This is a genomic window from Streptomyces sp. NPDC107498 (assembly GCF_055582805.1).
On record NZ_JBVJPE010000001.1, the window covers coordinates 395,451 to 502,721 of the forward strand.

Annotated in this window: 114 protein-coding genes and 1 tRNA gene (2 of these 115 running past the window's edge); 48 read left to right on the plus strand and 67 right to left on the minus strand. The window is 74.1% G+C overall.

Features of this window, described 5'->3' with window-relative positions; genetic code table 11:
• The 14 genes from ACZ66Z_RS01820 to ACZ66Z_RS01885 form a co-directional block, all read right to left on the minus strand.
• Positions 1–303, minus strand: the 5' end (the start) of a protein-coding gene (locus tag ACZ66Z_RS01820) for a phosphorylase family protein (protein ID WP_469931976.1). The gene continues 369 nt to the left of window position 1, outside the view; only the first 303 of its 672 coding nucleotides appear in the window; it begins with the start codon at positions 301–303; the stop codon falls past the left edge of the window.
• A complete protein-coding gene (shc, locus tag ACZ66Z_RS01825) occupies positions 303–2,288 on the minus strand; it encodes a squalene--hopene cyclase (RefSeq protein ID WP_469931977.1) in 1,986 nt (661 codons plus the stop codon). The genes ACZ66Z_RS01820 and shc overlap by 1 nt, the downstream gene beginning before the upstream one ends.
• A gap of 107 nt (positions 2,289–2,395) precedes the next feature.
• Positions 2,396–3,496: a polyprenyl synthetase family protein gene (locus ACZ66Z_RS01830; RefSeq protein ID WP_469931978.1), complete on the minus strand. Its 1,101-nt coding sequence runs from the start codon at positions 3,494–3,496 to the stop codon at positions 2,396–2,398.
• A complete protein-coding gene (gene hpnE / locus ACZ66Z_RS01835) occupies positions 3,493–4,938 on the minus strand; it encodes a hydroxysqualene dehydroxylase HpnE (protein ID WP_469932252.1) in 1,446 nt (481 codons plus the stop codon). The genes ACZ66Z_RS01830 and hpnE overlap by 4 nt, the downstream gene beginning before the upstream one ends.
• A 208-nt stretch (positions 4,939–5,146) precedes the next feature.
• Positions 5,147–6,097, minus strand: a complete 951-nt coding sequence (hpnD, locus tag ACZ66Z_RS01840) for a presqualene diphosphate synthase HpnD (protein ID WP_469931979.1) — start codon at positions 6,095–6,097, stop codon at positions 5,147–5,149.
• The gene (gene hpnC, locus ACZ66Z_RS01845) at positions 6,094–7,005 is read right to left on the minus strand and encodes a squalene synthase HpnC (RefSeq protein WP_469931980.1); all 912 of its coding nucleotides are present in this window, start codon (positions 7,003–7,005) and stop codon (positions 6,094–6,096) included. Before hpnC ends, hpnD begins: the two co-directional genes overlap by 4 nt.
• Positions 7,006–7,318: 313 nt before the next feature.
• A complete protein-coding gene (locus tag ACZ66Z_RS01850) occupies positions 7,319–7,966 on the minus strand; it encodes a TetR/AcrR family transcriptional regulator (protein WP_469931981.1) in 648 nt (215 codons plus the stop codon).
• Between the two features lie 112 nt (positions 7,967–8,078).
• Complete coding sequence (locus tag ACZ66Z_RS01855; RefSeq protein ID WP_086826592.1) at positions 8,079–8,864, minus strand: ABC transporter ATP-binding protein; 786 nt, start codon at positions 8,862–8,864, stop codon at positions 8,079–8,081.
• On the minus strand, positions 8,857–9,789 hold the full coding sequence (locus ACZ66Z_RS01860) for an ABC transporter permease (protein WP_469931982.1): 933 nt from the start codon (positions 9,787–9,789) through the stop codon (positions 8,857–8,859). Before ACZ66Z_RS01860 ends, ACZ66Z_RS01855 begins: the two co-directional genes overlap by 8 nt.
• Positions 9,790–9,838: 49 nt before the next feature.
• Positions 9,839–10,684: a glycosyltransferase family 2 protein gene (locus ACZ66Z_RS01865; RefSeq protein ID WP_469932253.1), complete on the minus strand. Its 846-nt coding sequence runs from the start codon at positions 10,682–10,684 to the stop codon at positions 9,839–9,841.
• Positions 10,685–10,731: 47 nt separating this feature from the next.
• Positions 10,732–11,544, minus strand: coding sequence for a CDP-alcohol phosphatidyltransferase family protein (locus ACZ66Z_RS01870; RefSeq protein ID WP_469931983.1), 813 nt, complete (start codon positions 11,542–11,544; stop codon positions 10,732–10,734).
• Complete coding sequence (locus tag ACZ66Z_RS01875; RefSeq protein ID WP_469931984.1) at positions 11,522–12,583, minus strand: iron-containing alcohol dehydrogenase family protein; 1,062 nt, start codon at positions 12,581–12,583, stop codon at positions 11,522–11,524. The genes ACZ66Z_RS01870 and ACZ66Z_RS01875 overlap by 23 nt, the downstream gene beginning before the upstream one ends.
• A complete protein-coding gene (locus tag ACZ66Z_RS01880) occupies positions 12,571–13,323 on the minus strand; it encodes a phosphocholine cytidylyltransferase family protein (protein ID WP_469931985.1) in 753 nt (250 codons plus the stop codon). Before ACZ66Z_RS01880 ends, ACZ66Z_RS01875 begins: the two co-directional genes overlap by 13 nt.
• Positions 13,320–15,119 (minus strand): DUF5941 domain-containing protein, encoded by a 1,800-nt coding sequence (locus ACZ66Z_RS01885; protein WP_469932254.1) that lies wholly within the window; start codon positions 15,117–15,119, stop codon positions 13,320–13,322. Before ACZ66Z_RS01885 ends, ACZ66Z_RS01880 begins: the two co-directional genes overlap by 4 nt.
• Before the next feature lie 445 nt (positions 15,120–15,564).
• Here ACZ66Z_RS01885 and ACZ66Z_RS01890 point away from each other — a divergent pair, with 445 nt between their 5' ends.
• From ACZ66Z_RS01890 to idi, 3 genes are all read left to right on the plus strand, one after another.
• Complete coding sequence (locus ACZ66Z_RS01890; RefSeq protein ID WP_469931986.1) at positions 15,565–16,506, plus strand: cation diffusion facilitator family transporter; 942 nt, start codon at positions 15,565–15,567, stop codon at positions 16,504–16,506.
• 198 nt (positions 16,507–16,704) lie between these two features.
• Entirely contained in the window at positions 16,705–17,952 is a 1,248-nt protein-coding gene (locus ACZ66Z_RS01895; protein ID WP_469931987.1) for a GNAT family N-acetyltransferase, read from the plus strand.
• A 152-nt stretch (positions 17,953–18,104) separates the two neighbouring features.
• Positions 18,105–18,725, plus strand: coding sequence for an isopentenyl-diphosphate Delta-isomerase (idi, locus tag ACZ66Z_RS01900; RefSeq protein ID WP_469931988.1), 621 nt, complete (start codon positions 18,105–18,107; stop codon positions 18,723–18,725).
• A gap of 81 nt (positions 18,726–18,806) precedes the next feature.
• On the opposite strand, the gene ACZ66Z_RS01905 is transcribed toward idi, so the two are convergent.
• Both ACZ66Z_RS01905 and ACZ66Z_RS01910 read right to left on the minus strand, forming a co-directional pair.
• Positions 18,807–19,259: an ATP-binding protein gene (locus ACZ66Z_RS01905; RefSeq protein ID WP_469932255.1), complete on the minus strand. Its 453-nt coding sequence runs from the start codon at positions 19,257–19,259 to the stop codon at positions 18,807–18,809.
• Positions 19,260–19,389: 130 nt separating this feature from the next.
• Positions 19,390–20,055: an HdeD family acid-resistance protein gene (locus ACZ66Z_RS01910; RefSeq protein WP_469931989.1), complete on the minus strand. Its 666-nt coding sequence runs from the start codon at positions 20,053–20,055 to the stop codon at positions 19,390–19,392.
• 66 nt (positions 20,056–20,121) lie between these two features.
• On the opposite strand from ACZ66Z_RS01910, the gene ACZ66Z_RS01915 reads away from it, so the two are divergent.
• The 6 genes from ACZ66Z_RS01915 (at position 20,122) to ACZ66Z_RS01940 (ending at position 26,147) form a co-directional block, all read left to right on the plus strand.
• Positions 20,122–20,865, plus strand: coding sequence for an enoyl-CoA hydratase/isomerase family protein (locus tag ACZ66Z_RS01915; RefSeq protein ID WP_469931990.1), 744 nt, complete (start codon positions 20,122–20,124; stop codon positions 20,863–20,865).
• A gap of 82 nt (positions 20,866–20,947) precedes the next feature.
• Complete coding sequence (locus ACZ66Z_RS01920) at positions 20,948–21,832, plus strand: SCO6745 family protein (RefSeq protein WP_469931991.1); 885 nt, start codon at positions 20,948–20,950, stop codon at positions 21,830–21,832.
• Between the two features lie 106 nt (positions 21,833–21,938).
• The gene (locus ACZ66Z_RS01925) at positions 21,939–24,350 is read left to right on the plus strand and encodes a Tex family protein (protein WP_469931992.1); all 2,412 of its coding nucleotides are present in this window, start codon (positions 21,939–21,941) and stop codon (positions 24,348–24,350) included.
• Positions 24,351–24,561: 211 nt separating this feature from the next.
• Positions 24,562–25,017, plus strand: coding sequence for a DUF2690 domain-containing protein (locus ACZ66Z_RS01930; RefSeq protein ID WP_469931993.1), 456 nt, complete (start codon positions 24,562–24,564; stop codon positions 25,015–25,017).
• Positions 25,018–25,152: 135 nt separating this feature from the next.
• Positions 25,153–25,602 (plus strand): DUF2690 domain-containing protein, encoded by a 450-nt coding sequence (locus tag ACZ66Z_RS01935; RefSeq protein ID WP_469931994.1) that lies wholly within the window; start codon positions 25,153–25,155, stop codon positions 25,600–25,602.
• Positions 25,603–25,694: 92 nt separating this feature from the next.
• The gene (locus ACZ66Z_RS01940; protein ID WP_469931995.1) at positions 25,695–26,147 is read left to right on the plus strand and encodes a DUF2690 domain-containing protein; all 453 of its coding nucleotides are present in this window, start codon (positions 25,695–25,697) and stop codon (positions 26,145–26,147) included.
• A 72-nt stretch (positions 26,148–26,219) separates the two neighbouring features.
• Here ACZ66Z_RS01940 and ACZ66Z_RS01945 read toward each other — a convergent pair whose 3' ends face one another.
• Genes ACZ66Z_RS01945 through ACZ66Z_RS01960 form a run of 4 tightly spaced genes read right to left on the minus strand, consistent with a single transcriptional unit; the run spans position 26,220 to position 29,475 of the window.
• Entirely contained in the window at positions 26,220–26,621 is a 402-nt protein-coding gene (locus tag ACZ66Z_RS01945; protein ID WP_469931996.1) for a hypothetical protein, read from the minus strand.
• Positions 26,618–27,349 (minus strand): 2-phosphosulfolactate phosphatase, encoded by a 732-nt coding sequence (locus ACZ66Z_RS01950; protein WP_469931997.1) that lies wholly within the window; start codon positions 27,347–27,349, stop codon positions 26,618–26,620. Before ACZ66Z_RS01950 ends, ACZ66Z_RS01945 begins: the two co-directional genes overlap by 4 nt.
• Positions 27,350–27,377: 28 nt before the next feature.
• Positions 27,378–29,015: an ABC-F family ATP-binding cassette domain-containing protein gene (locus ACZ66Z_RS01955; protein ID WP_469931998.1), complete on the minus strand. Its 1,638-nt coding sequence runs from the start codon at positions 29,013–29,015 to the stop codon at positions 27,378–27,380.
• A gap of 13 nt (positions 29,016–29,028) precedes the next feature.
• The gene (locus tag ACZ66Z_RS01960) at positions 29,029–29,475 is read right to left on the minus strand and encodes a hypothetical protein (protein ID WP_469931999.1); all 447 of its coding nucleotides are present in this window, start codon (positions 29,473–29,475) and stop codon (positions 29,029–29,031) included.
• A 70-nt stretch (positions 29,476–29,545) separates the two neighbouring features.
• On the opposite strand from ACZ66Z_RS01960, the gene ACZ66Z_RS01965 reads away from it, so the two are divergent.
• Positions 29,546–30,502 (plus strand): NAD(P)/FAD-dependent oxidoreductase, encoded by a 957-nt coding sequence (locus ACZ66Z_RS01965; RefSeq protein WP_469932000.1) that lies wholly within the window; start codon positions 29,546–29,548, stop codon positions 30,500–30,502.
• A gap of 88 nt (positions 30,503–30,590) precedes the next feature.
• Here the strand turns inward: ACZ66Z_RS01965 and ACZ66Z_RS01970 are convergent, their stop codons facing one another.
• The 3 genes from ACZ66Z_RS01970 to ACZ66Z_RS01980 all read right to left on the minus strand — a co-directional run bounded on the left by ACZ66Z_RS01970 (position 30,591) and on the right by ACZ66Z_RS01980 (position 34,349).
• Positions 30,591–30,893, minus strand: coding sequence for a hypothetical protein (locus ACZ66Z_RS01970; RefSeq protein WP_469932001.1), 303 nt, complete (start codon positions 30,891–30,893; stop codon positions 30,591–30,593).
• A 118-nt stretch (positions 30,894–31,011) separates the two neighbouring features.
• Entirely contained in the window at positions 31,012–32,325 is a 1,314-nt protein-coding gene (locus ACZ66Z_RS01975) for a M14 family metallopeptidase (protein ID WP_469932002.1), read from the minus strand.
• Positions 32,322–34,349, minus strand: a complete 2,028-nt coding sequence (locus ACZ66Z_RS01980) for a Xaa-Pro dipeptidyl-peptidase (protein WP_469932003.1) — start codon at positions 34,347–34,349, stop codon at positions 32,322–32,324. The genes ACZ66Z_RS01975 and ACZ66Z_RS01980 overlap by 4 nt, the downstream gene beginning before the upstream one ends.
• A gap of 225 nt (positions 34,350–34,574) precedes the next feature.
• On the opposite strand from ACZ66Z_RS01980, the gene ACZ66Z_RS01985 reads away from it, so the two are divergent.
• Positions 34,575–36,125: a M1 family metallopeptidase gene (locus tag ACZ66Z_RS01985; protein WP_469932004.1), complete on the plus strand. Its 1,551-nt coding sequence runs from the start codon at positions 34,575–34,577 to the stop codon at positions 36,123–36,125.
• Positions 36,126–36,161: 36 nt separating this feature from the next.
• Here the strand turns inward: ACZ66Z_RS01985 and ACZ66Z_RS01990 are convergent, their stop codons facing one another.
• Positions 36,162–37,046, minus strand: a complete 885-nt coding sequence (locus tag ACZ66Z_RS01990; protein ID WP_469932005.1) for an oxygenase MpaB family protein — start codon at positions 37,044–37,046, stop codon at positions 36,162–36,164.
• Between the two features lie 96 nt (positions 37,047–37,142).
• On the minus strand, positions 37,143–37,628 hold the full coding sequence (locus ACZ66Z_RS01995; RefSeq protein ID WP_469932006.1) for a F0F1 ATP synthase subunit B family protein: 486 nt from the start codon (positions 37,626–37,628) through the stop codon (positions 37,143–37,145).
• A 125-nt stretch (positions 37,629–37,753) separates the two neighbouring features.
• Between ACZ66Z_RS01995 and sph the strand changes: the two genes are divergently transcribed.
• Positions 37,754–38,788, plus strand: a complete 1,035-nt coding sequence (sph, locus tag ACZ66Z_RS02000; RefSeq protein WP_469932007.1) for a sphingomyelin phosphodiesterase — start codon at positions 37,754–37,756, stop codon at positions 38,786–38,788.
• 13 nt (positions 38,789–38,801) lie between these two features.
• Here sph and ACZ66Z_RS02005 read toward each other — a convergent pair whose 3' ends face one another.
• A complete protein-coding gene (locus ACZ66Z_RS02005; protein ID WP_469932008.1) occupies positions 38,802–39,284 on the minus strand; it encodes a hypothetical protein in 483 nt (160 codons plus the stop codon).
• Positions 39,285–39,462: 178 nt separating this feature from the next.
• On the opposite strand from ACZ66Z_RS02005, the gene ACZ66Z_RS02010 reads away from it, so the two are divergent.
• The 3 genes from ACZ66Z_RS02010 to ACZ66Z_RS02020 all read left to right on the plus strand — a co-directional run bounded on the left by ACZ66Z_RS02010 (position 39,463) and on the right by ACZ66Z_RS02020 (position 41,055).
• A complete protein-coding gene (locus ACZ66Z_RS02010) occupies positions 39,463–39,672 on the plus strand; it encodes an RNA polymerase sigma factor sigma-70 region 4 domain-containing protein (protein WP_093878538.1) in 210 nt (69 codons plus the stop codon).
• On the plus strand, positions 39,672–40,226 hold the full coding sequence (locus tag ACZ66Z_RS02015) for a Clp protease N-terminal domain-containing protein (RefSeq protein ID WP_469932009.1): 555 nt from the start codon (positions 39,672–39,674) through the stop codon (positions 40,224–40,226). The genes ACZ66Z_RS02010 and ACZ66Z_RS02015 overlap by 1 nt, the downstream gene beginning before the upstream one ends.
• 94 nt (positions 40,227–40,320) lie before the next feature.
• On the plus strand, positions 40,321–41,055 hold the full coding sequence (locus ACZ66Z_RS02020) for a MerR family transcriptional regulator (protein WP_469932010.1): 735 nt from the start codon (positions 40,321–40,323) through the stop codon (positions 41,053–41,055).
• Here the strand turns inward: ACZ66Z_RS02020 and ACZ66Z_RS02025 are convergent.
• The 4 genes from ACZ66Z_RS02025 to ACZ66Z_RS02040 are packed head-to-tail and all read right to left on the minus strand — an operon-like array spanning position 41,042 to position 46,803.
• Positions 41,042–43,216, minus strand: a complete 2,175-nt coding sequence (locus tag ACZ66Z_RS02025) for a 3-hydroxyacyl-CoA dehydrogenase NAD-binding domain-containing protein (RefSeq protein WP_469932011.1) — start codon at positions 43,214–43,216, stop codon at positions 41,042–41,044. The two genes, ACZ66Z_RS02020 and ACZ66Z_RS02025, sit on opposite strands and share 14 nt — an antisense overlap.
• Positions 43,217–43,257: 41 nt before the next feature.
• On the minus strand, positions 43,258–44,472 hold the full coding sequence (locus tag ACZ66Z_RS02030; protein ID WP_469932012.1) for an acetyl-CoA C-acetyltransferase: 1,215 nt from the start codon (positions 44,470–44,472) through the stop codon (positions 43,258–43,260).
• Positions 44,473–44,518: 46 nt separating this feature from the next.
• Entirely contained in the window at positions 44,519–45,661 is a 1,143-nt protein-coding gene (locus tag ACZ66Z_RS02035; RefSeq protein ID WP_469932013.1) for an acyl-CoA dehydrogenase family protein, read from the minus strand.
• Positions 45,658–46,803 (minus strand): CaiB/BaiF CoA transferase family protein, encoded by a 1,146-nt coding sequence (locus ACZ66Z_RS02040; RefSeq protein ID WP_469932014.1) that lies wholly within the window; start codon positions 46,801–46,803, stop codon positions 45,658–45,660. Before ACZ66Z_RS02040 ends, ACZ66Z_RS02035 begins: the two co-directional genes overlap by 4 nt.
• Before the next feature lie 235 nt (positions 46,804–47,038).
• Between ACZ66Z_RS02040 and ACZ66Z_RS02045 the strand changes: the two genes are divergently transcribed.
• Positions 47,039–48,244, plus strand: a complete 1,206-nt coding sequence (locus ACZ66Z_RS02045) for a saccharopine dehydrogenase family protein (protein WP_469932015.1) — start codon at positions 47,039–47,041, stop codon at positions 48,242–48,244.
• A gap of 64 nt (positions 48,245–48,308) precedes the next feature.
• Here ACZ66Z_RS02045 and ACZ66Z_RS02050 read toward each other — a convergent pair whose 3' ends face one another.
• From ACZ66Z_RS02050 to ACZ66Z_RS02060, 3 genes are all read right to left on the minus strand, one after another.
• Positions 48,309–48,680 (minus strand): VOC family protein, encoded by a 372-nt coding sequence (locus ACZ66Z_RS02050; RefSeq protein WP_469932016.1) that lies wholly within the window; start codon positions 48,678–48,680, stop codon positions 48,309–48,311.
• Positions 48,677–48,796 carry a morphogenic membrane protein MmpA gene (mmpA, locus tag ACZ66Z_RS02055; RefSeq protein WP_469932017.1) on the minus strand — a complete coding sequence of 40 codons (120 nt, stop codon included), beginning with the start codon at positions 48,794–48,796 and terminating at the stop codon, positions 48,677–48,679. Before mmpA ends, ACZ66Z_RS02050 begins: the two co-directional genes overlap by 4 nt.
• Before the next feature lie 62 nt (positions 48,797–48,858).
• Complete coding sequence (locus ACZ66Z_RS02060) at positions 48,859–49,563, minus strand: endonuclease V (RefSeq protein WP_469932018.1); 705 nt, start codon at positions 49,561–49,563, stop codon at positions 48,859–48,861.
• A 124-nt stretch (positions 49,564–49,687) separates the two neighbouring features.
• Between ACZ66Z_RS02060 and ACZ66Z_RS02065 the strand changes: the two genes are divergently transcribed.
• Positions 49,688–49,987, plus strand: coding sequence for a YciI family protein (locus ACZ66Z_RS02065; protein ID WP_469932019.1), 300 nt, complete (start codon positions 49,688–49,690; stop codon positions 49,985–49,987).
• Here the strand turns inward: ACZ66Z_RS02065 and ACZ66Z_RS02070 are convergent.
• A complete protein-coding gene (locus ACZ66Z_RS02070) occupies positions 49,984–51,069 on the minus strand; it encodes a WD40/YVTN/BNR-like repeat-containing protein (RefSeq protein WP_469932020.1) in 1,086 nt (361 codons plus the stop codon). The two genes, ACZ66Z_RS02065 and ACZ66Z_RS02070, sit on opposite strands and share 4 nt — an antisense overlap.
• Before the next feature lie 303 nt (positions 51,070–51,372).
• Between ACZ66Z_RS02070 and ssgD the strand changes: the two genes are divergently transcribed.
• The 3 genes from ssgD (at position 51,373) to ACZ66Z_RS02085 (ending at position 55,044) form a co-directional block, all read left to right on the plus strand.
• A complete protein-coding gene (ssgD, locus tag ACZ66Z_RS02075; RefSeq protein WP_469932021.1) occupies positions 51,373–51,789 on the plus strand; it encodes a spore wall synthesis regulator SsgD in 417 nt (138 codons plus the stop codon).
• Positions 51,790–52,031: 242 nt separating this feature from the next.
• Positions 52,032–53,693 (plus strand): ABC-F family ATP-binding cassette domain-containing protein, encoded by a 1,662-nt coding sequence (locus tag ACZ66Z_RS02080; protein ID WP_469932022.1) that lies wholly within the window; start codon positions 52,032–52,034, stop codon positions 53,691–53,693.
• A 376-nt stretch (positions 53,694–54,069) separates the two neighbouring features.
• Positions 54,070–55,044 (plus strand): acyl-ACP desaturase, encoded by a 975-nt coding sequence (locus ACZ66Z_RS02085; RefSeq protein ID WP_469932023.1) that lies wholly within the window; start codon positions 54,070–54,072, stop codon positions 55,042–55,044.
• A 77-nt stretch (positions 55,045–55,121) separates the two neighbouring features.
• On the opposite strand, the gene ACZ66Z_RS02090 is transcribed toward ACZ66Z_RS02085, so the two are convergent.
• Positions 55,122–55,373, minus strand: a complete 252-nt coding sequence (locus ACZ66Z_RS02090; RefSeq protein ID WP_030686652.1) for a WhiB family transcriptional regulator — start codon at positions 55,371–55,373, stop codon at positions 55,122–55,124.
• A gap of 49 nt (positions 55,374–55,422) precedes the next feature.
• Between ACZ66Z_RS02090 and ACZ66Z_RS02095 the strand changes: the two genes are divergently transcribed.
• Positions 55,423–55,578, plus strand: coding sequence for a hypothetical protein (locus ACZ66Z_RS02095; RefSeq protein ID WP_469932024.1), 156 nt, complete (start codon positions 55,423–55,425; stop codon positions 55,576–55,578).
• Between the two features lie 89 nt (positions 55,579–55,667).
• Entirely contained in the window at positions 55,668–56,462 is a 795-nt protein-coding gene (locus ACZ66Z_RS02100; protein ID WP_469932025.1) for an IclR family transcriptional regulator, read from the plus strand.
• 96 nt (positions 56,463–56,558) lie between these two features.
• On the opposite strand, the gene ligD is transcribed toward ACZ66Z_RS02100, so the two are convergent.
• A complete protein-coding gene (gene ligD, locus ACZ66Z_RS02105; RefSeq protein WP_469932026.1) occupies positions 56,559–57,587 on the minus strand; it encodes a non-homologous end-joining DNA ligase in 1,029 nt (342 codons plus the stop codon).
• 52 nt (positions 57,588–57,639) lie between these two features.
• Here ligD and ACZ66Z_RS02110 point away from each other — a divergent pair, with 52 nt between their 5' ends.
• The 3 genes from ACZ66Z_RS02110 (at position 57,640) to ACZ66Z_RS02120 (ending at position 61,501) form a co-directional block, all read left to right on the plus strand.
• Positions 57,640–58,698 (plus strand): ATP-dependent DNA ligase, encoded by a 1,059-nt coding sequence (locus ACZ66Z_RS02110; protein WP_469932027.1) that lies wholly within the window; start codon positions 57,640–57,642, stop codon positions 58,696–58,698.
• Between the two features lie 449 nt (positions 58,699–59,147).
• On the plus strand, positions 59,148–59,342 hold the full coding sequence (locus ACZ66Z_RS02115; protein WP_468873828.1) for a hypothetical protein: 195 nt from the start codon (positions 59,148–59,150) through the stop codon (positions 59,340–59,342).
• Positions 59,343–59,407: 65 nt separating this feature from the next.
• On the plus strand, positions 59,408–61,501 hold the full coding sequence (locus tag ACZ66Z_RS02120; protein WP_469932028.1) for an MDR family MFS transporter: 2,094 nt from the start codon (positions 59,408–59,410) through the stop codon (positions 61,499–61,501).
• Positions 61,502–61,535: 34 nt separating this feature from the next.
• Here the strand turns inward: ACZ66Z_RS02120 and ACZ66Z_RS02125 are convergent, their stop codons facing one another.
• Positions 61,536–61,979: a YchJ family protein gene (locus ACZ66Z_RS02125; RefSeq protein WP_469932029.1), complete on the minus strand. Its 444-nt coding sequence runs from the start codon at positions 61,977–61,979 to the stop codon at positions 61,536–61,538.
• Positions 61,980–62,093: 114 nt separating this feature from the next.
• Here ACZ66Z_RS02125 and ACZ66Z_RS02130 point away from each other — a divergent pair, with 114 nt between their 5' ends.
• Positions 62,094–63,446, plus strand: coding sequence for a 6-phospho-beta-glucosidase (locus tag ACZ66Z_RS02130; protein WP_469932030.1), 1,353 nt, complete (start codon positions 62,094–62,096; stop codon positions 63,444–63,446).
• Positions 63,447–63,519: 73 nt separating this feature from the next.
• The gene (locus ACZ66Z_RS02135; protein WP_469932031.1) at positions 63,520–65,409 is read left to right on the plus strand and encodes a M64 family metallopeptidase; all 1,890 of its coding nucleotides are present in this window, start codon (positions 63,520–63,522) and stop codon (positions 65,407–65,409) included.
• A gap of 64 nt (positions 65,410–65,473) precedes the next feature.
• Here the strand turns inward: ACZ66Z_RS02135 and ACZ66Z_RS02140 are convergent, their stop codons facing one another.
• From ACZ66Z_RS02140 to ACZ66Z_RS02150, 3 genes are all read right to left on the minus strand, one after another.
• The gene (locus tag ACZ66Z_RS02140; RefSeq protein ID WP_469932032.1) at positions 65,474–66,280 is read right to left on the minus strand and encodes an SAM-dependent methyltransferase; all 807 of its coding nucleotides are present in this window, start codon (positions 66,278–66,280) and stop codon (positions 65,474–65,476) included.
• Positions 66,281–66,353: 73 nt separating this feature from the next.
• Positions 66,354–66,590, minus strand: a complete 237-nt coding sequence (locus ACZ66Z_RS02145) for a DUF397 domain-containing protein (protein WP_015037566.1) — start codon at positions 66,588–66,590, stop codon at positions 66,354–66,356.
• Positions 66,591–67,466 (minus strand): helix-turn-helix domain-containing protein, encoded by an 876-nt coding sequence (locus ACZ66Z_RS02150; RefSeq protein WP_469932033.1) that lies wholly within the window; start codon positions 67,464–67,466, stop codon positions 66,591–66,593.
• A 270-nt stretch (positions 67,467–67,736) separates the two neighbouring features.
• Between ACZ66Z_RS02150 and ACZ66Z_RS02155 the strand changes: the two genes are divergently transcribed.
• The 3 genes from ACZ66Z_RS02155 to ACZ66Z_RS02165 are packed head-to-tail and all read left to right on the plus strand — an operon-like array spanning position 67,737 to position 69,401.
• The gene (locus ACZ66Z_RS02155; RefSeq protein WP_469932256.1) at positions 67,737–68,168 is read left to right on the plus strand and encodes an ATP-binding protein; all 432 of its coding nucleotides are present in this window, start codon (positions 67,737–67,739) and stop codon (positions 68,166–68,168) included.
• Positions 68,169–68,173: 5 nt separating this feature from the next.
• A complete protein-coding gene (locus tag ACZ66Z_RS02160; RefSeq protein ID WP_469932034.1) occupies positions 68,174–68,656 on the plus strand; it encodes a hypothetical protein in 483 nt (160 codons plus the stop codon).
• 34 nt (positions 68,657–68,690) lie between these two features.
• Positions 68,691–69,401 carry a class I SAM-dependent methyltransferase gene (locus ACZ66Z_RS02165; RefSeq protein ID WP_469932035.1) on the plus strand — a complete coding sequence of 237 codons (711 nt, stop codon included), beginning with the start codon at positions 68,691–68,693 and terminating at the stop codon, positions 69,399–69,401.
• Positions 69,402–69,455: 54 nt separating this feature from the next.
• Here the strand turns inward: ACZ66Z_RS02165 and ACZ66Z_RS02170 are convergent.
• The 4 genes from ACZ66Z_RS02170 to ACZ66Z_RS02185 all read right to left on the minus strand — a co-directional run bounded on the left by ACZ66Z_RS02170 (position 69,456) and on the right by ACZ66Z_RS02185 (position 72,172).
• A tRNA-Leu gene (locus ACZ66Z_RS02170) sits at positions 69,456–69,543 on the minus strand.
• A gap of 210 nt (positions 69,544–69,753) precedes the next feature.
• Positions 69,754–70,410, minus strand: coding sequence for a class F sortase (locus ACZ66Z_RS02175; RefSeq protein ID WP_469932036.1), 657 nt, complete (start codon positions 70,408–70,410; stop codon positions 69,754–69,756).
• Between the two features lie 101 nt (positions 70,411–70,511).
• Positions 70,512–71,072, minus strand: coding sequence for a hypothetical protein (locus ACZ66Z_RS02180; protein ID WP_469932037.1), 561 nt, complete (start codon positions 71,070–71,072; stop codon positions 70,512–70,514).
• 155 nt (positions 71,073–71,227) lie between these two features.
• A complete protein-coding gene (locus ACZ66Z_RS02185; RefSeq protein ID WP_469932038.1) occupies positions 71,228–72,172 on the minus strand; it encodes a beta-ketoacyl-ACP synthase III in 945 nt (314 codons plus the stop codon).
• A gap of 244 nt (positions 72,173–72,416) precedes the next feature.
• On the opposite strand from ACZ66Z_RS02185, the gene fdhD reads away from it, so the two are divergent.
• Complete coding sequence (fdhD, locus tag ACZ66Z_RS02190) at positions 72,417–73,244, plus strand: formate dehydrogenase accessory sulfurtransferase FdhD (RefSeq protein WP_469932039.1); 828 nt, start codon at positions 72,417–72,419, stop codon at positions 73,242–73,244.
• Between the two features lie 8 nt (positions 73,245–73,252).
• On the opposite strand, the gene ACZ66Z_RS02195 is transcribed toward fdhD, so the two are convergent.
• From ACZ66Z_RS02195 to ACZ66Z_RS02205, 3 genes are read right to left on the minus strand one after another with little or no spacing between them, the layout of a single operon-like run.
• Positions 73,253–73,636: a (2Fe-2S) ferredoxin domain-containing protein gene (locus tag ACZ66Z_RS02195; protein WP_469932040.1), complete on the minus strand. Its 384-nt coding sequence runs from the start codon at positions 73,634–73,636 to the stop codon at positions 73,253–73,255.
• Positions 73,633–74,154 (minus strand): isochorismatase family protein, encoded by a 522-nt coding sequence (locus tag ACZ66Z_RS02200; RefSeq protein ID WP_469932041.1) that lies wholly within the window; start codon positions 74,152–74,154, stop codon positions 73,633–73,635. The genes ACZ66Z_RS02195 and ACZ66Z_RS02200 overlap by 4 nt, the downstream gene beginning before the upstream one ends.
• 28 nt (positions 74,155–74,182) lie before the next feature.
• A complete protein-coding gene (locus ACZ66Z_RS02205) occupies positions 74,183–75,262 on the minus strand; it encodes a bile acid:sodium symporter family protein (RefSeq protein WP_469932042.1) in 1,080 nt (359 codons plus the stop codon).
• Positions 75,263–75,385: 123 nt separating this feature from the next.
• On the opposite strand from ACZ66Z_RS02205, the gene ACZ66Z_RS02210 reads away from it, so the two are divergent.
• The 3 genes from ACZ66Z_RS02210 (at position 75,386) to ACZ66Z_RS02220 (ending at position 79,598) form a co-directional block, all read left to right on the plus strand.
• Complete coding sequence (locus ACZ66Z_RS02210; RefSeq protein WP_469932043.1) at positions 75,386–76,252, plus strand: LysR substrate-binding domain-containing protein; 867 nt, start codon at positions 75,386–75,388, stop codon at positions 76,250–76,252.
• Between the two features lie 495 nt (positions 76,253–76,747).
• On the plus strand, positions 76,748–78,571 hold the full coding sequence (locus tag ACZ66Z_RS02215) for an AMP-dependent synthetase/ligase (RefSeq protein WP_469932044.1): 1,824 nt from the start codon (positions 76,748–76,750) through the stop codon (positions 78,569–78,571).
• Positions 78,572–78,803: 232 nt separating this feature from the next.
• Positions 78,804–79,598, plus strand: a complete 795-nt coding sequence (locus ACZ66Z_RS02220) for an aldo/keto reductase (protein ID WP_469932257.1) — start codon at positions 78,804–78,806, stop codon at positions 79,596–79,598.
• A gap of 172 nt (positions 79,599–79,770) precedes the next feature.
• Here ACZ66Z_RS02220 and ACZ66Z_RS02225 read toward each other — a convergent pair whose 3' ends face one another.
• From ACZ66Z_RS02225 to ACZ66Z_RS02235, 3 genes are all read right to left on the minus strand, one after another.
• Positions 79,771–79,995 (minus strand): hypothetical protein, encoded by a 225-nt coding sequence (locus ACZ66Z_RS02225; protein WP_469932045.1) that lies wholly within the window; start codon positions 79,993–79,995, stop codon positions 79,771–79,773.
• A 74-nt stretch (positions 79,996–80,069) separates the two neighbouring features.
• Positions 80,070–80,990, minus strand: coding sequence for a class I SAM-dependent methyltransferase (locus ACZ66Z_RS02230; protein ID WP_469932046.1), 921 nt, complete (start codon positions 80,988–80,990; stop codon positions 80,070–80,072).
• Between the two features lie 71 nt (positions 80,991–81,061).
• Complete coding sequence (locus ACZ66Z_RS02235) at positions 81,062–81,994, minus strand: AraC family transcriptional regulator (protein WP_469932047.1); 933 nt, start codon at positions 81,992–81,994, stop codon at positions 81,062–81,064.
• Between the two features lie 104 nt (positions 81,995–82,098).
• Here ACZ66Z_RS02235 and ACZ66Z_RS02240 point away from each other — a divergent pair, with 104 nt between their 5' ends.
• On the plus strand, positions 82,099–82,971 hold the full coding sequence (locus ACZ66Z_RS02240; RefSeq protein WP_469932048.1) for a Rossmann-fold NAD(P)-binding domain-containing protein: 873 nt from the start codon (positions 82,099–82,101) through the stop codon (positions 82,969–82,971).
• Between the two features lie 16 nt (positions 82,972–82,987).
• Here the strand turns inward: ACZ66Z_RS02240 and ACZ66Z_RS02245 are convergent, their stop codons facing one another.
• Entirely contained in the window at positions 82,988–83,938 is a 951-nt protein-coding gene (locus tag ACZ66Z_RS02245; RefSeq protein ID WP_469932049.1) for a helix-turn-helix transcriptional regulator, read from the minus strand.
• A gap of 39 nt (positions 83,939–83,977) precedes the next feature.
• Between ACZ66Z_RS02245 and ACZ66Z_RS02250 the strand changes: the two genes are divergently transcribed.
• Positions 83,978–84,463: a hypothetical protein gene (locus ACZ66Z_RS02250; protein ID WP_469932050.1), complete on the plus strand. Its 486-nt coding sequence runs from the start codon at positions 83,978–83,980 to the stop codon at positions 84,461–84,463.
• Positions 84,460–84,918, plus strand: a complete 459-nt coding sequence (locus tag ACZ66Z_RS02255; protein WP_469932051.1) for a hypothetical protein — start codon at positions 84,460–84,462, stop codon at positions 84,916–84,918. The genes ACZ66Z_RS02250 and ACZ66Z_RS02255 overlap by 4 nt, the downstream gene beginning before the upstream one ends.
• On the opposite strand, the gene ACZ66Z_RS02260 is transcribed toward ACZ66Z_RS02255, so the two are convergent.
• Together ACZ66Z_RS02260 and ACZ66Z_RS02265 are read right to left on the minus strand one after the other, a co-directional pair.
• Positions 84,905–85,651: a class I SAM-dependent methyltransferase gene (locus ACZ66Z_RS02260; RefSeq protein WP_469932052.1), complete on the minus strand. Its 747-nt coding sequence runs from the start codon at positions 85,649–85,651 to the stop codon at positions 84,905–84,907. The genes ACZ66Z_RS02255 and ACZ66Z_RS02260 overlap by 14 nt on opposite strands.
• A 21-nt stretch (positions 85,652–85,672) precedes the next feature.
• On the minus strand, positions 85,673–85,978 hold the full coding sequence (locus ACZ66Z_RS02265) for a 4a-hydroxytetrahydrobiopterin dehydratase (RefSeq protein WP_469932053.1): 306 nt from the start codon (positions 85,976–85,978) through the stop codon (positions 85,673–85,675).
• Positions 85,979–86,069: 91 nt separating this feature from the next.
• Here ACZ66Z_RS02265 and ACZ66Z_RS02270 point away from each other — a divergent pair, with 91 nt between their 5' ends.
• Positions 86,070–86,885, plus strand: a complete 816-nt coding sequence (locus ACZ66Z_RS02270) for a helix-turn-helix domain-containing protein (protein ID WP_469932054.1) — start codon at positions 86,070–86,072, stop codon at positions 86,883–86,885.
• Here the strand turns inward: ACZ66Z_RS02270 and ACZ66Z_RS02275 are convergent.
• Positions 86,866–87,288 (minus strand): hypothetical protein, encoded by a 423-nt coding sequence (locus ACZ66Z_RS02275; RefSeq protein ID WP_469932055.1) that lies wholly within the window; start codon positions 87,286–87,288, stop codon positions 86,866–86,868. The genes ACZ66Z_RS02270 and ACZ66Z_RS02275 overlap by 20 nt on opposite strands.
• Before the next feature lie 229 nt (positions 87,289–87,517).
• On the opposite strand from ACZ66Z_RS02275, the gene ACZ66Z_RS02280 reads away from it, so the two are divergent.
• A complete protein-coding gene (locus ACZ66Z_RS02280; protein ID WP_469932056.1) occupies positions 87,518–88,723 on the plus strand; it encodes a low temperature requirement protein A in 1,206 nt (401 codons plus the stop codon).
• Between the two features lie 52 nt (positions 88,724–88,775).
• On the opposite strand, the gene ACZ66Z_RS02285 is transcribed toward ACZ66Z_RS02280, so the two are convergent.
• The 5 genes from ACZ66Z_RS02285 to ACZ66Z_RS02305 form a co-directional block, all read right to left on the minus strand.
• Positions 88,776–88,970, minus strand: a complete 195-nt coding sequence (locus ACZ66Z_RS02285; RefSeq protein WP_469932057.1) for a hypothetical protein — start codon at positions 88,968–88,970, stop codon at positions 88,776–88,778.
• A gap of 55 nt (positions 88,971–89,025) precedes the next feature.
• Positions 89,026–89,409 carry a hypothetical protein gene (locus ACZ66Z_RS02290; protein WP_469932058.1) on the minus strand — a complete coding sequence of 128 codons (384 nt, stop codon included), beginning with the start codon at positions 89,407–89,409 and terminating at the stop codon, positions 89,026–89,028.
• Between the two features lie 162 nt (positions 89,410–89,571).
• Entirely contained in the window at positions 89,572–90,942 is a 1,371-nt protein-coding gene (locus ACZ66Z_RS02295; RefSeq protein WP_469932059.1) for an amino acid permease, read from the minus strand.
• 66 nt (positions 90,943–91,008) lie between these two features.
• Positions 91,009–93,177 carry a phage holin family protein gene (locus tag ACZ66Z_RS02300; protein ID WP_469932060.1) on the minus strand — a complete coding sequence of 723 codons (2,169 nt, stop codon included), beginning with the start codon at positions 93,175–93,177 and terminating at the stop codon, positions 91,009–91,011.
• 171 nt (positions 93,178–93,348) lie between these two features.
• Positions 93,349–93,753, minus strand: a complete 405-nt coding sequence (locus ACZ66Z_RS02305; RefSeq protein WP_469932061.1) for a hypothetical protein — start codon at positions 93,751–93,753, stop codon at positions 93,349–93,351.
• Between the two features lie 110 nt (positions 93,754–93,863).
• Here ACZ66Z_RS02305 and ACZ66Z_RS02310 point away from each other — a divergent pair, with 110 nt between their 5' ends.
• Together ACZ66Z_RS02310 and ACZ66Z_RS02315 are read left to right on the plus strand one after the other, a co-directional pair.
• Positions 93,864–94,643: an MBL fold metallo-hydrolase gene (locus tag ACZ66Z_RS02310; RefSeq protein ID WP_469932062.1), complete on the plus strand. Its 780-nt coding sequence runs from the start codon at positions 93,864–93,866 to the stop codon at positions 94,641–94,643.
• Between the two features lie 17 nt (positions 94,644–94,660).
• Entirely contained in the window at positions 94,661–95,374 is a 714-nt protein-coding gene (locus ACZ66Z_RS02315; RefSeq protein WP_469932258.1) for a DedA family protein, read from the plus strand.
• Here ACZ66Z_RS02315 and ACZ66Z_RS02320 read toward each other — a convergent pair.
• Both ACZ66Z_RS02320 and ACZ66Z_RS02325 read right to left on the minus strand, forming a co-directional pair.
• Positions 95,354–96,400 (minus strand): MBL fold metallo-hydrolase, encoded by a 1,047-nt coding sequence (locus tag ACZ66Z_RS02320; protein WP_469932063.1) that lies wholly within the window; start codon positions 96,398–96,400, stop codon positions 95,354–95,356. The two genes, ACZ66Z_RS02315 and ACZ66Z_RS02320, sit on opposite strands and share 21 nt — an antisense overlap.
• Before the next feature lie 64 nt (positions 96,401–96,464).
• Positions 96,465–97,697, minus strand: a complete 1,233-nt coding sequence (locus ACZ66Z_RS02325; protein WP_469932064.1) for an aminotransferase class I/II-fold pyridoxal phosphate-dependent enzyme — start codon at positions 97,695–97,697, stop codon at positions 96,465–96,467.
• A 316-nt stretch (positions 97,698–98,013) separates the two neighbouring features.
• Between ACZ66Z_RS02325 and ACZ66Z_RS02330 the strand changes: the two genes are divergently transcribed.
• Both ACZ66Z_RS02330 and ACZ66Z_RS02335 read left to right on the plus strand, forming a co-directional pair.
• Positions 98,014–98,532: a GNAT family N-acetyltransferase gene (locus ACZ66Z_RS02330; RefSeq protein ID WP_469932065.1), complete on the plus strand. Its 519-nt coding sequence runs from the start codon at positions 98,014–98,016 to the stop codon at positions 98,530–98,532.
• Positions 98,533–98,625: 93 nt separating this feature from the next.
• On the plus strand, positions 98,626–99,462 hold the full coding sequence (locus ACZ66Z_RS02335) for a methyltransferase domain-containing protein (protein WP_469932066.1): 837 nt from the start codon (positions 98,626–98,628) through the stop codon (positions 99,460–99,462).
• A 31-nt stretch (positions 99,463–99,493) separates the two neighbouring features.
• Here the strand turns inward: ACZ66Z_RS02335 and ACZ66Z_RS02340 are convergent, their stop codons facing one another.
• Positions 99,494–99,724, minus strand: coding sequence for a hypothetical protein (locus tag ACZ66Z_RS02340; protein WP_469932067.1), 231 nt, complete (start codon positions 99,722–99,724; stop codon positions 99,494–99,496).
• 136 nt (positions 99,725–99,860) lie between these two features.
• Positions 99,861–100,073 (minus strand): hypothetical protein, encoded by a 213-nt coding sequence (locus tag ACZ66Z_RS02345; protein WP_469932270.1) that lies wholly within the window; start codon positions 100,071–100,073, stop codon positions 99,861–99,863.
• Positions 100,074–100,252: 179 nt separating this feature from the next.
• On the opposite strand from ACZ66Z_RS02345, the gene ACZ66Z_RS02350 reads away from it, so the two are divergent.
• Together ACZ66Z_RS02350 and ACZ66Z_RS02355 are read left to right on the plus strand one after the other, a co-directional pair.
• Positions 100,253–100,585 (plus strand): DUF6204 family protein, encoded by a 333-nt coding sequence (locus tag ACZ66Z_RS02350; RefSeq protein WP_469932068.1) that lies wholly within the window; start codon positions 100,253–100,255, stop codon positions 100,583–100,585.
• A gap of 161 nt (positions 100,586–100,746) precedes the next feature.
• Positions 100,747–101,133: a hypothetical protein gene (locus tag ACZ66Z_RS02355; protein ID WP_469932069.1), complete on the plus strand. Its 387-nt coding sequence runs from the start codon at positions 100,747–100,749 to the stop codon at positions 101,131–101,133.
• Here the strand turns inward: ACZ66Z_RS02355 and ACZ66Z_RS02360 are convergent.
• The 3 genes from ACZ66Z_RS02360 to ACZ66Z_RS02370 form a co-directional block, all read right to left on the minus strand.
• Positions 101,111–101,731: a GNAT family N-acetyltransferase gene (locus ACZ66Z_RS02360; protein ID WP_469932070.1), complete on the minus strand. Its 621-nt coding sequence runs from the start codon at positions 101,729–101,731 to the stop codon at positions 101,111–101,113. The two genes, ACZ66Z_RS02355 and ACZ66Z_RS02360, sit on opposite strands and share 23 nt — an antisense overlap.
• A 150-nt stretch (positions 101,732–101,881) precedes the next feature.
• On the minus strand, positions 101,882–102,250 hold the full coding sequence (locus ACZ66Z_RS02365; protein ID WP_469932071.1) for a hypothetical protein: 369 nt from the start codon (positions 102,248–102,250) through the stop codon (positions 101,882–101,884).
• Positions 102,247–102,498: a DUF1049 domain-containing protein gene (locus tag ACZ66Z_RS02370; protein ID WP_469932072.1), complete on the minus strand. Its 252-nt coding sequence runs from the start codon at positions 102,496–102,498 to the stop codon at positions 102,247–102,249. The genes ACZ66Z_RS02365 and ACZ66Z_RS02370 overlap by 4 nt, the downstream gene beginning before the upstream one ends.
• 187 nt (positions 102,499–102,685) lie before the next feature.
• Here ACZ66Z_RS02370 and ACZ66Z_RS02375 point away from each other — a divergent pair, with 187 nt between their 5' ends.
• Together ACZ66Z_RS02375 and ACZ66Z_RS02380 are read left to right on the plus strand one after the other, a co-directional pair.
• Positions 102,686–103,447 carry a GntR family transcriptional regulator gene (locus tag ACZ66Z_RS02375; RefSeq protein ID WP_469932073.1) on the plus strand — a complete coding sequence of 254 codons (762 nt, stop codon included), beginning with the start codon at positions 102,686–102,688 and terminating at the stop codon, positions 103,445–103,447.
• A 156-nt stretch (positions 103,448–103,603) separates the two neighbouring features.
• Positions 103,604–104,692 (plus strand): adenosine deaminase, encoded by a 1,089-nt coding sequence (locus ACZ66Z_RS02380; protein ID WP_469932074.1) that lies wholly within the window; start codon positions 103,604–103,606, stop codon positions 104,690–104,692.
• 29 nt (positions 104,693–104,721) lie between these two features.
• Here ACZ66Z_RS02380 and ACZ66Z_RS02385 read toward each other — a convergent pair whose 3' ends face one another.
• Positions 104,722–106,533, minus strand: a complete 1,812-nt coding sequence (locus ACZ66Z_RS02385; protein ID WP_469932075.1) for a CocE/NonD family hydrolase — start codon at positions 106,531–106,533, stop codon at positions 104,722–104,724.
• A 197-nt stretch (positions 106,534–106,730) separates the two neighbouring features.
• On the opposite strand from ACZ66Z_RS02385, the gene ACZ66Z_RS02390 reads away from it, so the two are divergent.
• Positions 106,731–107,271: the 5' portion of a GntR family transcriptional regulator gene (locus ACZ66Z_RS02390; RefSeq protein WP_469932076.1), read on the plus strand. The gene runs 113 nt beyond the window's last position; 541 of the gene's 654 nt are visible here — the first part of the coding sequence; it begins with the start codon at positions 106,731–106,733; the stop codon falls past the right edge of the window.

The window sequence follows — 107,271 nt, forward strand, 5'->3', positions numbered from 1 at the left end:
GCAGAGGGTCGTGCCGTCGGGGGCGCGGGTCTCGTCGGCGACGATCAGGTCCCCCGGGCGCATGCCCGGGGCGAGGCCCGCGCAGAAGCCGGAGGCGATCACCGCGGCGTCCCGCCAGGGCTCCTCGCCGAGCGCCCGGGACACGGCCCGGCGGGCCCGGTCCGGCCCCATGCCGGTGCGCAGCACGGTCACCGGGCCGGGCGCGCCGCCCCGCTCCCCGCTGCGCAGGGCGAACTGCTCGATGCCGAGCGCGCAGGCGATCAGCAGCGGCGGGCCGGCGCCCGGCCCGGGCTCGCGGCCCATCAGTCCGCCTTGCGCGGCGCGGGGTCCCCGTACACGTAGCGCCCGAGCGCCGTGAGCGGGAACACCTGCCGGTAGAGGTGGTAGTTGATGGAGAAGTCCCAGGGGAAGCCGGTGCCGGTGAAGTACGGCTCGTCCCAGGATCCGTCCTCCCGCTGGGTACCGGCCAGCCAGGCGACGCCCCGGCGGACGGGCTCGGAGTCGCGCTCGCCGGCGGCGAGGAGGGCGATCAGCGCCCAGGCCGTCTGGGAGGCGGTGGAGGGGCCGCGCCCGACCCATTCCTCCTCCTTGTACGAGCGGAGGTCCTCGCCCCAGCCGCCGTCGTCGTTCTGCGCGGTCGCGAGCCATCCGACGGCCCGGCGGATCGCCGGGTGGGATCCCGGCAGTCCGGCGGCGACGAGCGCGGGGAGCACCGAGCCCGTGCCGTACACGTGGTTGACGCCCCAGCGGCCGAACCAGGCGCCGTTGGGCTCCTGTTCGGCGAGCAGCCACTCGATGCCCCGGCGGGCGCGCGGGTGCCCGGCCATTCCCTCGTACGCGAGCATCTCCACCACGTGGGCGGTGACGTCGGCGGAGGGCGGGTCGATGACCTCGCCGAAGTCGCAGAACGGCAGTTTGTTGGGGAAGGCGCTGGTGTTGTCGGCGTCGAAGGCCGCCCAGGCGCCGTTGCGCGACTGCATGCCGAGCGTCCAGCGGGCGCCGCGGGCGACGGCCGCCTCCACCCGGGCGGGGTCGGGGTGCTCGACCCGGCGCAGGGCGAGCAGGACCTCGGCGGTGTCGTCGATGTCGGGGTAGTTGTCGTTGTGGAACTCGAACGCCCAGCCGCCCGGCGGGAGTCCGGGCCGGCGCACCGCCCAGTCGCCGGTCCGGGTGATCTCCTCGTCGAGCATCCAGTCCACCGCCTTCACCAGCGCCGGGTGGTCGGGGCGGAGTCCCGCGTCGACGAGGGCGATGGTGGCGAGGCAGGTGTCCCAGACGGGCGACTGGCAGGCCTCGATCATCCGCGAGCCGTCCTCGCGCCGGACGGCGAACCGGTCGAGGGATTCCAGGCCGGCCCGCATGACCGGGTGCCGGAGGTCGTAGCCGAGGAGGTGGAGGGCGATGATCGAGTAGACGGCGGGCGGCTGGATGCCGCCCCAGCAGCCGTCGTTCTCCTGGCGCTCGACGATCCACCGGGCGGCGACGTTCATGGCCGTCCCGCGCAGCGCGCGCGGGGCGAAGCGGTGGTAGAGGTGCAGCGCCTTGTCGAGCCGCTGGAAGATCCCGTCCCAGCCGGTGGCCGGGGCGAGCGGCCGGGGCGGGTTCGGCCGCGCGGGGTCGGTGTGCAGCTCGTCCAGCGGGAAGGGGGCGGGCCGGACCGGGCGCTTCGCGGAGACCACGGTGAGCGGCACGATCGTCTGGCGGGCCCAGCAGCCGAAGTCGTAGATGTTGAGCGGGAACCACTTGGGCAGGAAGAGCAGCTCCGGGGGCAGCTCGGGCAGGTCCTCCCAGCGCCACCAGCCGAAGAGGGCCAGCCAGATCCGGGTGAAGACCCGGGCGGCGGCGATCCCGCCCCGGGCGCGGACCCAGGCGGAGGCACGGGCCATGTGGGGGGCCTCGGGCGGGTCCCCGGCGAGCCGCAGGGCCACATAGGCCTCGACGGTGGCGGAGAGCTCGCCGGGCCCGCCGTAGAAGGTGGCCCAGGCGCCGTCCTCGCCCTGCCCGCGGCGGATGTGGAGGGCGGCGGCGCGGGTGGTGTCGGCGTCGAGGATGCCCAGGAACTGGCGGAGGAGCAGGTCCTCGGCGTCCATGGTGACGTTGGTCTCCAGGTCGCCCTTCCACCAGCCGGCCGGGTCCTGCCGGGCGAGCAGGTGCTCGACGGCCCGTTCGACGGCCCGCGCGGCGGTGCCGTCGAGACCGGACGCGAAGGCGTCGGTGTCGTTCGTCTTGCTGGCCGCGGCCGCCCGGGGGCCCACGGCCCCGGCGCTTCCGTCGGTCGTCGCTGTCATGGCTTCCCCTTTGTGCAGTCGGATCCTTCTGCTCCTGCGGGTCTGCCGTCGGCCGGCGCCGGGTGGCACCGGCCGGCGACCGCGAACTCATATCAGGGTGATGGTGATCATCTCTTCCGTACGACCACGAAATCGGCCAGTGCGGTGAGCTGCGCCCGCACGCGGGCGGGCATGTCCACCTCGTTCAGGGCCTCGATCGCGACGGCGTGCTGACGGCGGGCCTCCTGGGAGGTCCACTCGCGTCCTCCGGCCTCCTCGATGAGGGCCGCGCGGGCGGCGAACTCCTCCTCGGAGAAGGTGTCGAAGTCGATGGACTTGGCGTCCGCGGCGAGCAGCTCGCCGAGCTGCTCGGAGGCCGGGCCGCCCGCGGCGAGGGCGGCGACGACCGGGAGGGACTTCTTGCGCTGGCGCAGGTCGCTCCAGGTCTGCTTGCCGGTGGCCTCCGGGTCGCCCCAGATGCCGAGCAGGTCGTCCACGGCCTGGAAGGCGAGGCCGAGGTGGTAGCCGTACTCCTCCAGCTTGTCGGCGGTGCGGTCGTCGGCCCCGCCGAGGACCGCACCGATGGAGACGGCGCAGGCGAGCAGGGCGCCCGTCTTGTTGCCCTCCATCTCCAGGCACTCCTCGACGGTGACCCGCTCGCGGTGCTCGTAGGAGATGTCCTGGGCCTGCCCGTCGATGAGCTTGCGGCTGGCCGTGGTCAGCCGGCGGGTGGCGCGGCCGGCCTCGACGGTGCCGATCTCGAGCAGGATCTCGTTGGCGAGGGCGAAGAGGGCGTCGCCGACGAGGATCGCCTGCGCGGGGCCGTGCACCTTCCACACCGTGTCGCGGTGGCGGCGCTGCTCGTCACCGTCCATCAGGTCGTCGTGGAGCAGCGAGAAGTTGTGCACGAGCTCCACGGCGACGGCGCCGGGGATCCCGACCTCGGGCGCGGCGCCCGCGGCCTCGGCCGACAACAGGGCGAGCGCCGGGCGGACCGCCTTGCCGCCGTCGCCGTCGGCGGGGTTGCCCTGCGCGTCGATCCAGCCGAAGTGGTAGGCGGCCACGGTGTCCATGGGCGGCGCGAGGCGGTCGACGGCCGCCCGCAGTACGGGGGTGGACAGGGTCCGCCCCCGCTCCAGCAGTGCGGACACGTCCGCGGTGTCGACGGCCGGATGTCCCGGCGGCACTGTCGGCACGGTCTCTCCTCTTGTTCCGGTACTCACACTCATGCCGCCTCCTGCAGCGGATGGTCATGGCGGCGGCCGAGGGCGGAGAGCGCGGCGCCCGCGGCGCTGAATCCGCTGCGGACGGCACCCTCCATGGTCGCGGGCCAGCCGGTGGCGGTCCAGGCCCCGGCCAGGTACAGCCCCGGGGCCCTGGTGCGGGCGCCGGGCCGGAGCCGGCCGACGCCCGGGGTGGGGGCGAACGTGGCCGTCCGCTCCCTGGTGACGAAGAAGTCGCGGATCCCGGCGCCGCGGGCGGCGGGCAGGAGCCGCTCCAGCTCGGGGAGGTACTTCGCGCGCAGGGCGGCGACGGGCGTGTCGATCTCGTCCTGGGCGGCGGACTGGGAGACGGCGAGGTACTGGCCCACCCGTCGCCCCTCACCACCCTCGTCCGAGGGCCCTTCGGGCCCGCCCCTCAGCAGCCCGGAGGAGTCGGTGCGGTCGAAGACCCACTGCACCGGGGAGCCGAGCGTGGTGAAGAAGGGCCGCTTCAGCACCTTGCGGTCGTAGACGACGTGCAGGTTGAGGATGGGGGCGGTGTCGATGTCGAGGAGCCGGTCGGGGGCGTCGAGGGCGCCCTCGGGGAGCAGGCCGTGGGCCTCGTGCTGCGGGACGGCGAGGACGACGGCGTCGGCCTCGATCCGCTCTCCCGGTACGTCGACGGTCCAACGTCCGTCGTCGGTACGGGAGATCCGCTCGGCCTTGGTGCGGAGCAGGGTGCGGACGCCGAGGGCGTCGAGCTCCTTCGCGGCCCGGGTGTCGTGGAGTTCGCCGAGCGGGACGTGGGCCCAGCCGATGTCGGCGGCGCCGGGCTCGGAGAGGAGCCCGGTCTTGAAGACCATCGCGGCGAGGGCCATGGAGGCCTGCGGCGCGGGGGCGTTGAGGGTGGGGATGCCGACGAGGTCCCAGAGGGCCTCGACGGCCCGCGGGGACTGTCCGTGCCGGCCGAGCCAGGTGGCGAAGTCGATGTCGTCGAGCGCCGGGTCGGCGGGGTCGAGCTTCTTCAGGGCGAGCGCGGCCCGGCCGACGGAGGCGCGCTCGGCGAGGGAGAGGTGCGGGTACGCGGCGAGGCTGCGCGCGAGGTGCAGCGGTACCGGGAGGTCGTCGCGGCGGATCCGGCCGAGCCGGGGGCCGCGGGGGTGCGCGACGTCGAGCACGGGGACGTCGAGGCGGTCCTGGAGGGGGGCGAGCCGGGCGCCGTCGACCCGGTCGAGGAACCAGCGGTAGGCGGTGCAGCAGCGCAGGTAGACGTGCTGGCCGTTGTCGACGGTCAGGTGGCCCCGGCGGAAGGAGAAGGCGAGGCCGCCGAGCCGGGGCCGCCCTTCGAGCAGGGTGACCTGGACGCCGGCCTCGGCGAGCCGGAGCCCGGTGGTGATGCCGGCGAGCCCGCCGCCGACGACGACGGCACGGGGCCGCGACCCCCCGCCGGTGCCGGGGCCGCCGGTCACGGCGCCCGTGCCGACGCTCCCGTTCCGGTCGGTGCGGAGGATCGGCCCGGGGGCGGCGGAGACGCCCGGCGGAGTGTTCCGCTCGGTTCCTTCGTGGTTCACACCGCCTCCGTTCGGGTCGTCGTCGTGGTCGGTTTCGGAAGTGCCTCGGGCAGGGACGCCGGGGCGGCGCCCGGGGTTGCCCGGAGGGCGGGGCCGCAGGGGCGCATCAGGCACGCCTCCTGACGGTGCGCCGGGCGATGGTGCGGGTGTCGAGGCCGGAGAGGCCCCGCACCGCGACGTACGCCTTCTCGCGGCCCGGCAGCGAGACGCGGCCGCGCAGGACCGCCTCGGGGTCGCGCTCGATCCGGTCGAGGAGGCGCCGGTAGATGCCGGCCATGGCCGCGACGCAGGCACCGCTGCGCCGGTCGAGCATCGGGAGGAGCCGGTACCCCTCGGCGAACAGGGCGCGGGCGCGCCGCACTTCGAAGTGGACGAGGCCGGCGAAGTCGGACCCGGGGGCCGGGGTCCCGCTGCCGAAGCCGTCTCCGCAGCCGAACTTGGCGAGGTCGTCGGCGGGCAGGTAGGTGCGACCGTTCCCGGCGTCCTCGCGCACGTCCCTGAGGATGTTGGTGAGTTGGAGCGCGAGGCCCAGGGTGTCGGCGTACTCGGGCGCCCGGTCGGCGCCCTGGGCGCCGGGCTGGGTGCCGAAGACGCCGAGGGAGAGCCGGCCGATCGCGCCGGCGACGCAGCGGCAGTAGACCTTGAGGTCGTCCCAGGTCTCGTAGGTCGCGCCGCGCACGTCCATGAGGACGCCGTCGATGAGCTCGTCGAGGCCGTCGAGCGGGATCGGGAAGCGGCGGGCGGAGTCGGCGAGGGCGACGGCGACGGGATCGGTGTCGTCCTCCTCGATCAGACCCTTGCGGACGCGGTCGAGGACGTCGCGGGTGGCTTCGAGACGTTCCCGCTTGTCCTCGGGCGCGAGCGTGCCGTCGCCGATGTCGTCGACGCGCCGCGAGAAGGCGTACAGCGCGGACATCGCCTGTCGCTTCTCGGCCGGGAGCAGCCGGATCCCGTAGGCGAAGTTGCGGGCCTGCTGTCCGGTGACCGCCTCGCAGTAGCTGTAGGCGGCCTGGACCGGTGCGGACGGCTGGTGCTGGGCCTCCACGGTCGCGCTCACCCCTCTCTCCGCGCCCGGAGCAGAACCGCTCCCGCCTGGCGCATCAGGCTCGGCTTGGTGGCCTTCGGTGGGCCGGTCAGCACGTCGTACCCGACGTCGGTGATCGCGTCGAGGGCCGCGAGTCCCCCGCCGGTGAAGCCGGCGAGGAGCAGGCGGAGCCGTCCGTGGACGCTGCCGACGAGCGGGGCGCCCGCGTGGAGGAGCGCGCGGGCCCGCTCGGCCTCGAAGGCGATCAGCGCCCGCACGGAGGCGCCGGCGGTGGGCGCGGCGAGGTCGCGCTCGGTGACGCGGAAGCGCTCCAGGTCCTCGGCGGGCAGGTAGATCCGGTCGCGGGCGAGGTCCTCGGCGACGTCCTGGAGGTGCTCGACGATCTGCAGGGCGGTGCAGATCTCGTCGGAGCGCCGGATCCGCTCGGGGGTGTCGGTGCCGCTGAGGGCGAGGACGAGGCGGCCGACGGGGTTGGCGGAGAGCTCGCAGTACGCGAGGAGGTCGTCGTACGTCTCGTAGCGGCGGACCAGCTGGTCCTGCCGGTTGGCGGCGATCAGGCCGAGGAAGGGCGCGGGGGTGAGCCCGCGGCGCCGGACGGTCGGCTGGAGGGCGCGCAGCAGGGGGTGGTGCGGGGCGGAGTCGAAGACCCGGTGGAGGTCGGTCTCCAGGGCGTCGAGGAGGGCGACCCGGTCGTCCGCGGCCTCGGGGCCGACGCCGAGGTGGCGGGCGTCGGCGCCGCCGGGGGCGAGGTCGCCGTCGCCGATGTCGTCGACGAGCCGGGCGAATCCGTAGACGGCCATGAGGTCGTCGCGCCAGGCGCGGGGCAGGAAGAAGGGGGCCACGGGGAAGTTCTCGTCCGCGGCCTTGCCGAGTGTGGTGCGTGAGGAGGCGTCGGTGGGCGCCTGCCGGGTCTCCGTCACTGGGCGCTTCCTGACGGAGGGACGGCGACACCCTCGTGGAGCTGGAGATTCTGCGTCATGGCCGTCACGTCTCCCGTTCTACACTGCCGATCCAATCCATCCTATTTCGGACACGCCGCCGACCCCTGCCCGTAGGTCCGCCACGCGCGGGCCCGATGGCCGCGGGTATCGCCCTACTTGCCGCGAAACAGACCGGTCCAGCTTACGTTGTACGACGACCTTCGCCATTCCGGGGTGGCGGGCGTCGCCCGCCTCACCCGTACGGGGCCCGCGTCGCTCGTCAACCCGCCTGCCGGGCAGGGGAGTTCGGAAATCAGCCGACGGCCGCGCCGGAGACCACCATCGCGAGGGTCGCCTCGACGACGCCGCCGCGGCCCTGCGCGGAGAGGCGACGGAGGGGCCCGTCGACCAGGAGGAGTGACAGTCCGTGCACGGCCGACCACGCCGCGGCCGCGGTGGCGGGGCGGGCGCCGGGGCGGACGGCGCCCTGCCGGGCGAGCGCCTCGAGCGCCTCCCTGAGCAGGGTGAACGCGTGGATCTCGGGCTCGGCGGCGGGCCGGGCGGCCGGGGGCTCGCCCGCGTCGGCGGGGCGGGGCACGCAGAACGCGGCCCGGTAGAGGCCGGGCTGCTCCACGGCGAAGCCGACGTATCCCCGGCAGAGGGCGACGACCCTGCGCTCGGCGGCGAGGACGGGGTCGTCGGCGCCGGGCTCGCGGGCGGCGGCCCGCTCCATGGAGGCGGCGAGCTCCCGCCGGGCATGGGCCCGGACGGTGCGGAGGAGTTCGCCGCGCCCGTCGAAGTGCCGGTAGGCGGCGGTGGGCGAGACGCCGACCCGGCGGGCCGCCTCGCGCAGGACGACCCGCTCGGGGCCGCCTTCGGTGGCGAGGTCGACGGCCGCGCAGACCAACGCGTTGCGCAGATCGCCGTGGTGGTAGGTCTTTCCCGCCGAGGTCGCTGCCATGAGCCCATCCTGCCCGAAGTTAACCGCATGAACATTCCAGGTGGTGGCGCGACGCGCGGAAACCGGAGGAGCCCCCGCCGGATGAATCCGGCGGGGGCTCCTCCCGGGGACCTCAGCGCGCGGTCTCGCGCTCGTACGCCTTGAGGACCTCGTCCGTGGGGCCGTCCATCAGGAGCTGCCCCTTCTCCAGCCAGAGCACCCGGTCGCAGGTGTCCCGGATGGACTTGTTGCTGTGGCTCACCAGGAAGACCGTGCCGGCCTCCTTGCGGAGCTCGCGGATGCGCTCCTCCGAGCGGATCTGGAACTTGCGGTCACCGGTCGCGAGCGCCTCGTCGATGAGGAGGACGTCGTGGTTCTTGGCCGCCGCGATGGCGAAGCGGAGCCGGGCGCCCATGCCGGAGGAGTACGTCCGCATGGGGAGGCTGATGAAGTCGCCCTTCTCGTTGATGCCGGAGAAGTCGACGATGTCCTCGTAGCGGGAGCGCACCTCCTCGCGGCTCATGCCCATGGCGAGGCCGCCCAGGATCACGTTGCGCTCGCCGGTGAGATCGTTCATGAGGGCCGCGTTGACGCCCAGGAGCGAGGGCTGCCCGTCGGTGTAGACCTTGCCGCTCTCGGTGGGGAGCAGGCCGGCGATGGCGCGCAGGAGCGTGGACTTGCCGGAGCCGTTGGTGCCGATGAGGCCGATGGCCTCGCCCCGGTAGGCGGTGAAGGTGACGCCGCGGACGGCGTGGACCTTGCGGACGCCCCGGGAGACCTCGGCCTTGCCCCGGCCGACGATCCGGCTGAGCGCAGCCGTGGCGCTGCCCTTGCCGCCGCCCCCGGTGTTGACCCGGTAGACGATGTGGACGTCGTCGCAGATGACGGTGGGGACGCGGTCCCGGTTCGTGTCAGCCACGGCCGTACCTCTCCTCGGCCTTCCAGAAGTAGACGAAACCGCCGACGCCGAAGACGAGGGCCCAGATCAGGGCCGTCATCCAGACGTGGTCCGGCAGGTTGTGGGCGCTGTAGCCCTCGATCATGGCGTAGCGCATCAGGTCCATGTACACGGCCGCCGGGTTGTACATGAGGATGTCGGAGATCCAGGCCGGCTTGTCGGCGAGCATGGTCTGGATCGAGAACATCACGCCGGAGGCGTACATCCACGTGCGCATGATGAAGGGCATCAGCTGGGCGAGGTCGGGCGTCTTGGCGCCCATCCTGGCCACGATCAGCGCGAGGCCCGTGTTGAACACGAACTGCAGCAGCAGCGCCGGGATCACCAGCAGCCACCGGAGGGAGGGGTAGCTGCCGAAGAAGAGCGCGATCGCCACCAGCACGATCATCGAGTACAGCAGCTGCTGGAGCTGCTGGAGCGAGAAGGAGATCGGGAGGGTGGCGCGCGGGAAGTGCAGCGCCCGCACGAGGCCCAGGTTGCCCGAGATCGCCCGCACGCCCGCCATGACCGAGCTCTGGGTGAAGGTGAACACGAAGATGCCGGTGACGAGGAACGGGATGTAGACGTCCTTGCTCATCCCCTGTCCCGCGCCCAGGATCAGCCCGAAGATCAGGTAGTAGACCAGGGCGTTGAGCAGCGGGGTCGCCACCTGCCAGACCTGGCCCAGTTTGGCCTGGCTGTACTGGGCGGCCAGCTTCGCGGAGGAGAAGGCCAGGATGAAGTGGCGACGGCTCCACAGATCGCGGACGTACTCGAACAGGCCGGGCCGGGCTCCGCTGACGGCGAGGCCGTACTTCGCGGCGAGGGCGGCCGGCTCCAGGCCCCCGTCGACGGAGGACGGAGGCGCGCTCGTCGCGACCGCCCCGCCCAGGTGTGTGTCACTCACAGTCGAAACTTTCGTGTTCAAGATGCGCGGCACGTGGAGTACCACGATGTCAGACGACCGGGGGGCGACCCAGCCGGGTCAGGCGCCACACCGTACGCCACCTCATGGGGCGGCGCGGTCCGCAGGGGGTCGTCCAGCCCGCGCGGAATCCGCCGAGCCACGCCTTCAGCGCGGAGGGCGAGGGCCGCCGGGCCAGGGTGAGCAGCAGCCAGACGCCGAGGTAGACCGGCACCAGGGGCGCGGGCAGGTTGCGACGTGCCAGCCACACTCGGTTGCGGGCCACGTTGAAGTGGTACGAGGCGTGCCGGGACGGAGCTGTGGTGGGGTGCAACAGCACCATGTCGGAACGGTAGTCGATCATCCAGTCGGCGTCGAGCGCGCGCCAGGCGAGGTCGGTCTCCTCGTGCGCGTAGAAGAACTCGCCCGGCAGACCGCCGACTTCGGCGAAGACCTTGGTGCGGACGGCGTTGGCGCCGCCGAGGAAGGTGGTCACCCGCGAGGAGCGCATCGGGTCGGCCGAGCGGAGCCGGGGCACGTGCCGGCGCTGGGTGGCCCCGGTCTCCGGATCGGCGATCCGGAAGCTGATGATGCCGAGGCGCGGGTCGGCGGTGAAGGCCTGCCGGACCAGCTCCGCGGTGTCCGTGTGGGCGAGCAGCCCGTCGTCGTCGAGGAAGAGCAGGACGTCGACGTCGGTGCCGCCGGGGCCGAAGGCCTCGATGCCGACGTTCCGGCCGCCGGGGATGCCGAGGTTCTCGGGCAGGTCGACGGTCCTCACCCCGTCGGGCACCCCGGTGACCGGGGTGCCCTGGCCCACGACGACGACCTCGACCGGGTCGCCCTCCTGCGCGGCGATCGAGTCGACGAGCGCGCGCAGCTCGTCGGGGCGGTCGCCCATCGTGATGACGACGGCTCCCACCCTGAGCGGCGTGCTCACGGCCGGCCTCACTTCAGCCTGCTGGAGACCATGATCGACACGAGGTGCAGCACGGTCTGGAGCAGCGCGATGCCGGCGAGGACGGCGACGCCGAGCCGGGTGAAGAAGAGGTCTCCCCTGACCTGGTCCGCGATCGCCAGGACCACGATGAGCAGCGAGGCCTCGATGCCGAGGACGAGCCGGTGGAACTTGAGCGCGGCGGCGGCCCGGCGGGCCAGCGCCATCCCGGAGGAGCGCGGCTCGGAGGCCGCCTCCTTGACCGGCGGCAGGCCGCCCTGGTGGCGGGCGACGCCGACGAGGTCGGTCTCGGCCTTGATCAGGATGGCGCCGAGCGCGGCGAGCGTGCCCAGGAAGGCCCACAGCCAGTCGATCCGGCCCGAGCCCCACAGGTCGGCGGCGCGCAGGCCGAAGCCGACGAGGACGGCCGCGTCGCACAGGTAGGCGCCGACCCGGTCCAGGTACACCCCGCCGAGCGAGAACTGCTTCTTCCAGCGGGCCACCTCGCCGTCGACGCAGTCGAGCAGCAGGTAGAGCTGGACCATGAGCGCGCCGAGCAGCGCCCCGGGGATCCCGGGCACCAGCAGGGCCGGTGCGGCGAGGACGCCCGCGAGCGTCATGACGTACGTGAGCTGGTTCGGCGTGATCCTGGTGCCGACGAGCTGCCGGGTGATCCTGAGCGAGATCTCCCGCATGTAGAGGCGGCCGCCCCAGTGCTCGCCGCTCCGCCGGTCCTTCACGCCCGGCGGGTGGACCACCGGGCGGAGCTCAGCTACCGACGGCTTCCGCGCGGGACGGACCTCAGCTACCGATGGATTTGGCATAGTCGGCGTACGCGTCCCTGATCTCGTCGTCGGACAGGTCGAGGTGTTCGAGGATGGTGAAGCGGCCCGGCCGGGTCTGCGGGGCGAAGGACACCGCCCGGACGAACTCGTCCACGGTGAAGCCCATCTCCTCCGGCAGGACGGGCAGCCCGTGCCGGCGCAGGGTCTCGACCATCGCGCCGGAGGCGTCCCGCGCACCGCGCAGGTGCATCGCGAAGGCCGCGCCGAGGCCGCACTGCTCGCCGTGGCTGGCCGCGCGCGTCGGGAACAGCAGGTCGAAGGCGTGGCTGATCTCGTGGCAGGCGCCCGAGGAAGGGCGGCTGTCGCCGCTGATGGACATGGCGATGCCGGACATCACCAGGCCCTCGGAGAGCGTGACGAGGAAGTCGTCGTCGCCCACGCCGCCGGGGTGGCGGAGCACCGCCTCGCCGGCGCTGCGGGCCATGGCGGCGGCCAGGCCGTCGACGGGCTCGCCGGTCTCGCGGTGCGAGAGCTCCCAGTCCTCGATGGCGGAGAGGTTGGAGATCGCGTCGCCGATGCCGGAGCGGACGTACCGCACGGGGGCGTCCCGGATCACGTCGAGGTCGACGACCAGCGCGATCGGGGTGGGCACGCCGTAGGAACCGCGCCCGTTGTCGTTGTCCAGGGTGGAGATCGGGGAGCAGATCCCGTCGTGCGACAGGTTGGTGGCGATGGCCACCAGCGGCAGCCCGACCCGGGCCGCCGCGTACTTCGTCACGTCGATGATCTTGCCGCCGCCGAGGGCGATCACGGCGTCGTACCGCTTGCCGCGCATGGCGTCCGCGAGCTTCACGGCCTCGTCGATCGTGCCGCCCGAGACCGGGTACCAGTCGGCGCCGGGCAGCTCGGGGGCGAAGTGGTCGCGCAGCTTGAGGCCCGAGCCGCCGCTGATGGCGACGGCGATCTTGCCGTTGCTGGAGATCCGTCGGTCCGCGAGGAGCGCGGACAGGTCGTCCAGCGCTCCCCGGCGGATGTCGACGACGACCGGCGAGGGGATCAGCCGAGTCAGTACTGGCACGCGATCTCACGGCCCTTCGCGAGGTCGTCGTGGTTGTCGATCTCGACCCACTTGACGTCGCCGATGGGGGCCACGTCGACGGTGAAGCCGCGGTTGACGAGCTCCTGGTAGCCGTCCTCGTAGTAGAGGTCGGGGTCGCGCTCGAAGGTGGCCTTGAGGGCGTCGGCGAGCTCCTCGGCGGCCTCGGCCTCGATGAGGGTGACGCCGATGTACTCGCCGGTGGCGGTGGCCGGGTCCATGAGCTTGGTGATGCGCTGGACGCCCTTGCCCTCGGCGGTGATGACCTTCATCTCCTCGTCGGCGAGGTTCTTCACCGTGTCGAGGGCGAGGATGATCTTCTGGCCGTTCCCGCGGGCGGCGAGCAGGGTCTTCTCGACGGAGACCGGGTGGACCGTGTCGCCGTTGGCGAGGATCACGCCGCGCTTGAGGACCTCACGGGCGCACCACAGGGAGTAGGCGTTGTTCCACTCCTCGGCCTTGTCGTTGTCGACGAGGGTGATCTCGAGGCCGTACTTGGCCTCCAGGGCCTCCTTGCGGTCGTAGACGGCCTCCTTGCGGTAGCCGACGACGATCGCGACCTCGGTGAGGCCGATCTCGGCGAAGTTCTTGAGCGTGCCGTCGAGGATGGTCAGCTCGTTCTCGGTGCCCTCGCCGGACACGGGCACGAGGGCCTTCGGAAGCGTCTCGGTGTAGGGGCGCAGACGCCGTCCGGCACCGGCTGCCAGTACGAGGCCGATCATGCTGTTTCTCCTTCGTCGTGAACGGCGGGTGCTCCGGAGGAGACCCAGAAGCGGATGGACTCCACGAGCACCACCAGCGCGACGGCGACCGCGAGCGCGGTCAGTGCCAGGGTGAAGTCGTCGCCGCGGTCCGCCAGCAGGGCGGCGAGGACGGTCACCAGGAGCGTGCGCCCCTCGTGTCCGCCGGTGACGCGCGCCAGCCAGGCGGGCGGCGCGCCGGTGCCTCCGCGGATGCGGTACACCGTGTCGTAGTGATGGTAGGCGACGGCCGCGACCAGCCCGAATGCGGCGGGCAGGGCCTGCGGGGAGTCGGAACGGGCCGCGAGCACGAGGACGGCGGTGTACTCGGCGGCGCGGAAGAGCGGGGGGACGAGCCAGTCGAGGGCGCCCTTGAGGGGGCGGGCGACGGCGGCGCCGGCGAACACCACGTACACGGCCGCGGCGACGACGGTTCCGCGGTCCCCGAACGGGCGGCCGATGACCGCGGCGAGCAGCACGCCCGTGGCGATCAGCGCGGGGACGAAGCCGGGGAGCAGCCGGAGTCCGGCACGGCCGAACGTCCGGCCCGCGATCCCGGCCAGCGGGCCCGAGTCCGCCAGGTCCGCCAGCGCCCGGGCCGCCCGGTCGGTCCGCTTCGCCTTGCGGGTCAGGGAGCGCAGGACGCGGCCCGCCGTGGTGTAGCAGGCGCCGAAGGCGCAGCCGACGATCAGCGCCCAGAAGACGATCCGGGGGCTGGTGGCGGCGGTGAGGACGGCGATCATCGCCCAGCGCTCGCCGATCGGCAGGATGATCATGCGGCGCGCCCAGACCGTCCAGCCGACGCTGTCGAGCCGGTTGGAGAGGGCCGCGGTGGGGCTGGTGTTGGCCGTGGCGTCGTGGTTGGCCTCGTTGAAGGAGAAGTCCACGACGTGCCGGCAGGTCATGAGGACCATGGCGCCGAGCGCGAGCGCCCAGACGTCGTCGCCGTCACGGGCGGCGCCGAGGGCGAGGCCCGCGTAGAAGGCGTACTCCTTGGCCCGGTCGAAGGTGGCGTCGAGCCAGGCGCCCATCGTCGAGTACTTGAGCGCGTAGCGGGCGAGCTGCCCGTCCGTGCAGTCGAGGACGAAGGAGACGAGGAGGAGGACGCCGGCGGCGATGTAGCCGCCGCGGGCGCCGGTGGCCGCGCAGCCGGCCGCGATCAGCGCGGTGAGCAGCGAGGCGGTGGTGACCTGGTTCGGGGTGAGGCCGCGGCGCGCGCACCAGCGGGCGATGTAGCGCGAGTACGGGCTGATGAAGAAGGTGGTGAAGAAGCCGTCGTGCGCCTTGACCGCCGAGCGCAGGCGCACGGCCTCGTCGTCGACGGCGTCGACGGCGGCGCGGGCCTCGTGGCGGGCCTCGGCGTCGGTGGGCACGGTGGCGACGAGGGTGCCGAGCTGGGGCCGGTGCACGGCGACGCCGTCGGCGTCGAGGGCCTCGGCGAGCGAGTCCGCGAGGCCGTGCGCGTCCGTGGGGCCGGGGCCGCCGGTGGGGCCGGGTCCGCCGGTGAGCGTGCCGCCGCCGGTGGTCCCGGCGGTCGCGGAGACCGCTTCCAGGGCGCGGGCGAGCGCGGGGCGGGCCTCGCCCTGGGCGGTGAGCGCGCCGGGAGCGGCGGCCGCGGGGAAGCGGGGGTCGGTCAGGGCGAGGCGCAGCGCGTGCAGGTGACCGACGAACCGGGGGTCGACGAGCGCGACGCGCTCGCCCGCCGGGACGGCGGCCAGCAGGGCGCCGGCCTCCTCGGCGCCGGAGGCGATCCGGACGTCGAAGCCGAGCGACCGCAGATCACCGTCGAGCGAGGATCCGGGTGCCGGCGGGCCGGTGAGGATGGCGGTCGACAGACGAACTCACTCCTTGGAGCTGACGGAGGGGCCGGCGGGGCATGGGCGGCCCCGGGCGCGGCGGTGCGGCCGGCACCGGGCGGCGACACGTCGGCTGAGGCTATCGGATGAACGGAACGCGAGTTCACCGAGGCTTCGCCGGCCGGACTCCCCCGGGACGGTCCGTGTCCGTCCGGGTGCGCCGCGTTCCGCGGGGACCGCCCCCGGCGGTCGACGGACCGCCCCGCGGGCCCCGTTCCGGGAGGTCGGCGCCCCTGTCCTCCCGCTCTGACGTCGTCGCAGGTCAGAGCATATGACAACGGTGTTCAGTGCCGTGTTGCCGATACCCCCCTCCCGTAGTTCACTTGCGAATCGGGGCACACACGCGACACGACCGGGAGGCCTTGTCATGGGGGCTGGACACGATCACGGGCACGGCCACGGCGGCCCGCCGCCCACGGGGACGGCGGCCGCCGCGTACAGGAACCGGCTGCGGATCGCACTCGGCATCACGCTCTCCGTGATGGTGATCGAGATCGTCGGAGGCCTGGCCGCCGACTCGCTCGCGCTGATCGCGGACGCGGCGCACATGGCGACCGACGCGGTCGGCCTCGCGATGGCGCTCCTCGCGATCCACTTCGCGAACCGGCCCCCCTCGGGGAACCGCACGTTCGGGTACGCCCGGGCCGAGATCCTGGCCGCGCTCGCCAACTGTCTGCTGCTGCTCGTCGTCGGCGGGTACGTGCTGTACGAGGCCGTCCAGCGGTTCGTCGAACCGGCCGAGACCAGGGGCGGCCTGGCGATCGCGTTCGCGGTGGTCGGCCTGGTGGCCAACGTGGTCTCGCTGTCGCTGCTCATGCGGGGCCAGAAGGAGAGCCTCAACGTGCGCGGGGCGTACCTGGAGGTGCTCGCGGACGCGCTGGGTTCGGTCACCGTGATCGTCGCGGCCGCGATCATCCTGGCGACGGGCTGGCAGTACGCGGACCCGATCGCCTCGATCGTGATCGGCCTGATGATCGTGCCGCGCACGGTCAAGCTGCTGCGCGAGACCCTGGACGTCCTCCTGGAGGCGGCCCCCAAGGGCGTGGACATGGCGGAGGTGCGGGCGCACATCCTGGACCTGCCGGGCGTCGAGGACGTGCACGACCTGCACGCCTGGACGATCACCTCGGGGATGCCGGTGCTCTCCGCGCACGTGGTCGTCGACCAGGGCGCGCTGGACTCGGTCGGACACGAGAAGATGCTGCACGCCCTGCAGGGCTGCCTGGGCTCGCACTTCGACGTGGAGCACTGCACCTTCCAGCTGGAGCCGGTCGGGCACGCGGAGCACGAGGCGAAGCTCTGCCTCTGAGCGACGCCTGCTGTTAGTCTCGTCGTACGAACAGGCGTGGAGAGGAGCTGAGGTCGATGACCGTCGCGATGGAGGCTGCCCAGTGCGGCAGCACCCGGTCGTCCCTCAGCCTCCGGGTCTCCGGCTGACCTGATCCCGGTCCTTCCACCGGTACGTCACGTCGTCGGCCGGGGCCCTTTCACCCAAAGGGTTTCCACGTTGTCCGACAACGCCCTGCACGACTCCTTCTTCGCCCTGCACCACGGCCTCCCGCGCCAGGGTCCGGGCTCCGACACCACCACCCGTCGGCTCCTCGCGCTCACCGGTCGGCTGCCGGAGCGTCCGCGCGTGCTCGACCTGGGCTGCGGCCCCGGTCGCTCCGCGCTGCTCCTGGCCGCCGAGGCGGGCGCCGAGGTGACCGCCGTCGACACCCACGAGCCGTTCCTCGCGGAGCTGCGGGAGGCCGCCGCCGCCCGTGGCCTCGACGGTCAGGTCCGTCCCCTGCACGCCGACATGCGGGCGCTGCCGTTCCCCGACGGCTCCTTCGACCTGGTCTGGGCGGAGAGCTCGGTCTTCGTGCTCGGCTTCGACCGGGCGCTGGCCGAATGGCGCCGGCTCCTCGCCCCCGGGGGCACGCTGGTGCTCACCGAGTGCGTCTGGACCACCGGGGAGCCGGGCCCGGCGGCCCGCGCCTTCTGGGAGGAGCACTACGCCCTCCGCACCGTCGCCGGGAACGCGGCGGCGGCCGTGGCGGCCGGCTACCACGTCCTGGGGACCGTCCCGCAGCCCGAGAGCGACTGGGACGAGTACTACGTCCCGCTCGCCGCGCACGCCGACGCGGCGGACACCGCCGTGCCCGGCATGGCCGAGGCGGTGGCGGGGGCCCGCGCCGAGATCGCGCTGCGGCGCGGGCACGGGTCCGACTACGGGTACGCCGGCTTCGTCCTGCGGGTCGCCGATCCGCGCTGGCGCACCCGCCCCGAGGGCGAGGGGGACGTCGCCGCCGTGCGGGCCGTCAACGCGTCGGCCTTCCCGACCCCGGAGGAGGCCGCCCTCGTCGACGCGCTCCGCGCGGACGCCGGGGCCTGGCTGTCCGGCCTGTCGTACGTGGCGGAGGCACCCGACGGCACGGTCGCCGCGCACGCGCTGATCTCCCGCTGCCACGTGAACGGCGTCCCCGCCGCGGCCCTCGGCCCGGTCGCGGTCGCTCCGGAGCACCAGCGCGCCGGGGCCGGGCAGGCCGTCGTCCGGGCGGTCCTCGACGCGGCCCGGCTGCGGGGGGAGCGGCTCGTGCTCGTGCTCGGCCATCCGGAGTACTACCCCCGGTTCGGGTTCGTACGGGCGTCCGAGTACGGAATCAAGCCAGGTTTCGAGGTCCCCGACGAGGCCATGATGGCGCTCGTCCTGGACGCCTCGGAGCCCGTCCCCTCGGGCACGATCGCCTATCCGGCGGCTTTCGGGGTCTAGCCGCCCCGGACGAGGGCGCCGCTCCCACCGCACCGCTTGTACTCCGGTGCGGTGGGAGCGGCCACGTCCGGACGCCGAAGTGCGGACAAGCCGCTTTTGTACGGCACACTGTGGGGGCCCCACCGGGCCGAGGACCGATGCGAAGGATGGGTATGCCGACCACACCAGCCACCGCGGCTCAGATCTCGCCGGAGATCACGTCGAACGGCGTCCAGCCGTCCGGAGCCCCGGCGCCGATCATGCTCGAACTGGTCGACGAGGAGGGGAGGACCATCGGCACCGCGGAGAAGCTCGCCGCGCACCGGGCGCCCGGGCAGCTCCACCGCGCCTTCTCCGTCTTCCTCTTCGACGAGTCGGGCCGGCTGCTGCTCCAGCGGCGGGCGCTCGGCAAGTACCACTCTCCCGGCGTGTGGTCGAACACCTGCTGCGGCCACCCCTACCCGGGCGAGGCGCCGTTCGCCGCGGCGGCCCGGCGGACCTTCGAGGAGCTGGGCGTCTCGCCGACGCTGCTCGCGGAGGCCGGCACCGTCCGCTACAACCACCCGGACCCGGCCTCGGGACTGGTGGAGCAGGAGTTCAACCACCTCTTCGTCGGCCTCGTGCAGGCCGCGCCGCGGCCGGACCCGGAGGAGATCGAGTCCACCGACTTCGTGACCGCCGACGAGCTGGTCGAGCGGCACGCCGCCGCGCCCTTCTCCGCCTGGTTCATGACGGTCCTGGACGCGGCGCGGCCGGCGATCAGGGAGCTGACGGGTCCGTCCGGGGGCTGGTGACCCCGGCGCCCCTCCCGGCCCCGGTGCCACCGGGGCCGGGGCTTCCGGCCGTGTGCACCTGGCGCGGTCCGGCGGACCCCGTCAGGCGGGCCCCAGGGGCAGCGCCGCCCAGATGATCTTCCCGCCGCTCGCGGTGTGCTCGACGTCGCAGGTGCCGCCGGACTCCTGGGCGATCTCGCGGACCAGGAGGAGGCCCCGGCCACCGGTCTGGCCCCAGTCCGCCTCCAGGGCCTTGGGGCGGTAGGGGTGGTTGTCCTCGACGGACACCCTGACCCACTCGGGGCCGATCGCGACCTCCACCGCTATCTCCGGGGAGAGCAGTGCCGCGTGCCGCACGGCGTTGGTCACCAGCTCGGAGACGATCAGCAGCAGGCCGTCCATGATCTCCTCGCGGACGGGGACGCCCTGGCGGACCAGCAGGTCCCGTACGGCGTGCCGGGCCTGCGGGACGGAGACGTCGACCGCTGCAGCGGTGAAGCGCCAGACTCCTTCGTAGGAGGGTTGCCGGGCGGGGACACCCCCGTGGGTGTCCACGGTCCCGTTCCCACCCTCGTGCTCGATTCTCGCCACGGATCGAGTCTTGGCAATGCGCGCGGGCCTACCGACCTACTGACCATAAGTCGACACCTATCGGCCACCTTCTGATCGGCCGGGTATGCCAACGTCAGTTGTTCGACTGATCCTGTGCACTTTCTGAGGGCTCCGGAGGCGGACCCCCGGCCGGCGCCGACGGCGTCACCATACTGACGATCCGCCTGCCGCCCACCCCGATCGCGATCAGGCCCAGCCCGTCGAAGAGCAGGGCGAGCGAGAAGAAGATCCCGAGGACGTACCGGCTGCTGTGCGGCCAGTCGAACAGGACCAGCAGCCCGAGCAGCAGCCCGAAGGCGCCCTGGAGCAGCGTCCAGCCGAACTGGGGCCCGCGCACCACCACGCTGCCGACCAGCCGGAACAGCCCGCCGGTGAGGAAGAGCAGGGCGGCGAACATCGTCAGCGCCTCCGCCGAGCCGTGCGGATGGCGGATGACCACGACACCGGCCGCGATGTTCAGGGCGGCCACCACGACGGCGAGCCAGAAGTAGCTGGTGCCGCGCGACTGGACGGCCTGGAGCAGCCCCACGACGCCGCCGATGAGCAGCAGCCAGCCGAAGAGCAGCATCGAGGTCAGCGTGGCGGCCCCCGTGTAGACCAGACCGACGACACCGCCGAGCACGAGCAGGATGCCGAGCACGGCCAGCCAACTGAAGCTGCGGCTGAGCTTCTTCCCCTCGCGCTCGCTCTCCCGGACCGCGTCGGGGTCGGCTCGTGTGCCTCGGGCGTCCTTGGCCATGCGGTGCCTCCTCGGGGCGCCCCCTTCCTGATCGTACGTTCGGGCCCGGCGGATAGCATCCGGCCCATGGAGCCGCAGCTGAGGGACAGCGTCACGGACGGGATCGCCACCGTCGTCATCTCCCACCCCGCCAAGCGCAACGCCATGAGCGTCGGCATGTGGCGCGCCCTGCCCGCCGTCCTGGAGCGGCTCGCCGCCGACCCGGCCGTCCGGGTGCTGGTCCTCACCGGCGAGGGCGACACCTTCTGCGCCGGGGCGGACATCTCGGCACTGCGGGAGCCCGGGGACGAGCAGCAGACGCTCGCGGTACGGGCCGAGGAGGCGCTCGCGGCCTTCCCCAAGCCGACCGTCGCGGCGGTGCGGGGCTTCTGCGTCGGGGGCGGCAGTCAGCTCGCCGCCGCCTGTGACCTGCGCTTCGCCGAGGAGGGCGCCCGCTTCGGGATCACGCCCTCCAAGCTCGGCATCGTCTACCCCTCCTCCTCGACCCGCAGGCTCACCGCCCTGGTCGGCCCCTCGACCGCCAAGTACCTGTTGTTCTCCGGCGAGTTGATGGAGGCGGAACGGGCGCTGCGGACCGGGTTCGTGGACGAGCTGCACCCGGCGGGCGCGCTGGACAAGCGGGTGGCCGAGTTCGCCCGGGTCCTCGCCTCCCGCTCGCTGCTCACCCAGGCGGCGGCCAAGGAGTTCGTCGACGGCCGTCCGGACCGGGACGCCCACTGGGCGGAGCAGGCGCGCGGCAGCGGCGACACCGCCGAGGGCGTCGCCGCCTTCCTGGAGCGCCGCGCGCCCCGCTTCACGTACGGCCTCTGAGGACGCCGCCTCCACGGGGCCCCGCGGACTCCGTGCCGGCCGACCGTTCCCGTCGTACCGACCAGTCGGTAACGTTCGGTCCATGACGACTGCGACGACTGCGACGACCGCCCTTCCCCCGCGCGCGGGCCGCCGGTGCCACGGCGCCCTCAACCCGATCCACTCCACGCTGTACTTCTCGCCGGATCTGGACCGCGAGTTCGCCGCCCTCGGCTTCACCGACCGGAGCGCGATGCGGCTCGCCGCGCGGAGCGCCGCCCTCGGCGCGGTGGGCGCGGGCACGGTCGCCGCGGCCTTCTACAACTACAACCACGCGTTCCTCGCGCAGCACCTCCCGGCCGTCTGGGAGACCGCCTCCCCCGCCGAGGTCCTGGAGGCGCGGCTGCGGACCGTCGACGCGACCCTGCGCCGGCTGCTCGGCGACGAGGCCGTCGCCTCCGCCGAGATGGCCGAGGCGGCGGAGCTCGCCCTGCGCGCCTCCGAGGCCTGCACCCGGCACGCCCGGCCGCTCTACTCGGCGCACGCCGACCTGCCGGTGCCCGAGCAGCCCCACCTCGCCTACTGGTGGGCCGCCACCCTGCTCCGCGAGCACCGCGGCGACGGCCACCTCTCGGCCCTGCTCTCCGCCGGACTCGACCCCGTCGAGGCCGTCGCCTCGCACACCGCCACCGGCAAGGGCATGGCCCCGCGCTGGTTCCTCGGCACCCGCGGCTGGCGGAGCTCCGACTGGGAGGCGGCGAAGGAGCGGCTGCGCGAGCGCGGGCTCCTCGACGCCGAGGGCGAGCTGACGGAGGCGGGGACGGCCCTGCGCGCCGAGCTGGAGGAGCACACCGACCGGCTGGACTCCGCCCCGTACGAGCACCTCGGCGCGGCCGGGGTGGAACGCCTCACCGAGCTGGGGCGCGGCTTCCTGGTCACGGCGGTCGGCTCGGGCGCCTTCCCGGCGGACCTGCTCGGCAAGGGCTGACCCGGCGGGACGGGACGCGCGGAACGGGTCGGTTACCGCGTACGGGTGACCGACCCGGCAGAATGCACTCGCAAGCTTGAGGCACGAGAAGGCGAGTCGGGACACCGTGACGACGTCCATCGAAGCAAGGATCGCCGAGGAGCTCGGCGTACGCGAGCGACAGGTGAAGGCAGCCGTCGAGCTCCTCGACGGCGGTTCGACCGTGCCGTTCATCGCGCGCTACCGCAAGGAAGCGACCGAGATGCTCGACGACGCGCAGCTGCGCACCCTGGAGGAGCGGCTGCGGTATCTGCGCGAGCTGGAGGACCGCCGGTCGGCGGTCCTCGACTCGGTGCGCGAGCAGGGCAAGCTGACGGCCGAGCTGGAGGCGAGCATCCGGGCGGCCGACACCAAGGCGCGCCTGGAGGACGTCTACCTGCCCTTCAAGCCGAAGCGCCGGACGAAGGCCCAGATCGCCCGCGAGGCGGGCCTGGAGCCGCTGGCCGAGGGGCTGCTCGCCGACCCGTCCGTCGAGCCGACGGCCGCCGCCGCGGCCTTCGTGGACGCCGGCAGGGGCGTCGCGGACGCCGCCGCGGCCCTGGAGGGCGCGCGGGCGATCCTCGCCGAGAGGTTCTCCGAGGACGCCGACCTCATCGGCGAGCTGCGCGAGCGCATGTGGGGCCGCGGGCGGCTCGTGGCGAAGGTCCGCGAGGGGCAGGAGGAGGCGGGAGCGAAGTTCGCCGACTACTTCGACTTCGCCGAGCCCTTCACGGCGCTGCCCTCCCACCGCGTGCTCGCCATGCTGCGCGGCGAGAAGGAGGACGTCCTCGCCCTGGAGCTGGAGCCGGAGGAGCCCGTGGAGGGGCCCTCCTCCTACGAGGGGATCGTCGCGAACCGCTTCGGCGTCGCCGACCGGGGCCGCCCCGGGGACAAGTGGCTCCGGGACACGGTCCGCTGGGCCTGGCGGACCCGCATCCTGGTGCACCTCGGGATCGACCTGCGGCTGCGGCTGCGCACGGCCGCCGAGGACGAGGCGGTCCGGGTCTTCGCGGCGAACCTGCGGGACCTGCTGCTCGCCGCTCCGGCCGGCACCCGGGCGACGCTGGGGCTCGACCCCGGTTTCCGCACGGGCGTGAAGGTCGCGGTCGTCGACGCGACCGGCAAGGTGGTCGCCACCGACACGATCCACCCGCACGTCCCCGCCAACAAGTGGGACCAGGCGCTGGAGAGGCTGGCGCGCCTGGCGGAGGAGCACGCGGTCGAGCTGATCGCGATCGGCAACGGCACGGCCTCCCGCGAGACCGACAAGCTGGCGGCCGAACTCCTGGCCAAGCACCCCGAGTTGAAGCTGACCAAGGTGATGGTCTCGGAGGCCGGCGCCTCGGTCTACTCGGCCTCCGCCTTCGCCTCGCAGGAACTCCCGGACCTCGACGTGTCGTTGCGCGGCGCCGTCTCCATCGCCCGGCGGCTCCAGGACCCGCTCGCGGAGCTGGTGAAGATCGACCCGAAGTCGATCGGCGTCGGCCAGTACCAGCACGACCTGGCCGAGGTGAAGCTCTCGCGTTCGCTCGACGCGGTGGTCGAGGACTGTGTGAACGGTGTCGGCGTGGACGTCAACACCGCCTCGACGCCGCTGCTCTCGCGGGTCTCGGGCATCAGCTCCGGCCTCGCGGAGAACATCGTCGCGCACCGGGACGCCAACGGCCCCTTCCGCTCCCGCAAGGCGCTCAAGGACGTGGCCAGGCTCGGCCCGAAGGCGTACGAGCAGTGCGCGGGCTTCCTGCGGATCCGGGGCGGTGACGACCCGCTCGACGCCTCGGCGGTGCACCCGGAGGCGTACCCGGTGGTGCGCCGGATGGTGAAGGCGACCGGCGGCGAGGTCGCCGCGCTGATCGGCGACACGGGCACGCTGCGCTCGCTGCGGGCGGACGACTTCGTCGACGGGACCTTCGGTCTGCCGACGGTGACGGACATCCTGCGCGAGCTGGAGAAGCCGGGCCGCGACCCGCGCCCGGCGTTCCGTACGGCCACCTTCAAGGAGGGCGTCGAGAAGATCGGCGACCTGGCGTCCGGGATGGTCCTGGAGGGCGTCGTCACCAACGTGGCCGCGTTCGGCGCATTCGTGGACGTCGGCGTGCACCAGGACGGCCTGGTCCACGTGTCGGCGATGTCGAAGACCTTCGTCAAGGACCCGCGTGACGTGGTGAAGCCCGGTGACGTGGTCAAGGTGAAGGTCGTGGACGTGGACATCCCGCGCAAGCGGATCTCGCTGACGCTGCGGCTGGACGACGCGCCGGGCGCAGGCGGTCAGGGCGGCGCGCCCGGGCGCGAGCGGGGCGAGCGGGGCGAGCGGGGCGAACGCTCCGGCCGTCCGCCGCAGCAGCGTCAGGGCGGCGGCCGGAGGACCGAGGGCGGTGGGAACCGGAACGACCGCGGCGGGCGGGACCGTTCGGCGGCTCCCGCGCCCGCCAACAGCGCGATGGCGGACGCCCTCCGCAAGGCCGGACTGCTCGGCGAGGGTGGTGGAAAGCGCCGATAGGCGCGCAGTCCGGATGTGACTTCCACCAGGCGGTCCAAGGTCGTCCGCGTGCTTCCCGACCGGGGGCGCGGGGACGACCTCGGACCAACCGGGCATCGTGCCGAGGTGGCCCGTTTTGCCTGTTGACGCGACCACAACAGGCGATGATGATCATCTTCGGCCTCCACGGGGGAGGCGCATGATGTTCCTGTCACCGGAGGTCGTTCCACCCATGAAGCGCATGATCGCGAAGCTCGCGGGAGTCTCCGCCGCCGCATTGACCATGGCCCTGGTCCCGCTCGCGGGCACCTCGTACGCCGCCGGCTGCTCCGGCGCCGGCTGCGACAACCGCGGCCCCGTCTCCATGGGCTGCGACGCCGACGCCGTCACCAAGGGCAGCGCGACGTCCCGCACCCACTCCGGCCTCCGGGTCGAGCTGCGCTGGTCCCCCACCTGTCAGGCGGCCTGGGCCCGGGTCACCGCCACCGGCGAGCAGTGGTACGAGCGGTACGGCGTCATCGAGAAGTGGTCGGGCTACGGCACCGGCTTCCAGCGCAGCCTCCAGGTGACGTTCCCCAACCCGGGCACGGACTGGACCAACATGCTGGGCGGCTCCAGCGCCTACTACCGCGCCTGCATCAGCGCCCCCGCCGCCACGGACGAGGTGGACTGCACCCCCTTCTGGTAGACCCGCCGATCCCCGCGCACGCGTGAACGAGGCAGTCCGCTCTGCTCGTTGACGTGCACAGGACAGGCACCTGAGATCTCCCGCGGCCTCCGCGGGGCCGCGAGGACGTTCCCCTCCCGAAGGAAGCAACAACAGATGAAGCGCATGATCGCGAAGCTCGCGGGCGTCTCCGCCGCCGCGATGACCATGGCCCTGGTCCCGCTCGCGGGCACCTCGTACGCCGCCGGCTGCACCGGCGCGGGCTGCGACAACCTCGGCCCCGTCTCGCAGGCCTGCGACGGCGACGCCGTCACCAAGGCGTCCGTCTCCGACGGCATCGACAAGGCCGAGCTGCGCTGGTCGCCCAAGTGTCAGGCCGCCTGGGTCCGCGTGACCGACCCCTACGGCCCCGACAACTGGTGGGACCACCTCGGCTACATCGAGAAGCACAACGGCTACGCCGGCCCGCTCGTCCGCAGCCTCTCGGTCAAGATCCCGGACCCGGGCTCCGACTGGTCCAACATGCTCGGCGGCAGCGGCTACTACTACCGCGTGTGCCTCAAGGACACCGGCACGGGCGACGTCACCTGCAGCCCCTACTGGTAGACCCGGACCCCGCGTCCGCGTGAACGGGCCGCAGCCCCTCGTTCCGTGGCCCGCAGCCCATCCCACCCCTCCCCCGGAAGTGGCATCCCCTGATGAAGCGCATCCTCGCGAAGATGGCGGGCGTGTCCGCCGCCGCGTTGACCATGGCCCTCGTCCCGCTCGCGGGCACCTCGTACGCCGCCGGCTGCTCCGGCGCCGGCTGCGACAACCGCGGCCCCGTCTCCATGGCCTGTGACGGCGACGCCGTCACCAAGCAGACCGCGTACGCCGACGGCAGCCTCAAGGCCGAGCTGCGCTGGTCCCCCGCGTGCCAGGCCGCCTGGGTCCGCGTCACCGACCCCTCCGGCCCCAACGCCTGGTGGCCCAAGTACGGCTACATCGAGAAGTGGTCGGGCTACGGCACCGGCTTCCTCCGGAGCCTCCAGGTCGAGTTCCCCGACCCGGGCAGCGACTGGTCGAACATGCTCGGCGGCAGCGGCTACTACTACCGCGTCTGCATCAAGGACTCCGGCACGGGCCAGATCGACTGCAGCGGCTTCTGGTAGACCGCCGACCCCCGCGTCCGCGTGAACGGGGCCGCAGCCCGAAGGGCTGCGGCCCCTTCGCGTCGCACCCGCCTACGGCAGGAAGCGCAGCGCCCAGTCGGCGCGGTTCGCGACCGAGAGGTCGTCGTCCTCGGTCATCGGCTGCAGGAGACGACGGGCCGCCTTCGGGTCCGCCTGGACCAGGTCGACGATCTCGGCGGCCAGGCCGTCCTGGTCGTCGCCGAGGTCGACGGCGGAGGCGCGGATCAGGGCCGGAAGGGCGTCCGGGCCCCCGAGGGCCGCCAGGACGCCGCCGAGGAGCTCACGGGCATAGGCGTTCCGCTCCGTGAGGGCACGGTCCAGCTCCGCCTGGAGGCGCGGCAGGAGAGCGGCGTCACCCGAGGCCGCGATCTCGTCGGCGAGGTCGATCGTCTCGTCCACGTCCGCGTCCAGATCGTCCAGCATCTCGGTCAGCCGGGTCAGTAGGTCGGTCATCGTGCCTCCTGGAAAGCGCCCTCCACGAGGACGGGTACGGTCGTCGAGCGGTCGATCTCGGCGGCCACGGCCACGTCCTGGGGAAAGCCGTACTCGTACAGTTCACGGCCCGAGTCGCAGCCGTGCAAGGCGGCGACCGGGTCCTCGGTCGCGTCCCACAGCGTGGCCGCCGCGGTCGCCTCCGGGGTCATCTGGATGCGCGGGCCCCCGAGGGCGGAGAGCACCGCGCCCGCGCCCAGCAGGTCTTCGAGCGCCGGGCGGAGCGAGCCGTCGGGCCACCGCTCGCCGGAGGCGATGACGGCGAGCGGGCGGTCCGCCGTGCCGTACCCCAGGTCGCGGAGCCGGCGGGCCACCGCCGAAGGGTTGCGCAGGGAGGCCGCGACGACGGTCGCGCCGCCCGAGGCGGCCTCGGCCGCGACGGTGGAGCCGTTCGGGGACGGCAGGACCAGGCGCGGCGGCCTCGGGGCGGCGCGCAGGGCGGCCGGGGACAGCGACCACGGGTGCGCCCCGGTGGCCTCGCGCCGGCCGACGGCGAGCACGGCGTCCCCCTCCCGCGCGTACGCGACGGCCGTGGCGTCCCTCCAGCGGTACGGGAGGACGGCGGTGCCGCCCTCGACGGCGACGCCCACGGAGGTGGTGAAGGACAGCACGTCGACGACGACCACGCAGGCGGCCGCCGGGGCGAGGACCCGTGACTCGACGGGCCCCCAGCCGAAGGAGACCGTCATCGCGGGCACCGTGGGCACGGAACCGGCATCAGAGCTCGGTCACCTTGCCGTCGGCGACCTCGACGCGGCGGGTGGTGCGGACCGCGTCGAGCATGCGCCGGTCGTGGGTGACGAGCAGCAGCGTGCCGGTGTACGAGTCGAGGGCGGACTCCAGCTGCTCGATGGCCGGCAGGTCCAGGTGGTTGGTCGGCTCGTCGAGGACGAGCAGGTTCACGCCCCGGCCCTGGAGCAGGGCCAGCGCGGCGCGCGTCCGCTCGCCCGGGGAGAGCGTGGTGGCGGGCCGCATCACATGGACGGCCTTCAGCCCGAACTTGGCGAGCAGCGTGCGGACGTCGGCGGGCTCGGTGTCGGGCACGGCCGCGCAGAACGCCTCCAGGAGCGTCTCCGTGCCGTGGAAGAGCTTGCGGGCCTGGTCGACCTCGCCGACGACGACGCCGGAGCCGAGGACCGCGTCGCCGGAGTCCAGCGGGAGTCGGCCGAGGAGGGCGGCCAGCAGGGTCGACTTCCCGGCGCCGTTGGCCCCGGTGACGGCGACCCGGTCGGCCCAGTCGATCTGGAGGGTGACGGGGCCGAAGGCGAAGTCGCCGCGGCGCACCTCGGCCTCGCGCAGGGTCGCGACGACCGAGCCGGAGCGGGGGGCAGCGGCGATCTCCATGCGCAGCTCCCACTCCTTGCGGGGCTCGTCGACGACGTCGAGGCGCTCGATCATGCGCTGGGTCTGCCGGGCCTTCGCGGCCTGCTTCTCGCTGGCCTCGCTGCGGGCGTTGCGGCCGAGCTTGTCGCCGTCGGTGGCCTTGCGGCGCGCGTTCCGCACGCCCTTGTCCATCCAGGACCGCTGCATGTGACCGCGGGCTTCGAGGGCCGCCCTCCTGCCCGCGTACTCCTCGTACTCCTCGCGCGCGTGGCGCCGGGCGGTGTCCCGCTCCTCCAGGTACGCCTCGTAGCCGCCGCCGTACAGGGTGATCTGCTGCTGGGCGAGGTCGAGTTCGAGGACCTTGGTGACGGTGCGGGTGAGGAACTCGCGGTCGTGGCTGACGACGACCGTTCCGGCGCGCAGCCCCTTCACGAAGGTCTCCAGGCGCTCCAGGCCTTCGAGGTCGAGGTCGTTGGTGGGCTCGTCGAGCAGGAAGACGTCGTAGCGGGAGAGCAGCAGCGAGGCGAGGCCGGCGCGGGCGGCCTGGCCGCCGGAGAGGGCGGTCATCGGCTGGTCGAGGCCGACGGTGAGGCCGAGGGAGTCGGCGACCTCCTCGGCGCGCTCGTCGAGGTCGGCGCCGCCGAGGTCCAGCCAGCGCTCCAGGGTGAGGGCGTACGCGTCGTCCGCGCCGGGCGTGCCGTCGACGAGCCCCTGGGTGGCCTCGTCCATGGCGGCCTGGGCGGCGGCGACGCCGGTGCGGCGGGCGAGGAACTCCCGCACGGTCTCCCCCGCGCGCCGCTCGGGCTCCTGCGGGAGGTGGCCGACGGCGGCGGTGGGCGGGGAGAGCCGCAGCTCGCCCTCCTCCGGGGTGTCGAGCCCGGCGAGCAGCCGCAGCAGGGTCGACTTGCCGGCGCCGTTGACGCCGACGAGGCCGATGACGTCGCCGGGGGCGACGACGAGGTCGAGTCCGGCGAAGAGGGTGCGCTCGCCGTGGCCGGCGGCGAGGTCCTTGGCGACGAGGGTTGCAGTCATCAGGGAACGCATCCTAGGCGACGTGGCGACACGCCGAGGATTCGAGGAGCCGGAGCAGTACGGAGCGGTAGGTCGCGCCGTGGAAGCGGTACGGCCCGACGCCGGGGTAGCCCTCGTGCACGGGGTCGGCGGCGGTGCCGGTCCGCCAGGCGAAGTCGCGCCAGACGACGTCCCCGCCCTCGCGGGCGACGACGGCGGTGACCGCGCCGCAGCCGGGGTCCTCGCAGTCGGGGCAGGAGTGGATCACCCGGCGGGTGCCGTCGGCCGGGAGGAGGCGGTGGGCGTGCTCGGCGCGGACGGTGGGCGGGAGGTCCGCCGCGAGGGGCGAGACGGCGTCGTAGCCGTCGGTCTCGTCGAGCCGGTGGAGCAGCGGCCTGCCGTCGACGAGGAAGTCGTGGTGGCGGTCGCCGTCCGACGGGGCGGCGGGGACGAGGTCGAAGGACGTGTGCGGGACCGGCATGACTCGAGTCTTCCCCCCTTCCGTGGCCGCACCGTCCCGGAAATGTCCCGGTCCCGGTACGGTCCGGATCATGAGGAGCGACGTGATCGTGGTGGGGGGCGGGGTCGTCGGTCTGGCGACGGCGACGAGGCTGGCGGAGCGCGGGCTGCGGGTGCGGATCCGGTCCCGGGACGCCGTGACGCGGACGACCTCGGCGGTGGCGGGCGCCCTGTGGTGGCCGTACCGCATCGAGCCGGCGGCCGAGGTCGGGGCCTGGGCCCTCGCCTCCCTGCGGGTGTACGGGGAACTGGCCGCCGATCCGGAGCGCAGCGGGGTCCGGTGGGTGGACGGGGTCCACGCGGGCACGGTCCTCGGAGGGCTCGGTCCGTGGGCCGAGGAGGTCCCGGGGCTCCGGCAGTTGGCGCCGGAGGAGGTGCCGGGGCCGTACCGCACGGGGCTCGCGGCGCGTCTGCCGCTGATCGACATGCCGGTCCACCTGGCCTTCCTGCGCGGCCGGTTCGAGGCCATGGGCGGGATCTTCGAGGAGCGCGGGGTCGACGGCTTCGAGGAGGCGGCGGCGCTGGCCCCGGTGGTGGTCGACTGCACGGGGCTCGCGGCGCGGGAGCTCGCCCCGGATCCCGGAGTGCGGCCGGTGCGGGGGCAGTTGGTCCTGGTGGAGAACCCGGGGATCGAGGAGTGGTTCACGGCGGCGGACGAGTCGGCGGGCGGGACCACGTACTACTTCCCCCACGCCGACCGGCTGGTCCTCGGCGGGACGGCGGAGGAGGGCGACGAGCGGCTCGCCCCGGACCCGGCGACGGCGGCGGCGATCGTGGCGCGGTGCGCGCGGGTGCGACCGGAGATCGCGGGGGCCCGGGTCCTCGGGCACCTGGTGGGGCTGCGGCCCGCACGGGTGGGCGGGGTGCGGATCGAGGCGGTGCCGCTGCCGGGCGGCGGGCGGCTCGTCCACCACTACGGCCACGGCGGCGCGGGGGTGACGGTGGCCTGGGGCTGCGCGGAGCGGGCGGCGGAACTGGCGGTGGGCTGAGGACGGCCTTCCCGCCCGGCCGGAAGGCGGTGGGAACGACCGCGGGGCGGTTGCCTCCTTCCGGATGGCAACCGCCCCGCGTGAGGCACTACTTCCAGAGCGGCGGCTTGTTGTTCCGGTCCGCGTCGGCGCACTGCCGGGCCCTGCGCTCCAGGGCGTCGGCGCGGGCGAAGGCCTTGCGGGCCTCCGCCGTGGCGCCGAGGTGCTTGAGCCGGTTGCCCCGGTCGCGCTCCTTGTGGGCGTCCGCCCGCAGCTGGGTGACGTTGCAGGTGATGGGCTTGGCTGCGGCCGGGTCGGCGGTCACCGTCTGGCCGAGCAGCACGCCCCCGGCGAGCAGCGTCGTGGCGAGCAGAGCCGTGAGCGTACGGCGTGCGGGCTGGGTGTGGCGCATGGTGGTTCTCCAACTTCGGGGCCGTGGAGCCCCGTTCGAGGCATGGTCAGTACCGACCGGTAACTTTACCTCGGCAAACGTCGGAATCGCATCGCGCCGGGCCGGGGGCACCCGATCGTCAACACTCCTCCACAGGGCCCCCACTGACGAGGTGATGGGGGGACCGGGCGTCCAGGAGCAGCGGGACGAGCGCGCGCTGCGACTGGCGCAGCGGGACGAACGCCCCGGCACCCTCCGCCCGTGCGGTCACGCCGTGCAGGGCGAGTTCGTCGGCGACCCCGGCGTACTGCGCGGCGTCCAGCCGGTAGCCGCAGGGCGGGTCGGCGAGGATCTCCCCCGGCTCGGCCGGGTCGTTGTCGGCGCCGCCGAGGTAGACCGGGCCCCGGTCGGCGAAGCCGGCGCTCCGGGCGAGGGCGGTGGCCGCCGCGAGCGGCCCGCGCCGCTCGTCGAGGTAGGCGAAGGCCCCCTTCAGGGCGGCGTGCTGGGTGGCGACGCGACGCCGGTGGTTGAGGGCCGGATCGTCCTTCTCGGCCTGGTCGAGGGCGTCCACCCGGGTCTCGACGAGCAGCCCGGCGGAGTGCTTGACCCCGGCCGTGTTGCGCAGGATCCGCTCCTGGCCGTCGCCGGCGACCTGCTTGACCGGCTCGCCGGTGAGGGGGTCGGTCCAGATGCCGTAGATGCCGCTGCTGTAACCGGCGAGCCCGGCGGCCGGCCGGACGTAGGACTCCGAGAGCGCCCGGGACTCGTCGTGGACGCGCGGGTCGGCGTCGAGGCTGCGGGGCCAGAGGGCGAGCAGGTCCTTGTCGTAGTAGCGGGGGGTGGCGCCGTACTCGTGGAGGTCGTACACGAGGGCGGGCTTCCGGTCGCGGACGACGGCGGCGATCGCGCGCGCCTCGGCGGTCCGCAGGGCGAGGTGGTCGCGGTTGACGTCGATTCCGTCGCCGTTGCCCCGGGTGTCGGCCTCCCGGCCGTCGGGGTTGGCGGTGGGGACGACGAGGAGGGTGGTGCGGGCGAGGAGGCGCCGGGTCTCCGGGTCCTGGGCGTACGCGAGGTCGCGCACCGTGCTCAGACAGGCCTCCCGGCCCGCCGGCTCGTCGCCGTGCTGGCTGCAGACGAGCAGCACGGTGGTGCCCGCGCGGCCCGTGCCGACGGTGACGAGCCGCATCGGGCGGCCCTGGCCGGTGGTGCCGATCCCGCGCAGCGACACCCGGTCGCTCCCCCGGTCGACCGCCGCGAGGAACTCGCCCTCCTCGGCCCCGGTCGTCCACCGGGCGCCCCGGCTCTCCTCGAAACCGGTGCGCGGGAGGGTCTTCGCGGGCGCGCTGTCCGCCGCCTTCGCGGGGACGGTGACGAGCGGCAGGGCCAGAGCGGCGACGCCCGTCACGAGGGCGAGCGTCCGCCGGGAACTCCTTCTCACCGTACGGGGGTTCATCGGGCGGCTCCAGGACGGGCGACCGGGCCGGGCAGGCGCGGTCCGGTGACGGCGGTCGGCGGGACGGAGCCGGTCGGGGACGGGACGCGGGTGGGCGACGGCACGGCCGGGGCCGCTCCCGTCGTCGCCCGGTCGAACGCCCCGGCACCGCCGACGAGGGGCAGCTTCGCCCAGGTGCGGGCGAGGTCGAGGGTGAGGGTCGGGGTGGTCGACGGAGGGTCGAGGAGGTCCTTGTCGGTGCCGCCGACGATCAGGGCGAGCCGGTGGCCGGCCGGGACGACGTGGTCGGTCGGGGCGAGGTCCAGGGTGAGGGTGTACGCCCTTCCGGGGGTCAGCGGGCGCTCCCGGCGCGGGTCGGCCCAGGTGCCGAGGTCGGCCCAGCCCCGGCTGACGACGGTGTACGCGACGTCCGTCGTGCGGGCCGCGGTCTCCTTGAAGCAGGCGCTGTCGCCCGGCGTGCTCGCGCCCCAGCAGGTGCGGTCGGTGAGGGTGGTGATGCCCTCGCCGGCCGCCGCGTAGTCCCGGACGGTGTCGGGGCCGAGGTCGACGAGGACGGCGGAGAGGTGTGCGGTGGAGGTGGTCGGGGTCGCGGTGACCGTCACCTTCGAGGAGCCGGAGATCCGCAGGTCGCGGGAGAGCGGACGGGTGACGAACCCGGCCTTCTCGGGGGTCGCGTCGTCGATCCGGGCGGCCCAGTCCAGCTCGCCCAGGCCCGGGTCGTCGGTGAAGGTCGCGGTGGAGCCGGGGGCGGCGGCCGCGCGGCCGAGGACGCCCGGGCCGGGGGCGGCGCCGGGGGCGGGACGCAGGGTGGTGGCCGTCGCTGCGCGCGAGGGCCACTGCCGGTCGGTGGTCCAGACGTCCGGGGCGCGCTCGATGTCGGCGACGGGCTCGCGGTCGACGCCGTTGTCGTGGCCGAGGAGGTAGTGGTCGAACCAGCGGTGCAGGGTGCGGACCCAGTCGGCGCGCCGGAAGTCGAAGGGGTCGACGTGGCCGGTCTGGGAGAGCCAGATCTTCCGCTCGACGCCGTGGGCGGCGAGCGCCTCCCACCACCGGCCGAACTGACCGGTGCGGACGTTGAGGTCCTGCTGTCCGTGGACGACGAAGACGCTGGCCCTGACCTTGCCGGCGTCCTTCGCGTAGTCGCGCTCGGTCCAGGCCGGGGTCCGGTCGCCGCTGTAGGGGGTGCCCGCGGTGATCCGCTCCTGGACGGCACCGCAACGGCCCTGCGCCTCGGGGCTGTTCACGTACTCCGAGAGCCAGCTCGGGTTGGCGTCGTAGAGCGGGGCGCCCTGCGAGTGGAAGTAGTCGTACCAGGAGGAGATCGCGGCGATCGGAACGATCGTTTTCAGCCCTTCCACGCCGGTGGCGGCGACGCCGTTGGCGAGGGTGCCGTCCCAGCTCTTGCCGATCATGCCGACGTTCCCGGTGCTCCAGGCGGTGGCGCGGGCCGGGGTCCCGCCGGTGCGGGAGGTGTAACCGCGGGCCCGGCCGTTCAGCCAGTCGACGACGGCCTTCGCCGACTGGACGTCGGAGCGTCCGCCGACGTCGTCGCAGCCGTCGGAGCGATTGGTGCCGGCGAGGTCGACGGCGACGAAGGCGTAGCCGCGGGGGACGAAGTAGTTGTCGTAGAAGAGCGGGAACTGAACGGGGTCGCCGTCGGCGTCGTAGGTCTTCTTCTGGCTCTCGTTGCCGCGTCCGCAGCAGGAGTAGTACGGGCTGGCGTCCATGATGACCGGGATCCTCCGGCCGGCCGCCGCGGGCTCGCGGGGGCGCACGATGTCGACGGCGACCCGGTCGGCGCGTCCGTCGCCGTCGCCGTCGAGGCCGGTGTCGACCCAGACGGACTCGCGGACGGCGTCGGCGTACGAGTGGACGGGCCGGGACTCGCGCGGGAGGGACGGCAGCGGTTCCGACCGCGCGCCGGCGGGGGTGACCAGGGTCGCGAACAGGGCGGCCGTGGCCGCGGACACGAGGGTTCCGTACGTCAGTCGGGCTCCGCGGGTTCTCCGCTTTCGCATCGGCATGCGCCGGAACGTACCCCGGTCAACTCCCGGACAGAAGAGTGCCGCAGGGAATCAGGGGCGATTCGGGGTCATTCCGGTGACGGACGGGTTCGTGTCGGCCGAATGGCGATCGTGTGACAGGGGGTCCTCTGGACGTGACGGTGCGTCGAAGGGCTGAATAAGGTCCGAACTAAGGACCGACGACCACCCGCGCGTCTTACGTTTCTTATGACTTGGGGAGCACCTGTGCACCGCAGACTCATCGTTCCGAGCGCCCTCGCGGCCTCCCTGCTGCTGGCGATCCCGGCATCGGCGGCCTCCTTCACCCCCGGCGCCCCGGGCATCGGCGACTCCTACTACCCCGCCAGCGGCAACGGCGGCTACGACGTCTCCCACTACGACCTGCGCCTGAAGTACCAGCCGGAGACGGACCTCCTGGAGGGCACGGCGACGATCCTCGCCACCACCAAGCAGGACCTGTCCCGCTTCAACCTCGACCTCGGTCTGAAGGTCGGTGAGATCCGGGTGAACGGCCGCCCGGCGAAGTTCGCCGCGTCGGGCGACCACGAGCTGGAGGTCACCCCGGCGTCCCCGCTGGCGAAGGGCACGCAGATCTCGGTGGTCGTCCGCTACGCGGGCAAGCCCTCCGAGTTCAAGGTCGACGGCTGGTCGGCCTGGGCCCGCACCCCGGACGGCGGTGTCGCCGCGCAGGAGCCGGACTCGGCCGTCTGGTGGTTCCCGTCCAACGACCACCCGCTGGACAAGGCCACCTTCGACGTCTCGGTGCTCGTACCGGACGGTCACCAGGCCATCAGCAACGGCGTGCTGCAGTCGCAGTCCTCGCGGCTCGGCTGGACCCGCTTCAACTGGCGCTCCAACAAGCCGCAGGCGACGTACCTGGCGACGCTGGCCGTCGGCAGGTTCGACATCACGACGGACAGGACCGCGAACGGGCTGCCCGTCCTCAACGCCTACAGCAAGGACCTCGGCGACAACGCGGGCGCGGCGCGCGCCTCGATCGAGCGCACGACCGAGGTGGCGGAGTGGCTGGAGTCGGTCTTCGGGCCGTACCCCTTCAACTCCCTGGGCGGCTACGTGCCGAACGTGACCAGCGGTTTCGCCCTGGAGACGCAGACCCGCCCGTTCTACAGCCCGCGTCAGTTCGCCAACGGCGCGAACGTGTCGGTGGTCGTCCACGAGCTGGCGCACCAGTGGTACGGCGACAGCGTGTCCGTCGGCGACTGGAAGGACATCTGGGTCAACGAGGGCTTCGCCCGCTACGGCCAGTGGCTGTGGTCGGAGAAGGAGGGCGAGGGCACGGCCCAGGAGCTGGCGGACTACGTGTACGCCTCGCGGCCGGCCGACGACCCGTTCTGGGCGGTGAAGCCGGGTGACCCCGGCGCCGAGAACCAGTTCCACGGCGCCGTCTACGACCGGGGCGCGCTGGCGCTCCAGGCCCTGCGCAACGAGATCGGCGACGAGGACTTCTTCGCGATCCTGAAGGGCTGGCCGCAGGAGCACGCGTACGGCAACGCGCACGTCTCGGACTTCGTCCGGTACGCGGAGCGCGTCTCCGGCAAGCCGCTGGCCGCGCTCTTCGACACCTGGCTCTACCAGCCGTCGAAGCCTGCCGCCCGGGCCGCCGCCCCGGCCGGCCGGTCCGCCCCCGCGGCGGCGCCGTCGGCCCGCTCCGCCGCGAAGCCGGCGAAGCCGGCGAAGCCGAAGTCGTGGAAGAAGATCGCGGAGACCAACACGATCCACGAGACCGACGCCCACGGGGGCCGCGCCGGGCGCTGACCCGAAAGGCCCACGGGGTCCCCGCGGGGCCGTCCGTCAGCGCGTCGCGCGGCGGGCGGTCTCGCGGGCCTTCCGGGCCAGGGGCAGGTAGCGCAGGCGCTCGGGCAGGACCGGGACCACGGCCCGGACGATCCGGGCGAACCGGCGCAGGGCGCGTTCCTGCGCGTCCGTCCACTCCAGGCCGATGGACTCCCGGGCGTCCGGCGGCATCAGGCCGACGGTGAGGAAGGCCCGCAGCCGCAGGAAGGGGCGGCGGAGGACGGGCCAGAGGAGGCGGAGGGCGAGCCGCAGCGGCAGCGGGCCCCGGTCCGGGGCGGGCACCGGTGCGTCGGTGTCGAGCAGCTCCCGCACGACGGTGGTGGCCTCGATCTCCTCGTCGAGGACCTTCCGGTAGTACGGCCAGAACGCCTCGATCGTCTGCGGCATGTCCCGGTCGTGGATGCCGAGGATCCGGCCGACCTGGAGCCACTCGGCGTACAGCTGCCGCTCCTGCGCCTCGGTGAGGGGGCGGGCGAGGAGGCCGAGCCCGTACCGGTAGACGGGGAAGCCGGTCGCGTGCACCCAGGAGTAGTAGGCCGGGGTGAGCGCGTGGTAGCGGCGGCCGTGGGCGTCGGTGCCCTGGATGGTCCGGTGCAGCTCCCGGAGCCGGCGGCCTTCCGCGGCGGCCTCCTCGCCGCCGTAGATCCACAGCTGGAGCGAGCTCAGGGACCGTTCCCCGCGGCCCCAGGGGTCGGTGCGGAAGACGGAGTGGTCGTCGACGCCGGCGCCGATCGCGGGGTGGGCGACCTGCAGGGCGAGGGCGGCGGGCAGCATCAGGAGCGCCCGGACGTCCCCCGCGACGCTCCACAGCACTCCGCCGACGGGCGGCGGCAGGGGGTCGTGACCGGCGGGGGCCCGGTCGAGCGGCTTCACGCGTTCCATGGCCTTCTCCTCATGTCTCCAGGCTGCACCCATGACGAAGGGGCCGTCACGCGGGCGCTGCGGCCCGGGTGACGGCCCCTTCGGGGAAGTGCGGGGTCAGGCGCGGTCGGCGCCGACCGGCTCGCCGACGATGCGGGCGGCGAGGGCGTGGGCCCAGGCCTCGACGTCGGCGTTGAGCTCGCGCTCGGCGGCGGCGCGCTCCTCGGCGATCCTGGCGGCACCGGCGGCGAGGATCGCGTCGCGCTCGGCCTGGCCCTCGGCGCGGGCGGCGGCGATGGCGGCCGAGCCCTCCTCGGTGGCCTGGGAGCGGATGCGCGCGGCCTCGTGGCGGGCCTCGGCGAGCTCCGCCTCGTACTGCTCGCGGATCGCGGCGGCCTCGGAGCGCAGGTCGTCGGCGCGCTCGGTGCCGCCGTCGATGGCGTCCTCGCGCTGGTCGAGGGTGCGCTTGATCTTCGGAAGGATGCCCTTCGCCATGATGAGGAAGGTGAGCCCGAACAACACCAGGCCGAGGATGAGCTCGGCCCAGACGGGGTTGAGCGGACCGAGGTCCATCTTGAAGACAGTGGAGTTCGCGAGGGTCATGCGCGCATTCTACCTGCTCCAAAAAGTGACAAATCAGACACCGGGACGAGAGTTGGCGTGATCTTGCGGGCTCGGCAAGATTCCCGGCATCCAGAGGCTACCGGAAGGTAACCACGGCTGATTGTATGTGCGGCGCCAGTCCAACCCCCCACGCACTCACGGGAGTTCACGTGTCGCTCGCCGCGCTCCGCCGCGCCCCCGGCGCCGCCCTTTCGCTCGCGCTCGCCGCCGCCACCCTGGCGACGGCCGCCCCGGCCGCGACCGCCGCCTCCGCCACGGCGGCCGAGGCCCCGCGGCTGAAGGTGCTCACGTACAACACGTTCCTGATGTCGAAGACCCTGTACCCGAACTGGGGCCAGGACCACCGGGCCAAGGCGATCCCCGCCGCACCCTTCTTCCAGGGGCAGGACGTCGTCGTGCTGCAGGAGACCTTCGACAACTCCTCCTCGGACGCCCTCAAGGCGAACGCCGCCGCGCAGTACCCGTACCAGACCCCCGTCGTCGGCCGCAGCAAGACCGGCTGGGACGCCACCGGAGGGGCCTACTCCTCGACCACGCCCGAGGACGGCGGGGTGACGGTCCTCAGCAAGTGGCCGATCGTCCGCAAGGAGCAGTACGTCTACAAGGACGCCTGCGGCGCCGACTGGTACTCGAACAAGGGCTTCGCCTACACCGTCCTCAACGTGAACGGCAGCCTCGTCCACGTCGTCGGCACGCACGCGCAGTCCACCGACCCGGGCTGCTCGGCCGGCGAGGCGGCGCAGATGCGCAGCCGGCAGTTCAAGGCGATCGACGCCTTCCTCGACGCCAAGAACATCCCGGCGAACGAGCAGGTCGTCGTGGCCGGTGACATGAACGTCGACTCGCGCACCCCCGAGTACGGCACGATGCTCGCGGACGCGGGCCTGGCGGCGGCCGACGCCCGCACCGGCCACCCGTACTCCTTCGACACCCGGCTGAACTCGATCGCGTCCTACCGCTACCCGACGGATCCGCGCGAGGACCTCGACTACGTCCTCTACCGGTCGGGGAACGCCCGGCCGGCCGGCTGGACCAACGACGTGGTCCTGGAGCAGAGCGCGCCGTGGACGGTGTCCAGCTGGGGCACGCAGTACACGTACACCAACCTCTCCGACCACTACCCCGTCACCGCCTACTGACCGGAACGGCTCCTCAGTGGCGGTACTGACCGAAGAGGCTGTACAGCCAGGCGCCGAGCACCGCGACGACGCAGAGCAGGACGAACCAGGAACCGGGGCCGGTGTGCCGCTCCCCGCGGGGGCGGCGGCCGGGGCGGGCAGCCCGCCCCGGCTCCCCCTTCTTCCCGGGCCGTCCCGCACGGGAGGGCCCGGGCGCGGGCCCGGCGGCCGCGGCGACCTCGGCGAGCAGCCGGCGGCAGACGGTCGCGAGCTCCGCCGTCCCGGCCGCCAGGTCGACGACCACCTCCGTACGGGCCGGGGCGGTCGTACCCCCGTCCAGGATCCGCCCGGCCCGCAGCAGGGCCCGGTCCTTCCCCCCGGTCGGGGCGAGACTGATCCAGCGGCGCACGTGCTCGCCCCGGATCACCACACCGCCGCCCCGCTCCCGGTAGACGGTGTGCTCCCGCCACAGGACCCCGGCCAACTCGTCGGCGGTCTCCCTGAGTTGCGCGTACATCTGACTCCCCTGTGTCCCCGTGTCCCCGTGTTCCCGATGCGAACAGCCGCCCGACTCTAACGGGCCCCACCGACACCCCTCACGACGCCCCCCACCCGCCGAAGTCGTACACGGCGACCGACACCCCGGACGTCAACCTGGGTTGACACTCCTCCGGATGTCAACCTACATTGACGACATGACCGATGCGACCGATCTCGCCGCGCGAGCCGGTGACCGTGACCCCCGGGTCGGGTTGCGGGCCGTCTCCGCCCTGCGGCGACTGCTGGAACAGCTGGAGGCCGTCCAGGTGCGCGGTGCGCGCAACCAGGGATGGTCGTGGCAGGAGATCGCGACCGAGCTGGGTGTCAGCCGGCAGGCCGTCCACAAGAAGTACGGGAGGCAGTGATGCTCGAACGGTTCACGAAGGCCGCGCGCGCCACGGTGAAGGGCGCGGCCGCGCACGCGGAGCGCGGCGGGGCCGCGGTCGTCACGCCCGAGCACCTGCTGCTGGCGCTGCTCGACCGGGAGGGGACCCGCGCGGCGGCGGTGCTCGGGCGGCTGTGCCCGCCGGAGCGCCGCCCGTCCCTGCTCGCCGCGCTCTCCGACGCGCGGCGCCGGGCCGGACTGTCCCGGGCGGACGCGGAGGCCCTGGCCGGCCTCGGCATCGACGTCGGCGCGATCGTCGAGCGTGTCGAGGAGAGCCACGGCGCGGGCGCGCTGGCGGGCGACCGCAGGGACGCCGGGTGGTGGTCGGGCCGTCCCGGCTTCTCCCGCGAGGCGAAGACCGTCCTGGAGAAGTCGCTCCGCGTGGCCCTGGCCCGCAAGGACCGCGAGATCGGCGACGAACACCTCCTCCTGGCCCTCACCACCCTCGGCGGCGTCGTCGCCGAGGCGCTGGCCGACCACGGCGTCACCTTCGCCTCCGTCGAGACGGCCCTGTCCTCCCCCGTCCCCCTCTGACCCCCGCCGCTCGGAGGCCCGCCGGGCCTCCGAGCGGCGGGAGGAGCCCTTCGGGGGCTTTTACAGCTGTGGTGAGACAGCAATACTGTTGAACATGGAGCAGCTGAGCGACGTGCAGGGGCCCGTGTACACCGTGGACGAGTTGGCCGCGCGGGCCGGGGTCACGGTGCGGACCGTGCGGTTCTACGGAACCCGGGGGCTGCTGCCGCCGCCCGTCATCGGGGCCCGGCGGGTCGGGCACTACGGGGCCGATCACCTGTCGCGGCTCGCGCTGATCGAGGAGCTCCAGCGGCAGGGGATGACGCTGGCCGCCATCGAGCGGTACCTGGAGCAGTTGCCGGCCGATCTGAGCGCGCAGGACCTCGCCATCCACCGGGCCCTCGTGGCCTCCTGGGCGCCCGAGTCCGCCGAGACGATCACCCGGCGCGAGCTGGAGCGGCGGGCCGGCCGGGCGCTGACCGGGCGGGACGTGGACCGGCTGGCCGCGATGGGGGTGCTCGACCGGACCGACGAGGACGACACGTACCGGCTCGACGGGGCACTCCTCCGGCTCGGGGTCGAACTGCTCGACGTGCCCATCGAGCACGAGACGATCCTCGCCTCCCGGACCGTGCTCCTGGAGCACGCGCGCGCGGCCGCCCAGGAGCTCTCCCGCCTCTTCCGGGACGAGGTGTGGAGCCCGTACCGGGAGAGCGGGGAGGACCCGGACCACCTGAGCGCGATGAAGTCGCTCTCGGCGCACATGCAGCCGATGGTGGTCCAGGCCCTCCTCACGGCCTTCCAGCGGTCCCTGAGCGAGGAGCTCAGGACGGCCTTCAGGAGTCGGTGAAGACCTCGCCGCGCTCCGCCTTCTCCACCAGCAGGGCCGGGGGCTCGAAGCGCTCGCCGTACGTCTCCGCCAGCTCGCGGGCGCGGGCCACGAAGCCGGGCACCCCGCCCTCGTAGCCGTTGACGTACTGGAGGATGCCGCCGGTCCAGGCCGGGAAGCCGATGCCCATGATGGAGCCGATGTTGGCGTCGGCGACGGAGGTCAGGACGCCCTCCTCCAGGAGCCGGACGGTGTCCAGGGCCTCGGCGAACAGCATCCGCTCCTGCATGTCGCGGAACGGGATCCGGTGCCCCTGCTTGGTGAAGTGCTCGCGCAGCCCCGGCCAGAGCTTCCCGCGCTTCCCGTCCTCGCCGTACTCGTAGAAGCCCGCGCCGCCGCTGCGGCCGGGGCGGCCGAACTCGTCGACCATGCGGTCGATGACGGCCTCGCCCGGGTGGGTGACCCAGGTGCCGCCCTCCTCCTCGACCGCCTTCCTCGTCTCGTTGCGGATCTTGCGCGGCAGGGTGAGGGTCAGCTCGTCCATGAGGGAGAGGACCTTCGCCGGGTAGCCGGCCTGGGCGGCCGCCTGCTCGATCGAGGCGGGCTCGATGCCCTCGCCGACCATGGCGACGCCCTCGTCGATGAAGTGGCCGATCACCCGCGAGGTGAAGAAGCCGCGCGAGTCGTTGACGACGATCGGCGTCTTGTTGATCTGGCGGACCAGGTCGAAGGCGCGGGCCAGGGCCTCGTCGCCGGTCCGTTCGCCCTTGATGATCTCGACGAGCGGCATCTTGTCGACGGGCGAGAAGAAGTGCAGACCGATGAAGTCGTCCTGGCGCTCGACGCCCTCGGCGAGGACGGAGATCGGGAGGGTGGAGGTGTTGGAGCACAGCAGGGCGTCGGGGGCGACGACGTGCTCGATCTCCTGGAAGACCTTGTGCTTGAGCGCGGTGTCCTCGAAGACCGCCTCGATGACCGCGTCGCAGCCGGCGAGGTCCGCCGCGTCGGCGGTGGGCGTGATGCGGGCGAGGAGGGCGTCGGCCTTCTCCTGGGTGGTGCGGCCCCGGGAGACGGCCTTGGCGCAGAGCTTCTCGGAGTAGCCCTTGCCCTTGGCGGCGGACTCGGCGGAGACGTCCTTGAGGACGACCTCGATGCCGGCGCGGGCGCAGGAGTACGCGATGCCGGCGCCCATCATGCCGGCGCCGAGGACGGCGACCTTGCGGACCTGGCGCTTCTCCACGTCCTTCGGGCGGCTCGCGCCCGAGTTCACCGCCTGGAGGTCGAAGAAGAACGCCTGGATCATGTTCTTCGCGGTCTGGCCGACGACCAGCTCGGTGAAGTAGCGGCTCTCGATGGTCAGCGCGGTCTCGAAGTCGACCTGGGAGCCCTCGACGGCGGCGGCCATGATGGCCTTCGGCGCCGGGTAGGGGGCGCCGTTCAGCTGCTTGCGCAGGTTGGCGGGGAAGGCCGGCAGGTTGGCGGCGAACTTCGGGTTCGACGGGGTGCCGCCGGGGATGCGGTGGCCGGGGACGTCCCAGGGCTGCCGGGACTCGGGGTGGGCGTCGATGAAGGCGATGGCCCGGGCCATCATCTCCTCGGCGGTGGCCGCCACCTCGTGGACGAGACCGTTGTCCAGGGCCCGCTTCGGGGTGTACTGGGTGCCCTGGAGCAGCACCTTGAGGAGGGCGTCGGTGATGCCCATGAGGCGTACGGTGCGGGCGACGCCGCCACCGCCCGGCAGCAGGCCGAGGGTGACCTCGGGCAGGCCGATCTTGGAGCCGGGCGCGTCGAGGGCGACGCGGTGGTGGGAGGCGAGGGCGATCTCGTAGCCGCCGCCGAGCGCGGCGCCGTTGATCGCGGCGACGACCGGCTTGCCGAGGGTCTCGATGCGGCGCAGCGCGTTCTTGATCTCGATCGCGCTGTCGAAGATCTCCTGGGCGTGCTCGGGGCCCGCCTGGATCATGTCCTTGAGGTCGCCGCCCGCGAAGAAGGTCTTCTTCGCGGAGGTGTAGATGATGCCGCGGATGGAGTCCTTCTCGGCCTCCACGCGGTCGGCGATCGCGATGATCGAGGCCCGGAAGGCCTGGTTCATGGTGTTGGCGGACTGGTTGGGGTCGTCGAGGACGAGGGTGACGATCCCGGTCTCGTCCTGCTCCCAGCGAATGGTGGTGCTCTCGCTCATGACTGCTGCTTCTCCGTGGGTGAGGGGTGCGGACGGGACGGTCAGACGCGCTCGACGACGGTGGCGATGCCCATGCCGCCGCCCACGCAGAGGGTGGCGAGGCCGTAGCGCTTGTCCTGGCGCTCCAGCTCGTCGACGAGGGTGCCGAGGATCATCGCGCCGGTGGCGCCGAGCGGGTGGCCGAGCGCGATGGCGCCGCCGTTGACGTTGACCTTGTCCAGGGAGATGCCCATGTCCTTGACGAAGCGCAGGACGACGGCCGCGAAGGCCTCGTTGATCTCGACGAGGTCGATGTCGTCGATGGTGAGGCCCGCCTTGGCGAGGGCCTTGCGGGTGGCCGGGGCGGGGCCGGTGAGCATGATGGTCGGCTCGGAGCCGGAGACGGCGGCCGAGACGATCCGGGCGCGCGGAGCCAGACCGTACCGCTCGCCGACCTCCTTGGAGCCGATGGCGACGAGGGAGGCGCCGTCGACGATGCCGGAGGAGTTGCCCGCGTGGTGGACGTGGTCGATCTCCTCGATCCAGTGGTACTTCTGCAGCGCGACCGCGTCGAAGCCGCCGAGCTCGCCGATGTCCTTGAAGGAGGGCTTGAGGCGGGCGAGGGAGTCGGCGGTGGTGCCGGGGCGCAGGAACTCGTCGTGATCGAGGACGGTGAGTCCCGCGCGGTCCTTGACGGGGACGATCGAGCGGGCGAAGCGGCCGTCCTTGACGGCGGCGGCGGCGCGCTCCTGGGAGAGGGCGGCGTACTCGTCGACGTCGCGGCGGCTGAAGCCCTCGATCGTGGCGATGAGGTCGGCGCCGATGCCCTGGGGGACGAAGTTGGTCTCCAGGTTGGTCATCGGGTCGGCGAACCAGGCGCCGCCGTCGGAGGCCATCGGCACCCGGGACATGGACTCGACGCCGCCGGCGAGGACGAGGTCCTCCCAGCCGGAGCGGACCTTCATCGCGGCCATGTTGACCGCTTCGAGGCCGGAGGCACAGAAGCGGTTCTCCTGGACGCCGGCGACGGTGTCGGGGAGTCCGGCAGCGATGCCGGCGATGCGGGCGATGTCGGAGCCCTGGTCGCCGACCGGGCCGACGACGCCGAGGACGATGTCGTCGACGGCGGCCGGGTCCAGGTCGGGGTTGCGGGCCTGGATCTCCCGGATGAGGCCGACGACCAGGTCGATGGGCTTGGTGCCGTGCAGGGAGCCGTTGGCCTTGCCGCGTCCGCGCGGGGTGCGGATCGCGTCGTACACGTACGCTTCGGTGCTCACGGGAAGCCTTTCGCGGTGAGGGTTCTTCGAGGGGTGCGGGACGGGGTCAGCCGAGGAGGGAGCGGCCGATGATCTCCTTCATGATCTCCGTCGTACCGCCGTAGATGGTCTGGATCCGGCCGTCGGTGTAGGCACGGGCGACCGGGAATTCGCTCATGTAGCCGTATCCCCCGTGCAGTTGCAGACAGCGGTCGGCGACCCGCTTCTGGAGTTCGGTCGCCCACCACTTGGCCATGGAGGCGTGGACGGCGTCCAGGGCCCCGTCGGCGTGTTCCTCGATGCAGCGGTCGACGAAGGTCCGGGTGACGGCGCACTCGGTGGCCATCTCGGCGATCTCGAAGCGGATGTGCTGGAGCCGGGAGAGCGGGCGGCCGAAGGCCTCGCGCTCCTTGACGTACCGGGTGGTGACCTCCAGGAGGTGCTCGGCCCCGGCGATGCCGGCGACGGCGATGGCGAGGCGCTCCTGGGCGAGGTTGGTCATGAGGTGGACGAAGGCGCCGTTGAGCTCGCCGAGCAGGTTCTCCTTCGGGACGCGGACGTCGGTGAAGAAGAGCTCGGCGGTGTCCTGGGACTTCTGGCCGATCTTGTCGAGGTTCCGGCCGCGCTCGAAGCCCTCCGCGCCGCGCTCGACGGCGAGGAGGGAGAGGCCGTGGGCGCCGCCCTCGGGGGTGGTCCGGGCGACGACGATCACCAGGTCGGCGAGGATGCCGTTGGAGATGAAGGTCTTGGAGCCGTTGAGGACCCAGTGGTCGCCGTGGTCCTCGGCGGTGGTGCGGATGCCCTGGAGGTCGGAGCCGGCGCCGGGTTCCGTCATGGCGATGGCGGTGACGAGCTCGCCGGAGCAGAAGCCGGGCAGCCAGCGCCGCTTCTGCTCCTCGGTGCCGAGCGAGGTGAGGTACGGGCCGATGATGTCGTTGTGCAGGCCGATGGCGAGTCCGGGGGCGCCGGCCCGGGTGAACTCCTCGGCCAGGACGGCGCCGTAGCGGAAGTCGGGGTTGCCGCCGCCGCCGTACTCCTCGTCGACGGCGATCCCGAGCAGTCCCTGCCGTCCGGCGGCGAGCCAGACCTCGCGGGAGACGATGCCGTCCTTCTCCCACTGGGCGTAGTGGGGCAGCACCTCCTTCTCCAGGAAGGTGCGGACGACCGCCCGGAAGGCCTCGTGGTCGGCGGTGTACAGCTGGCGCTTCATGCTTCGGTCTCCTGGGTCTTCAGGGTGGGCACGGCCCAGTCGCGGGCGACGTCGGCGGTGTGGGCACCGGGCAGGGCGGGGCCCGTGCGGAGGGTGCCGGGGGTGACGGAGAAGCGGGGCGCGGGGGCGGGCTGGGCGATCCCGTCCCGCTCGGTGAAGGTGGCGCGGGCCGCGAGGTGCGGGTGTGCCGGTGCCTCGCGCAGGGAGAGGACGGGAGCGACGCAGGCGTCGGTGCCCTCGAAGACGGCGGTCCACTCCTCGCGGGTACGGCTCCGGAAGCGGTCGGCGACGGCCTTGCGCAGCTCGGGCCAGCGGGCGGGGTCGTGGCGGGCGGCGGCGACGTCCTCGGCGCCGAGGAGGCGGACGAACTCGGCGTAGAACCGCTCCTCCAGGGCGCCGACCGCCATGTGTCCGCCGTCGGAGGTCTCGTACGCGCCGTAGAAGGGGCAGCCGCCGTCGAGCAGGTTGACGCCCCTGCGGTCCTGCCAGCCGCCGACCGCGAGCATGCCGTGGATCATGGTGGTGAGGTGCGCGGTGCCGTCGACGATGGCGGCGTCGACGACCTGGCCCTCGCCGTGCGTCCGGGCGTGCTGGAGGGCGGCGAGGACGCCGATGACGAGGTAGAGGGAGCCGCCCGCGTAGTCGCCGACGAGGTTGGCGGGGACGGTGGGCGGGCCGTCCGGGTCCGGGCCGAACATGCCGAGGGCGCCGGTGATCGCGATGTATCCGATGTCGTGTCCGGCGGTCGGGGCGAGCGGGCCGTCCTGGCCCCAGCCGGTCATCCGGCCGTAGACGAGGCGCGGGTTGCGGGCGAGGCAGGCCTCGGGGCCGACGCCGAGGCGTTCGGCGACGCCGGGCCGGTAGCCCTCGACGAGGATGTCGGCCCGCTCGACGAGGTCGAGCACGGTGGCGGGGCCGTCCTCGGCCTTGAGGTCGACGAGGACGGAGCGCTTGTTGCGGTTGGTGAGGTCGCGGGCGGGGTCGATGCCGAGGCCGGCGCCGCCGGGGCGGTCGACGCGGACGACGTCGGCGCCGAGGTCGGCGAGGAGCATGGCGGCGAAGGGGCCGGGCCCGATCCCGGCGAGTTCGACCACGCGCACGCCCGTGAGCGGGCCGTTGCGGGCGGTGTGCGTCGTGCTCATCGAGCCCCCAGGAGTGTGTGACACCAATGATGTAACACCGGAGATGCTAGGAACGTGTTCCACTCGGCACAAGCCCCCGGGCCGTGCGGGCGCCCGGAGATTCCGGAGGCGCGGGGTCCGGGGCCCGCGCCTCCGGAGCGGAGCGGCTCCGGGCGCGGGGCCCCGCGCCGCTTCCGCTATCCTCCGCCGACGACAACCGCGCGCGGCGGCGCGGTACGGCCGAGATGAGGGCTTGATGGAGACAGGGGCGGGCGTGGGGCACGAGACCGGAGCAAGGCCGTACGACGTGGTCCTCTTCGGGGCGACCGGCTTCGTGGGCGAACTCACCGCGGAGTACCTGGCCGAGCACGCCCCCGCGGACTGCCGCTGGGCGATCGCGGGACGCAGCCTCGGCAAGCTGGAGGCCCTGCGGGACCGGCTGGCCGCCGGACGGCCGCGGCTCGCCGCCCTGCCGCTGGTCGTCGCCGACTCCGCCGATCCCGGCGCGCTGCGCGAACTCGCCGAGTCCGCTCGGGTGGTGGCGACCACGGTCGGCCCGTACGTCTGGTACGGGGAGGGGCTGGTCGCGGCCTGCGCGGAGGCGGGCACCGACTATCTGGACCTGACGGGCGAGGCCGAGTTCGTGGACCTCATGTTCGTGCGGCACGACGCGCGCGCCCGGGAGACCGGCGCCCGGATCGTGCACGCCTGCGGCTTCGACTCCGTCCCGCACGACCTGGGCGTGTACTTCACCGTCCGGCAGCTGCCGGAGGACGTGCCGCTGCGCGTCGACGGCTTCGTCCGGGCCGGGGCCGCCTTCTCCGGCGGCACCTTCGCCTCGGCGCTGACCGCGCTCGGCCGGGGCCGGGAGATGCTGCGGGCCGCGCACGAGCGGCGGCTGCACGAACCGCGCCTCGTGGGCCGCCGGGCCCGTGCGCCCCTCGGCGGACCGCGGTTCAGCCGGGAGACGGGCACCTGGGCGCTGCCGCTGCCGACGCTCGACCCGCAGGTCGTGGCCCGCTCGGCCGCCGCCCTCGAACGCTACGGGCCGGACTTCCGCTACCGGCACTACGCCTCCGTGAAGACCCTCCCGATGGCCCTGGGCGGCACCGCCGCCATCGGCGCGAGCGTCGCCGCCGCCCAACTGCCGCCGGTCCGCTCCTGGTTGATGGGGCGTTACTCCGCGGGCCGGGGCCCGTCGGCCGAGCGCCGCGCCCGCAGCTGGTTCTCGGTCCGGTTCGTCGGCGAGGGCGGCGGACGACGGGTCTTCACCGAGGTCTCGGGCGGCGACCCGGGCTACGACGAGACGGCGAGGATGCTCGCCGAGGCGGCCCTGTGCCTCGCCTTCGACCCGCTGCCGAAGACCGCCGGCCAGGTGACGACGGCGGTGGCGATGGGCGACGCCCTGACCGACCGCCTGCGGACGGCGGGCATCGGCTTCCGGGTGGCGCACCGGAGCTGACGCGCCTCCGCGCCGGGCGGGGGTTCGGGGGCGGCGCTCCGGGGGCCCGTCCGGTGGCCCGGGGTCAGGGACGGACGAGGCGGAAGGGGTGGCCCGCCGGGTCCGCGTAGACGCGCCAGGAGGGCGCCCCGCCCCCGTCGAGCGGGGTGGCCCCGAGCGCCAGCACGGCCGCGTGGGCGGCGGCCGGGTCCCCGACCCGTACGTCCAGGTGGAACTGCTGCTCGGGCGCGCCCCAGGCGGGCGGACGGTGGTCGGCCACGCTCTGGAAGGCGAGCACCGGGCGGCCGCCCTCGTCGCACAGCACGGCCGAGCCCTCGCCGACGGCGAGCGCCGGGTCGGGACACGTGACCTCGCCGCCCAGCAACCCCTGGTAGAACAGGGCCAGTTCGTGCGCGTCCGGGCAGTCGAGGACCGCGCAGCGCAGACGTCCGATCATCCGAGCGTCCAGTCCGCGACGACGTACAGGACGGCGCAGGCCCAGGCGAGGGCGGAGACCCCGGCGACGGCGAGGGCGACGGTGAGACCACGGGGTGCGGGAACGCGAGCTGTCATGACCCCCACTCTGCCCTGGGGGTCCGACAACGGGCATCCGTACGGGTACTCACCCGGGGTACTCAGACGGACCCGAGCGAGCCCTGCGCCTCCTTGAGCGCCCTGCGGCAGAGGGAGTCGGCGTGGCGGGTGGTCTCGGGCACCCGGTAGCGCGGGGAGAGCAGCAGGGTGTGGGCGCAGGCGTTGTCGAGGGAGACGCGGTGGCCCACGGAGACGTAGACGGGTTTGACCCCGGCCTGGGTGCGCAGGGCCCTGCCGACCTCCTCCCCGTCGGCGAGGAGCGGGGCGAAGTCGCCGCGCGCGCCGCCGGGTGGGTCGTACGTGAAGGTGAAGGGGTTCTTGGCGACGCCGATGGACGGCCGTCCGGTGAGCACGCCGAGGTGGCTGGCGAGGCCGAAGCGGCGGGGGTGGGCGAGGCCGTAGCCGTCGCAGACCAGCAGGCCGGGGTCGGCGGTCAGGGCGTCCAGCGCGGCGAGCACGGTCGGGATCTCGCGGAAGGCGAGGAGACCGGGGACGTACGGGAAGGAGACCCGGCCGACCGCCGTGGCCTCCTCCACCACGTCGAGGGTGCGCGCGTCGAGCACGACGGCCGCGGCGGCGACGAGGTCGCGCTCGTCGTCGTAGGCCACGTCGAGGCCGGTGACGTGCCCCTCCCCCGGCGGCGGCCCGCCCTCCCCGAGCACGAGCCGCCCCCGCAGCTCCCGCTGCACGTCCCGCGCGGCGTCCTCGTCGACGGGCCAGCCCGCCGGAATCCCGATGATCGTCATGATGGGCCCAGCCTAGGGCCTGTCGTCCAGGTCGGATCAGGGGGCGGCGTCCGGGTCCGGGGGACCGTGCGCGGGGCCGGTGCCGGGCCCGGAGGTCGCCGGGGGCGGGGGTAGCCTGGCGATCATGTTCATTCTCGAATTGACCTACACCGCGCCCGTCGAGCGGGTGGACGCGCTGCTCGACGCGCACGTCGAGTGGCTCGACGCGCAGTACGCCGCCGGCGTGTTCCTGGCGTCGGGGCGGAAGAACCCCCGGGACGGCGGGGTGATCCTGGCCGCCGGGGTCGACCGCGCGGAGATCGAGAAGATCGCGGCGGCCGACCCGTTCAGCGTCGAGGGCGTGTGCGCGTACCGGATCACGGAGTTCTACGCGACCAAGACGGTCGACGGGATCGCCGCGTACCGGGAGCAGCTGCCCTCCTAGTCCTTCGCGACCAGGCGGGCGATGCGGCCCTTCTCGCCGGAGGCCCAGCAGGAGCCGTCCGGGGTGCAGTCGACCGTGTCGTACGAGCCGGTGTCGACCGTGCGCCAGGTGCGGCCGCCGTCGGTGGTGAGGTCGGTGCCGGTCGGGCCGACGGCGAGCGCGGCCGCCTTGCGGTGCGGGAGCCAGGCGACGCCGGAGCGGTAGGCGGGCGGCGGCGCGGCCGAGGGGCGCCAGGTGCGTCCCCCGTCGGCGCTGACCGCGCCGGCCCGCGGCGACGACTGGTCCTTGCGGTAGTCGCCGCCGACGGCGATGCCGTGCGCGCGGTCGCGGAAGGCGAGTGCGAAGACCCCGCGGGCCGGGTCGCCGGCCGGGACCGGCGTGTCCGTGGCGGTCCAGGTGAGTCCCCGGTCGGCGGAGTGCAGCACGCGCGCGGTGGCGCCGCCGCCCGTCGCGAGCCACGCGTCCCGGGGGCCGGCCGACACGAGGCACTGGCCGCTCGCGGCGAAGCCCGCCTCGCCGGGGAGCGCGTCCGGCATCCCGGCGTTCGGCAGGACCTGCCAGGAGCGGCCGCCGTCGCGGGTGGAGAGGATGCGGTACCTCCCGTCGACCGGGTCGCTCATGGCGAGTCCGTGGCGGTGGTCGAAGAAGGTCATGCAGTCGTAGAAGGCCCGCGCGTCGGTGTTCCGGAAGGACTCGGTCCAGGTGGCACCGCCGTCCTCGGTGCGCAGCACCCGGGAGGCCTCGCCCTCGCCGATGGCGAGGACGACGGCCCGCCGGGCGTCGAAGGCCTCGACGTCGCGGAACTCCAGGTCGCCCGCGCCGGCCGGCGACACGTCGCGCCAGCTCCGGCCGCCGTCGGTGGTGCGCAGCACGGTGCCCTTCGAACCCGCGGCCCACGCGGTCCGGCGGTCGACCGGCGCGAGCCCCCGGAAACGGGCGTCGGTGCCGGTCGGCGTCACCTGCCAGCCGGCCGCTGCCGTGGGGGTCTCCCCGGCCCGCGCCGGGGCGGCCGGGGTCAGCGCGAGCGCCGCCCCGATCAGCCCCACCGACATCGTTCGTCTCGTCTTCCCCATGGACGTCATGGCGCCGGAAGCTAGTGCCCCGGGCCGGTCCGCGTCCAGGGTGCGTCCCCGGCGGGACGTTCCGCCGGGTCGCATGACCGATCCGCGGCTGCGGGGCCTCCGGGAACCAGCCGTACCGCGACCGCTCAGGCCCCCGCGCCGAACCGGACGACGAGGTTCCGGAAGAGCGCCGGCGGGTCGGTGACGCAGCTCACGTGGGGGGCGAGTGCACGTTCCGGCCGTCCCGCTCGTCTTGAGGGGTGTCAGGTGCCCCGGTGTCGGGGAGACGCACAGGATCCGAAGCCCGTGTGAGAGGAGCCGGTCTTGTCCGCCGTCATCGAGCAGGCCGTGCAGGCCCGTCTGGTCGCGTCCGCTCCCCGGATGGAGACCGTCCCCGCCACGCTGCGGTACGACCGGGAGGATCCGTACGCCGTGAGCATGGCCTTCCCGCCGCCGGCGACCCTGGAGGGCGTCGAGGTCTCCTGGGCCTTCGCGCGCGAGCTGCTCGTGCAGGGGGTCGAGCGCCCGGCCGGGGACGGGGACGTGCGTCTGCGTCCGTACGGCTACGACCGCACGGTGGTCGAGTTCCACGCCCCGGAGGGGGTGGCCATGGTCCACGTGCGGACCTCCGAGCTGCGCCGCTTCCTGGAGCGCTCGCAGCACCTGGTGCCGGCGGGGCGCGAGCACCAGTACCTGGACTGGGACCAGGGCCTCACGGAGCTGCTCCGCGAGCATCCGTGAGGTCCCGTCGCGTAAATCGTTTGCGGGTCTCCCGGGCCGGGTCGTACGGTCCTTACTGACCTTGTCGTCGCCCGATCGGAGAAGGACGTTGCTCGTCTGAGGTTGCGAGACACCGAGCCGCGCGTGCCCCTGTGCCGCGCCGTGCCGTTCTCGACCTCGGCGTACGAGCCGTTCCCCCACTGCCCGCGCCCCGGTGTCCCTCGCGTTGCCCCTTTCCACGCTCGCGCGACCGGGAGGCCTCCATGGCGCATCACCCCACCTTCATCACCTGTTCCGCCCTCTCCTTCTCCTGGCCCGACGGCACCGAGGTCCTCGACGACTTCCGGCTCTCGGTCGGCCCGGGCCGCACCGGCCTCGTCGGGCTCAACGGCTCCGGCAAGTCCACGCTCCTGAAGCTGATCGCGGGCGAACTGACGCCCGCGTCCGGCACCGTCCGGGTCACCGGTGAGCTGGGGTACCTCCCGCAGGACCTGGTCCTGGACACCTCGCGGCGGGTGGACGAGATCCTCGGCATCGCCGGCAAGCGGGCCGCCCTGCACGCCATCGAGGCGGGCGACCCCGCGGAGGAGCACTTCACCGCCCTCGGCGACGACTGGGACGTCGAGGAGCGGGCCCGGGCCGCCCTCGACCAGCTCGGACTCGACCACGTCGGCCTGGACCGGACCGTGGGCGAGGTCTCGGGCGGCGAGTCCGTGCTGCTGCGCCTCGCCGCGCTGCTGCTCGCCCGGCCCGACGTGCTGCTGCTCGACGAGCCCACCAACAACCTGGACCTGCACGCCCGCGCCCGGCTGTACGAGGCGGTGGAGAAGTGGTCGGGGGTCCTGGTCGTGGTCAGCCACGACCGGGAACTCCTGGAGCGGGTCGACCAGATCGCCGACCTGCGCGACGGGGAGGTCGCCTGGTACGGCGGCAACTGGACCGCGTACGAGACGGCGCTCGCCGCCGAACAGGAGGCGGCGGAGCGGATGGTGCGGGTCGCCGAGGCCGACGTGCAGCGCCAGAAGCGCGAACTCGCGGACACCCAGGTGAAGTTGGCCCGCCGCAAGCGGTACGGGCAGAAGAGCTTCGAGAACAGGGTCGCCTCCAAGATCGTGGCGAACGGCCGCAAGCGCGACGCGCAGGTCACGGCCGGCAAACAGCGCACCCTGCACGCCGAACGCCTCTCGGAGGCGCGGGAGCGGCTCGACGCCGCGGTGGAAGCGGTGCGGGACGACGACGAGATCCGCGTCGAGCTGCCCCGCACCTCGGTGCCGCCGGGCCGGGAGGTGCTGCACCTGCGGGACCTGGAGCTGCGGCACGGGGCCCGGGTCGACGGCGCGTTCGAGCTGCGCGGCCCGGAGCGGATCGCCCTGGTCGGCGGGAACGGCGCCGGGAAGACGACGCTGCTCCGGACGATCGCCGGGGAGCTGGAGCCGTCGGCGGGCGAGGCGGACGCGCGGGTGCCGCTGCGCTTCCTGCCGCAGCGGCTCGACGTGCTCGACGACGGGCTGAGCGTGGTGGAGAACGTGGCCCGCTTCGCGCCCGCGGCGACGGCGAACGCGATCCGGGCCCGTCTCGCCCGGTTCCTGTTCCGCGGGGCGCGGGCGGACCAGCCCGTCGGGACCCTGTCGGGCGGGGAGCGGTTCCGGGCGACGCTCGCCGCGCTGCTCCTCGCGGAGCCGGCTCCCCAGCTGCTGATGCTGGACGAGCCGACGAACAACCTGGACATGGCGTCGGTGCGGAAGCTGACGGCGGCCCTGGAGGCGTACGAGGGGGCGCTGATCGTGGCGAGCCACGACGTGGCGTTCCTCGAGTCGCTGGGGATCACCCGCTGGCTGCTGCTCGACGGCGCGCTGCGGCCGACGACGGCGGAGGAGGTCAGGGGGGCGGCCCCGGGCCCCGCCGGAGCGGCCTCCAGGGTCTGACCGCGGAACGGTCCCCGGGCCGGGGGCGGGAGCCTCGACCCGGGGGCGGGAGCCTCGGCCCGGGGAGCGACGGGATCCCCGGCCAGGGAGTGGGGAGGGGATCCCCGGGCAGAAGGGGAGAGGAGAGGTCGGCCGTCTGCGGTGCGCCGTCGGGCACCTGCGCTGCGTAGTCGGCCGTCCGGTCCCCGGCCTCCGGCCCGGACGTGACCTGCGTCTCCGGCCTCCCGCCGGAGCTGCGCGCATAACGGAACGTAATCGGACATCGCCGAGACGGGCTTGGCCGACGCCTTACGGAGGCTTAACCTACGGTCTCGTAACCTACGAATCCGTAGGTATAACCGTACGCCCTCCCCGTCCCCCACCCCCAGGAGTTCCCGTGACGCTCACCTCCCCCTCTCTCGGCAGCTCGGCGGAGTGGACCGACGCGCGGCTGCTCTACGCGCTGGAAGAGGTCGTGGAGAAGGAGCTCAACCGGCACCTGAAGGTCACCAAGGACTGGATGCCGCACGAGTACGTGCCGTGGTCCGACGGCCGGAACTTCCCCGGCTTCTTCGAGGACGGCGAGGCCTGGGACCCGTCGCAGTCCAAGGTCACCGAGATCGGCAAGATCGCGCTCGTCGTCAACCTGCTCACCGAGGACAACCTCCCGAGCTACCACCACGAGATCGCCAGCCTCTTCGGCCGTGACGGCGCCTGGGGCACCTGGGTGCACCGCTGGACCGCCGAGGAGGGCCGACACGGCATCGTGATGCGCGACTACCTGCTCGCCTCGCGCGCCGTCGACCCGGACAAGCTGGAGCAGTTCCGGATGGCGCACATGAGCGAGGGCTTCGAGTCCGACAACCGGCACTCGATGCTGCACTCCGTCGCGTACGTGGCCTTCCAGGAGCTCGCCACCCGCATCTCGCACCGCAACACCGGCCACCAGTCCGGCGACCCGGTCTGCGACCGGATGCTGGCCCGGATCGCCACCGACGAGAACCTGCACATGGTCTTCTACCGCAACCTGCTGGGCGCGGCCTTCGAGCTCGCCCCCGACCTGACCATGCAGGCCGTGCGGGACGTCGTGGTCAACTTCCGGATGCCCGGACACGGCATGCCGGGCTTCGAGCGGGCGGCCGCGCAGATGGCGATCGGCGAGATCTACAACATGCGCATCCACCACGACGACGTCCTCCAGCCCGTCCTGCGCTTCCTCAAGGTCCTCCAGATCGAGGGCCTCGGCCCGGACGGCCTGCGCGCCCAGGAGGAGCTGGGGCTCTACATGAACGGGCTGGACAGCGAGGCGAGCAAGTTCGACGAGAAGCTCGCGGCCCGCAAGGCCCGGATGGCCGCGCGCGCGGCCGACTGACCCGCCGCCCCCTCTCGGGAGCCGCCGGGCGCGGACGCGCCCGGACCCCGGGGCCGCCCGGCTCGGGAGCCGGCGGCTCAGCGGCTCCGTCGCTTGAGGCGCCCGCGCTCCTTCTCGGAGAGACCGCCCCACACCCCGAACCGCTCGTCGTGGGTCAGGGCGTACTCCAGGCACGCCAGGCGCCCCTCGCACGCCCCGCACAGCTGCTTCGCCTCGCGCGTCGACGAGCCGGGGGCCGGGAAGAAGAACTCCGGGCCGGCCTGGGCGCACAGGGCGTTCTCGCGCCAGGAGAGGTCGGGGGCGGTCAGCACGTCGGTATCCGTCTGCATGACCCACAGCTTGCCGAAGCGCCGTAAACACGCCATCAACGTTCGATCAATGGCGGGCACCCGGCGCCGGACGGCGCTCCCGGCGGGTGCCGACGCGGAGGCCGACGCGGGGCCGGCGGACGCCGACGCGGGGACCGGCCGGAGCCTCGCCGCGGGTGTTCCGCCGCTCCCCGACGCGGCTGCCACGATGCGGGACCCCGCGTGAACGGCGTGTTTCCGACCGCGCCCGCAGCCTGATTCGGCTCCCGCCCTGTGGGAGCGTGGGAGCCCGATCACCCACGGGGAGCGAACCCTATGACGACCGAGGCCGACATCGTCCGGCCCCCGGCGGGCGCCCAGGCGGTCCGCCGCGCACTGGACGTGCTGCACTGCTTCCACGACAACGGGCCCGACCTGAGCGCCTCCGACCTCGCGCGCCGGCTCGGGCTCTCCACCTCGACGGCGCACCGGCTGGCCCGCACCCTGCTCGGCGCCGGCTTCCTGGAGCAGGACGCCCGGACCGCGCGCTACCGGCTCGGTCCGGCGATGACCGAGCTGGGCCGGCTCTCGTACCACCAGCGGGGGCTGCACCTGGCCGCGCCCGAGCTCTCCGATCTCGCCGAACGGACGGGGACGACGGCCGATCTGGCGCTGCGCAGCGGCCCGCACGCGGTGATCGTGGCGGGCGGCCCGGTGGCCCCGAAGGCGGGGTTGCGCCGGCCGCTGCACTCGACGGCGCTCGGGAGGGTGCTGCTCGCGTGGCCCCGGGCGGGCGGGGGCGGCCCGCGCCCGCCGTCGTCGCCGCACGCCCCCATGGAACGGCCCGTCGTCGAACCGCCCGCCCCGGCGGCCGAGTTGGCACGCGTACGGGAGGCGGGGTACGCCCTCGACGGCGGCGATCCGGCCCACGGGGTCCGGACGGTGGCCGTGCCGGTCCTGGAGCGCGCGGGACACGCCCGGTTCGCGCTGGCGGTGCGGGGGACCCCCGAGCTGATCACCGACGCGCGGCTCGACTGGTACGTGGCGCAGGCGCGGGCCTGCGCCCGGGCCCTGGAGGTGCTGCTGCTCGCCCCGGCGGAGCGGCGGGAGCCGGAAGAGCGGGCGGGCTAGTTCCGGGCGCCGTCTCCTCATGACGCCGCCGGGCCGACGCCCTCGCGTCCGCGAGGAGCGCGACCTCGCCGGCCGATGGCGTCCCCGCCCCCGCGGCTATTCCTCCTCGGCCCCCTTCTTCGCCCGGCTCGGCTGCACCCGCTTCGGCTCGCCCGGCATCTTCGGGTACTCCGGCGGGTACGGCAGGTCGCCGAGACCGCGTTCCGCCTCGTCCCGCCGGGCCAGTTCGAGCAGCGACTCCAGGCCGAAGCGCTCGTCGTCCATGTCGGCGTGGACGTCGCCGACCTCCGCGTACCGGGCCGGCATCGTCCTGATGTCGAAGTCCTGCGGCACGACCTCGTCGATCTCCTCCCACCTCAGCGGTGCCGAGACGGGGGCGTTCGGCCGGGGACGTACGGAGTAGGCGGAGGCCATCGTGCGGTCCCGGGCCATCTGGTTGTAGTCCACGAAGATCCGCTCGCCGCGCTCCTCCTTCCACCACCGGGTCGTGACCCGGTCCGGCATCCGCCGCTCCAGCTCCCGGCCGCAGGCGATCACCGCCCGCCTGGCCTCGGCGAACGTCCATTCGGGCCGGATGGGAACGAAGACGTGGAGACCCCGGCCGCCGGAGGTCTTCGGCCAGCCGCGCAGCCCGTGCTCGTCGAGGACCGCGCGCAGCTCGTGGGCGGCGCGGACGGCGTCGGCGTAGTCCGTGCCGGGCTGGGGGTCGAGGTCGATGCGGAGCTCGTCGGGACGGTCGGTGTCGTCCCGGCGCACCGGCCAGGGATGGAAGGTGAGGGTGCCGAGGTTGGCCGCCCAGAGCACGGCCGCCGGCTCGGTGGGGCACACCTCGTCGGCCGTCCGGCCGCTGGGGAAGGTGACGCGGGCCGTCGGGATCCAGTCCGGGAGGCGTTTCGGGGCGTGCTTCTGGAAGAAGGACTCGCCGGTCACCCCGTCGGGCCGGCGCTCCAGGGTGGTGGGGCGGTTCCGCAGGGCGCGGGTGATGCCGTCGCCCACGGCCAGGTAGTACCGGACCAGGTCCATCTTGGTGCAGCCGGGTTCCGGGAAGTACACCTTGTCGGGATGGGAGACCCGCACGGTCCGGTCGCCGACCTCGAGTTCCGCCGCTGCCGCCTCGCCTGCCATGCCGGTCAGCCTAGGGCTCGCCGACGAGTACCGCATACCGGACAATCTCCTCATGGATCTCCCGGTGATGCCGCCCGTGAAACCGATGCTGGCCAAGCCCGTGAAGCGGATCCCGCCCGGGATGCAGTACGAGGCGAAGTGGGACGGCTTCCGCGCGATCGTGCACCGGGACGGGCCGGAGCTCGTCATCGGCAGCCGGACGGGCAAGCCGCTCACCCGCTACTTCCCCGAGCTGGTCGAGGCGCTGACGGCCCGGCTGCCGGAGCGCTGCGTCGTCGACGGGGAGATCGTCGTCGAGCACGACGGCCGCCTCGACTTCGACCGGCTCGCGGAGCGGCTCCATCCGGCCGCCTCCCGGGTCCGCCTGCTCGCCGGGACCACCCCGGCCCGGTTCATCGCCTTCGACCTGCTCGCCCTCGGGGACGACCCGCTGCTCGACACCCCGCTGAGCGGACGCCGGGCGGCCCTGGAGCGGATCCTCGCCGGGGTCGACGCGCCCGTCCACCTGGCCCCGGCGACCAGGGACCCCGAGCTCGCGGCGCGCTGGTTCGAGCAGTACGAGGGCGCCGGTCTGGACGGGGTGATCGCCAAACCGCTCGACCTGGCGTACCGACCGGACGCCCGCCTCATGTACAAGATCAAGCACGAGCGGACGGCCGACGTCGTCGTGGCCGGATACCGCCTCCACAAGAGCGGGCCGGTCGTCGGCTCGCTGCTGCTCGGTCTGTACGACGAGCAGGGCGCCCTCCAGCACGTCGGCGTGTGCGCGGCCTTCACCGCCGCCCGCCGTGCCGAGCTCGTCGAGGAGCTGGAACCGCTGCGGACGGACCCCCGGGACGGGCACCCGTGGGCGGCGTGGGCCGACGAGGCCGCGCACGAGGGCGCCCGGCTGCCGGGCGCTCCGAGCCGCTGGTCGGGCGGGAAGGACCTGTCGTGGGTGGCCCTGCGGCCGGAGCGGGTCTGCGAGGTCGGCTACGACCACATGGAGGGGGACCGCTTCCGTCACACCGCCCAGTTCAAGCGGTGGCGCCCGGACCGGACGCCGGAGTCCTGCGGCTACGGTCAGCTGAAGGAGCCCGTCTCGTACGACCTGGCGGAGATCTTCGCGTAGGCCACGGGCGACGGGCCACGGCCCATGGGCCTTAGCGTGGAACGCGCGTCGGCGGAAGCAGCCGGACCGATACGTGAGATGCCCCACATTCCGCGACCGGGCCGCCCGCCCCGAACACCTCGATCCGGCAGCGTGTTCGACGAACTCCCGAGCGATGTGCAAGGACGGTGTACAAAGCGGCGGCGGGCACCCGCCCCCGTACCTGCGGGAACGCGTCCGGCACCGGACCGCGCCCTCCCCCGGCCCGCCCCTCCGGGGCCCGCGCGGCCCTCCGCCGGCGCGCCCCGCCGTCGCCCGGCCGTGACACCGCCGTGCCGGAACCCGTACGGCCATCCGGTACGTATGGAGGGGAGACTCTTCCGTACCCTTCCCGGACCGACTAGGACTGACCCGTGATCACCTCGCCCTCGCGCCTCGTTCCCGTCCCGATCCCCGACAGCGTGGCCGCGATGATCGGCGCCTGCATGCCGCTGCACGTCCTCCAGGCCGAGGTCGACGCGGACTGCGCGGCGCGCGAGGTGTACCGCTTCCGGGGACCGCTCTGCGCGGAGGACCGGGCGGACCGCGAGCACGCGCTCGCCGCCCTGGCGCGGGCCAACAAGATCCTCGCCAAGCACCACCCCCGACTGCCCGTCACCCCCTGACGGGGGTGCACCCCTCCGGCCGTCCCCCGCATGCGTGAGGGCGACGGCGGTGTGACGCTGCGAAGGTGACCACGACCAGCGACGCAGCGCCCGCGCCCCCGGCCGCCACCGAGCCGCCCGTGCTCGACAGCCGCCGCCGCAACATCGTCTTCGGCACGATCATGCTGGGCGTCCTCCTCGCCGCTCTCGACCAGACGATCGTCGGCACCGCCCTGCCCACGATCGTCTCGGACCTCGGCGGCGCCGCCCACATGTCGTGGGTGGTCACCTCGTACCTGCTGGCGGAGACGGTCGCGACCGTGCTCGTCGGCAAGTTCGGCGACCTCTTCGGCCGCAAGGTGGTCTTCCAGATCTCCGCGGTCGTCTTCATCACCGGCTCGTTCCTCTGCGGACTCGCCACCAACATGACGCTGCTGATCGTCTGGCGCGGCCTCCAGGGCATCGGCGCCGGCGGTCTGATGGTCACCTCGATGGCGCTCATCGCCGATGTGATCCCCCTGCGCGACCGCGGCAAGTACCAGGGCGCGATCGGGGCCGTGTTCGGCGTCTCGACCGTCATCGGCCCGCTCCTCGGCGGTCTGTTCACCGACCACCTCAGCTGGCGCTGGGCCTTCTACGTGAACGTCCCCATCGCGGTCCTCGTCGTCGTCGCCGCCGCCCGCTCGATCCCCTCGGTGCGCTCCGCGAGCCGGCCGGTCATCGACTACGCCGGCATCGCGTTCGTCGCCGTCGGTTCCAGCGCCCTGATCCTGGCGACCAGTTGGGGCGGCAACGAGTACGCCTGGGGCTCCGGCGTCATCATCGGGCTCTTCGCGGGCGGCCTCGTCGCCCTGGCCCTGTTCTGCTGGGTGGAGACCCGGGCGGTCCAGCCCATGCTGCCCATGCGGCTGTTCCGGAACCCGGTCTTCACCGTCTGCTCGGTGCTCAGCTTCGTGGTCGGCTTCGCCATGCTCGGCGCGATGACCTTCCTGCCGACCTATCTGCAGTACGTCGACGGGGAGTCGGCGACCATGTCCGGCATCCGCACCCTGCCCATGGTCGTCGGCCTGCTCATCGCCTCGATCTTCAGCGGCAACGTCGTCAGCAAGTCCGGCCGGTACCGGATCTTCCCCATCCTCGGGTGTCTGGTGATGGGCGTCGGCCTCTTCCTGCTCTCCCTCATGGGGCCGGACACCGGCACCTGGTTGGAATCGCTGTACATGTTCGTCCTCGGCACCGGCATCGGACTGTGCATGCAGGTCCTGACCATCGCCGTGCAGAACACCGTCGACTACGCCGACCTCGGCACCGCCACCTCCGGCGTCACCTTCTTCCGCACCCTCGGCAGCTCCTTCGGCACGGCGGTCTTCGGCACGATCTACGCCAACTCCCTCAGGCCCAACCTCACCAGCGGGGTCGTCGAGGCCGCCGCCCTCGCCAGGCGCCTCGGCGTGGACCCGGCCGGGATCGCACAGGCCGCGCAGAGCCCGGCCGGGCTCCACGGACTGCCCCCGCGGATCGCCGGGCCGATCGTCCAGGCGTACGCGGACACCCTGCAGACCGTCTTCCTCTGGACGGTTCCGGTCGCGGCCGTCGGCTTCGTCGTCGCCCTCTTCCTCAAGCAGGTCGAGCTGCGCGACTCGGCCCGCTCCGCCGCCCCCGACATGGGCGAGGGCTTCGGCTCCCCCACCATGTCCGGCGACTCGGAGAAACTCCTGGAACTGGTCGTCGGCAGGATCCTGCGGCGCACCGGCTACGAGACGGCCCGGACGATCGTCTCCGCGTCCGACACCCGGCTCGACACGGCCGGGGCCTGGGCGGTCATGCAGGTCGAGCTCTACACCCGGACCGTCGGGCACGCCAGCCTGGGCCTGATCTCGGCCGGGCGGCGCGTGCCGCCGGAGGTGCTCCTGCCGGTCTTCGACCGGATGGTCGACGAGGGCTTCCTGACGCGGGACGGCAACCTGCTCTCCCACACCCCGGCGGGGAAGCGCGAGGCCGACGTCATCACGCACGCCTGGGGCACATGGCTCTCCGACGTCGTCGCGCAGGAGCGCGGCCGGCCCAGCGGGCCCGAGCTGCGGGTGGCGACGGACGCCATCGCCAAGAGGATCGTCGCCGAGGACCTCGCGAGCGGGCTCCCGAGAGGACGGGTGACGGCGGGCGCGGGCGCGCGCTGAGCCGGGAGCCCGCCCGGCCGGGCAGAGGCCCGGCTCAGTCCAGGAAGTCGCCGTCCACGTACACCCACGCGCCCTCGTGGCGGGCGAAACGGCTCCGCTCGTGCAGGGAGCCGGCCTCGCCGCCGTGGACGTAGCGGGCCGTGAAGGTGACGGTGCCGTGCTGGTGGAAGGCGGTGCCCTCGGTGGCCCCCTCGATCTCCAGGCCGGCCCACCGCATGCCCGGGTCGAAGTCGACCTCGCCCGGCCGTGTCCCCGGCGCCCAGGTGCGCAGCAGATAGGCCTCGTCGCGGACGACGAAGGCGCTGTAGCGGGAGCGCATGAGGAGTTCGGCGGTGGGCGCCGCACCTCCGGTGCCCGAGTGGAACCGGCCGCAGCACGCGCCGTACGCGGCGTCGAGACCGCAGGGGCAGGGCGAGGCCGCGGTCACGGCGGGGGCGGCGGCCGGGGACGTGCGGGGACGGGTCTTGCGTCGGGACATGGCGTCATTGTCCCCCACCCGGAGGGCCGCGACGGCGCCCGGCATGTGGACGCCGCCGTGGACGGCGGTCCGGAATCCCGCTGCCCGAAGAGCCCGCCCGAGTAGCGTACGCACATGAAACTGACGATTCTCGGAGGCGGCGGATTCCGGGTGCCCCTGGTGTACGGCGCCCTCCTCGGCGACCACGCCGAGGGGCGGGTCACCCACGTCACCCTGTACGACCTCGACGAGGGGCGGCTCTCGGCCATCGCGCGGGTCCTCGCGGACCAGGCGGAGGGGGTGCCGGACGCGCCGACGGTGACGGCGACGACGGATCTGGACGAGGCGCTGCGCGGGGCGGACTTCGTGTTCTCGGCGATCCGGGTCGGCGGTCTGGAGGGGCGGGCGGCCGACGAGCGGATCGCGCTCGACGAGGGCGTGCTCGGCCAGGAGACGGTGGGAGCGGGCGGGATCGCGTACGGGCTGCGGACCGTGCCCGTGGCGGTACGCATCGCCCGGAGGGTCGCCGAACTCGCCCCCGGCGCCTGGGTCATCAACTTCACCAACCCGGCCGGGCTGGTCACGGAGGCGATGTCCCGGGTGCTCGGCGACCGGGTCGTCGGCATCTGCGACTCCCCCGTGGGCCTCGGCCGCCGGGTCGCCCGTGTCCTGGGCGCGCACCCGGACGAGGCCTGGATCGATTACGTGGGCCTCAACCACCTGGGCTGGCTGCGGGGCCTGCGGGTCGGCGGCCGGGACGTGCTGCCGCGGCTGCTGGCCGACGAGGAGGCGCTCGGCTCCTTCGAGGAGGGCCGGCTCTTCGGTCCGGAGTGGCTGCGCTCGCTCGGCGCGATCCCCAACGAGTACCTGCACTACTACTACTTCAACCGGGAGGCGGTGCACGCCTACCGGACGGCCGAGCGGACGCGCGGAGCGTACCTGCGGGACCAACAGGGCTCCTTCTACGAGGAGATGGGCAAGCCCGCCGCTCCGGGCACCACCGCCCTCGACGCCTGGCACCGCACGCTCGCCGACCGCGAGGCCACCTACATGGCCGCCAACCGGGAGGCCGCCGGCACCGGGGAGCGCGCCGAGGAGGACCTGGAGTCGGGCGGCTACGAGAAGGTGGCGCTCGCGCTCATGCGGGCGATCGCCCGGGACGAGCGGACCACGCTGATCCTCAACGTGCGCAACGGCTCGACGCTCTCGGCGCTCGACGCGGACGCGGTGGTCGAGGTGCCGTGCCTCGTGGACGCGAACGGCGCCCATCCGGTGTCGGTGGCCCCGCTGCCGTACCACGCCGTCGGCCTGGTGACCGCCGTGAAGGCGGTGGAGCGCGAGGTCCTCGCGGCGGTGGAGAGCGGCTCGCGGGCGACCGCCGTCAAGGCCTTCGCGCTGCATCCGCTGGTGGACTCGGTGGCGGTGGCCCGCCGTCTGGTGGAGGGCTACGCGACGGAGCACCCGGGCCTTGCCTGGCTGCGAAGGTGAGAGGACCGAGCGACGGACGGACGGCTGACGAACGCCTTTACGGGGCAGGGGGCGCGGCCTAGGCTCGCGCCCCATGACCTCACAGCACAAGGGAGTTCGACGTGCGGCGGCCCGCCTCGCCGCGGTCTGTCTGCTGGCCGCCGGCCTGGTGGGGACCACGCCGGCGGCCGCCGGGACACCCGCGTCGGACGAGGGGCCGGCCGTCGTCCCCGTACAGACCACCGGGCCCGCCGACCGGCGGTTCAACCTGGTGTTCATGGGCGACGGCTACACCGCGGCGGAGATGCCGGCGTTCCGGGCGGACCTGGAGCGGCACCTCAACACCCTGTGGAGCGTCGAGCCCTTCGCCTCGTACCGCTCGTACGTCAACGTGTGGGCGGTGGAGGTCCCCTCGGCGGAGTCCGGCGTGGACTGCGACCCGGGCCTCACCGCCCCCGCCCGCGACACGGCGCTCGACATGGGCTTCTGGGGCGGCTGCGATCTGGGCAGCGTGCAGCGGCTGCTCACCGTCGACGGCCGGAAGGCCGACGCGTTCGCCGACCTCGTGCCCGGCACCAGCCGCGCCAACCGCCAGATCGTCGCCCTCGCCCACAGCGACACCTACGGCGGGGCGGGCGGGAGCCACGCCACGGCCTCCGGCGGCAACGCGCTCTCCTCGCTCATCACCCCGCACGAGATGGGGCATTCGCTCGGCGGCCTCCAGGACGAGTACGACTACTACGCGCGCGGGGTCCCGGGCGGGGCCTACGAGGGGCCCGAGCCGTCCTCCGCCCACCACACGCTCCTGACGGAGGAGCAGATGCGGGAGCAGCGGGCCAAGTGGTGGCGCTGGCTCGGCGAGGAGAGCGAGTCCGGCGGGGTCATCGGCCGCCACGAGGGCGGGATGTACAGCACGAAGGGCGTCTGGCGCCCGAGCCGGCACTCCCTCATGAAGACCCTCGGCTACGCCTTCGACCAGGTGGAGCGCGAGGTGATGGTCCGGGCGATCTCGGCGAAGGTGAACCTGGTCCAGGACCACACCCCGGACACGGCGCCGATCGGGGCGGACCGCGCGGTGTGGGTGGACACCCTGCACCCGGTGGGCGGGGCGCTCTCCGTGACCTGGAGGCTGGACGGACGGACCCTCGACACCCGCGGCGCCCGCACCGTCGACCTGCGGAGACTGCGGGTCTCCCCCGGCACGCACGCCCTGACGGCGACGGTCACCGACCCGACGCCCTTCGTGCGCGACCCGGCGGTCCGCGCCTCGGCGGCGCTCACCCGGACGGTCCGCTGGACGGTGGACCCGTCGCTGACCACCGTACGGAGCCCGGAGGCCCCCGGCTTCACCGGGCACACCCCGACCGGGTCCCCCGTCGGCGCCCGGAGCGTCGTCCACGCGGACACCACCCATGCGACGGCCACCACCCCCGCCGTGCGCTGGCGGCTGGACGGCCGGCCGGTCGCGACGGCCGGCCGCAACGACCGTGACCTGGACCTGCGTCCGCTGCGGATCGCACCGGGGACGCACACCCTCACGGCCCGGCTCGCGGGCACGGACGAGGAGTTGAGCTGGACGGTGGACGCCCGCCCGGCCACCGCCGCGTACGAGCTGTCCGAGCCGCTGCGGACGGTGCGGCGCCCCGGACGCCCCGTGGAGTACGTCTACGACGGCGCGTTCACGATGCGGCTGACCGCGCGGGACGACCGGGAGGGCGCCGTGGTGAGCCAGTTCCGGGTCGACGGCGACGGCTGGTACACGTACTACGGCTGGCCGACGGACGCCTCCGCGCCCTTCCGCTTCTCGCCGGGCGGCACGGTGATCGACGGCCTGGTGTACGGGAAGCTGGGCCGGAGCCGGGCGGTGCCGTGGGACGACGCGACCCCCGACCGCGGCACGCACACCGTCGCGTACCGGACGGTCGACGCGGCCGGCAACATCGGCCGGGCGCGGAGCTTCCTGGTGACGCTGGTGGAGCCGTAGCTCTCCCACCCGAAGGGGGCCCGCCGGCGATGCCGGCGGGCCCCCTTCGGACAGGCGGATCGGGTCAGGGCTTGCGGGCCACCGCGGCCCACCCCGGGATGGGGTCGTCGCCCTGGACCGGGACGGGCTCGCCCAGCTCCGGGTGCCACTCGGCGGTGAGCGAGACCCCGGGCTCGACGAACTCGAGGCCGTCGAAGAACGCGGCCAGCTCGTCGCGCGAGCGGGGCCGCAGGGTCAGCCCGCGCGCCTTGTACAGGGCGGCGGCCTGCGCCGCGCCCTCCGGGTTGAAGTCCCCGGTGACGTGCGAGAGCACCAGGTAGCTGCCCGGCGCGAGCTTCTCGACGATCTTGGAGACCAGTTCGTACGCGCCGTCCTCGTCCCCCACGAAGTGCAGCAGGGCGAGCATCGACAGCGCGATGGGCTGGTCGAAGTCAAGGACCTTTCCGGCCCTTTCGAGGATGACCTCGGGTTCGCGGGCGTCCGCCTGGATGTACTCGGTGGCCCCCTCCGGGGTCGAGCGCAGCAGGGCGGCCGCGTGCGCGAGCACGATCGGGTCGTTGTCGCAGTAGACGATGCGGGACTCCGGCGCGGCCTCCTGCGCGATCTGGTGCAGGTTGGGCTCGGTCGGGATGCCCGTGCCGACGTCCAGGTACTGGCGGACGCCGTGGGCGCTGAGCCAGCGGATGGCGCGGTGCATGAAGGCCCGGTTGACGCGGGCCATGTCCCGGCCCCGGGCGTCGACGGTGAGCAGCTGGCGTGCCATCGCCTCGTCGACCGGATAGTTGTCCTTGCCGCCCAGGAACCAGTCGTACATGCGCGCCGGATGCGGCTTGCTGGTGTCGATCCGTACGGCGGCGGGTTCCTGGGTCATCGGCTCTCCTGGTCGGGATGAACGGGTCGCGCTGCTACAAGAGTTACGCGATGGTGGGGCCGGGGCGGAAGGTTCAGGTGAGCAGGAAATCGGCCTGTCCGGATTTGGCGCCCTGGATGAAAGCGGCGATCTCCCCGTGGGTGTAGATGAGCGCTGGTCCTTCAGGGTCTGCGGACTGTCGCACGGCGACTCTGCCGTCGGCCAGCTTCATGGCCTCCACGCAGTTGCCCCCGTTCCCGCCGCTCCAGGGCTTGTGCCAACCCTCGGCACCGAGCTCGGCGGCGGGCATGCCGTTGTATATGCGATCCATTCACAGCTCCTTGCGGAGATTCCGGAGAATCTCCTTCGTGCGTTGTGCAGTCGCGGCCTGCGCCGCCATGCGGTCCATGACCTCCAGGTGGGACGCCACCTCGGGACGCGCGTCGAGATAGACCGCGCCGGTCAGGTACTCGCTGTAGACCATGTCCGGAAGTTCGGGCATGGCGAAGCGGAAGAGGACGAACGGTCCGTAGGTGCCGGGGTGGTGGCCGGACGCGAACTCCGCGATCTGCAGGGTGACGTTCGGCAGCTCGGACGCTTCGAGCAGCCGGTCGAGCTGGTCGCGCATCACTTCGGGCCCGTCACCGACCGGTCGGCGGAAGACCGTCTCGTCCATGATCACCCAGAGCTTCGGGGCGTCGTCCCTGGTCAGCAGGGACTGGCGCTCCATCCGCAGGGCCACATGGCGCTCGGCGTCCTCGTCCTTGCCGGCATCGCTGCCGACTCCGACCGCCCCGCTGCGCAGGATGGCGCGGGCGTACTCCTCGGTCTGGAGCAGACCGGGGACGAACTGGGGCTCGTAGGCCCGGATGAGGGCGGCCGCCCCCTCCAGGCTGACGTACATGGAGAACCAGCCGGGCAGCACGTCGTGGAACCGCTGCCACCAGCCGGGGAGGTTGGCCTCCTCCGCGAGGGCGACGAAGCCCTCCGCCTCGGAGTCCGTGATCCCGTACTCCTTCAACAGGAGCTGCACGTACGGGATTTTCAGCGCGACCTCGGCGGTCTCCATCCGCCGGACGGTGGCCGGGGCCACTCGGAGGATCTTCGCGGCCTCTTCCCGCTTCATGCCGGCCCGCTCGCGCAGGTCCTGCAGACGCTTTCCGAGGACGACCTGTCCCACCGTCGGGGCGGACCGCGGCTCGCTCACTCCCAGACCTCCCCGACGCGCTGTTTCGACGAGTGTGCCACGAAGCCGGGCCAGAGAGAACACGGCACTCTGCAATTTTCAGAGTGCCACTTGCCAAGTGTCCGACTCAGGAGGACAGTGTTCCGGTGAACCAGTACACGCTGCCGCCGTGCGCCACCGCGCCACGGCGACGGCGCCGTACGGCAGTCCTGCCCACTGTGTGAGGAAACGGTCGTGGCTTCTGGTAACGCGCAGCCCTCAGGTCTCATGAGCCCGCGAGCCCCCCGGGTCATGGCCCAGCGCCCGCAGCACCACGCCGATCCCGTCCGCCGCTTCGCCTTCGAGCTCCCGGCCCTCACCGGCTCCGTCGCCCGGGCCCGCCGGCTCGCGGAGGAGCGGCTCATCCTCTGGGGCTGCGGCCCCGAGATACGCGACACGGTCGCCCTCGTCGTCTCCGAGCTCGTCACCAACGCCGTCGTGCACACCGCGAGCGACCGCGTCGTCTGCGAGCTCCGCGAGGGCGAGGACACCCTGCGGATAGCCGTGCGGGACGAGGGCGGCCCCGCCGACCCCCGGATCCGCGACTGCGGCGAGGAGGAGCGGGGCCGCGGGCTCCTCATCGTCGACGCGCTCTGCACCGCCTGGGGCGCCGACCGCACCGGGCTCGGCACGGCGCAGGTCGTCTGGGCGGAACTCGCCCACGGCATGGGGGAGCCGTGCTGAGGTCCATGGCGATCCGCATGCTCCCGCGCTCCTTCAGGACCCCCGAGGCCCCCTCCGTGCCGGTTCCGCGCCGCGCGCCGGAGCCCCTCCTCGGCACCGGTGACCGCACCCGGGGCGCGTACGAGCTCGGCGCCACCCGCCTCTCCGTGCCCGTCGGACTCCACACCGGCCTCGGCTGCGACGCCGTCGGCGTCCCCGCCCGCTTCGGCTTCAGGATCCTCTCCCGCCTCCCCGCCAAGGGCTGCGTCTACGCCGACTCCGACTGGTGGTGGTGGCTCGTCCCCGCCGGCTCCGACCACGACCTCACCTGGCCGCTGCCCGCCTGCTACGCCCCCGGCGCCGAGATCCCGGACCGCCGCCCGCGTCTCATCCACCACCCCGACGGCACCTCCCCCTACACCCCGCCGATCCCCCTCTACCTCCTCGTCTGCCAGCTGACGGGCACCACCCCGTCCTGGCCGACGCCTCCGGTGGGCAGCGCGCTCTGACGCGTACGGACCGTGACCGCCTAGGCTCGGTGCCATGTTCACCCCGCAGGGTCCCAGCCTCCGCGAGCTGACCGTCCAGGCCCTCTCCTCGGTCGAGCACGGCTACGACCTGCTCGCGGGCACGTTCGACGCGACCCCCTTCCGCACCTCCGACCGTCTCCTCGCCGCGGTCGCCGACGCACTGGAGCCCCTGGGCCCCTTCGGCCCCGGCCTCGACGTCTGCTGCGGCACCGGCGCCGGCCTCGGCGTCCTCCGCTCGGTCCGCGCGGGCCGGATCACGGGCGTCGACTTCAGTACGGGCATGCTGGCCCGGGCCCGGGACGCCCACCCGGACGCCGACCTGGTCCGCGCCGACGCCCTGGCCCTCCCCTTCGCCCCGGCCTTCGACCTGGCGGTCAGCTTCGGCGCCTTCGGCCACTTCCTCCCGGCCGCCCAGCGCGCCCTCTTCGCCCAGGTCCACGCGGTCCTGCGCCCGGGCGGCACCTTCGCCTTCCCGCTCCCCGCGCCACCACCGGTCGGCTCCCGCCCCTACTGGGCCCTGTGGGGCTTCGACGTGGTGATGCGCGTCAGGAACGCCCTCTGGCGGCCGCCGTTCGTCATGTACTACCGCACCTTCCGCCTCGCGGACGTCCGCGCCCGGCTGGAGGACTCGGGCTTCGAGGTCGCCCTCGTCCCGGTCGAGGCCCTGGGGCGGCGGCAGGACGGCAGCCCGCGCTGCAGGCTGGTGGTGGCGCGGAAGCGGTAGGGCGACGGAAAACCGGAAGTGCCGGTCGATACGAGATCGACCGGCACTTCCGCGTGGTGTCCGAGGGGGGACTTGAACCCCCACGCCCGATAAAGGGCACTAGCACCTCAAGCTAGCGCGTCTGCCATTCCGCCACCCGGACGGGGTGATTGTCGTTCCGGGGTTTCCCCCGCGGCGACAGAGACAACTCTACCAGGGGTTCCGGGCGCCTTTCACCAGCGTTTCCCGTGGTCAGCCGGTGCCGGGCGGGGAGCCCGACGCCCCCCGACGCCGGCTCCGTGGGGCCACACTGACGACCGTGACGCGGTCCAGGCCAATCCTTCGGCGGAAGTCCGTCAGGTCGGGGACGCGGTCAGCGGACCTCGACCAGGCGGGCCGAGACCACCACGTTGCCCGCGTAGCCGCCCTCCTCGGTGAAGGCGCCGCCGCAGGTGATCAGCCGCAGTTCGGGGGCGCCCGCGTCCGCGTAGACCCGCTCGGCGGGGAAGCCCTCCTTGGGGACGACCTCCACGCCGTACACGGCGAAGACGAGGGTCCTGCCGTCCCGCCGGACGACCTCCACGCGGTGGCCCTTGCCGAGGGCGCCGAGGTCGTAGAAGACGGCCCGGCCGTTCGGGGTGTCGACATGGCCGACGACGACGGCGGTGCCGCGCTCGCCGGGGGTGACCGCCCCGGTGAACCAGCCCGCGAGCCGGTCGTCCTCGGGCGGCGGCGCCTCGATCCAGCCGTCGGGGTCGAGTCCGACCGCGGTGACGGGCGCGTCGATGCGGACGGCGGGGGCGCGGACCCGGACGGGGGGCGAGGCGGGCAGCGGGGCGGGTACGGCCACGGGGACGAGGGCGGCGAGGCCGGCCCGTGTCCCGTCGGGCGCGGCCGCGGCGAGGGGCTGCGGCGGGCCGACGGCCGCGAACTCCCCCGTGCCGCCGCGCACGAGGTGCACCCCGACGAGGAGGGCGACGGCGACGGCGCCCCAGGCGCCGCGCCGTCCCGTACCGTCCGAAGGCCCCACTTCCGCCCTCCTCCGCGTTCCGCGCGTGTTGGCGCCCCTCCGTCCCGGTCCTCGTCACACCGGGGCGGAGGGGCCGTTTCGGGTCCCCGGGGTCCCGGCCGTCAGACGCGGCCGTCGGCGTGGCGGCGGGTCAGCACGACGGCGGCGCCGAGCGCTCCGGCGATGAGCAGGGCGCCGGTGACCAGTTCGGCGGCGCCGAGCCCGTCGGCGTCCGCGCCGGAGGCGGCGGTGCCGTAGCCGGCCTTCACGCCCTTGTGGGCCCCGGTGTGCGTGCCGGTGTTCCCGCCGGTGTCGTGCCCGGCGCTCCCGCCGGTGTCGCCCTGGTCGATGGTGAGCTTGGTGGTGCCCCGCTCGCCCTTGCAGTCGAAGGTGATCTCGTACTGGGTGCCCGCCTTGGCGTCGAGGTCCACGGTCGCGGTGCCCGGACGGCCCTCGCTGAGGGTCACGGTCTCGAACACGGTGGAGGTGACCGTCACGGAGGGCACTTCGCAGCCTTCGGACGTGAGGGTGACGGTGCCGCCGGGGGCGATCGTCGCGGGGCTGACGGAGAAGCCGAACGACGTGATGTCGTGGTCGTCCTCGCCGGCCGCCGCCAGGGGCGCGACCGTCACGACGGCTACGGCGCCGAGCAGGGCGGCGGAAGCGGCACGTATCACGCGCATGGCGGTCCTCCAGATCACGGGAGGGCCCGGGGGCGGATCGGTTCCGCGCCCGGAAGGGGACGACCCTCACCGCGATCGAAGCTAGGTGCGCCCCCGGCGCGCCGCCACCGGGCTCCGCCGAACGGGGCACGGCGACCGGGAGGCCGCGACGCCCCCTACGGGACGCGGACGACCTGTCCGGCGTAGGAGAGGTTGCCGCCGAAGCCGAAGAGGAGCACCCTGCCGCCGGAGGGGAGCTCTCCGCGTTCGACCAGCTTGGCGAGGGCGAGCGGGATGGAGGCGGCCGAGGTGTTGCCGGAGTCGACGACGTCGCGGGCGACGACGGCGTTGACGGCGCCGATCTTCGCGGCGAGCGGCTCGATGATCCGCAGGTTGGCCTGGTGCAGGACGACGCCCGCGAGCTCCTCGGGGGCGATGCCGGAACGCTCGCAGGTCTGCCGGGCGAGGGCGGGCAGCTGCTGGGTGGCCCAGCGGTAGACGGACTGGCCCTCCTGGGCGAAGCGGGGCGGGGTGCCCTCGATGCGGACGGCGTGGCCCATCTCCGGGACCGAGCCCCACAGGACCGGGCCGATGGCGCCGGTGTCGGTGTCGGTGGCCTCGACGACCGCGGCGCCGGCGCCGTCACCGGTGAGGACGCAGGTGGTGCGGTCGGTCCAGTCGGTGATCTCGGTCATCTTGTCGGCGCCGATGACGAGGGCGCGGCGGGCCGCCCCGGCCCGCACCGCGTGGTCGGCGGTGGCGAGCGCGTGGGTGAAGCCGGCGCAGACCACGTTGAGGTCCATGGTGGCGGGCGAGCCCATGCCGAGGCGGGCGGCGACGCGGGCGGCCGTGTTGGGCGACCGGTCGATCGCGGTGGAGGTGGCGACGAGGACGAGGTCGACGTCGTCGGCGGTCAGGCCGGCGGCGGCGAGGGCCTTGCCGGCCGCGTGGGCGGCGAGCTCGTCGACCGGCTCGTCGGGACCGGCGACGTGCCGGGTGCGGATGCCGACCCGGCTGAGGATCCACTCGTCGCTCGTGTCGACCAGCTCGGCGAGGTCGTGGTTGGTCAGCACCTTGGCGGGCTGGTAGTGCCCGAGCGCGGCAATGCGAGTGCCCGTCATACTCGGGACCCCCTAGGTGGTTCGTTCGTCCGGCAGGATCCCCCAGTCTTGCCAGCGACTGATCGGTAACCGGTGACGTAAACCACCAACATTCCCCCGCACCGCTTGGCCGACCGTGACAAGGCCCCGGGCCCGGCACGGCTCCCCGCCCCGCCGCGGACGTGCGTTCGACGGAGGAGCGTGGCGGAGAATGGGGCCGTCAGGGCCTTCCGGCCTTCCCGCGGAGAGAATCGAGTGCGTCACGATGGGACGGGTCACCGAGCGACGGCGTGTCCTGCGGATCCGGGGCGGTGCGGTCACCACGCGGCCCGACACCCTGGTGGCGGAGGAGCCGCTGGAGATCCGGCTGAACGGACGCCCGATCGCGATCACCATGCGCACGCCGGGCGACGACTTCGCGCTCGCGGCCGGTTTCCTGGTGAGCGAGGGGGTCCTCGCGACGGCGTCGGACGTGCGGAACATCGTGTACTGCGCGGGGGCGACGGACGACGGCCGGAACACGTACAACGTGGTGGACGTGCAGCTCGCCCCCGGCGTGGCGGTCCCGGACGTCTCGCTGGAGCGGAACGTCTACACGACGTCCTCGTGCGGGCTGTGCGGCAAGGCCAGCCTGGACGCGGTCCGCACCACGGCCCGCTTCCCGATCGCCGACGCTCCCCCGCTCCGGATCTCCCCCGGGCTGCTGTCCCTGCTCCCGGAGCGGCTGCGGGCGGCGCAGCGGGTCTTCGACTCGACCGGCGGGCTGCACGCGGCGGCGCTGTTCGCGGAGGACGGCGAGCTGCTCGACGTACGGGAGGACGTGGGCCGGCACAACGCCGTGGACAAGCTGGTCGGACGGGCGCTGCGGGAGGGGCTGCTGCCGCTGGAGCGGGCCGTGCTGCTGGTGTCGGGGCGGGCCTCGTTCGAGCTGGCGCAGAAGGCCGTGATGGCGGGGATCCCGGTGCTCGCCGCGGTGTCCGCGCCGTCCTCGCTCGCCGTGGACCTGGCCGCCGAGACGGGCCTGACCCTGGTCGGCTTCCTGCGCGGGCCGGACATGAACGTGTACGCGGGCGAGCACCGGATCGTGCTCTGACGGTCCCGTCAGTTCTTCGGCGGGTCGATCATCTGGAGGGCGAGGGCGGCCGGGGGCGGGCTGACGCCGGGGCCGCCGGCCTCGGTCCAGGCGAGGACCTCGTCGAGGCAGTCGTCGTCCGCGCTCCAGCCGATCCAGGCGGCCCGGCCGCCCCGGCGCCGTCCCTCGGTGGAGGGCTGCACGACGAGGACGTCGGCCTGGGCGCAGGGGCCGAGGCAGTCGCTGGTGCGGACGACCAGCCGGCCGCCGGAGGCCGCGGCGGCCGCCCGGAGGCGGGCCAGCTGGCCCGCGTGGTCCATGCCGGGGTTCTTGCGGGCGTCGCCGCAGCAGCAGCCGCGGCAGACGACCAGGGAGCAGGGGCGGGCCCCGTACCGTATCGGGACCGGGGTCACTCGGGGCCGTCCAGGGTGATCGCGGAGACCGGGGCGACCGTGCCGAGGCGCGGGAAGTCGAGGTCGACGGAGGCGCGGTGCTCGTCGGCGGTGAGGGCGGCCATGGCGTCCTCCGCGAAGACGAGGTCGTAGCCCAGGTCGCAGGCGGCGCGCGCGGTGGACTCGACGCCGAGGTTGGTGGCGATGCCGCCGAGGACCAGGGTGGTGGCGCCGAATCCGGCGAGCAGCTCGTGGAGTCCGGTGTCCTGGAAGCCTCCGATGGTGCGCTTGACGACGACGGGGTCGCCGTCCCGGACGAGGTCGGGGACGAGTTCGCTGCCGGGCGGCTGGGCGTCGACGTTCGGCCGCTCGACGCGGATGTGGACGACGGGCGCGCCGGCGGCCCGGAAGGCGTCGGCGAGCCGGGCGGAGGCGGCGAGGACGTCGGTGCCGGGACGGGGGGCGAGGGGCAGCGCGACGATGCGTTCCATCAGGTCGACGAGGACGAGCGCGGTGCTGCCGGGATCGAGTGCGGGCATGGGAGCACCGTAGCGGCCCGGATGATCATCACGTGCCCGGCGTCGGGATTCCGGGGACCCGTCCGGGTCCCGCGGTGGCGGCGGGGCCGGGGCGGGACGCCACGGCGGGCTCCGGGTCGCGGGAGCGGCGCTTGGCGACGACCGCGCAGACCATCAGCTGCATCTGGTGGAAGAGCATCAGCGGGAGCACGGCGAGGGAGGCCTGCGGGCCGAAGAGGACGCTCGCCATCGGCAGGCCGGCCGCCAGGCTCTTCTTGGAGCCGGCGAACTGGATCGCGATCTGGTCGGCCCGGTCGAAGCCGAGGCGCCCGGCCCCGTACCAGGTCACGGCCAGCATCACCGCGAGGAGCACGGCCTCGACGGCGAGCAGCGCGCCGAGCCGCGCGGGGGTCACCAGGCGCCAGACGCCCGCGGTCATGCCCTGGCTGAAGGCGGTGTACACGACGAGGAGGATCGAGCCCCGGTCGACCTGTCCGAGGACCTTCTTGTGGCGGACGAGGAAGGCTCCGACCCAGCGGCGCAGGAGCTGCCCGGCCAGGAACGGCACGAGCAGCTGGAACACGATCTTCAGGAGCGCGTCGGCGGAGAGCCCGCCCGCGCTGTCGCCGAGGAGCAGCGCCGCGAGCAGCGGGGTGAGGACGATGCCGGCGAGCGAGGAGAACGAGCCGGCGCAGATCGCGGCGGGCACGTTGCCCCGGGCGATCGAGGTGAACGCGATGGAGGACTGGATGGTGGACGGCACCAGGCAGAGGAAGAGGAAGCCGCTGTAGAGCTGCGGGGTGAGGACGCCGGGGACGAGGCCGCGCGCGGCGAGGCCGAGGAGCGGGAAGAGCAGGAAGGTGGCGCCGAGGACGGTGAGGTGGAGCCGCCAGTGCTTGAGGCCGTCGAGGGCCTCACGGGTGGAGAGCCGGGCCCCGTAGAGGAAGAAGAGCAGGGCGACGGCCCCGGTCGACGTGCCCTTCATGACGCTCGCGGTGGTGCCCGAGGCGGGGAGCAGCACGGCGAGGACGACCGTGCCGAGCAGCGCGAGGACGTACCCGTCGACGGGCAGCCAGGACGGCGGGTGGAGGGGGCGGCGTGCGGGAGGGGCGGTCGTGCGGGGGGTCATGGGCTCCACTGCTCTGTGCACTGCGGGGGCGGGTCGCGCCCGTCCATCCTGCTCCACGGCCCGGTGATCGGGAATCCCGTACAGCGCTCTGACTGTCATCATGGTTCGCGATAACGTCGGGGGATGTACGAACCCACCCAGCTGCGCACCTTCCTCGCCGTGGCCCAGACGCTGAGCTTCACGCGGGCCGCGGGCCGGCTCGGGCTGCGCCAGTCGACCGTCAGCCAGCACGTGCGGCGCCTGGAGGAGGCGACGGGGCGCCCGCTGTTCGCCCGGGACACGCACCGCGTGGAGCTGACGGAGGACGGCGAGGCGATGCTCGGCTTCGCGCGCACGATCCTCCAGGCGCACGAGCGGGCGGCGGCCTTCTTCGGCGGGACGCGGCTGCGCGGGCGGCTGCGGTTCGGCGCGTCGGAGGACTTCGTGACGACCCGCCTGCCGGAGATCCTGGAGTCCTTCCGGCGCGAGCACCCCGAGGTCGACCTGGAGCTGACGGTCGAGCTGTCCGGGACCCTCCAGGCCCGGCTCGCCGCCGGCCGTCTCGACCTGATCCTGGCCAAGCGGCGCGGGGCCGAGAGCGAGGGCCGGCTCGTCTGGGAGGACGCGCTCGTCTGGATCGGGGCGCCGGGGCTGCGGCTCGATCCGGACCGTCCGGTGCCGCTGATCCTGTACCCGCCGCCGGGGATCACCCGGGCGCGGGCCCTGGAGGCCCTGGAGGCGCAGGGCCGGGCGTGGCGGATCGCGTGCACGAGCTCCAGCCTGAGCGCGAACGTGGCGGCGGCCCGCGCGGGGCTCGGGGTGATGGCGCACACGCGGGGCCTGGTGCCGCCGGGGCTCGTCCCGGTGCCGGCCCGCGCGGGGCTCCCGGAGCTCGGGGAGGTGGGTTTCGTGCTGCGCAAGGGGCGCCGGGGCGGGGAGACCCAGGAGGCGGCGGACGCCCTCGCGGAGGCGATCCTGGCGGGCGGCGACCGACTGCACCGGCCGCGCTGAGCGGACGGCGAGCGACGGCACCGGCCGCGCCGAGCGGACGGCGACCGACGGCACCGGCCGCACCGAACGGACGGCGAGCGACGGCACCGGCCGCGCCGAGCGGGCGGCGACCGACGGCACCGAAGCGGCCGGGCACGCGGCAACCGCTTGCCGTGCCGTCGGTGCGGGCGGGTGCCGGCCCCGGCGCGGGCGCGGCGGCGGGTGCGGGGACGACTACGGCGATAAGGCGCCACGGGCGCGCCGTCGGGGCGGGGGCGTGAGCGGCCGGTACAGATTCCGTGGAGATTCGCCCCCGGAGGGCGTACCGTCTGGTCGGTAACCACCCCGAGCCGCCTCCGACTTGACCGCCTCACCTGCCCTGACCTGTGAGAACGCGGAATGTCCCGGCTTGGTGAAGGCCCTCCCCCCGGCCGGTCGGGTGGGGTACCGTCACCCGCGCCGTACGGAGCGCGACAACGGGCTTTTCCAGCCACCGAGCCGTCGAGGAGCAGGTCAGTGCGCGAGTTCACCGTGCCGCCCGTCGAGGCGGCGCCTCAGGTCGGCGGCCTGGCGGACGCCGTGTTCGACCACGCCCTCGCCGATCCCCACCGGATCGCCTTCGGCCGGAAGGGCCCGGACGGGGTGTGGCGCGACGTGACCGCCGAGCGGTTCCGGGACGAGGTCGTGGGCCTCGCGAAGGGGCTGATCGCGGAGGGCGTGCGGTTCGGCGACCGGGTCGCGATCATGGCCCGGACCCGGTACGAGTGGACGCTCTTCGACTTCGCGCTGTGGACGCTGGGCGCGCAGCCCGTGCCGGTCTATCCGACCTCCTCCGCCGAGCAGGTCTTCTGGATGCTGCACGACGCCGAGGTCACCGCCTGCGTGGTGGAGCACGAGGACCACGCGATGACGATCGGCTCGGTGATCGACCGGCTGCCCCGGCTCCGGCGGCTGTGGCAGCTGGACGCGGACGCGGTGGGCGAGCTGACGGCGGCGGGCGCGGGCATCGACGAGGAGGTCGTGCACCGGCACCGGCGGGCGGTGACCCCGGAGACGATCGCGACCGTCATCTACACCTCGGGGACGACCGGCCCCCCCAAGGGCTGTGTGATCACCCACGCGAACCTGATGTTCGAGACGGACATGGTGAGGGGCCGCTGGGAGCCGGTGTTCCGCTCCCGTTCCGACGAGCAGGCCTCGACGCTGCTGTTCCTGCCGCTCGCGCACGTCTTCGGGCGGATGGTGGAGGTCGCGGCGGTCCGCGGCGGGGTGAAGTTGGGGCACCAGCCGGTGATGGCGGCGGCCGAGCTGCTCCCGGACCTGGCGGCGTTCCGGCCGAGCTTCGTCCTGGCCGTGCCGTACGTCTTCGAGAAGGTCTTCCACGCGGCCCGCCGCAAGGCGGAGAGCGAGGGGAGGGCAGGCCCCTTCGACAAGGCCGTCGAGGTGGCCGTCGCCTACGCGGAGGCGCTGGAGCAGAAGACCTTCGGGACCGGTCCGGGGCCGTCGGCGGCGCTGCGTGTGCAGCACCAGTTCTTCGAGAAGACGGTGTACGCCAAGGTGCGCGCGGCCCTGGGCGGGCGGGTGCGACACGCGATGTCGGGCGGTTCGGCCATGGACCGCAGACAGGGGCTGTTCTTCGCGGGCGCGGGCATCACGGTCTTCGAGGGGTACGGGCTCACCGAGTCCTCGGCCGCCGCCACGGCGAACCCGCCCGGACGGATCAAGTACGGCACCGTGGGCCAGCCGGTCCCGGGGACGACGGTCCACATCGCGGAGGACGGCGAGGTGTGGCTGCACGGCGGCCAGGTCTTCTCCGGCTATCTGAACGCCCCGGAGGCGACGGCCGCCGTCCTCAACGACGGCTGGCTGGCCACCGGGGACATCGGCGCCCTCGACGCGGACGGCTACCTGACGATCACCGGGCGGAAGAAGGAGATCCTGGTGACCTCGGGCGGCAAGAGCGTCTCCCCCACCGCGCTCGAGGAGCGGGTGCGGGCGCACCCGCTGATCGCCCAGTGCATCGTGGTCGGCAACGACCGGCCGTACATCGCCGCGCTCGTGACGGTCGACCAGGAGGCGGTGAACCACTGGCTCGCGGTGCAGGGGCGGCCGCCGCTCTCCCCGGTCGAGCTGGTGCGCGACCCGGCCCTGGAGACGGAGATCCGGCGCGGGGTCGTGGCGGCGAACACGCTGGTCTCGCAGGCGGAGTCGATCCGGACGTTCCGGATCCTGGCGCATCCGTTCAGCGAGGAGCACGGGCTGCTCACGCCCTCGCTGAAGCTGAAGCGGAAGGCGATCGAGCGGGCGTACGCGGCGGAGGTCGCGGCGCTGTACGGCTGAGGTCGCGGCCGGTGTACGGCTGAGGTCGCGGCCGCCGCACTCCCGAGGTCGCGGCCGCTGTACGGCTCACGGGAGCCGACGGAATGCGGGACGGCCGGTGATCGTTGACGCTGGGAGCACCCGAAAACCGAAGAGCCCGTACGACCCGTACGAACGGCGACGACGTAAGGACCCACCCCACGTGAGCACGGACAGCAACGTTCCCTCGGTCACCCTGAACAACGGCGTGCGCATGCCGCAGCTGGGCTTCGGCGTCTGGCAGGTGCCGGACGACGAGGCGACGGCCGCCGTGGCGACGGCCCTGGAGGCCGGGTACCGCTCCATCGACACCGCCGCGATCTACGACAACGAGCGGGGCACCGGCCGTGCCGTCGCCGGGTCGGGGATCGCCCGCGAGGAACTGTTCGTCACCACCAAGCTGTGGAACGGCGAGCAGGGCTACGACTCGACGCTGCGCGCCTTCGACGCCTCCCTCGACAAGCTGGGGCTCGACTACGTCGACCTCTACCTGATCCACTGGCCGGTGCCCGCGAAGGACGCGTACGTCGACACGTACCGCGCGTTCGAGAAGATCCACGCGGACGGGCGCGCGAAGGCGATCGGCGTCTCGAACTTCCTGCCGGAGCACCTGGAGCGGCTGATCGGCGAGACCTCGGTCGTGCCCGCCGTCAACCAGATCGAGCTGCACCCGCAGCTCTCCCAGCGGGAGGCGCGCGACGCGCACGCCCGGCACGGCATCGCGACCGAGGCGTGGTCGCCGCTCGGCTCCGGCAAGGGCCTCCTGGACGTCCCGGCGATCGTCGCGATCGGCCGCAAGCACGGGCGGACGCCGGCCCAGGTGGTGCTGCGCTGGCACCTCCAGCTGGGGAACGTGGTGATCCCGAAGTCGGTCACCCCCTCGCGCATCCGCGAGAACATCGACGTCTTCGGCTTCGAGCTGGACGCCGAGGACCTGGCGGCGATCGCCGCCCTCGACGAGAACCGCCGACTCGGCCCGGACCCGGCGGAGTTCAACGTCGGCGCCTGAGCCCGAGGGGGCCCGGCGGCCGCACCGGCGGGTGCGGCCGCCGGGCCCCCTCCGTAGCCGTGCACGCCGAGTTCGGTCACGGACGCGAAGAGGTGTTCCCGGACCTCCGCGCCGGGCGCGCCCTCGGCGAGGGGCCCGGCGTCGACGGCGTCCATCGCCCGGAGGAGGTCCTTCACGCCCTCCTGCCCGGGGTACGGGTCCCAGCAGGCGCCCATGTGACGGCGGACGCCCTCCAGGAACCGGACGAAGGAGTCCAGGTCGCGGACGAGCGGACCTCGCGGCCGACGCCGCCGTGCTCCTCGGGCAGGGCGCCGAGACGGGCGCGGAGCTCGGCGCGGTCGTGACGCAGGACCCGGGCGGGGTCGTCGAGCAGGGTACCGAGATCGGGATCGGTCACCGGCTCATCGTGCCAGTCGCCCCGCCGGGCGGGGCGTCCGCCGGGACCCCCGCCGTACCCGGGCGCCGGGCGGCTCAGCCCTTGCGGGCGGTGTGCACGGTGTGGGCGGTGAGGTGGAACAGGTCCGTGCGGTGGTGCAGGGACAGCGCGTCGGCCGGGTCGAGCAGCCGGTCGAGCGTCTCCTTGTCGTCGGCGTCGAGCCGGGCGGCCAGGCCGTCCCTGAGGCGCTCGTAGTGGGCGAGGACCAGCTCCCGGACGGCCGGGGACACCGGCGCGGGGACGTCGACGAGGAACGTGCGGGTGCCGGCCGGGGTGAGGCCGGCGGCGGCGAGCAGCGCCCGCCAGTCGTCCGACTCGTCCTCGAAGCCGGGGAGTTCGGCGCGCATCTCGCCGAACCACGCGGTGTGGGCGGCGTCGAGCCGGGCCTCCAGGCCGGGCCTGCCGATCCCGATGTTCCGGGGCAGGTGGCGCCGGGGCAGGCCGCCCTCGACGAGGACGACGAGGCCACCGGGGTTCAGGACGCCGGCGAACTCGGCGAGCGCGGCGCTCTGGTCGCCCATGTGGTGCAGGGAGTTGCCCGCCCAGACGAGGTCGGCCCGCCCCAGGGCCGCGATTCCTTCAGGGAGTTCGGCGTGCAGGGTGGAGACCCGGGCGCCGAGGCCCCGGGCTTCGGCGCGGGTCCGGGCCAGGGCGAGGAGTTCGGGGGCGCCGTCGACGGCGACCGCCTCGGCGGCCGGGAAGGCCTCGGCGAGCAGGCCGGTCACCACCCCGGGGCCGCTGCCGACGTCGAGGATCCGACGGACGCCCTGCACCGGCACGAGGGTGCCCAGCCAGGCGGCGGCCTCCGCGTACGCGGGGCTCGCGATCTCGGCCTGCCGCTCCAGGAGCGAGGCCATCTCGCTCCAGTCGAGGTGGGTGCCGTCGTGGGGGCCGTGACCGTGGTCGTGGCGGGGACCGTGCTGGTGGCCGGGGTGGGAGGCGCGGTGCTGACTCATGGCCCCAGGGTGCGTCGGGGCGGCCGTGAGCGCGAGGAGTGTTGCCGGTCCGGCAAGAAGATCCCGGCCGCTCAGGCGCGGCTCCGGTGTTCCTGCGGGCTGATGCCCCGTACGCGCTTGAAGGCGGCGCTCAGGGCGAACGCGCCGCTGTAGCCGACCCGCCGGGCGACGGACTCGACCGTGGCGTCCGTCTCGCGGAGCAGGTCGGCGGCGAGCGCGAGCCGCCAGCCGGTGAGGTACGCCATCGGGGGCTCGCCGACGAGTTCGGTGAACCGACGGGCGAGCGCGGCCCGGGACGCGCCCGACTTCGCGGCGAGCGAGGCGACGGTCCACGGGTGGGCGGGGTCGTCCTGGAGCAGCCGGAGCGCCCGGCCGACCACCGGATCGGCCATCGCGCGGTACCAGGCGGGGGCCTCGGCCCCCGGCCGGGAGAACCAGGCGCGGACGGCGGCGATGAGCAGCAGGTCGAGGAGCCGGTCGAGGACGACGCTCTGGCCGGGTTCGTCGCGGGAGATCTCCTCGTCGAGGAAGGGCATGAGGGGGCGGTTCCACACGTCGGCGGGCAGGTGCGCCAGGCCGGGCAGGGCGTCGAGGAGCCTGCGGCCGACCTCGCCGTCCATGAGGTAGGTGCCGACGAGGACGGTGGTGCCGCCGTCCGGGGCGTTGCCCCAGGTGCGGACGCCGAGGCGCATGGACTGGGCGAGCGGCTCCCCGGAGAGGGTGGTGCAGCCGCCGTCGGGGCCGATCCTGGCGCGGGGCGGGGCGTCGGGGGCGTGGGCGACGGTGTACGGCTCGGGGCCGCGGGCGACGGCGAAGTCCCCCGCGCGCAGCAGGACGGCGTCGCCGGTGTCGGGGACGATCCAGGCCTCGCCCTCGGTGACGCACATGAGGCAGATCGGGGCTTCGTCCTCGATGCGCACGGACCACGGCGGTTCCATGATCATGCGCAGCAGGAAGGCGCCCTTGGCGCGTGGCCCGTCGAGGAGTCCGGCGAGTGCGTCCATGGGGCGCAAGCGTAGGTCGTCGGCGGGGCGGGCCGAGACGGAGGCGTAGGGAGCCGAGACGGCGGAGCATGGGCGGGCGGGGTTCCGGGCGGGAGTCTTGAGCCATGACGACGCAGACGAACCACACGCCGGACACGCAGAACACTCAGAACGCTCAGAACACGACGATCCTGGTGACGAGCGCAACCGGCAAGACCGGGCGGCGCGTGGCCGAGCGGCTGGCCGCCCGCGGCACGACGGTCCGCGCCGGGTCCCGGAGCGGGGCGACGGTCTTCGACTGGGAGGCCCCGGAGACCTGGGCCCCGGCGCTGCGGGGCGCGGACGCCGCGTACGTGGCCTACTACCCGGACCTGGCCGCCCCCGGCGCGGTCGAGGCGATGGACGCCTTCGGCCGGCTGGCCGCGGAGGGCGGGGTCCGGCGGCTCACCCTTCTCTCCGGACGCGGGGAGCCGGCGGCGGTCCTGGCGGAGGAGGCCCTGCGGGCGGCGGCCTCCGGGATCGAACTCGCCGTCGTGCGGGCCTCGTTCTTCGCGCAGAACTTCTCGGAGGGACTGCTCGCGGAGGGCGTCGCCGAGGGCGCGGTCGTCTTCCCCGCCGGTGACACGGCCGAGCCGTTCGTCGACGCGGACGACCTGGCGGACGTGGTCGTGGAGACGCTGACGGCGGACGGGCACGCGGGGCGGGTGCACGAGGTGACGGGCCCCCGGCCGGTCGGCTTCGCGGAGGTGGCGGCGGAGATCTCCCGCGCCTCGGGCCGTCCGGTGGTCTACCGGCCGGTGTCCGAGGGCGAGTACGCCGGACTGCTCGCCGGGTTCGGGCTCCCGGTCCCCGAGGCGGAGTGGCTCGCGGCGCTGTTCGCGACGCTCCTCGACGGCCACAACGCCTCGGCGACGGACGGCGTGAAGCGGGTCCTGGGCCGCGAGCCGCGCGCCTTCGCCGACTTCGCGGCGGGCGTCTGGGGCGGGCCGGCGGCCTGAGGACCCGGTCCTCCGTTCAGGCGTAGAGCGCGGACAGGGTCCGTACGGTCGCGGCGACGCGGTCGCGGAGCTCCCCGGGCGCGAGGACCTCCACCTCCGCGCCGAGTCCGAGGAAGGTGGCGTGGGCGTGTTCGAGCGATTCGACGGGGAGGGTCGCCCGGGTCCAGCCGTCGGGCTCGGGGGTGCCGCCGGCGGCGAGTGCCCGGGCGGCGGCGCCGGTGAGGCGGGCGGCCCCGCGCGGGGAGATCCGTACGACCGCCTCGTCCCGGTGGAGCCGGCCGTGGAAGTCCTCCTGACTCGCCCGCCAATGGGCGGCGAGGTCGAAGCCGGCCGGGATCTCCGCCTCCTCGTCGGTGACGGCGAGGGCGAGGATCTGGTCGACGCGGTAGGTGCGCGGGCCGGGCCCGGCGACCAGGTACCAGCGCCCGGCCTTGAGGACGAGTCCGTACGGCTCCAGGCGCCGGTCGACGTCCGTGGGCTCCTTCCAGCGCCGGTAGCGGACGTCCAGGACCCGCCCGGCACGGACCGCGTCGGCGACCTCGGGCAGGAACGGGGCCTCGGTGGACTCGGCGTACCAGCCCGGGGCGTCGATGTGGAAGCGGGCCCGCAGCCGGTCGACGTGTGCGCGCAGCGGCGCGGGCAGCGCCGCCCGCAGCTTCAGCTGGGCGTCCGCGAAGTGCGGGCCGAGCCCGAGTTCGTCGGCGGCGACGGGCAGGCCGGCGAGGACGAGCGCCTCGGCCTCCCGGGCGTACAGCTCGGCGAGGCGGTGCCGGTACCCGGGGAGCAGCCGGTAGCCGCCGCGGTGCCCGGCGTCGCCGTACAGCGGCACTCCGGCGGCCTGGAGCGCCTCCACGTCGCGGTAGACGGTGCGGACGGAGACCTCCAGTTCCCCGGCGAGGCGGGCGGCCGTCATCGGACCGCGGGTCTGGAGCAGCAGGAGGAGCGAGACGAGTCGGCCGGACTTCACTGACACACGGTGTCAGTGGAGGGTCCTTACGGTCCAGTCATGGCTTTCGCAGAGAAGAACCTCTTCGTGCTACCGCCGGTGGAGATCGCCGGGCGGCACCTCAAGCGCTACCACGTCACCGCGGACCCGGCGGGCGTCGAGCCGGAGGTGGAGAAGGCGGCGTACGCGCTGCTTCCGGAGCTGCTGCCGGAGCCGGACGGCGCCCCGGCGGCGGGCTTCGTGGTGCTGCACCGGGGCGGCGACAGCGGCGCGTACCTCAACGCGTACAGCTGGGTGTGGGACAACGTGCTCCATTTCGGCGGCGGGGCCGCGGGGCAGCCCGCCCTGGACTGCCCCGACACCGATCCGGCGCGCTTCGTCCGGACCGACCGGCCGTGGATCGGCTGCGTGTGGGAGCTCGCGCCGCTCGAACACGAACGGAGCGCCTGGATACGGCACGTGCTGGCGCCGGAGGCACCGGACCTGGCCGGTTACCTCGGGGACGCGCTGCGCCCGGGCACGACGGGGACGGGGGCGGGCCGGTGACGCACCGCGGCTTCGACTTCCTCGACGGCGAGTGGACCGTCCGCAACCGGCGGCTCGCCGACTTCCTCGATCCGGACAGCGGCTGGGAGGAGTTCGACGGGCACACGACGGGACGGCTGTTCCGGGACGGCCGCGCGCACGTCGACGAGATCGTGTTCCCGTCGAAGGGCTTCAGCGGGCTGACGCTGCGGCTGTACGAGCCGGAGACCGGCGAGTGGACGCTGAACTGGTCCAACAGCCTCACGGGCAGGCTGGATCCCCCGGTGCGGGGCCGGTTCGCGGCCGACGGGACGGGCGAGTTCCACGGCGCCGACGGTTACGCCGGGCAGCCGGTGCGGGTGCGGTTCCGGTGGTCGGGGATCAGCACCCGCACGGCCCGCTGGGAACAGGCCTTCGCGGCCGGGAGCACCGACGCGTGGGTGACGAACTGGGTGATGGAGTTCAGCCGCGCCTGACGAAGCTCGCGAGCCGGTAACGGGGGTCGGCTCGGGGGCGGTCCTGGTCCGGGAGGGCGGCCAGGGCGGCGGCGAGCGTCCCGGTGGTCGCCGGGTCTCCGGTGAACCAGGAGGCGAAGTACCCGGCGCGCAGCTTCCGGGCGGTGTCGCGCGGGGTGCTGCCCTGGCCGTGGCCGGTGAAGCGGGTGCCGGGGGCCGGGTCGAGGCCGTGGGCGGCCGCGTACCCGGTGATCAGGTCGGCGCGGTCGGAGGCCGCGTCGGCCGCGCGGTACGGGCGGAGGACGGCGTCGATGTCGCTGCCGACGTCGTGGGCGGAGTCCTTGTCGACGGTGACGACGAGGACTCCGCCGGGGCGCAGCACCCGGGCCGCCTCGGCGACGACGTCCGCCGCGAAGGGGACGAGGTGCAGCAACCAGACGGCCGCGACGGCGTCCAGGGAGGCGTCGGGCAGCGGCAGCCGCCGGGCGTCGGCGCGTACGGCGCGGCCGGGCGTCCGGCCGGCGGCGGTCCGCGCCATGGCGTGGGCGGCGTCGGCGCCGTAGACGCGCAGGCCGGGCCGGGCGAGGCGTTCGGTGACGAGTCCGGTGCCGCAGGCGAGGTCGAGCAGGGTGCGGGCGGCGGGCGGGACGAGTCGCAGGACGGCCTCGGCGGCCGCCTCGGCGCGGGGCACCCCGCCGCGGGTCCGGTCGTAGTGCGCCGCTTCCGCCTCGTAGTCGAGCACGGTCTCCGTCATGCCCGCGAGCCTAGGCGGGGGTCAGGTCGCGCCGTGGCCGGGGGCGATCCGTTCGACGCGGTCGGCGAGTTCGAAGTCCTTCTCGGTGAGGGCTCCGCCGGCGGAGTGGGTGCTCACGGCGAGGGCCACCGTGTCGTAGCCGAGGGTGAGGTCGGAGTGGTGGTTCAGCTCCTGCTGGATCTGGGCCACGTGGACGACGAGCGCGGTGGCGGCGAAGTGGTCGCCGAGCTCGTAGGTCCGGGTGAGCCGGTCGGCGTCGAGGGACCAGCCGGGGAGCTCCCTGAGGCGGTCCTCGATCTCCTTCTGCGACAGCGGCTGTGTGGGCACGGCGGTGCTCCCTCCGGTCGGGTGACGGGGTGACGGACAGGGGCCCCGGGGGGAAACTACCCGGGGTCCCCCTCTGGGATACCGTCTGGGCATGACAACTGTCGTGACCGACACGGGAGTGGGGCCGCTGCTGCGCGGATGGCGTGAGCGGCGGCGGCTGAGTCAGCTGGAGCTGGCGCTGCGCGCGGACTCCTCGGCGCGGCACATCTCGTTCGTGGAGACGGGCCGCTCCCGGCCGAGCGAGGAGATGGTCCTGAGGCTCGCCGAGCACCTGGAGGTGCCGGTGCGGGAGCGGAACGCGCTGCTGCTCGCGGCGGGATACGCGCCCCGGTACGCGGAGTCGCCGCTGGACGCGCCGCGCCTGGAGACGCTGCGCTGGGGCATCCAGCAGCTGCTCGACGGCTACGAGCCGTACCCGGCCCTGGTGGTGGACGGCACGTACACGGTGGTGGCGGCCAACCGGGGGATCGGGCTGCTGCTCGACGGGCTTCCGGAGCACCTGCTGACCCCGCCGACGAACGCGATGCGGCTCACCCTGCACCCGGAGGGCCTGGCGCCCCGGATCCGGAACCTGCGGGAGTGGCGGGGCCACCTCCTGGCCCAGATGGAGCGTCAGATCGCGCTGGCCCGTTCCGAGCCGCTGCGGGAGCTGTACGAGGAGGTGGCGGCCTATCCGCTGCCCGAGCGGGTCGGTCCGGAGGACCGGCCGGAGGCGGAGCCGTACCCGTACTTCGCGCTGCCGCTGCGGATCGAGCACGACGGCCGGGTGCTGTCGTTCGTGTCGTCGATCTCGACGTTCAACACGCCGATGGACGTGACCGTCGCCGAGCTGGCCATCGAGACGTTCCTCCCGGCCGACCCGGAGACGGTCGCGTACCTGCGCTCGCTCAGCGCGCCGCTGCCCTGAGGGCCGCCCACTGGAGTCCGGCGAAGCCGGCGACGGTGGCCGCCTGCACCGGGGTCCAGAACAGGCCGGCGGTGGTCGGCTCCAGCCAGGCGACGAGGGCGACGACGCTGAGGACGGCCCAGATCACGTTGGCGTCGACGACGAGCTTCACGGCGAGCGCCGGGGGCTGCGGGCGGCTCGCGAGCAGGGCGACGCCCGCGGCGAACGCGGTGAGGAAGAGGCCGAGTTCGAGGAGGAGCCCGGCGTCGACGCCGAGGAGTTCGCCGAGGGGGCCGGAGGCGGTGAGGTAGGCGATCCCGTTGGCTCCGGTGACGACGGCGTCGAGGGCGAGGAAGCGGCGCACCGCGGACCGGGGGCGGGTGGTGCGGGCGGTCCTCAAAGATCGGCGCAGGGCCTGGGACATGGCGGATCACCCTCCAGAGGGGGACGTTCGTGCGGGTGGTGGACCCGGAGCCCGAGCGGAGTGCGCCGCCCGGGTTCCGGTGTCCCCGAGCATGCCGGGCGGCGCGGAGGGGGTCGATTACCCGAGGGGTCATGCCGGGCTGTGGACCATCGCGTCGCCGCTCCCGCCGGTGTGAGTAGTCTTCCCGCCGGGGCGGCCGGAACCGGCGCTCCGAAGGGGGAGGACGCAGATGGTGTGGAACGGACGACGGGCCATGGTGGCCACCGCGGACGATCACAAGGTGACGCCCGCGGAGCTCTTCTTCGACCTGGTGTTCGTGTACGCGATCACCCAGGTCACCGCCCTCATGGCGGCCGCGCCCTCACCGGTGCGGATGGTGGGCGCGATGGTCGTCCTCGCGCTGCTGTGGTGGTGCTGGTGCGCCTTCGCCTGGCTGGGCAATGTGGTACGGGCCGATTCCGGCGCGCTGTTCGGCGTGCTCGTCGTCGTCATGGCCGTCGTCCTGATCGTGTCCCTCGCCGTGCCGAACGTCTTCGCGGAGGCGCCCGGCGGCCTCTCGGCACCGCTGGTGTTCGTGCTCTGCTACGGCGCGGTGCGCGTGCTGCACCTGACCTCGTACTGGCTCTCCAGCCCGGGCGACACCGCGCTGCGGGCGACCCTGCGGCGCACGGCCATGGCGTCCGTGCTGCCGCCGCTGGTGCTGCTGCTCATCGGCTGCGCGTACGACGGCCGGGCCCAGCTCCTGTGGTGGCTGGGGGCGGTGGCCGTCGACTACGGCGGGATCTACGTCACCGGTTCCTCCGGCTGGCGGGTCAACTCCCCCGGGCACTTCGCCGAGCGGCACGGCCTGATCGTGATCATCGCCCTGGGCGAGTCCATCGTGGCGATGGGCGTCGGCGTCGGCGACTTTCCGCTCTCGTACGCCGTGCTCGGCGCCTCGGCCGCCGGGCTGCTGCTCTCGGCCGGGCTGTGGAGGCTGTACTTCCGGCAGCTCGGCGAGGCCGCCGAGCACCGTCTCTCCGCGCTGGACGGCGACGACCGCACCCGCTTCGCGCGGGACGTCTACACCTTCCTGCACCTGCCGCTGGTCGCCGGGGTCGTGCTCTGCGCGCTCGGGATGAAGAAGGTCCTCCAGCAGGTCGCCGACACCGGGCACCACGGCCTCGCCGAGCCGCTGCACGGGGTCGTGGCCTGGTCCCTGACCGGGGGCGTCGGCGTCTATCTGCTGGGCGCCGCCGCGATCGTGCTGCGGACCTCGGGGCGGCGGCCGACCGCCCTGGCCGCGGGCGGGGCGTGCTGCCTGGCGGCGGGCCCGCTGGTCGGCCTCGTCCCGGCCCTGGTGGCGCTCGCGGTCCTCGCCGCGGCGGCGGCGCTCCTCGTGGGGCTGCACTCCAGGCGGGGCGCGCGGGCGTTCGAGGCGGTGGAGGCGGCCTGAGACGAGGGCGCCGGCCCTCCGGAGACGCGCTCCGGGAGGCCGGCGCCGGGGTTCAGCGGAGCGGGTCCTCCCGGCGGGCGGGCGGTTCGGGCGTCCGGGTGGTCGGCTCGGAGGTCCGGGTGGTCGGCTCGGAGGTCCGGGCGGGCCTCGGGGCCCCGGACTCGGGGGCCGTGCGTTCGGTGCGCCGGGCGCGTGAGGCCTCGGCCCGCAGGAGGGCCTGGAGGACGGCGTGGGGGTCGACGGGCATGGCGAAGCTCCTCGTGGTGCGGGGGTGAGGGGGGACTGCGGGGAGGCGGGGCCTCTCAGCAGCGCATCACCACGCACCGGAGCGCGTCGCCGCGCGGGGCGGGAACGGGGGCGGGGGCCGGAGTCCGGTGGTGGCCCCGGGGGCCGTGGGGCCGGGAGCCGGGTCCGAGGGGGCGGAGGCGCGCGCGGTGGGTCCGGGTCCGGCCGGGGAACCCGGCCACGGCACCGGCCGGGTCGTGGGTCTCGCCGCCCGGATCGGAGGCCGGGACGGAGGCCGCGGCGCGCGGCTCGGCGACGGGGAGCGCGGCGGCGGCCCCGGCGCCGAGCAGCGCGGCGAGGACGAGGAGGAGCGCGATCCACCGGTGCCGGCCCCGGGCCGGGCGCGCCCGGCGCCCCGCCGGGGTGGCGGGCGCGGCGGGCGTCTGGTGCGCGGGGCTCACGGAGATCCGTACTGCCCCGCCGGGGGACGGCCGCGGCGCCACCGCTCCGGGATCCGCCCGGGCGGCCTACGCCGGGGCGCCGGATTCACCGCCCCGGCGGTCATCGCCCGGGTCCCGCCCGGCGGACCGGGCGCGGGTCCGGCCCGACCGGCACGACACCCCCTAGGCGGCCGCGCGTTCCTTGCGGGCGGCCATCCAGGCGTACACGAGCACCCCGGCGAAGAGGAACAGCACGCCCTGGTAGACGGCGGCGTAGCCGGAGCCGGCGACCAGCCAGAGGGAGAAGCCGAAGGCGGCGAGGGCGAGGACGCCGTCGCGGGCGAGCCGGGCCCGGGAGACCTTCTCGGACTGGCCGGAGAGCAGGAAGTGGACCTGGGCGGCCGTGGAGAGCAGGTAGGGCACGGTGGCGGTGAAGGTGGTGACGAGGACGAGCGTCTCGAAGACGCCCTTCGTGCCGGCCGTGTAGTTGTAGACCGTCAGGAACGAGGCGAGGACGACGGTGACGAGGACGCCGACCGTCGGCACGCCCCGCCGCTTGACCGTGAACGCCTTCGGGAAGAGTCCGTCGCGGGCGGCCGCGTAGGGGGCCTGGGCGCTCAGCAGGGTCCAGCCGTTGAGGGCGCCGAGCATGGAGACCATGGCCATGCAGGCGACGGCCGCGCCGCCCCAGGAACCGCCGAACATGGCGTTCACGGCGTCGGAGAAGGGCGCGGTGGAGGTGACGAGCCGGTCGTGTGCGACGGTGCCGAAGACGGCGAGGGTGCCGAGGAGGTAGACCGCGGCGGCGCCGAGGGTGCCGAGGACGGTGGCGCGGCCGACGTTGCGGCGGGGGTCGCGGACCTCCCCGGCGCTGACGGCGGCGGACTCGACGCCGAGGTAGCTGAAGAGCAGGATCGCGGCGGAGGCCGAGACGGCGCCGAGCGCGCTGCCCCCGCTCGGGTGGAACGGCCCGAGGTTGGCGCTGTCGAAGAAGAACAGGCCGCCGACGGCGACGAGGATCAGCGGGACGAACTTCAGGACGGTCGCGACGAGCTGCACCGCGCCGACGTAGCGGGTGCCGGCCAGGTTGGCGAGCGCGGGCAGCCACTGGAAGAGCAGGGCGGCGGCGATGGTGGCGGGCTTGGACCCGTGGAGGGGAACGAGGACGTCGAGGTAGCCGACGGCGGCGACGGCGAGGGCGGCGTTGGAGACCCAGGCCGTGATCCAGTACGACCAGGCGGCGAGGAAGCCGGCGAAGTCGCCGAAGGCGGCGCGGGCGTAGACGTAGGGCCCGCCGGTCCGCGGCAGGCGGTGGGCGAGCCGGCCGAAGACGAGGGCGAGGGCGATCGCGCCGAGGGTGAGGACGCCGAAGGCGACGAGGCTGATGGTGCCGTAGGGGGCGACGGAGGCGGGCAGCAGGAAGATCCCGCCGCCGATGATGTTGCCCGTGACCAGGGCGGTCGCGATGGGGAGCCCGAAGCGGCGGGCGTGCCGGTCGGCCGGCGCGGTGTCCGTCTCGGGTCCGCTCTGTGGAGTCGTGGTGGCCGTGCTCATGGGGTGGTGCGCCTTCCGTCGTACAAATCCGGACCATCGTCCGGTAACGGCGAACAGGCATCCAAATCAGTGGTTTTTGTCCTGCGTGACCGGGTCGTCGACCGGAAGAACTGATTCCGACGCGCCCGTGGACGGGGAAATCTCCAGCGGACCCGGCGACCCCGCCCGCCCGAGCGGCACCTGCGGACCCGAGGACTCGCGCAGCCAGCGCCGCAGCACCCGGTGCACCTGCTCCGCCCCGACCAGCTCCTCCCCCGCCCCGACCGGCGGCGACAGGTCCGGCGGCGACAGGAGGAAGGCGCGCGACTGCTCCCCGCCGAGACCGCCGTGCGAGCCGATCTGCTCCTCGAAGGCGTGCACGCTCCCCGTCGCCGGGTCGTACACGGAGTTGACCATGATGTCCGCGACGTGCGGGAAGCCGTCCGTGCGCCGCACCGCCCGCGCCGCGCCCCGCCCGAAGACCGCGAGCGGTCCGTCGTCCGCGAGCTCGGCGACCGGCACCTCCACCCCGTCGCGGGCGAGCACCACCGAGCCGTGCTCGGCGCTCGCCACGAGCACGAAGCCGATGCCCGGATGGTGCGCGAGGGTGCGGAGGAGGGCGGGATGGCGCCGGTCGATCTCCTCCCGGGTCATCCGGTGCGGCACGTCGGGGAAGGAGACGAGCCCCAGGTTGCCCGAGGCCAGGACCACCGGCTCGGAGGGCCGGGCGGGCAGCTCCCGGGCCGTCTCGTCGCTCTCGTCCACCGGCCGGTGCAGCGCGCTGCGCAGCGCGTCCCTGGCCGCGTCCCGCGCCTCCGAACCGCTCCGCGTCCGTCGCACGCGGCGCGGCACCGGCAGTCCGCACCCGGCCCGCACGAGGTCCTTGAGCGTCAGCCCGTACGCCGACTCGAAGGTCTCGCCGGGGCTCTGCCCGTGGTCGGAGAGGAGCACGATCCGGTACGGCCGCGGGGCGTGGTCGGCGACGGTGGCGATGAGCGCGATCGCGCGGTCGAGGCGCGCCAGGACCTGGTCCGTGTCGCGGCCGTGCGGCCCCGAGTGGTGCGCCACCTCGTCGTACGCGACGAGGTCGGCGTAGACGGCGGTCCGCCCGGCGAGGACGTCCCCCATCACGGCGGAGACCACGACGTCCCGCTCGACGACCGTCGCGAAGGCGCGGACGAAGGGGTACGTGCCGCCGCGCGAGACCCGCGGGGTCTCCCGGCGCAGCCGCGCCCGCGTCGACTGGTACACCTCCCGGACGCACTCGGCGACGAGCGATCCGGCGGTGCGGACGGCGTTGGCCGGGTCGGAGAAGTACGCGAAGTAGCCCGCCCGGGAGCGGTTGCGTCGGCCGCGCCGGGCGGCCATCGACAGGACGAGGGCGAGCTGGTCGGCGCCGCCGCTGAAGAGGTTGCCCCGGGAGGCGCCGTCGACGGTGAGCAGACCGCCGTCCCCGGTGCGGCGCACGGCCCGGCGCTGGAGCTCGACGGCGCTCGCCGGGCGGTTGGACACCACGAGCCGGCCGGTGTCCTTCTCGTACCAGCGGAAGGCGGGCACGTCCTCGTTGGAGCCGTGCAGGATGCCGAGCTGGCTGGCGCCGGTCTGGCTGGACCAGTCGGTGCGCCACGGGGTGAGCCGGTGGCCGGCCTCCAGCCACTCCGCGACGGTCGGCATGAGGCCGTCGGCGACGGCGCCGCGCAGCACGTGGTGGCCGACGCCGTCGAGCTGGAGGAAGACCGTGCCGGGCACGGCCGCCGCCGGGTCGCCGGGGTCGCGGGGACGGGTGCGGCCGGTGAGCCGGTAGAGCCGGCGCCGGTAGGCGTCGTCGTCGCGGACGGCGAGGGCCGTGGAGGTGGCGGAGGCGACGGCGGACATGACGGCGGCCACCGCGACGGCGGTCTCGGGGGCGGCGGCGCCGCGCCCGTCGGGGATCAGCCACAGCGCGACGAGCAGCAGCGAGCCGTTGAGGAAGAAGACGAGCAGACCGAGGACGAGCGCGGGGACGAGCAGCAGCGCCCGCACGATCAGCGGCCAGACGAGCGCGCCGAGCAGACCGAACGCGCCGGCGGCGGTGGCGGCGGTGAGGGCGGTCCTGGTGAAGGTGTCGCCGTCGGCGGACTGGAGCTGGAAGTCGGGCAGCAGTCCGGCGAGGAGGAGCATGGTGAGCGTGGACACCGCCCAGACCACGAGCACCCGCGCCAGAGTCCTGCCCGCGGACCGCCAGCGGTCGGCGCCGCCCCATCGCCCGTCACCCACGCCCGCTTCGCCTTTCGCCCGTTTCCTGCCCCCAGCGTGGCACAACGGCCGTGGTCGGCGGGAAGGGCGGAGGCCCGCGCGGAGGAGGGGATGCCGGGAGCCGGTTTCGGGAAGGGGACGTCGGGGGCCGGTTCGGGAAGGGACGTCGGGAGCCGGTTCGGGGCGACGGCCTCAGGAGCCGTCGTATCCGGCGGTGGGCATCGAGAGCCGCCGGTGCACGCCCGCCTTGGCCGCCTTGTCGTACGGAGGTTCGTCAGGTCCGACGGTCTCCACCCGCACGCCGCGCCGCTCGCACTCCGCGCGGAAGCCCGGTACGGAGGTCAACGCGCGGGCCAGGACCCGTTCGTTGGGGGCCACGAAGAGGTCCACCGTCCCGGCCTCCACATCGGCCCAGAGCGCCGCGTGGTCCGGGCGGATTCCGTAGCAGAACAGCTGGCGGGCGAGCACGTACCCCTTGTCGTCGGCCCAGCGGGCACACACCGCGTGCTGGCCCCGCGTGTCGACCAGGAAGGGGTCGCTGTCAAGCTCTTCGAGCGGGGTGAGGCTGGCGATCGCCGCCACCCGAACGTCGTCCATGGACCGACCCTACTGCCGGAAGGTGACGCCCGAACATCCTCCGGAGCGCGCTCCGGACATTTACCCTCGTTACGACAGACGTCTGACGAGACGGACAGCGGAGGGGCGGCATGGCGGTGGAGGTCACCTGGTGGGGGCACGCCACCTGCACGGTCGAGGACTCCGGGGTCCGCTTCCTCACCGATCCGCTGTTCGCGCGGCGGCTCGCGCACCTGCGGCGGCGGCGCGGCGCCCCGCCGCCGCCCGAGGCCGCCCGCGCCGAGGCCGTCCTCGTCTCGCACCTGCACGCCGACCACCTCCACCTCCCCTCGCTCGCCCGGCTCCCCCCGGGGACGCGGGTCCTCGTGCCGCGCGGGGCGCCCGCCGCCGTGCCCGGGCTGCGCGGGCTCGGCAGGAACGGGCTCCGGCTGACCGAGGTGGAGCCGGGCGACGAGGTGACGGTGGAGGGCCTGACGGTGCGGGCCGTCCCCGCCCTGCACGACGGGCGGCGGCTGCCCGTGGGACCGCACCGCTCCCCCGCGCTCGGATACGTCGTCGAGGGCGAGGCGCGCACGTACTTCGCCGGGGACACCGGCCTGTTCGACGGCATGGCGGACGCGGTGGGCCCGGTGGACGTGGCCCTGCTGCCGGTCGGCGGCTGGGGACCGTACCTCGGGCACGGCCACCTCGACGCGGGGCGGGCGGCGGAGGCGCTCGCCGCGCTCGCGCCCGCGGCGGCGGTGCCGGTGCACTACGGCACGTACTGGCCGATCGGGCTCGACGGGGTCCGGCCGCACGAGTTCCACGCGCCGGGCGACGAGTTCGTCCGGCACGCGGCACGGCTCGCGCCGAAGGTGGCGGTCCACCTCCTCGGCCACGGCGCCCGGGTGCGACCGGAGGTCGCGCGGTGATCCCCGGCGTCGCCGGGATGGTCACGGCGGTGCGCGTGCTGCCGCCGGAGTCGACGCAGCAGGCCGTCGGCTATCCCTCGCTGTTCCTGCTCGTGGCGCTCGGCGCGCTGGTGCCGGTCGTGCCGACGGGCGCGATCGTCAGTTCGGCGGCGGTGGTCGCCTTCCACCAGTCCTCGCCGTTCTCGCTGCTCTTCGTCTTCCTGGTGGCGTCGTCCGCCGCGTGCCTCGGCGACACGGCCCTCTACTGGCTCGGGCAGCGCGGGGTCCGCTCCCGCAACGGCTCGCGGTGGCTCGCCGCGCTGCGGTCCCGGGTGACGCCGGAGCGGCTCGCGCACGCGCAGGAGCGGCTCGACGCGCACCAGGTGTCGGTGCTCGTGCTGTCCCGGCTGGTGCCGGCCGGACGGATCCCGGTCATGCTGGCGTGCCTGCTCGCCCAGATGCCGCTGCGCCGCTTCGTGCGGGGGGACGTGGCGGCGTGCCTGGCGTGGACGGCGACGTACCAGCTGATCGGGATCCTGGGCGGTTCGCTCTTCCCCGAGCCCTGGCAGGGCGTGGTCGCGGCGGTGGGCCTGACGGTGCTGGTCAGCGCGGTCCCGGCGCTGTGGCACCGGGCGCGGGGCGCTCACCGGGAGGCCACGCCGGTGCGCCGGCACCGCGAGGTCCCGCCCGGCGCGTCGGGGCACGAGCACCGCGGGAGCCCGCCCGGCGCGTCAGGGCACGAGCACCCGTGAGGCGCCGACCGGCAGGTCCCACAGGTCCTCGCGGGGCAGACCGGCCTCCTCCCAGGCGGCCCTGACCCGGGTGAGGGGTTCGAGGACCGGCTCGGAGGACAGCGCGAACGTGGCCCAGTGCATGGGCGCCATCCGCCGCGCGCCGAGGTCCTGGTGGGCGCGGACCGCCTCCTCGGGGTCGGTGTGGACGTCGCTGAGCCACCAGCGCGGGTCGTACGCGCCGATCGGGAGCAGCGCCAGGTCGATGCCGGGGTAGCGGTGGCCGATCTCGGCGAACCAGTGGCCGTATCCGGTGTCCCCGGCGAAGTGGATCCGGCGCCCGGCCCGGTCGGTGAGGATCCAGCCGCCCCACAGGGAGCGGCAGGTGTCCAGGAGGGTGCGCTTGGACCAGTGGTGGGCGGGGACGAAGTCGAAGCGCACGCCGTCGAGTTCGGCCGCCTCCCACCAGTCGAGCTCGGTCACGCGGCTGAACCGGCGGCGGGTGAACCAGCGGCCGAGTCCGGCCGGGACGAAGACCGGGGTGTGCCGGGGCAGCCGCTTGAGGGTGGGGCCGTCGAGGTGGTCGAAGTGGTTGTGACTGATGACGACGGCGTCGACGGTCGGCAGGTCCTCCCAGCGGACCCCCACGGGGGTGAGGCGGGCCGGCGTGCCGAAGATGCGGCGGGACCAGACCGGGTCGGTGAGGACGGTCAGTCCGCCGACGCGCAGGACCCAGCTGGCGTGCCCGGCCCAGGTGACGGCGAGGGTGTCGGGTCCGGCGGGCGGCAGCGGGCCGGGCTCGAAGGGCAGCAGGGGGACGTCACGGAGACCCTCGGGGCGGGGGCGCACGGCTCCTTCGCGGGCGAAACGGGCCAGGGCCCGGACACCGGGGAGGGGCGCGGTGAGCCGGTCGGCGAAGGTGCGGGGCCAGTCCTGGCGCAGCCGTCCGACGGGCTGGAGGAGGGGCGCGGAGGGCTCGGCCGGACCGGGGTGGGGCGGGGCCGGGGCCTGTCCGGCCCGGGCGGGGGGTGCCGTCCGTTCGGTCATCTGCGGGCTCCGTTCCGCTCGGCGCTTCGTACGGTGGCAGGGGGGCGTCGAAGTGCGTCCGTGGTCACCGGAGTTCCTCCAGGGCCCCTCCGAACTCCCCCAACGCACGCTTCACGTGGGGCAGTTCCACGGGATCGGATACCCCGATCGCCTCGGCGCGCTCCTCCTCGGTGGCGCCCAGGAACATTCCGGTGCCGAACCTGACGCGCAGCGCGCCGAGTTCGTCGCCGAAGCGGTGGCCGCCGGTCGCCGGGGTGCCGAGCCGCGCGGTGAGGTGGCTCTCCAGTTCCAGGGAGTCGGTGACGCCCCGGGCGGCGAGTCCGGGGCGCAGCGGCCCGAGGTCGGCGTAGAGGTGGCGGCCGGCCTGCGGCGGCCGGGCCAGGGCCCCGGCGGCGAGGACGGTGCGGTGCGCGGCCCCGGCGAGCCGCCCGTGGACGGCGGCGGCGCGCCGGGCCCGCACGGTGACGTCCTCGGGTTCGTCGAGGGCGTGGGCCACGGCGGGGGCCACGGGCCCGGGGACGAGGGCGCCGAGGGCGGTGAGCACGTCGAGGACGCGGGCCCTGCGGTCGGTCCAGCGGTCGGCGCGGGACGGGTCGGTGGGCGGGAAGCGGGCGACGGCACAGGGCCAGGCGGCGGGGGTGAGGGCGCCGCCGAGGTCGACGAGGACCGTGACGTCGTCGGGGCACATCTCGGCGGGGCCGAGCAGCACGGTGCCGCCCGGCTGGTGGAGGGTGTCGCGCCAGGTCTCGTCGCTGATGACGTGCAGGCCCTCGGCGACGGCCGCCTCGCAGGCCTCGCGGACGAGCTCCGGCGGGGCGACGGTGGCGGTGGGGTCGTCGGCGACGGAGAGCAGCACGACCCGGGGGTCGCCGCCCTCGGCGCGGATCCGGCGGACGGTCTCCAGGAGGGCGTACGGGTCGGGGACGCCGCCCGCCTCGGCGGGCGTGGGCACGTGGTAGGCCGGGCGGCCGAGGAGCCGGGCCTGCGGGGTCCACCAGGCGGGGCAGGGACGGGGCAGCAGGAGGTCGCCGCCGTGGGCGGCGATCAGGGCCAGGAGGAGCGTGGGGGCGCCGGGTGCGGCCACCACGTCCTCGGGGTGGGTGCGCAGGCCGCGCCGCCACCAGTAGCCGGCGGCGGCCTCGCGCAGGACGGGCCCGCCGCCGGGCGGCTCGGGGGCGGCCCGTCCCGCGGCGGCCGCGAGCAGCTCGGCGAGCCCGGGCAGGACGGGGAGGCCGGTGTCGGGTGCGGGAGGTCCGTAGCGCACCGGGCCGCGGCCTTCCGGAGCCGTCTGCCGCATGTCCCGCACCTCCTGAGCGCGCGGGGGCGCCGGACGGGCACCCCCGTGCCCTTTATACGAAGTTTCTACGCTTTTCGCTCCTTCAGGCGACGGTGGCCGGGTGACGCACGCCCCCGTCGGAGGGCCCCGGGCGATGTGCGCCGCCCGCTCCGACCGGGCGGCGGGGGCGGTGGCGCGGGAGGGCGGCGCGACCCGCCGGGCGGCGCAGGGGCCGCCGTTTCCGGCGCGCTCGACCAGGGCCGTACGGGTGGCGGCGGGCGGGCCCCGCGGCTGCCCGCGGGTGGAGCGGGCCGGGCCCCCGGGGCGAGAATGTCGCATGCCGATACGTGAAGCGCTTCCCGAGGACGCCGCGGCCCTCGCCGCCGTGCACGTCCTGTCCTGGCGGGCCGCCTACCGCGACCTGCTCCCCGGCCCGTACCTCGCCGCCCTGGACGTCGAGGAGCGCGCCGACGCGTGGCGCGCCCGCCTCGCGGCACCGGACCGGCCCACGGTGCTGGTGGTGACGGGGGACGACGGCCGGCCCGTCGCCTTCTCGTCCTTCCGGCCCTGGCCGGACGGGGAGTTCGAGCCCGGGAGCACGGCCGAGCTGGCGGCGCTGTACGCCCTGCCGGAGGTCTGGGGCACGGGCGTCGGGCGGGCGCTCGTGTCGGCGTCCACCGAGGCGCTCGTCGCGGCCGGGTTCCGGGCGGCGGCGCTGTGGGTGTTCGCGGGCAACGCACGGGGGCGGGGGTTCTACGAGGCCGCGGGCTGGCGACCGGACGGGACGGTGGTCCGGGAGGAGACGGGCGGCCGGGTCCTGGAGGAACTCCGGTACCGACGGGACCTGTTCGCCTGAACAGCGGTTGTCCACATGACAAGACGCAGGTCTCATCATTCGATCACGCCGCGTACGGTGGAGGCACGCACCCACACCGAGGGAGTCGCTTCGATGACGCACGCCTCCGCGCAGCCCGCGGCCTCCGAGACCGCCGTCTACACGCACGGCCACCACGAGTCGGTCCTGCGCTCGCACAGCTGGCGGACCGCCGCCAACTCCGCCGCCTACCTGCTGCCCGAACTGCGCCGGGGACTGGACGTCCTGGACGTGGGCTGCGGGCCCGGCACCATCACGGCCGATCTGGCCGCACTGGTCGCGCCGGGCCGGGTCACCGGGGTCGACGCCGCCGAGGACGTACTGGCGAAGGCCCGCGAGGCCGCCGCCGAACGGGGCCTGACGAACGTCGGGTTCGCGGTCGCCGACGTCCACGCCCTGGACTTCCCCGACGACTCCTTCGACGTCGTCCACGCCCATCAGGTGCTCCAGCACGTCGGCGACCCGGTCCAGGCGCTGCGCGAGATGCGCCGGGTGTGCCGGCCCGGCGGCGTCGTCGCGGCCCGCGACAGCGACTACGGCGCCTTCGCCTGGTTCCCCGAACGGCCCGCCCTGGACGGGTGGCTGGACCTGTACCACCGGGTCGCGCGCGCCAACGGCGGCGAACCGGACGCGGGACGGCGGCTGCTCTCCTGGGCCCGGCGGGCCGGTTTCACCGAGATCACGACGACGGCCGCCACCTGGTGCTTCGCCACCCCCGAGGAGCGGGACTGGTGGAGCGGCCTGTGGGCGGACCGTACGACCGCTTCCGGTTACGCCGGCCTGGCCGTGGCCGGCGGGCACGCGACCGCCGCCGAGCTGGCGTCGATCGCGGAGGCCTGGCGGGAGTGGGGCGGGCAGGAGGACGCCTGGTTCATGGTCCCGCACGGCGAGATCCTGTGCCGGGTGTCCTGACGCCCCGCGACGGAACCGGACCGCCTCGGCCCTAGAAGAAGTCGTGGAATCCGAGGCAGTCCGGGTCCTGGAAGGGGCAGCTCGGATGCGGGGCGCGGTCCGGCTCCGGCGGGGCGGGATCGGGTTCCGCGGAGCCGGCCGCCGGCGGCGGCAGCTCGAACCCGCCGCACAGGCAGCCGCCGCAGGCGCCGGAGAACCGGGGCTCGGCATGGCGGAAACGCGGATGCCCGCACCGGCACTCGGCCGTCGCCCAGGACGCCATCTCCGGACCCCCGTCCCTCCGCACCCCGTCACACGGGCCGCGCCCCGGGAACCCTGCCCCGGAGTCCGTGCCCCGGGGGCCCTGACCCACGGACCCCGACCCGCGGTCCACGGTACCGCCGCCCGATGCCCTCCCGTCAGCTCGGGCGCATCCTGAACTCGTAGACGTCCGGCAGGGGTTCGTCGGTGAGCTCCGCCCACAGCTCGCCCGGGATCCCGGCGCCCTCGCGCAGATCGGCGACCTCGAAACCCGCTTCGAAGACGGCGCGGGCCCGCAGTGCGGGGAGGGGGTTGTCCGGACCCCACGGGGCCGCGGGCAGCGTCAGTACGGCACGTCGCACGGTCGTCATCGATCCATGGAACACGCCGGAGCCGGTCCTGACCAGGGGTTCTCCGTGTCAGGCTTCGGCAAAGCCACCCGGGGGGCGGGTGCCCGGATATTCCCGGCGGGGGCGGTGCCCGCCGCCGTAGTGTGGAGGGTCGGCCCGCCCGCCCGGGCGGGGAGCCAGGGACGCAGGGAGTACGAGGAATGGGCACGCAGCACACCTACCGGGTCATCGTGCGCGGCACGTTCGACGGTCTGTCGGAGGAGAGCCGGGCCCGGCTGCTCGCCGAGGTGGACGCGCACGGGCTGACGGCGATGCAGTTCACGGAGGAGGGCTCGCTGGCCTACGACCGGACGCTGAAGCACTTCTCGTACCGCATGGTCGTCGTCTCGGACGCCGAGGACGGCGACGAGATGGCGGGCGCGATCGCGGAGGACCGGGTGGAGAGGGCGCTCGGCGAACTGGGCCACGGGCACAAGGCGCTGCGCTCGACGGTGACGGACCTCGACACGATGAAGATCAACTACAAGCGCTAGGCGGTTTCGTCCTCACCGCTCCGCCCTCGCCGCCGGGCGGACCGCCGTCCCCGTCGTCTTCGTGCCGAGGACCTTCCCCTCGGCCGAGGGCGGGGCGGGCCGAGGAATGAGGCCGGATTCGCCCTCCGGAGCCGAATCCTCCACCGGCATCCTTCTGGTCCATGACACTCAAGAAGCGCATCGCTGCCGTGACGGCCTCGCTCGCGGCTTTCGCGAGCACCGTACTCGTCCTGGCGCCCAGCGCCTCCGCCGTCTCCTGGAACGGCTGCACCTACCCTCAGGTCTGCTTCTACCAGAACGTCGACCGGTGGAACGCCGGGAACCCCAACGCCCGGTACCAGGACATCACGTCCGGCTACCAGAGCCTCAGCACCGCCGCTCGCGGAGCCAACTACGTGTACAACACCCGCAACGACGACGTCGCCTGGCTGCGCTACACCGAATACGGCGAGACCAGGTACACGTGCCTGGCCCCCAACTCGATGGACAGCTTCGACGCGGAGGAGACGCTCACCGGCATCAGGATCAGCCCGGCGTCGCACTGCTGATCGGCCGGGCCTCGAAGGACGGCTTCGCGTTCCGCCCGGTCTCCTCCGGCCGTACCCGGTCGGGCGCGGTGATCGCCCAGCGTTCGTGGTCCCGCCAGGCCCCGTCGATGTGCAGCATCGCGGGCGAGAAGCCCTCCAGGCGGAAGCCGGCGCGGCGGACGAGAGCGCGGGAGGCGGTGTTGCCGGGCTGGATGTTCGCCTCCAGGCGGTGCAGTCCCATGGGGCCGAAGGCGTGCTCCAGGACCAGACCGAGGGCCTCGGTGAGGAGCCCGCGTCCGGCGGCGTGCGCGAAGGCGCCGTAACCGAGGGCGCCGCTGCGGAACGCGCCGCGGACGATGTTGTTGATGTTGACGAAGCCGGCGATCCCGCCGCCGTCGGCGTGCTCGCAGACCAGGAAGCCCGCGCGCGCCGGGTCATCGATCAGCACGCCCGCGTAGGCGGTGTACGCCTCGGTCGTGCACGGCGGGAAGAGCCAGGGCCGGTGGAGCTCCCGGCTCTCGCGGGCGCGGGCGGTGAACTCCTCGGCGTCGGCGAGCGAGAAGGGACGCAGGCCCACACGGGGCCCGACGGCGAGGCAGGCGGCGGGTTCGTCGGACATGCGGCCAGGTTATGCGGGGCGGGGACGGGGGCGCGGGCTTTCGGCGGCGGGCACGGACGCGGGCGCAGGCATGGGAGCCGCCGGGGGGGCACGGGGGCCATCGGGGACGCGGGGGCCGCCGGGGCGCGGCGGGCGCCGGGGCGCGGGGCGTCAGCGGCGGGCGTCGCGGACGCGGGGCGGGCAGGTCTCGCCCTTGCGCACGACTCCGATCATGACGGTGGTCCGCCGGTCGAGGAGCGTGCCCGCCGCCGGGTACTGGGTGCAGACCTCCCAGTACGGCGGCCAGAGCACCCGCCGGTCGCGGCCGCTCACGTCGTGGACGTCGAGGCGGGTCCGGCGGTCGAGCCGGGTGAAGACCCGCCACAGCCCCCGGCCCAGGAAGTCCGGCACCGGCCGCGTCCCGGCGGCGTCGTCCGGCACGGCGGCACCGTCCGGCACGGCGGCGTCCTCCGCCGAGGAGACGGCGACGGCCGCGAGCGCCAGGAGCGCGCCGGCGCCGACGACGGCGGCCCGCCTCACTTCCGCCTCCGGGCCGCGAGGTGGTGGCCGCGGCCCGCGCCGAGGAGGGCGGTCGCGAGCAGCGCCACGTGGAGCGGCAGGACGACCTCGGGGACCAGCGGGCGGATCTCGGCCTCGCGGGTGTTCTCGAAGACGAGGACCAGGGCGAGGGCCGCGACCGCGACGCTCGCGATCCGCCCGGGGGCGAGGGCTCCGGCCGCCCGGGACGTCCCCCCGCCCGTTGTCCGTGGCGCCTGCTTGGGACTCATGCCCGGCCCTCTTCTCCGTCGTGCCGTCGGCCGTACCCGGCCACAGCCGTGGGACCAGAATGGGACGCGCGGCGCCTCCCCGTGACGGCGAGCAGAGCCGTACGGGTGACTTGTCAGACAACGTGGGCCGACTACCGTGGTGCGAAGACCGGCGGAGAACGAGCCGGGGACGAGACGAGGAGGGGCCGTGGCGGTCAGCGGACAGCGGCGGCGACCGGTCGTGGCGCTCTACGAGCGGATCGCGGACGCCGTCCACGACGGCACCTATCCGCCGGGCTCCACGCTCCCCTCCGAGCCGAAGCTCGCCGCCGAACTGGGCGTCAGCCGGCCGGCCCTGCGCGAGGCGCTGCTGCTGCTCCAGGAGGACGGCGTCCTCACGGTGCGGCGCGGGGTGGGCCGCACCGTCAACGACCGGCCTCCCCGGCGCGGCTTCGAGCACGTCCAGCCGCTGGAGGAGCTGATCGGCGCGGGCGCCCCGCTGCGGGTGCGGGCGCTGCTCAGGACCGTCGAGGAGCCGACCGACTTCACCACCCAGCACCTGCTCGCGCCCGCCCGCGCCGAGCTGCGGTTCTGGGAGTCCGTACTCAGCGGGGAGGGCGCGGCGGCGGCCCTGAGCCACGAGTGGGCGGCGCCCGTCGGGCTGCTCGACCGGGTGCACCCGGAGTTCGCGCGGGCCCTGCGGGCGGCGGAGGCGGCCCCGGGCGCCGGCGGTGCGGTCTCGATGCTGGCGGTGCTGGTGGGGGCCTCGCGGGAGACGGCCCTGAGCGCGCACAGCGGGATCACGGCGACGCTGCTCGGGCGGCGGCGCGGCGATCAGCTGGGGCGCCCGGCGGACACCCCCGCCGTCCTGGTCACCCAGGTGGTGCGGGTCGGCGAGACGCCGGTCCTGGCGGCCAAGCACATGCTTCCGACGGGCACGCCCGCACTGCCGGTGCTGCAGTCGTACTGAGCGGCCCGCCCACCCCGCCCCGCCCCGGCCCGGCCCCCGAGCCCCCGGCTATCGCGCCCCGCCCGCGGTGGCGGCGCGCGCTCGTCGGCCGTCCCGTACCGGCCCTGTCAGGGGCGTCACAGCACCCCGTGCGTCCGTGGCGTACACTTCCCCGCCATGCACTTGTCTGACAACCCCGCCACGCCTGCCGCCGCCACCGTCTCCGAGTGGATCCGCCGGGCCCCCAAGGCCGTCCTCCACGACCACCTCGACGGCGGGCTGCGCCCCGCGACCATCGTCGAGCTGGCGCGGGAGTGCGGCTACACCGCCCTGCCGACCGAGGACCCGGCCGAGCTCGCGGTCTGGTTCCGGGACGCCGCCGACTCCGGTTCGCTGGAGCGCTACCTGGAGACCTTCGCCCACACCTGCGCGGTCATGCAGACCCGCGAGGCGCTCGTGCGCATCGCGGCCGAGTGCGCCGAGGACCTGGCGGCGGACGGCGTCGTCTACGCCGAGATCCGTTACGCCCCCGAGCAGCACCTGGAGGGCGGCCTCACCCTCGACGAGGTCGTCGGGGCGGTGAACGACGGCTTCCGCGAGGGCGAGCGCCGGGCCGGCGGCCGGATCACGGTCCGCACCCTCCTCACCGGCATGCGCCACACCGACCGCTCCCTGGAGATCGCGGAGCTCACGGTCGCGCACCGGGACAACGGCGTGGCCGGCTTCGACATAGCCGGCGGCGAGATCGGCAACCCGCCGGCCCGCCACCTCCCCGCCTTCCAGCACCTGAAGCGGGAGAACTGCCACTACACGATCCACGCCGGCGAGGCCGTCGGCGCGGAGTCGATCCACGAGGCCGTGCAGGTCTGCGGCACCGAGCGGATCGGCCACGGCGTGCGGATCACGGACGACATCGCCGAGGACGGCACGCTGGGCCGGCTCGCCTCGTACGTCCGGGACAACCGCATCGCCCTGGAGGTCTGCCCGACCTCCAACCTCCAGACGGGCGCCGCGAAGGACTACGCCTCGCACCCGATCGACGAGCTGCGCCGGCTCGGCTTCCGCGTCACGCTCAACACCGACAACCGGCTGGTCTCCGGCACCACCATGAGCGAGGAGTTCCAGCACATGGCGGACGCGTTCGGGTACGGCCCCGAGGTCTTCGAGGAGTTCACGGTCGCCGCCCTGGAGGCCGCCTTCCTGCCGCTGCCGGAGCGGCAGCGGCTGATCGACGAGGTCGTCCGCCCGGGGTACGCGGCGCTGTAGAGACCCGCGGGCCTGTGGGCCCGTGGGCCTCAGCCGACCCTTCCCCCGCCCACCAGGGGAAGGGAGAGCGTCCCCGTGGACTCGGGGGCGCTGACGACGGTCACCGGCTTGACGCCCCGGTTGCCGGAGTACGCGGTGTCGCTCGCCGCGACGACGAACTCCAGCCGGTGGCCCGTCTCGTACCGGTGGACGATGCCCGGCAGCTCGACGGTGAAGGAGCGGGTGACGTCCGGTACGCGTACCGGTGCGACCAGCCGGTTGACCAGGGTCTTCGTCCCGTCGGGCGCGACGTCGTAGAGCTTGGCGAAGAGGACGAGCTTGTCGGCGGCGTCGCCCGAGTCCTGGACGCGCTCGGTCGCCGGGGACACGACCCGGAGGGTCGCCCTCGGCGCGCCGACGAGGTCGACGGGCGCGGCGAGCGGAGCGCTGGTCCAGCCGAGGTAGGTGCCCGGGGTGTCGTACGGCCGGGGGTCGGGGAGCCCGATCACGCCGGCGAGCGAGGACTCGGAGTGGCTCGTCGGGACCAGCCAGTTGCCGTACTGCCGGGAGCCCCGGGCGACCTTCGTACGGTTGTCGACGAGCTTGCCGTCGCCGGAGAGGTACAGCTTCTGGCTGAGCGCCGGGACCCGGTCGGCGGTGCCGTAACCGCCCTGCCCCTCGCGGTACCAGGCGAAGGCGGGGCCGGTGTCCGCGGCCGCGTTCTTCCGGAGGTGGCGGTCGAACCAGGCGAGGACGCGCTGCCCGACGTAACTCCCCTCGGGGTCGCCGAGGTCGAGTTCGCCCGGCTTCTGCCCTCCGCTGTGGCCCCAGGACTGCCAGATCATCCGGGTGTCGACGCCGCGCTCGCGCAGCCGGTCGTAGGTGGCGCGCGCCTCGTTGAGGTTGAACAGGCTGTCGGACTGGCCCTGGACGATCAGGGTGGGGGCGGTGATCCGGTCCAGGTAGGAGACCGGTGAGACGCTGCGGGCGTAGGCGAGCATCTCCTCGGTCTCGGCGGCCGGGTAGCGGCCGGAGTTGAGGAGCCTCACGGTGTCGCAGGCGTCGGTGACGAAGTGCAGGCAGCCGAGGGAGTTGATCCGGCTGGGGTCGAGGGACGGGGCCAGCAGGGGCTGTCCCTCGCCGATGAGGTAGAAGCCGTTGGCCCACTGCCACTTGAAGACGCCGGGAGTGTCCCGGTCGGCGGCGTTGGGGGCGAGCGAGTACGCGAGGTCGTTCCAGGTGATGAGGGGGACGAGGGCGTCGATGCGGGGATCGACGGAGGCGGCCGCGAGTTGTACGGCCCCGCCGTAGGAGCCGCCGATCATGCCGACGCGCGGATCCCCCGCACCGTCCCGGGTGACGAAGTCGGCGCGGGTGCCGTCGTCGGCGGCCCGGGTGCCGGCGAGGAAGTCGACGAGGCGGGCGGCGGCCCGGCCGTCGGTCTCCGGGGCGTCGAGGGAGATCAGGCAGCCGGACTTCCCGAAGCCGAGGCCCGAGTAGACGAGGCCGACGTAGCCGCGCTCGGCGAAGGCCTTGCCGATCGCGGCGGTGGAACCGTCGCTCTTGCTGCCGCCGAAGCCGTTGGTGGCGAGGACGGCGGGCGCGGGGTGGGCGGCGTCCGCACCGGCGGGCCGGTAGAGGTCGGCGTCGACCGCGCAGCTCCGGCCGCCCGCCTCCACGGTGAACCGGAGCGGGGTGACGGTGTACGCGCCGGAGCCGGCCCCGGCTTCGGCGCCCGCCCCGGCTTCGGCGCCGTTCGCGGGCGCGGCCAGGGCGAGCGGCGCGGCGAGCGCGGCCGCGCCGGCCACGAGCGCGAGGACCTTGCGGGAGCGGGGCACGGCACGGGACACGAGGACCTCCACGCTGAGGACGATGCCGGGAACCCGAACACCTACCGACTGGTAGGTACTCGGGCAGCGCCCATGCTGTGACACGTGTCATAAGCCCGTCAACGCGCCGGACGAAGGTTGTTGACGGAGATTCGGTGAAGGCGGTGCTCCCCGCGTCGGCGGTCGGGTCCCGCGGGCCTCCGTCCGCCCTCCGATGGGAGAATGACGGCATGACAGGCGCTGAGGAGTTCAGACCCGAATCGGAGCGGGTGACGCGCGTCCTGCGCGATCAGATCATCGACGGGACCCGGGCCCCCGGCAGCAGGCTGGTGGAGCGCGAGATCGCGGCCGAGCTGGACGTGAGCCGGCTGCCCGTCCGCGACGCCCTGCGGGATCTGGTCGCGGAGGGCCTGGTGACGCCCCGCCCGCGCACCTGGGCGGTGGTCCGCGAGTTCACGGCGTCCGACATCGCGGACCTCGGCGAGGTCAGGTCCGCCCTGGAGATCCTCGGCTTCCGGCTCGCCGCGCAGCGCCGCACCCGGGCGGGGCTCGCCAAGCTCCGCGCCGACCTCGACGCCGAGCTGGCGGCCGCGGCCAAGGGCGACGGGCAGGCCGCCCGGCGGGCGGCCGCCGACTTCCACGAGACCGTCACGGAGCTGGCCGACAACGCCCTGCTCAGCGAACTCAACGCGACGCTGCGCAGCCGGATGCGCTGGCTGCTCGGCCAGCACGACGACTTCACCGTCGTCGCCGAGGAACACGCGGAGCTGT

What these genes read in the sequence shown, in the direction of transcription:
- shc (WP_469931977.1), bottom strand. Translation starts at nt 2,288, where the DNA reads ATGACAGCGACGACCGACGGAAGCGCCGGGGCCGTGGGCCCCCGGGCG.
- ACZ66Z_RS01830 (WP_469931978.1), bottom strand. Translation starts at nt 3,496, where the DNA reads ATGAGTGTGAGTACCGGAACAAGAGGAGAGACCGTGCCGACAGTGCCG.
- ACZ66Z_RS01850 (WP_469931981.1), bottom strand. Translation starts at nt 7,966, where the DNA reads ATGGCAGCGACCTCGGCGGGAAAGACCTACCACCACGGCGATCTGCGC.
- ACZ66Z_RS01865 (WP_469932253.1), bottom strand. Translation starts at nt 10,684, where the DNA reads ATGGGCGACCGCCCCGACGAGCTGCGCGCGCTCGTCGACTCGATCGCC.
- ACZ66Z_RS01870 (WP_469931983.1), bottom strand. Translation starts at nt 11,544, where the DNA reads ATGCCAAATCCATCGGTAGCTGAGGTCCGTCCCGCGCGGAAGCCGTCG.
- ACZ66Z_RS01880 (WP_469931985.1), bottom strand. Translation starts at nt 13,323, where the DNA reads ATGATCGGCCTCGTACTGGCAGCCGGTGCCGGACGGCGTCTGCGCCCC.
- ACZ66Z_RS01890 (WP_469931986.1), top strand. Translation starts at nt 15,565, where the DNA reads ATGGGGGCTGGACACGATCACGGGCACGGCCACGGCGGCCCGCCGCCC.
- idi (WP_469931988.1), top strand. Translation starts at nt 18,105, where the DNA reads ATGCCGACCACACCAGCCACCGCGGCTCAGATCTCGCCGGAGATCACG.
- ACZ66Z_RS01910 (WP_469931989.1), bottom strand. Translation starts at nt 20,055, where the DNA reads ATGGCCAAGGACGCCCGAGGCACACGAGCCGACCCCGACGCGGTCCGG.
- ACZ66Z_RS01915 (WP_469931990.1), top strand. Translation starts at nt 20,122, where the DNA reads ATGGAGCCGCAGCTGAGGGACAGCGTCACGGACGGGATCGCCACCGTC.
- ACZ66Z_RS01920 (WP_469931991.1), top strand. Translation starts at nt 20,948, where the DNA reads ATGACGACTGCGACGACTGCGACGACCGCCCTTCCCCCGCGCGCGGGC.
- ACZ66Z_RS01930 (WP_469931993.1), top strand. Translation starts at nt 24,562, where the DNA reads ATGAAGCGCATGATCGCGAAGCTCGCGGGAGTCTCCGCCGCCGCATTG.
- ACZ66Z_RS01935 (WP_469931994.1), top strand. Translation starts at nt 25,153, where the DNA reads ATGAAGCGCATGATCGCGAAGCTCGCGGGCGTCTCCGCCGCCGCGATG.
- ACZ66Z_RS01940 (WP_469931995.1), top strand. Translation starts at nt 25,695, where the DNA reads ATGAAGCGCATCCTCGCGAAGATGGCGGGCGTGTCCGCCGCCGCGTTG.
- ACZ66Z_RS01945 (WP_469931996.1), bottom strand. Translation starts at nt 26,621, where the DNA reads ATGACCGACCTACTGACCCGGCTGACCGAGATGCTGGACGATCTGGAC.
- ACZ66Z_RS01950 (WP_469931997.1), bottom strand. Translation starts at nt 27,349, where the DNA reads ATGACGGTCTCCTTCGGCTGGGGGCCCGTCGAGTCACGGGTCCTCGCC.
- ACZ66Z_RS01955 (WP_469931998.1), bottom strand. Translation starts at nt 29,015, where the DNA reads ATGACTGCAACCCTCGTCGCCAAGGACCTCGCCGCCGGCCACGGCGAG.
- ACZ66Z_RS01960 (WP_469931999.1), bottom strand. Translation starts at nt 29,475, where the DNA reads ATGCCGGTCCCGCACACGTCCTTCGACCTCGTCCCCGCCGCCCCGTCG.
- ACZ66Z_RS01965 (WP_469932000.1), top strand. Translation starts at nt 29,546, where the DNA reads ATGAGGAGCGACGTGATCGTGGTGGGGGGCGGGGTCGTCGGTCTGGCG.
- ACZ66Z_RS01970 (WP_469932001.1), bottom strand. Translation starts at nt 30,893, where the DNA reads ATGCGCCACACCCAGCCCGCACGCCGTACGCTCACGGCTCTGCTCGCC.
- ACZ66Z_RS01975 (WP_469932002.1), bottom strand. Translation starts at nt 32,325, where the DNA reads ATGAACCCCCGTACGGTGAGAAGGAGTTCCCGGCGGACGCTCGCCCTC.
- ACZ66Z_RS01980 (WP_469932003.1), bottom strand. Translation starts at nt 34,349, where the DNA reads ATGCCGATGCGAAAGCGGAGAACCCGCGGAGCCCGACTGACGTACGGA.
- ACZ66Z_RS01990 (WP_469932005.1), bottom strand. Translation starts at nt 37,046, where the DNA reads ATGGAACGCGTGAAGCCGCTCGACCGGGCCCCCGCCGGTCACGACCCC.
- ACZ66Z_RS01995 (WP_469932006.1), bottom strand. Translation starts at nt 37,628, where the DNA reads ATGACCCTCGCGAACTCCACTGTCTTCAAGATGGACCTCGGTCCGCTC.
- sph (WP_469932007.1), top strand. Translation starts at nt 37,754, where the DNA reads ATGTGCGGCGCCAGTCCAACCCCCCACGCACTCACGGGAGTTCACGTG.
- ACZ66Z_RS02005 (WP_469932008.1), bottom strand. Translation starts at nt 39,284, where the DNA reads ATGTACGCGCAACTCAGGGAGACCGCCGACGAGTTGGCCGGGGTCCTG.
- ACZ66Z_RS02010 (WP_093878538.1), top strand. Translation starts at nt 39,463, where the DNA reads ATGACCGATGCGACCGATCTCGCCGCGCGAGCCGGTGACCGTGACCCC.
- ACZ66Z_RS02015 (WP_469932009.1), top strand. Translation starts at nt 39,672, where the DNA reads ATGCTCGAACGGTTCACGAAGGCCGCGCGCGCCACGGTGAAGGGCGCG.
- ACZ66Z_RS02020 (WP_469932010.1), top strand. Translation starts at nt 40,321, where the DNA reads ATGGAGCAGCTGAGCGACGTGCAGGGGCCCGTGTACACCGTGGACGAG.
- ACZ66Z_RS02025 (WP_469932011.1), bottom strand. Translation starts at nt 43,216, where the DNA reads ATGAGCGAGAGCACCACCATTCGCTGGGAGCAGGACGAGACCGGGATC.
- ACZ66Z_RS02035 (WP_469932013.1), bottom strand. Translation starts at nt 45,661, where the DNA reads ATGAAGCGCCAGCTGTACACCGCCGACCACGAGGCCTTCCGGGCGGTC.
- ACZ66Z_RS02040 (WP_469932014.1), bottom strand. Translation starts at nt 46,803, where the DNA reads ATGAGCACGACGCACACCGCCCGCAACGGCCCGCTCACGGGCGTGCGC.
- ACZ66Z_RS02045 (WP_469932015.1), top strand. Translation starts at nt 47,039, where the DNA reads ATGGAGACAGGGGCGGGCGTGGGGCACGAGACCGGAGCAAGGCCGTAC.
- ACZ66Z_RS02050 (WP_469932016.1), bottom strand. Translation starts at nt 48,680, where the DNA reads ATGATCGGACGTCTGCGCTGCGCGGTCCTCGACTGCCCGGACGCGCAC.
- mmpA (WP_469932017.1), bottom strand. Translation starts at nt 48,796, where the DNA reads ATGACAGCTCGCGTTCCCGCACCCCGTGGTCTCACCGTCGCCCTCGCC.
- ACZ66Z_RS02060 (WP_469932018.1), bottom strand. Translation starts at nt 49,563, where the DNA reads ATGACGATCATCGGGATTCCGGCGGGCTGGCCCGTCGACGAGGACGCC.
- ACZ66Z_RS02065 (WP_469932019.1), top strand. Translation starts at nt 49,688, where the DNA reads ATGTTCATTCTCGAATTGACCTACACCGCGCCCGTCGAGCGGGTGGAC.
- ACZ66Z_RS02070 (WP_469932020.1), bottom strand. Translation starts at nt 51,069, where the DNA reads ATGACGTCCATGGGGAAGACGAGACGAACGATGTCGGTGGGGCTGATC.
- ACZ66Z_RS02080 (WP_469932022.1), top strand. Translation starts at nt 52,032, where the DNA reads ATGGCGCATCACCCCACCTTCATCACCTGTTCCGCCCTCTCCTTCTCC.
- ACZ66Z_RS02090 (WP_030686652.1), bottom strand. Translation starts at nt 55,373, where the DNA reads ATGCAGACGGATACCGACGTGCTGACCGCCCCCGACCTCTCCTGGCGC.
- ACZ66Z_RS02095 (WP_469932024.1), top strand. Translation starts at nt 55,423, where the DNA reads ATGGCGGGCACCCGGCGCCGGACGGCGCTCCCGGCGGGTGCCGACGCG.
- ACZ66Z_RS02100 (WP_469932025.1), top strand. Translation starts at nt 55,668, where the DNA reads ATGACGACCGAGGCCGACATCGTCCGGCCCCCGGCGGGCGCCCAGGCG.
- ligD (WP_469932026.1), bottom strand. Translation starts at nt 57,587, where the DNA reads ATGGCAGGCGAGGCGGCAGCGGCGGAACTCGAGGTCGGCGACCGGACC.
- ACZ66Z_RS02110 (WP_469932027.1), top strand. Translation starts at nt 57,640, where the DNA reads ATGGATCTCCCGGTGATGCCGCCCGTGAAACCGATGCTGGCCAAGCCC.
- ACZ66Z_RS02115 (WP_468873828.1), top strand. Translation starts at nt 59,148, where the DNA reads ATGATCGGCGCCTGCATGCCGCTGCACGTCCTCCAGGCCGAGGTCGAC.
- ACZ66Z_RS02125 (WP_469932029.1), bottom strand. Translation starts at nt 61,979, where the DNA reads ATGTCCCGACGCAAGACCCGTCCCCGCACGTCCCCGGCCGCCGCCCCC.
- ACZ66Z_RS02130 (WP_469932030.1), top strand. Translation starts at nt 62,094, where the DNA reads ATGAAACTGACGATTCTCGGAGGCGGCGGATTCCGGGTGCCCCTGGTG.
- ACZ66Z_RS02135 (WP_469932031.1), top strand. Translation starts at nt 63,520, where the DNA reads ATGACCTCACAGCACAAGGGAGTTCGACGTGCGGCGGCCCGCCTCGCC.
- ACZ66Z_RS02140 (WP_469932032.1), bottom strand. Translation starts at nt 66,280, where the DNA reads ATGACCCAGGAACCCGCCGCCGTACGGATCGACACCAGCAAGCCGCAT.
- ACZ66Z_RS02145 (WP_015037566.1), bottom strand. Translation starts at nt 66,590, where the DNA reads ATGGATCGCATATACAACGGCATGCCCGCCGCCGAGCTCGGTGCCGAG.
- ACZ66Z_RS02155 (WP_469932256.1), top strand. Translation starts at nt 67,737, where the DNA reads ATGGCCCAGCGCCCGCAGCACCACGCCGATCCCGTCCGCCGCTTCGCC.
- ACZ66Z_RS02160 (WP_469932034.1), top strand. Translation starts at nt 68,174, where the DNA reads ATGGCGATCCGCATGCTCCCGCGCTCCTTCAGGACCCCCGAGGCCCCC.
- ACZ66Z_RS02165 (WP_469932035.1), top strand. Translation starts at nt 68,691, where the DNA reads ATGTTCACCCCGCAGGGTCCCAGCCTCCGCGAGCTGACCGTCCAGGCC.
- ACZ66Z_RS02180 (WP_469932037.1), bottom strand. Translation starts at nt 71,072, where the DNA reads ATGCGCGTGATACGTGCCGCTTCCGCCGCCCTGCTCGGCGCCGTAGCC.
- ACZ66Z_RS02185 (WP_469932038.1), bottom strand. Translation starts at nt 72,172, where the DNA reads ATGACGGGCACTCGCATTGCCGCGCTCGGGCACTACCAGCCCGCCAAG.
- fdhD (WP_469932039.1), top strand. Translation starts at nt 72,417, where the DNA reads ATGGGACGGGTCACCGAGCGACGGCGTGTCCTGCGGATCCGGGGCGGT.
- ACZ66Z_RS02200 (WP_469932041.1), bottom strand. Translation starts at nt 74,154, where the DNA reads ATGCCCGCACTCGATCCCGGCAGCACCGCGCTCGTCCTCGTCGACCTG.
- ACZ66Z_RS02205 (WP_469932042.1), bottom strand. Translation starts at nt 75,262, where the DNA reads ATGACCCCCCGCACGACCGCCCCTCCCGCACGCCGCCCCCTCCACCCG.
- ACZ66Z_RS02210 (WP_469932043.1), top strand. Translation starts at nt 75,386, where the DNA reads ATGTACGAACCCACCCAGCTGCGCACCTTCCTCGCCGTGGCCCAGACG.
- ACZ66Z_RS02220 (WP_469932257.1), top strand. Translation starts at nt 78,804, where the DNA reads ATGCCGCAGCTGGGCTTCGGCGTCTGGCAGGTGCCGGACGACGAGGCG.
- ACZ66Z_RS02230 (WP_469932046.1), bottom strand. Translation starts at nt 80,990, where the DNA reads ATGAGTCAGCACCGCGCCTCCCACCCCGGCCACCAGCACGGTCCCCGC.
- ACZ66Z_RS02235 (WP_469932047.1), bottom strand. Translation starts at nt 81,994, where the DNA reads ATGGACGCACTCGCCGGACTCCTCGACGGGCCACGCGCCAAGGGCGCC.
- ACZ66Z_RS02240 (WP_469932048.1), top strand. Translation starts at nt 82,099, where the DNA reads ATGACGACGCAGACGAACCACACGCCGGACACGCAGAACACTCAGAAC.
- ACZ66Z_RS02250 (WP_469932050.1), top strand. Translation starts at nt 83,978, where the DNA reads ATGGCTTTCGCAGAGAAGAACCTCTTCGTGCTACCGCCGGTGGAGATC.
- ACZ66Z_RS02260 (WP_469932052.1), bottom strand. Translation starts at nt 85,651, where the DNA reads ATGACGGAGACCGTGCTCGACTACGAGGCGGAAGCGGCGCACTACGAC.
- ACZ66Z_RS02270 (WP_469932054.1), top strand. Translation starts at nt 86,070, where the DNA reads ATGACAACTGTCGTGACCGACACGGGAGTGGGGCCGCTGCTGCGCGGA.
- ACZ66Z_RS02275 (WP_469932055.1), bottom strand. Translation starts at nt 87,288, where the DNA reads ATGTCCCAGGCCCTGCGCCGATCTTTGAGGACCGCCCGCACCACCCGC.
- ACZ66Z_RS02280 (WP_469932056.1), top strand. Translation starts at nt 87,518, where the DNA reads ATGGTGTGGAACGGACGACGGGCCATGGTGGCCACCGCGGACGATCAC.
- ACZ66Z_RS02285 (WP_469932057.1), bottom strand. Translation starts at nt 88,970, where the DNA reads ATGCCCGTCGACCCCCACGCCGTCCTCCAGGCCCTCCTGCGGGCCGAG.
- ACZ66Z_RS02295 (WP_469932059.1), bottom strand. Translation starts at nt 90,942, where the DNA reads ATGAGCACGGCCACCACGACTCCACAGAGCGGACCCGAGACGGACACC.
- ACZ66Z_RS02305 (WP_469932061.1), bottom strand. Translation starts at nt 93,753, where the DNA reads ATGGACGACGTTCGGGTGGCGGCGATCGCCAGCCTCACCCCGCTCGAA.
- ACZ66Z_RS02310 (WP_469932062.1), top strand. Translation starts at nt 93,864, where the DNA reads ATGGCGGTGGAGGTCACCTGGTGGGGGCACGCCACCTGCACGGTCGAG.
- ACZ66Z_RS02315 (WP_469932258.1), top strand. Translation starts at nt 94,661, where the DNA reads ATGGTCACGGCGGTGCGCGTGCTGCCGCCGGAGTCGACGCAGCAGGCC.
- ACZ66Z_RS02320 (WP_469932063.1), bottom strand. Translation starts at nt 96,400, where the DNA reads ATGACCGAACGGACGGCACCCCCCGCCCGGGCCGGACAGGCCCCGGCC.
- ACZ66Z_RS02325 (WP_469932064.1), bottom strand. Translation starts at nt 97,697, where the DNA reads ATGCGGCAGACGGCTCCGGAAGGCCGCGGCCCGGTGCGCTACGGACCT.
- ACZ66Z_RS02330 (WP_469932065.1), top strand. Translation starts at nt 98,014, where the DNA reads ATGCCGATACGTGAAGCGCTTCCCGAGGACGCCGCGGCCCTCGCCGCC.
- ACZ66Z_RS02335 (WP_469932066.1), top strand. Translation starts at nt 98,626, where the DNA reads ATGACGCACGCCTCCGCGCAGCCCGCGGCCTCCGAGACCGCCGTCTAC.
- ACZ66Z_RS02340 (WP_469932067.1), bottom strand. Translation starts at nt 99,724, where the DNA reads ATGGCGTCCTGGGCGACGGCCGAGTGCCGGTGCGGGCATCCGCGTTTC.
- ACZ66Z_RS02345 (WP_469932270.1), bottom strand. Translation starts at nt 100,073, where the DNA reads ATGACGACCGTGCGACGTGCCGTACTGACGCTGCCCGCGGCCCCGTGG.
- ACZ66Z_RS02350 (WP_469932068.1), top strand. Translation starts at nt 100,253, where the DNA reads ATGGGCACGCAGCACACCTACCGGGTCATCGTGCGCGGCACGTTCGAC.
- ACZ66Z_RS02355 (WP_469932069.1), top strand. Translation starts at nt 100,747, where the DNA reads ATGACACTCAAGAAGCGCATCGCTGCCGTGACGGCCTCGCTCGCGGCT.
- ACZ66Z_RS02360 (WP_469932070.1), bottom strand. Translation starts at nt 101,731, where the DNA reads ATGTCCGACGAACCCGCCGCCTGCCTCGCCGTCGGGCCCCGTGTGGGC.
- ACZ66Z_RS02370 (WP_469932072.1), bottom strand. Translation starts at nt 102,498, where the DNA reads ATGAGTCCCAAGCAGGCGCCACGGACAACGGGCGGGGGGACGTCCCGG.
- ACZ66Z_RS02380 (WP_469932074.1), top strand. Translation starts at nt 103,604, where the DNA reads ATGCACTTGTCTGACAACCCCGCCACGCCTGCCGCCGCCACCGTCTCC.